The sequence below is a fragment of the Dietzia sp. MNB45 genome (assembly GCF_051994785.1).
Taxonomy (GTDB): Bacteria; Actinomycetota; Actinomycetes; order Mycobacteriales; family Mycobacteriaceae; genus Dietzia; species Dietzia kunjamensis.
On the sequence record NZ_CP163397.1, the window covers coordinates 3,027,073 to 3,140,250 of the forward strand.

Here is a 113,178-nt window from a genome sequence, read left to right on the forward strand (position 1 = left end):
CGGCAGGTCCTTGTACGAGTGGACGGCGATGTCGCAGTCCCCGCGCTCGAGGGCGGCGCGCAGTTCGAGGGTGAACACGCCCACGCCGATGCGCTCGACCGGGGCCATCACCACGTCGCCGCGGGTCCGCACGATCACCAGTTCGGCCGGGTACCCGGCGGCGATGAGGGCGTCGCGGACGTGCCCGGCCTGGGTGGTGGCCAGGGTGCTGCCCCGCGTGCCCACCTTCAGGGTCCTGCTCATGACGCCTCCTCGCTTCTACCGTCCACGGTGGTGTCCAGGTCGAACAGTGTGCGTACGACCGCCGCGTAGTTCTCGCCGTCCGGTTGGGCGGCGAGTTCCCGGAACCGCACCGTGGGCGGGTGCAGAAGCTTGTCGACGACCCGGCGGACGGTGTTGGCGACCTCGTCGCGGACCTTCTCGTCCATGTCGGGCAGTCGGGACTCGAGCCGGCGCATCTCGGCCGCGACGACCTGCCCGCCGCGCCCGCGCAGCTGCCCGATGAGCGGCCCGACGCCGGCCATGCGCTCGGCCTGCGTGTACGCGGTGAGCTCGGCGTCGACGATCGTGCGGGCGGCGTCGGCGTCCGCGGCGGCGGCGGAGGTGGCGGGGTCGGCCTTGAGCGCCTCGATTCCCAGGACGGTCACGCCGGGCAGGCCGGCGACGGCGGGGTCGACGTCGCGCGGCATGCCGAGGTCGCAGATGACGAGCGGGCCGCGGTCGACGCGGCGGGCCAGCGCGGTGTGCACGTCGCCCAGGGTGACGACGGTGCCGACGGCCCCGGTGCAGGTGAAGAGGATGTCGGCGCGGGCGACGGCCTCGGCGAGCCCCGCGAGGGGGAACGCCGTGGCCGGGGTGCCGGAGTCGCCGGCGATCTCGGCCAACCGGTCGGCGCGCTCCGGGGTGCGGTTGGTGATCTCGATGTGGGAGATCCCGCCGCGGCCGAGGTGGGCGACGGCCAGGCCGCCCATCGCGCCGGCCCCGAGCACGACCGCCCGGCGTCCGTCGAGACTGCGGCTGGCGCCGTCCGAGAGGATCTCGGCCGCGCGGTCCAGCGCGACGGACACGACCGACGCGCCGGCCGAGTCGATGCCGGTCTCGGTGTGCACGCGCTTGCCCACGTGCAGCGCCTGCTGGGCGAGCCGGTGCAGGGTGGTGCCGGCCGCGCCGATCTCGGACGCCGACTGGTAGGCGGTGCGGATCTGGCCGATGATCTGCTGCTCGCCCACGACCATCGAGTCCAGTCCCGAGGCCACGGAGAACAGGTGCTCGGCGGCGGACTCCGAGTAGCGCACGTACAGGTGGCGGCTCAGTTCGTCGGCGCCCAGGCCGGAGTGGCGCGAGAGCAGGGTCACGACGTCGTCGAGCGCCGGGTGGAACGCGTCCACGGCGGAGTAGACCTCGACGCGGTTGCAGGTGGTGACGATCATCGCCTCGTCGACGTTCTCGCCGGCGATGAGTTCCTCGGTGAGCCCGTCGCGCTCGGACTCGGAGACGGCGACCGCCTCGAGCAGTGACACCGGCGCACTGTGATGGGACAGCCCCACCAGGAGAATGCTCACAACCGACCCCCGGACGCCAGGGCCTCGGGGGCCCATGCCAGAATGGATGCCAACTCGTCAACTCGGCGAGGAGACGGCCGGAGAACAGACGGGGCCCCGCAGGACGAACTCGCGGAACGCTGGTCCACAGTCGGTCGTCTCCCGTCGGTGTGCACGGCTGCGTACAAGGCCCTCCCATGGCGGAAACACCCTGCCGGGACGGCCGTGGCCTCAAGCCTGCGTACGACCCGTAACGGGCTCCACCGTAACCCGCCTGACACCCCGGGACAAAACCGTGACAGGGGCGGATGCTATATCCGGCCGCCCTCCCGCGGGCACCGTGAACAGCACGGACCGCAGTACGGTGGCATCCGTGCCCCCTCGCCGCAGGTCCTCGTCGACCATGTCCGCCGCGACCCGCGCCCGATACGCGAAGCGTCGTCAGCGGCGTCTGTCCCGCGTCGACAACAACCTCACCGACCCGCAGTGGGCCCGGATCCTCGACGCGTGGAAAGCCTGCGCCTACTGCTCCGCGACCGGACCCGCGCTGCAGAAGGACTGCGTCCAGCCCATCTCACGCGGCGGGCGCTACACCCTGGAGAACGTGGTCCCGGCCTGCGCGTCGTGCAACGCGAGCAAGCACAACAGCGAGGTCACCAGGTGGCTGCGGCGCAAGAAGCTCGACGAGGGCGCGTTCCTGCTCAGGCACGCGACCATCCTGCGGGACCTGCGCGACGCGCCGCGGGAGGAGTGACCGCCCACCGTCGCGGCCACCGCCGCGCGCACCCCCCGGCACCGCCCGCGCCCGTCGGCCGGTTCAGTCCCATCCCGGGAACGGGCCGGCCCCGGCGAGGGTGGCCAGCAGCTCGTCGTCGTCGACCTCCCAACACGAGTGCTCCGCGCCGTCGACCAACACCACCGGCAGGCGGTCGCCGTATTCGGCGGCGAGTTCGCGGTCCGCGGCGTGGTCGACGTCGGTCACCTCGAGCCGGGCGCCCGCACCCTCGCACAGTGGGATCAACTGGCCGTGGACGCGGACGCAGCTGCCGCAGCCCTCGCGGGTCAACAGGGTCACCGTGTGCACCATGGCTCGATAGTGCACCACACCCTCGGGGCTGCCCTAGGATGGGGTCCCCGCGCCCTTCAGGAGGTCCCGCCCGGTGAACGACTCCCGCCCGGTGAACGACGACGCCGACGACAACGACGACGACAACGCGCCCACCCCCGGCGGCGAGGCCTCCGAGGACGCCGCCGAACCGGTGGAGTCCCACCGCTCCCGGTCCGGCCCGCGGCTTCCCGGTCGTGCCGATCTCGGCTCGGCTCTGGGTCGGCTGCTGTGGCGGCGCCGCGACGCGCGGATCCAGCGGCGCGCCGGTGAGGCCTCTGCCCAGCACGCCGTCAAACTCGAGCCCGGTGCCGAGCCCGGCCCGCCGCTGGCCGACTACGACCCCGCCGAGGGCGAGGGCGAGGGGCCCGGCGCGGGCGCGGGTGCCGGGACCGCCGTCGCCGACCGCCCCGCGGACGCCGTCGCAGAGCGTGCGGCAACCGACCGTGCCGCCGCCGAGACCGACGAGTCGCTCGAGCCGTTTGTGCCGGACCCGCGGGTCGCGGCGTTCTTCGACGTGGACAACACCCTCATCCAGGGCGCGTCGATCATCCTGCTGGCCCGCGGGCTGGCCAAGCATCGCTTCTTCACCGCGCGCGACGTCGCCGGGTTGGCGTGGTCGCAGGCCAAGTTCCGGATCTCCGGGGAGGAGAACGCCGAGGACGTCGCCGCCGGCCGCGACAAGGCCCTGAGCTTCGTCAAAGGCCGCACCGTCGCCGAGCTGACCGAACTGAGCGAGGAGGTCGTGGACACCTCCATGCTCGACCGCGTCTGGCCGGGCACGCGCTCGCTGGTGCAGATGCACCTGGACGCCGGGCAGCAGGTCTGGCTGGTCACAGCGACGCCGGTGATGCTGGCGCGCGTCATCGCCACCCGGCTGGGATTGTCGGGGGCGCTGGGCACGGTCGCGGAGGAGGAGTACGGCGTCTACACCGGCCGGCTCGTGGGCGACATCCTGCACGGGCCCGGCAAGGCGCACGCGATCGCCAAGCTCGCCGAGGCCGAGGGCTTCGACCTGGCCAAGTGCTACGCGTACTCGGACAGTTTCAACGACATGCCGATGCTCACGATGGTGGGCAACCCGGTCGCCATCAACCCGGATTCGAAGCTGCGCAAGTACGCCTCGGAGAACGGCTGGAACATCAAGGACTTCCGCACCGTCCGCAAGGCCGCGAAGAAGGCGATGCCGGGTGTTCTCGCCGTCGGCGGGCTCGCGGGCGCCCGGGCGGCCGCGCGCTCTTACTACGGCAGCCGCGCGATGGACCGGGCGCGCCGCATCTTCTGACGCGGGTCCGCGCCGGGGCGCTCCCCCGCCGCCGGCTCAGCCGAAGAAGACGCTGCCGCGGCGGGCGAGGTTGCGGAACAGCGTGTTCTGGATGGTCTCCCGGACCTGGTCGGTGATCTCGAAGACCACCATCGGGTCCTCTGCGGCGTCGGGCCCCAGGTGCGAGGTCTCGATCGGCTCGCCGAACTCCATCGTCCACTTGGTGGGCAGCGGGATGCCGCCGAGCGCGCCGAGGAGCGGGAACGCGGGCGTGACGGGCATGTACGGCAGGCCGAGCAGCCGCGCGAGCGCCGGGACCTCACCGATCTTGGGGTAGATCTCCTCGGAGCCGACCACCGAGCACGGGATGATCGGCGCGCCAGCGGCCAGGGCGGTGGCCACGAACCCGCCGCGGCCGAAACGCTGCAGGCGGTAGCGGTCGGCGAACGGCTTGCCGAGCCCCTTGAAGCCCTCCGGCCACACGGCCACCACGTGACCGCTCTCCAGCAGGCGCTCGGCGTCGGCGGCACAGGCCAGGGTCGCCCCCGCCCGGCGGGCCAGCGGCGCGGACACCGGCAGCGACATGGCCAGGTCGGCGGCGAGCAGACGCAGGGCGCGTCCGGCGTGGTCGTGGACGGCGACGGTGGTCATCATCCCGTCGAGCGGCAGGACGCCCGCGTGGTTGGAGACGATCAGGCCGGCGCCGTCGGCGGGGATGTTCTCGGCACCGATCACCTCGACCCGGAACCAGTGCTCGAACAGCGGCCGCCACAGGGGCAACCACACGTTGGTGTGGAAGTGCTCGTCGAACCCGAACTCGTCGACCTCGTACCCGCCGGTGACACGGGAGGCCAGGAGCTCGCCGGCGGCGTTGACGGCGTCCGCCAGGGTGGACAGGGCGCTGATGTCGCCGGTCGCGAGCATCGTGTCGACACCGCGGGTCAGTTCGCGGACGGGCGCCAGCACCTCGGCATCGAGGGGCAGTGCGTCGACCACCTGACCGATCGAGCTGCGCAGGGAGGTGAGGAACCTGTCGACGATCCTGCCGAGCTCGGTGGCCGCGGCATCGCTGTTGGTGGTCTCCCCTACGAAGCCCTCGCCGACGGTTCGGTAACCGGGGGCGTCGCGTCGGCCCTCTCCCCAGCGGGGGCCGCCGAGTGGTTGGGACAGGTCGAATTCCGGGCCCTTCACGGCGCCCCCTCCTCGATCGGGTCGGGCTCGTTCGTCTCCGGCCGGTTCGGGTCGGGCTCGATCGGCTCCGGCAGGGCCCCTATCGACTCGAGCTCGCCGATGGTCGAGTTCACGCCCGCGCGCAGTCGGCTGGCCACCGGGCCGGGCAGTCTGCTGGCGATCTTGGCGGTCTTGCGCTCGAGTGCGGCGCGCGTGACGAGGGGCTCGGCCCCCGAGTCGACGAGGTAGGCGTGCAGCGCCTCCTCGGTGGTGTACCGGGGCGTGAACCCGAACCTGGTGCGCATCCGGGTGGTGTCCATGGTGCGGCCGTACCGCAGGTAGCGCAGCTGCGAGGGCCCGATGTCGCGCAGTCCCTGGCTGGAGAGCAACCGCGCCGCGAGTTTGAACGTCTGCGGCATCACCGGCAGCGGGATGTGGCCGGCGCGGCGGATGGCCTGCGTCAGGGTGAGGATGCCGTCGGCCGCGATGTTGTACGTCCCGGGGGGCGCCCCCGTCGCGGCGTGCAGCAGCGCATCGAGTGCGTCCTGCGGGTGCAGCAGCTGGATGCGCGGGTCGTATCCGGCCAGGACCGGTGCGACGGACGGCAGCAGCAGCTCGCCGACCACCGTGGGCTCGGGCAGCCCGAGGATGGCCGGGATGCGCAGGATCGTCACGTCGATGTCCGGACGCTTGCGGGACATCCCACGCACGTACCCCTCAACCGACAGGTGGTCGAGCGGGATGCCGCCACCGGGCTGACGCCGGGCGGCCATGTCCTCGGTGAACATCGCCGGGTCGACCCCCGAGGAGCCGTACACCGAGGTCGACGAGATGAGCACGAACCGCTTGACCGTCGCGGCCCGTCCGCACGCGGCGATCACGTGCATGGAGCCCATGATGTTGGCCTCCTTGACGGCCGCGCGGCCGCCGGGGGCGAAATCGGTGTGGTGCAGCCCGGCGTGCACGACCGTGTCGATGCCCGCCTCACGCAGAATCCCCTGCAGGCGCGGGGACTGCGGGTCGAGGCGCACGAACTCGGCATCGCGCATCCGTCGGCGGTGCTGCGGCGACGGCTTGACCGAGTCGATGGCCAGGACGCGCTCGACGGAGTCGTTGCGCAGCAGCATGCCGACCAGGTGGGTGCCGAGATACCGGCTGCCGCCCACGACCGCGACGGCACGAGCCGGGCTACGGTCGGGCAGTTCGGTGTCCACCCGCCCGAGTCTAACTGCGGACCCCCCTGCCCATGTGCGCGGACCTCACAGCCCGCGCGATCCGGACAACGCCCTGACCCGCCCTGACCCGCCCCGCCCCGGGGTCGACGCCCCACCCCGAGTCGACACCCCGCCCCGAAATACACCGATGCCCGCCACCACTGTCGGTGACGGGCATCCGCTACAGGCGTGAGTCCGGGCGCTACCGAGGCGCCGCCGGACTCACTTACCGAGTTTGCGACGCTGCACGCGGGTCCGGCGGAGCATCTTGCGGTGCTTCTTCTTGGACATACGCTTGCGGCGCTTCTTGATCACAGAACCCATATCGGGGTCACCTACCTGTCGACTACTGGTCTGGGGCCTTACAGCCCGCGAAGGGCCTTGACTTGCGCTCCGGCGCCTGAGAGCGAGCTCGAAAGCCGGGACGGAACCCGTCCAGACTACCTCTCGCTCCCCGCTGCCACGAAAACGGGCCGAACACCGCCCCGCCGGGGCGGTTCAGTGCGTCAGCCCGCGGAGAAGTACGACGTGTCGAGGTACTCGTGCACGGCCTTGGAGTGGACCCGGAACGACCGCCCCACCCGCACGGCGGGCAGTTCGCCCGAGTGGACGAGCCTGTAGACCGTCATCTTGGACACGCGCATCAGCGCGGCGACCTCGGCCACGGTGAGGAACTGCGAGCCCCCCGCCGCCTGTGCGCCGCTATCGGTCTTGTCGGTAGTCGCCATCGTCACAACCCTTCGTGGCACGCGTCGTGCCGCAGGCTTCCCCTCCTGCGGTACGGACACGCACGTGCTGGGTATGAGCCTAGCGTGAATGGTGTGATCAATGCGACGGGAGTGGGCGAATTACATCGACGACACGCCGCCCGATCCGCGCCTCACCCGCCCTGAACTGGGCTTGTGCTAAACGAGCGACCCGCCGGGTGGGTCACATCTCACCCGGCGGGTCGGTTCGGTACGCGCACACCCGGCCCGTTCGGTCGCCTCCGCGACGGGCCCGGGTGGCGGGTCAGTCGATCTCGTCGTCGTCGTCGCCATCGGTGGAGGCCAGTGCCAACGCCCGCGACCGCGACGCCGCCGCCTCGACCGCGTCCGCCACCGCCGAGCGCAGTCCCCCGGCCTCGAGCCTGCGGATCGCCGCGGCGGTGGTGCCGCCCGGGGAGCTGACGTTGTAGCGCAGTTCGGCGGGTCCCTCGCCGCCGCCGGTGAGCATCGCGCCCGCGCCGAGCGCCGTGCCGGCCGCCAGCTTCAGCGCCACGTCGCGCGGCAGCCCGCGCTCCACGCCGGCGTCGACCATCGCCTCCGCCATGAGGAAGAAGTAGGCGGGGCCGGACCCGGACACCGCGGTCACCGCGTCCATCTGGGCCTCGGTGACGACGACGACGAGGCCCACGCTCTCCATGATCGTGGACACCTGCTCGAGATGCTCATCGCGCGCATAGCGGCCCTTGCAGAGCGCGGAGACGCCGTGCCCGACGAGCATCGCCGTGTTGGGCATGACCCGCACGACCGGCGAGCCGGCGCTGAGCTTGTTCTCCAGCACGGTCGTCGGCACGCCGGCCGCGAGCGAGACCACGATCGACTCGTGGACGCTGTCGGAGATGGCGTCGCCGATGCGGCCGACCACCGCCGGCACGTCCTGGGGCTTGACGGCCACCACGATCACGTCGGCGCCCTCGCAGCCGATGTCGAGGCTGGTGGACAGGATGTTGTACTTCTTGGCCAACTGCTCGGCGCGGGCCTCCACGGCCTCGATCACCACGATGTCCGACGGCTCGGTCCCGGCCTCACGGAGTCCCGCGATGAGGGCCTCGCCGATGCGTCCGCCACCGACCACTGCGATTCTCGTCATGCCCTTTACAGTGCCACACGCGTGCGCGGCCGCCCGCCGGCCGCGGTCGAACGGGGCCGCCCGCTCGCGCCACCCATCGAATCGCGCCCGCCGCCACCGCCGCCTATTCGATGTCGCTCCACCTATCGCATCCGGTGGGTGGAGCGACATCGGATGGGCGGCGGGAAGGATTCGGTTGCCCGGCGCCGGTTCCCGCTCGCGCACCGCGGCTGAAACGGCCCCGCCCGCACCTGGAGCAGGCGCGGGCGGGGTGCGGGTCGTGGCCGGGATGCGGCTAGGAGATGAGCCTGAGCAGGAGTGGCCCGCACGTCACGCCCAGGCCGACGATCACGGCGAGGGCGATACTGACGGAGTCGTTGCTCCTGCGCAGGACGCGGACCATGGCCACCAGTCCGACGATCACGACGATCGCCAGCGCAAAGGCCACCCACGGCAGGTCGCGCCAGAGCAATTGGAAGCCGATGAACAGTGCCGCGCCCGCGACCGCGGAGGCGAGCACCTGCGCGACGAGGATCAGCCACTGCGACGCCGGCGACCGCTCGGGCTCGGCTCCGCCGGGGGCGTCGTCGACGTCGCGGTACTGCGAGCTGTCCGGCTCCGCCGGGGTCTGCTGCGACGCGTGTGCGGGGGTCGGAGCGTCGGCCCGGTCGGCGCCGGGCTGGCCTGTGCTCGTCCGGTCGGCGACGGGGGCGTCGGCCCCGGGCCGGGCGACCGGCTGCTGGTCCGCCGTCGTTGCGCCGGCCTTCGTCGCCTCGGTCTGCGCCGCGTCGGACTTCGCCGCGCCGGACTTCGTCTCGTCGAGCTTCGGCCGCTCGGTGCCGGTGCCCGCGCCGGCCACTGCCGCGGCCATTCCCGCGACTCCCGCACCTCCGGCGGCGGCAGCGGTCGCCGCACCCAGGGCACCCCCGCGCGTGGCGGAGTCGGAATCGTCGGGCTGCCCGGCTGGCGCCTCGGGGGCGCGGTGGGCGGTCGAGCCACTGCCCGACGGCACACCCCATGCGGAGGCGTCGGCCCCTGCCGCGGGCTTGCCTGCGGCAGGGGATTTGCCGACCGCCGGAGCGGCGGGGGTCCCGGCGGGCTTGTCGGCCGCCGGAGCGGCGGGGGTCCCGGCGGGCTTGTCGGCCGCCGGAGCGGCGGGGGTCCCGGCGGGCTTGTCGGTGGTGCGCTCGTCTGCTGTGACGGCCGTGTCGGTGGCCCCGGAGGCCTTGCCGGCCTCGGCAGAACCGGAGGTCGCGGCGGACGTGCCGGTGCCGGGTTTGCCGGTGGCGGGCTTGGCGGTGGCGGGCTTGACCGCCGGGGCGGTCGACGAGGCCGGCGCGGCCTTGTCTGCGGTTCCGGCCGCTGCGGACGGAGCTGTCTTGTCGACCGAGCCCGGGGCTGCGGTGCCGGCGACACCCGCAGCGGCAGCGCCCGCGACACCTGCGGCCGCCGCGCCGGCGGGCCCCACGCCCCCACGATCTGCGGGCGTCGGGCGGGTGGCGGGAGCGTCGGACCCCGACTGCTCCGCATCCTTGCGCTTGCGGCCGAACAGCCCGCGCAGGCCGCCCTTCTTCCCCTGCTGGGCCGCGTCATCGGAGGCGGAGCGCGACGGGGTCGGCGCAGACGGGGTCCGCGTGGACGGGGTCGACGACGGCGGAGCCTGCTGCGGGGCCGGCGAGGTGGTGGGCGTCGGTGCGACGGACGACTTCTCGGCCGACCCGGCCGGCGTGGACGCGGGCGCCCCTGCCTCCGGGGCCCGCCGCCGTCCCGAGGGCCGCGGGGTCTGCGGGGCCTCAGAGGTGGACGACCTCGTCGTCGTCCCCGGGGTCTCCCCGGCGCCCGTCGGGGCACCACCGTCGGCACCCGGCTGCGCACCCTGGTCGGCGGCTGCTGCTTCCTCGGCCTCCCGCGCCCGACGCCGCGCCGCGCGACCACTGAGCACGGTGTCGTCGGTGATCTTGGGGATCTCACCGGTGAGCTCGGAAACGCTGAGTCCGCCGCCCTCATCGGCCCGGCGACGCCGACGCCCGGCCGGGGCGTCCTGCTGCTCCGCGCCCATGCGCTTGAGCAGCTCCGCCACGGTGATCTGCTGACCGTCTGAATCCTCGGCCATCGTCAGCTCCCCTTCCCGTCGCCGCCCACGTCCCGGTCGAGACGCTGCAGGATGAGCCCCTCTCGCAGAGCCCACGGACAGATTTTCACACTTTCCAGACCCAACGCACGCATGGACGCCTCCGCCACCAGCGCTCCCGCCACCACCTGATGCGAGCGGTCGGAGCTGATGCCCTCCAACTCTGCCCTGTCGGCGGCCGTCATGCGGGAGATAAACGCGATCACCTGCCGCAGACCGGCGGCTGTGAGCACCCGGTCCACCCGCGGGCCCTCCGACGACGGCGCCGCACCCGTGAGCCGGGCCAACATACGGAACGTCTTGGAGGTGGCGCACGCGAGGTCGGGCTCACCGGCCGCCCGGAGTTCCCGGGCGGGCCCGTCGAGCTCGGCGTCGATGTAGTCACGCAGCTGGTTGATGCGCTTGCGCTCCGGCGGGTCGGTCTTGAACCAGTCGTGGGTGAGCCGGCCGGCGCCCAGCTGCAGACTGAACGCCTGCTCGGGCAGCTCGTCCTCCCCGTGGGTCATCTCCAACGACCCACCACCGATGTCGAGGTTGATGATCCGCCCCGCGCTCCAGCCGTACCACCGACGCGCGGCGAGGAACGTCATGCGCGCTTCGTCCTCACCGGAGAGCACCCGCAGCTCGATGCCGGTCTCCTTCTCCACCTTGGCCAACACGTCGTCCGAGTTGGCCGCGTCGCGCACGGCGGAGGTGGCCAACGCCATGACCTCGCGGCACTTGGTGGCTTCGGCCAGCTCGGCGGCCTCGTTGACCGCGTCGATGAGCCGGGCGATGCCGGTCTTGGAGATGTTGTTGTCGTCGTCCAGGTACTCGATCAGGCGTAGCCGGGTCTTGGAATCGTTCATGGGCGTGGGATGACCACCCCGGTGGGCATCGACCACCACGAAGTGGACCGTGTTACTTCCCACGTCCAGGACACCTAATCTCACACGACCACCCTAAACGGTCTACGGTCGCAGGTTGTGACCGCCACCGAACGCCCCCCGACCCCGGGCGCCCCTCAGCCCGAGGTCCCCCTCGACTTCCCGCGGGAGTGGTACACGTTCCCCGACCCCGCGAATGACGAACATCTGATCTCCGCCGACATGACCTGGCTGCTCTCGTCGTGGACGTGCGTCTTCGGCACGCCGGCCTGCCACGGCATCGAACGCGACCAGCCCGACTCCGGTTGCTGCACGCACGGCGCCTTCCTCTCCGACGACTCCGACCGGCAGCGGCTCGAGGCCAACGTCGCCCTGCTGCGTCCGGAGGAATGGCAGCACCGCGAGGCCGCCCACGCCGCTGCGGCGGCGGAGGGGGCCGCGCAGGAGGCGTGGCTGGAGGAAGACGAACTGACCGGCGACGACGGCGAGATGGAGCCCGCTCTCAGGACGCGCCGCCTGGGCGGGAGGTGCGTATTCTTCAACGACGTCGGATGGCCGACCGGGTCGGGCTGCGCCCTGCACCACTTGGCCGGGCGGACGGGGCGGACCCTGCCCGAGTCCAAGCCGGACGTCTGTTGGCAGCTGCCGATCCACGTGACCCGCGAATGGGAGACCCGTCCCGACGAGGTGGAGATCCTCCACACCCGCGTCGGCGAGTACGACCGCCGCGGCTGGGGCCCGGGCGGGCTGGACCTCGACTGGTACTGCACAGGCTCGCCCGAGGCTCACGTCGGCGTCGACCCCGTCTACATCTCCCTGCACGACGAACTCGTCGAGCTCCTGGGCGCGCAGTGCTACGAGGTGCTCGCCGCGGCGTGCCGGCGTCGGCGGCAGCTCGGGATCGTGGCCGTGCACCCGGCGACCGAGCGGGCCGGCGGCTCCTGAGCGGGTCCCGAGCGGGGCGCTCCAGAATCCGCTACTCCGGCTCCGGATCCGCTACCCGTGGAGGGGTAGCGAATCCGGACGGAGGGTAGCGAATCTCCAGCGGGGGCGGTCAGCCCTCGAACTTGTAGCCCAGCCCGCGGACGGTCACCAGGTGCACCGGCTTGCCGGGATTAGACTCGATCTTCGAGCGCAGACGCTTGACGTGGACGTCGAGGGTCTTGGTGTCGCCGACGTAGTCCGACCCCCACACCCGGTCGATGAGCTGTCCGCGCGTGAGGACCCGGCCCGAGTTGCGCAGCAGGTACTCCAGCAGGTCGAACTCCTTGAGCGGCAACGTGACGGCCGTGCCGCGGACCAGCACCGTGTGCCGCTCGATGTCCATCCGCACCGGCCCCGACTCCAGGACGCCGATGTCGCTGACCGGCTCCGCCTCGGCCTCGGCGCCGCGGCGCAGCACCGCCCGGATGCGGGCGATGAGTTCGCGGGCCGAGTACGGCTTGGTCACGTAGTCGTCGGCGCCCAGCTCCAGGCCGACGACCTTGTCGATCTCACTGTCGCGGGCGGTCACCATGATCACCGGGACGGTCGACGTCGTCCGCAGTCGCTTGCACACATCGGTGCCGGACATCCCGGGGAGCATGAGGTCCAGCAGCACGATGTCCGCGCCCTCGGACTCGAAGTTCTCCAGCGCGGTCGGGCCGTCCCCCGCGACGGTGACCTCGAAGCCTTCCTTGCGGAGCAGGAACGCCAGCGGATCCGCCAGCGAGTCCTCGTCCTCCACGATCAGCACCCTGGTCACGGCACCTGGTCCTCTCCTTGGTCGGCGTGCTCGGCGCCGGGGGTCCCCCCGGCGCCACCCGGCTCCACATGAGCCGGAAGTTCGAGTGTGAAGGTCGACCCCGTACCGGGGCGGCTCCACAGGCTGACGGCGCCGTTGTGGTTCTGGGCGACGTGCTTGACGATCGCCAGACCCAGCCCGGTCCCGCCGGTGGCGCGGGAACGGGCCTTGTCGACGCGGAAGAACCGCTCGAAGACGCGGGCCTGGTGCTCCGGGGCGATGCCGATCCCGCGGTCGGTGACCCGCAGCGTCACGGTGTCCCCGGTCGCGGACCGGGTGATCGACACCGGGGTGTGGTCGGGCGAGTAGTTGATGGCGTTCGAGATGAGGTTGGCCACCGCCGTGACCAAGAGGGTCCAGTCCCCCTTGACCTCCAGCCCGGACGGCGCATCGGTGATGAGCTCGATCCCGGCCGCCTCCGCCGCCGACGCGGACCGGCGCAGGGCCTCGGCCACCACGTCGTCCACGTCCACCGGCTCCGGGTCGCGGATCCGTTCGGCGCCCTGCAGTCGGGAGAGCTCGATGAGCTCGGAGACCATCTTGCCGAGCCGCTGGGCCTCGCTCACCACGCGTCCGCCGAAGTACTCGACCGAGTCCGGGTCGTCCTTGGACTCCAGCAGCGCCTCGGCGAGCACCGCCATCGCCCCGACCGGGGTCTTGAGCTCGTGCGAGACGTTGGCGACGAAGTCGCGGCGGGCCGCCTCCATACGACGGTGCTCGGAGTCGTCGTCGGCGAAGACCACGACGAACTGCTCGCCGTTGCCCTCGAGGATCTCCCCGCGCCCGCTCACCGACGGGATGCGGCGGCGGCCGGGGGCCATCTTGGCGGGCAGGTCGAACCGGGTGGGGTGGCCGTCCGTGAACGTCGACAGGGCCGCGCGCCAGGCCGGTTCCACCAGCAAGCGGTCGTCGACGATCCCCAACTCCGCCGCACGACGGTTGTAGAGGACCACGTCCTGGTGGCGATCCACGACCGCCAGTGCGTACGGCGCCTGGTGGTAGACGCCCCGCAGGACGTCCAGCCGGCTGGGTCCGGTCTGCTCCGCGCGCCGACGCTCACCGCGTCGGTTGAGCAGTGGGACGACGAAGCCGCCCACGAGGAAGCCGATGATCCCGGCGACGATCGCGAGGAAGATCCCCAGACTGACCTGCACGACCCCGATCCTACGGTGTGGAGTTTCGACGCCCGAATCGCCAAACCCCCGGCCACCTGCGCGAAGTTCGCAGGCTGCCGGGGGTTCGCGACCCGTTCACCGGGCCTTCATCTACTACTTGCCGCCCTGGTTGGCCACGGCGGCAGCACCCGCGGCGGCGGCCTCCGGATCGAGGTAGGTACCACCCGGGTTGGCGACCAGGCCGGTCTCGTCGAAGTGGTAGACCAGCGGGATCCCGGTGGGGATGTTGAGGCCCGCGATGTCGGAATCGGAGATGCCGTCGAGGTGCTTGACCAGGGCGCGCAGCGAGTTGCCGTGCGCGGCCACCATCACGGTCTTGCCCTCCGCGAGCTTGGGGGCGATCTCGGCGGCGTAGTACGGGATGAACCGGTCCACGACGTCCTTGAGGCACTCGGTCAACGGCACCTCCGGCAGGTCCGCGTAGCGCACGTCGGAGGTCTGCGAGTACTCGCCCGCCGGGTCGATCGGCGGCGGCGGGGTGTCGTAGCTGCGGCGCCACAACATGAACTGCTCGTCGCCGAACTGGTCCTTGATCTCCGCCTTGTTCAGGCCCTGGAGCTTGCCGTAGTGACGCTCGTTGAGCTTCCAGTGCCGGATCACCGGGACCCAGTGGCGGTCACAGGCGTCCAGCGCGATGTTCGCGGTGGTGATCGCGCGACGCAGCAGCGAGGTGTACAGGATGTCCGGCAGGATCCCCGCCTCGGCGAGGAGCTTTCCGCCGCGGACCGCCTCCTCCCGCCCGAGATCGGTGAGGTCGACGTCGACCCAGCCCGTGAACTGGTTGGATGCGTTCCACGTGGACTGCCCGTGACGCAGGAGGACGAGAGTTCCGTAAGCCATACGGCCATTATGACCCGCGTGCGGAGGACTACGGTGCAGACATGACCACACACGCCGGAGACACCCCCGAATCGACCGAGCGGCCGTGGACTGTCCACTACACGCCCGGGACCACGCAGAACCTCGACTACGGCACCACCACGCTGATCGACCAGTTCGACGACGCCGTCAGCACCTATTCGTCCCGGCCCGCCACCGAGTTCTTCGGCCGCCTGACGACCTACGCCGACCTCGGCCGGCACGTGCGCCGCGCCGCCGAGGGCCTGCGCCGCCTGGGTGTAGCGCCCGGCGACCGTGTCGCCGTGCTGCTGCCCAACTGCCCCCAGGGCGTCGCGGTGTTCTACGCGGCCCTGCGCATCGGCGCCATCGTCGTGGAGCACAACCCCCTCTACACCGCCGACGAGCTCGAGGGACCCTTCTCCGACCACGGGGCGAAGGTGGTCGTGACCTGGAACGTCGTCGCGCCCGTGGTGCGGGACCTCGCCGACCGGCCCGGCACCGCGATCGAGCACATCATCTCGGTCGACCTGCTCGACGAGCTCCCCGCCGCCAAGAGGCTGGCGCTCAAGCACCTGCCGGTGCCGTCACTGCGCACCTCCCGGGACAAGCTCTCCCGGCCGGCCCCCGGCACGCTGGACTGGGCGGACCTCGAGACGGGCGCCGAGCTGGACTTCTCGTACCCGCGGCCGGCGTCCGAGGATCCCGCGCTGATCCTCTACACCTCCGGCACCACCGGAACCCCCAAGGGGGCCGTCCTCTCCCACGCCAACCTGGTGGCCAACGCGAAGATGGGCCGGGCGTGGGTGCCCGAACTCACGCCGGGCGAAGAGAAGTTCCTCGCCTCGCTGCCGATGTTCCACGCCTACGGCGTCACGCTGTGCGTGGTGTTCGGTATCGCCGAGGGCGCACGGCTCCAGCTGGTCCCGACCCCGGACATGGACCTCATCATGCCGATCCTGAAGAAGGACCTGCCGACCTTCATCCCGGCCGTCCCGCCGATCTACACCAGAATCCTGGAGGAGGCCGAGAAGCGGAAGATCCCGCTGCACGGCATCCGGCACTCGCTGTCCGGCGCCATGAGTTTGCCCGCCGAGCTCATCGAGAGGTGGGAGTCCGCCACCGGTGGTCTGCTCGTGGAGGGCTACGGGATGACCGAGACCTCCCCCATCACCGTCGGCAACCCCATGTCGACGGCGAGGCGAGCCGGCTCCATCGGCGTCCCGTTCCCGGACACCGATATCCGTGTCGCGGACAAGGACGACCCCTCAGTCGACGCACCGGCCGGCGAGCCCGGTGAACTGTTGGTCAAGGGGCCGCAGGTGTTCCCGGGCTACTGGCGCAACGAGAAGGCGACCGCCGAGACCTTCCACGACGGCTGGATCCGCACCGGTGACGTCGTGGTCCAGGACGACGACGGCTTCCTGCACGTGGTGGACCGGATCAAGGAGATGATCGTCACCGGCGGGTTCAACGTCTACCCGTCGGAGGTCGAGGCGGTGCTGCGCACGGCCCCGGGCGTCGCGGACTGTGCCGTGGTGGGCCGCCCGAGTTCCGACGGCGGCGAGAAGGTCATCGCCGCGGTCGTACTGGAGCCCGGCGCCGCACTCGACCCCGACGCCCTGCGCGCGCACTGCAAGGGCTCGCTGGCCGGGTACAAGGTCCCGCGCGATTTCGTCGAACTGGACGAACTGCCCACCAACCCGATGGGCAAGGTCCTGCGCAAGAAGGTCGCACAGCAGATCAACGCCTGACCTGCGCGCTGTCCCGGCCCCGGGCTACTCGGGCTGGGGCAGGTCCTCGGTGAGGTGGCGGAACGCGTCGAGGTTGCGCAGCGGCTCGCCCCGGGACACCCGCCACTCCCACTCGCGGCGGATCGAGGTGTGGAAGCCCAGCTCGATGAGGACGTTGAAATCGTGGTCGGCGGCCTCGAGCACCTGCCCCAGCACGCGGTCGAGTTCCTCCTCGGTCACCGCGACCAGCGGCATCCGGCCGACGAGGTAGATGTCGCTGTTGTTGTCCAGCGTGTAGGCCACCTGGTAGAGCCGCCTGTTGCGCCGCAGCAGGTAGTTGTAGACCTTCTCGAAGTCCTCGTCGGGTCGGCGGCACACGAACGCCTCGATGCGCACGCTCTCCCGGTTCACCGTCAGGTGGCACGCGGTCTTGAGGCGCTTCTCCCCCGGCAGGATCACGACGAAGGTGCGTCCGTCGGCCAGCGTCGACTCGATCTCCCGCTCCACCAGGAAGGTGCGGATCCGCTCGACGGTCGGGGCGTCGACGTCCTCCCGGCTCGCGGCCGGCTCGTCGTCGTCCATGCGCTTGCTCTCGGTGGGGTCGATCATCGTGGCTCCTTGGGGGTCGTGGGCCGGGCCTCGTAGGCGATTCGACGCGGCCGCTCGGGCGGACGGGAGATCAGGACGCGGTGGCGTCGGCACGCCGGGCCCGGTACGCGGCCATCGTGCCCGCGTACGAGGACACGAGCCCCTCGGCCGTGGCGTCCCAGGAGAACCCGGAGGCGTGCACCGGGGCGGCCCGCGACATCGACAAGCGCAGCTCGTCGTCGTCCAACAATCCGGACAACACCCGCGCCCAGACACTCGGATCGTGCCCGTCCACGGTGATCCCGGTCCGGCCGTCGGCGACGGCCGTGGGGAGCCCGCCCACCGCGGCCGCGACGACGGGGGTCCCACACGCCTGCGCCTCGAGGGCCACGAGCCCGAACGACTCCGAGTACGACGGCACCGCCACGATGTCCGCGGCCCGGTAGACGTCCACCAGCTCCGACGGCGGCCGGGGCGCCAGGAAGCACACGCGATCGGCCACGCCCAGCTCCTCGGCCAGGTCCATCAACGAGCGCGGCCTGGTGAGTCCCGACCCACTGGGTCCGCCGACGACCATCAGACGCACGTCGCGGCGGGGCTGGGCGCGCACCATCTCGGCCAGCGCCCGCACGATCACGTCGGGGGCCTTGAGCGGCTGGATCCGGCCGACGAAGGCGATCACCTCGGAGTGCTGCCCCAGCCCCAGCGCGCGGCGGGCTTGCTCGGTGCCGCGACGGGTGCCGGGGGTGTACTGCTCCAGGTCGGCGCCGGGCGAGACGACGTCGACGTCGGCGGGGTCGGCGTCGTAGTAGTCGACGAGTTCGCGCAGCTCACCGGTGGTGTTGACGACGAGCCGGTCCGCGACGTCCACGATCTGCTGTTCACCGATACGCCGGGACTCGGGCTCGGGGGTGTCCCCCTGGGCGAGGACCGCGTTCTTCACCGCCGCCAGCGTGTGCGCGGTGTGGACCAGTGGCACGCCCCAGTGCTCGGACGCGACCAGCCCGGCCTGTCCGGAGAGCCAGTAGTGGGAGTGGATGAGGTCGTAGTGGCCCGGCGCGTGCCCGGCCTCCGCGCGCATCACGCCGGCGACGAACGGGCACAGCTGCGTGGGCAGGTCCTCCTTGCGCAGTCCCTCGAACGGCCCGGCCACGATGTTGCGGACCAGGACGCCGTCGCCGGCCCGCTCGACCGGCGGCTGCGACGAGTGGGTGGCGCGGGTGAAGATCTCGACCTCCACGCCGAGGCGGGCCAGTCGGCGCGCGGTCTGCAGGACGTACACGTTGAGTCCCCCCGCGTCGCCCGTGCCCGGCTGGGCCAGCGGCGAGGTGTGGAAGGACAGGACCGCGATGCGCCGGGGCAGGGGGTGCGCGGCGCCGGGGTCGAGGTCGGTTACGGTCACCCGTCCGATTGTGCCCCTGCCCGCGCCGGGGTGCACGTCGGCCGTGCCCCGCCGCCCTGATGTGACGACGACGAGGTGGGCCTCCCCGACCGGGCCCGCCCGTCGCGTCGGCTGCCGAACCCGCGCGGCGGCGCTACAGGGAGGCGGCGAAGTCGTCGAGCTCGGCCAGGAAGCGGGGCGTGTCCTCGAGGAACGGCGCGTGCGCGGACTCCGCGAACTCGACGTAGCGGCCGCCGGGGATCATCTCGGCGTTGGCCCGGCCGGCGGAGGGCAGCACCACCCCGTCGTGGGCACCGTGGAGGACCAGCGCGGGGATCGTCAGACCGCGCAGGGTGTCGTCGTTGTCCACCTTGCGGGTGAGCAGCGCCTGCCGGACCGCCGGGGGCGTGGACAGGGACAGTCCCAGGATCCGCTGCCCGTCGGCGCCCGATCCCGAGCGCATCAAGGCTTTACCGAAGCTCGTGAACGCGGCCAGCGCGACCGAGGGCTTCTCGTCGAACGCGCCGCCCGAGGTCACCTCCTTCATGGCGGGGCCGATCGCGCCGCCGGCCGAGCGGGAGAGCGAGGTGACCGCGCCGCAGAGCACGATCCCGTCGACCCGGCCCTCGCCGCGGGCGGCCAGGTAGTCCGAGACCACCACGCCGCCGTACGACCACCCCAGCAGGATCGCGCCCGCATCCTCGCCGATGCCCGCGGAGTCCAGGACGGCCTCGACGTCGTCGGCCCACTGCCGCGCCGAGTCGTAGCCGTCGGCCGGGACGTCGGAATGCCCGTGGCCGCGCAGATCGATCGCCACCACGCGGAAACGCCGGGCCAGGCCGTTCAGCACGTCCTGACCCCAGCTCGCGCTCGACTGCGCCCAACCGTGGATGAGCACGAGCGGCCGGGCGGCGGGGTCACCGAGCACGCGGTAGGCGATCGCGGTGCCGTCGGACGAAACGGCCGAGGCGAGGGCGGGCGCAGGGAGGGTGGGCGCGGGCGTCGAGGCGGCGGGGGCGTCGGTACGGGCGTCGGTTGGCGAGGCGGAGGGGGAGGCTGAGGTCATGAACCTCATGGTGCCAGAGCCGATCGCCGCGATCCGACCCCCAGACCGCGCCCGCGGCGGTTACCGTTGCGCAATGGCAGCCACCAGCACCCGGACCGACCCCGATGTCGTGGTCCGCACGTTCTTCGACGCCCTGATGACCGGCTCCACCGCCACCGCCGCCGACCTGCTCAGCGATGACGTCTGGTGGGCCAACATCGGCCTGCCGACCATCCGGGGCAAGCGCGCGGTCGTCGGCGCGATCTCCTCGATGAACCGCAGCATCCGCTTCGGCGTGGAGATCCACCACCTCGCGGTGTCGGCGCCCGCGGACCCGACCGACCCGGCGGCCCCCGTCGTGGTGCTCACCGAGCGCACCGATTACCTGGGGGTGGGGCGGTTCCGCGTCGGCTTCTGGGTGTGCGGCCGCCTCGAGGTCCGCGATGGCCGGGTGTGCGGTTGGCAGGACTACTTCTCCAAGGCCGACATGGCCAAGGGCGCGGTGCGCGGACTCGTCGAGATGGTCACCGGTCGGGGTCGCTGACCTCGTCGTCGTCGTCCTCCCCCATCGACCGTGTCGGACCCGCCGCCTAGTCTCTAGGCCATGAGCATCGACCACTCCGCCGCCCGTGAGCGGCTCGCCGCCCTGCCCGCCGAGACCCGCATCGCGGTGGTGACGGGGGCGTCGTCGGGGATCGGTGAGGCGTCCGCGCGCGAGCTGGCCGGCCTCGGGTTCCACGTGGTCGTCGGGGCGCGGCGGGTCGACCGGCTGGAGGCGCTTGGGGCGGACATCGGCGGCACCGCCCTGCCCCTTGACGTCACCGACGCCGACTCGTGCGAGGCGTTCTGCGCGGCCATCCCCCGGCTGAACGTGCTGGTCAACAATGCGGGCGGCGCCAAGGGCACGACCAGTGTGATGGACGCCGACGAGGACCAGTGGCGCTGGATGTGGGAGACCAACGTCATCGGCACGCTGCGCATGGTCCGCGGTCTCATGCCGGTGCTGGTGGATACGGGCGACGGGCTGGTCATCACCATCACCTCGATCGCTGCCCTCGAGTCGTACGACAACGGCTCCGGTTACACCTCGGCCAAGCACGCTCAGGCGGTCCTGCACCGGACGTTGCGCGGGGAGCACCTGGGCCAGCCGGTGCGGTTCACCGAGATCGCGCCCGGCATGGTCGAGACCGAGTTCTCCCGCGTGAGGTTCGACGGCGACGAGGACAAGGCGGCCGCCGTCTACCGTGGGCTCACCCCGATGGTGGCCGAGGACGTGGCGGAGATCGTCGGGTTCGTGGCGAGCCGGCCCTCGCACGTCAACCTGGACCAGATCGTGGTGAAGCCGCGGGACCAGCACTCCGCGATGCGCGCCCACCGGGGCTGACCGGGGCCACCGGGGCAGGGCTCCAGCCGCGCTCGCCGGAGCCGCACCCGGTAGGTGAGGCTGGCCAAGGTGTACCCAGGTTAGGCTTACTGACCTGGCAGAACGTCGCCGGCGAACATAGGCTGGCCCCCTACCGAAAGGGGCCTCCTCCATGGCCAGGAACAAAAACTCATTCGTCGAACTCCTCTCCGCTCAGGTCGGTCACGAGTTCGCCGCCAGTCAGCAGTACATCGCGATCGCTGTGTGGGCGGACGCGCAGGACCTACCGCAGCTGGCGTCGCGCTTCTACTCGCACAGCCTGGGTGAGCGGAACCACGCGATGATGATGGTCCAGTACATGCTCGACCGGGAGATCGCCGTGACGATCCCGGCCGTGCCCGCGCCGGAGGCCCAGTTCCGCGGTCCCGCCGATGCGCTGCGCGCCGCCCTGGAGCAGGAGAAGCAGGTCACCCGGCAGATCGAGGCGATGTTCCAGGCCGCCCGCGCCGAGTCCGACCCGCTGGGCGAGCAGTTCATGCTGTGGTTCCTCCGCGAGCAGGTCGAGGAGGTCGCCAACATGAACACCCTGGTGACCATCGCCGAGCGCGCCGCCGACGACTGGTTCCGCATCGAGGAGTACCTGGCCCGCGAGACCGACTCCTCCACCAACACCGGCACCCCGCCCTCCGTGGCCGGCGGCGCCGTCTGACCCACGCCACCGCGCCGTCGGCGCCACCGCGTCACCTGGCCACCGCGCCACCTACCCACCGCGCCGTCGAGAAGAGTGTTTCGCGCGCCTCTACTCGACAGATACGCGCGAAACACTCTTCTCGACGGCGGTCCGGGGAGGCGCGGCGGCAGGGTGGCAGGCAGGCGGGAGCGCGGCGGCGGGGAGGCGGCCGCGCGGCGGGCGTTGCGGTCAGCCGCGGGAGTACTCCACGTAGCTCACCCCGCTCTCGAAGTCTCGACGCGTCCGACGGGTCAGCGCCAGCGGGAGCGCCCCGCCCGCCGCGCCCGGCCCGCCCGTCGCCCCCGCCACCAGCGGGATCCCCGCACCGCGGACGACGGGATTGACCTTGAGGCGGAACTCGTCGATCTCGTCGACCACCTGCCCGGCCAGCATCCCGCCCCCGCACAGCCAGATATCCAGCGGTGAGTCCTCGGCCTTGAGCCGGCGGACCAGCGTCACCGGGTCCTCGTCGGACGCCGTCAGCCCCTCCTCGGCCGGCAGCTCGTCCGGCCGGTGGGTCACCACGTACTGGCGCAGGTGCGGGTACCCGCTGGCCAGTCCCTCGTCCACGGCCACCTGATGGGTGGTGCGGCCCATGATCACCGTGTCGAACACCCGGTGCGGGGTCTGCGCCAGTCCGAGCGGCTCGCGCAGGTGGCCGGGGATCGTCTCCGGATAGTGCTCGATGATCCAGGGCATGTGGTCGCCCTCGACGGGGAAGGCGTCGACGCCGCCGTTGGGGTCGGCGATGACACCGTCGACGCTCACGGCCACGTAGTAGATGAGTTTGCGCATGGTGGGTCCTCAATCGGGGATGGGTGTGTTCGCGTGCGTCCACCCCGCCGGAGCGGGGTCAGCCGAGGATGATCACGTCGTCCACCCCCACCCGATCGCAGAAGCCGTCATCGTGACTGACCAACAGCAGCGCACCGCGCCACTGCGAGAGCGCGTCGGCGAGCACCTCTACACCGTCGAGGTCGAGGTTGTTGGTCGGCTCGTCCAGGACCAGCAACTGCGGGACCGGGCGCGCGAACAGCCGCGCCGCAAGCGCCGCACGGAGTCGCTCCCCACCAGACAGGTCGCCGAGACGGCGGAACCCGGCCCGGCCGGTGAACAGCAGCCGCGCCGCGTGGGCGTGGGCCTCCTCCGCCGACGCGGCGGGGCGGACGCCCAGGATCGCGTCGATGACCGACCACTCCGGATGCTTGACGCGCAGATCCTGCGGCAGCAGGGCAAACGGGACGTGGACCACCTCGTCGTTGAACCCCTCGTCGACGAACCCCTCATCGTCGAACCCCTCGTCGACGCCGCCGGCGCGGTCCGGACAGCGAGCGCCGAGGAGGCGTCGCAGCAGCGTCGTCTTGCCGCTGCCGTTCGGCCCGGCCAGGCGCACGCGCGCGGGCCCCGCGAGATGGACCCGGCCGGCGACGGGGTCATCGACGTCCAGCACTACCCGGCCGGCCGGCAACCCTGGGTCGGGCAGCTCGACCCGCAGCCGCTCCTCGCGCCGGACCGCGGCATTGGCCGAGCGCATCCGCTCCCGCGCCTGCTCGACGCCCTGGTCGTGGACCGCGCGCAACCTGCCGGCCGATTCCTGCGCCGACGCGCGACGGGCGTTCATGAGGATCTTGGGCATTCCGCCCGCCGCCTGCACCCGCCGCCCCTGCGCGACCCGCCGGCTCGCCTTCTCGACCCCCTCGACCCTGTCCCGCCTCTCGGCGCGCAGATCGTTCCGCGCCCCGGCCAGCGACTGCACCGCGGCCGCCTGCTCGGTCTCGATCACCTCGCGATAGTGCGCGTACGGCCCGCCGAACACCCGGCACCGGCCGGCCCGCAGCTCGACCGTCCTGCCGGCACGGTCCAACAATTCGAGATCGTGGCTCACCACCAGGACCACGCGATCGCCGCCGCCCACGAACCCGCCGATCGCCGCGAACAGCCGCTCCCGCGCCCGCCCGTCGAGATTGTTGGTGGGTTCGTCCAGCAGGAGGACCCGCGGCCGCCCGAGCAGCCGACCCGCCACCGCGGCCAGAGTGCGCTCCCCGCCGGACAGCGCCACCACGGGTCGGTCCAACTCGGTCGGCAGGCCCAGGTCGTCGAGCAGCGCGACCGTGCGCTCGGCCACGGCCCAGTCATCGCCGACGAGCTCGAAGTCGTCGTCGTCGCCCTCCCCCGCCTCGATCCGCGCCAACGCCTCCAGTCGCCCGCCCACGCCGAGCTCATCGGCGAGGGTGCGCTCCGCCGGGGCGTCGGCGAGCAGTTGCGGCAGGTATCCCACGGTGGGCGGGCCCGCCGAATCGCCGTCGACGGTGATCGAACCGTGCGTCGGCCGACGTTCGCCCGCGATGAGGCGGAGCAGGGTGCTCTTGCCGGCGCCGTTGCGACCGACGAGGGAGGTCAGGCCGGGACCGACGGCGAGGTCGAGCCCGTCGAAGAGTGGGGTGTCGTCGGGAAACGCGTACGCGACGTCCGACAGGACGAGGAAAGACATGCGTGCTCCAGGAGAGGTGGCGTGTGGCCGGGACTCACCTGTGGTTCAGCACTGTCCTTCGATCTCCTCGTCTCAGTCCCCTCGGCTCCGCGCCCCTCGCGGCCCCGGGTCTCCCCGGAGTCGCGCCGTGCGCCCTACCGACGTTCACGCTGAAGCTACACCGCGGTCCCGGCGGCGGCAAGAGCCGGATTCTGCACGAACCCGCGCCCGCTCACCACGACCCTGCGCCCGTTCACGGAGTTCCGGCGTCTCGGCGGGCGGGACGGTCGATGCGGCAGATCGCGTGGAGGGGCGTGTCACCGGGGTTGTCGGGCGTGAGCTCCGCGTCCGGCAACCGCCGGAACCCCGCACGGAGCAGAGCACCCCAGGATCGCGGGTTCTCGACGTTCACGGGCACGATCACGCAGCTCGCGCCGGGGTGGTGAGCCCAGATCTCGGAGACCGCCCGGGCCGCCATCGCCGCACCGGCGCCCCTGCCGCGTGCCGCCGGTTCGGCGATCAGGTAGTCCATGCTCCACGCTCCGTCGGGCACCTCGATCCCGGCCCTCGTGAGCTCGTCCACGCCCGAGGGCTCCGCCGCGATCGGGTACCTCATCAGTATCCCGGCGTCCTCGCCGTCGACGATGACCACCAGGCATTCCGTCTGTGCGTCATCGAGGTAGGGGCCGAAGTCCTGTTCGACCCGGTCCGGCGAGTTCTCCGACCACCATCGTGCGACGAGCGGCTCGGCCAGCCAGCGCGCGAGCGTCGGCAGGTCGTCGCGGGTCGGCGGACGGAACCTCACCTCGGGAGCGGCGGTCTCCACGGCTCCAGCGTAGACCCGGCCGGGACTCCTGCCGAGGGTGTGACGGCGCGAGTGTGTCGGCGCGGGTGTGACGGCGAGGGTGTGCCGGCGCGAGTGTGACGGCGCGGGTGTGCCGGCGAAGGGGGGACGGCGAGAGCTACATGAACGCGCTGGGCGGCAGGCCCTCGCGGCTGCTCATGGGCAGTTCCTTCTCGAGCCGCTCCATGAAGAAGTGCGACTGCACCGCGGTCCAGATGTTATTGGTGAGCCAGTACAGGCCGATCGCGATGGGGAAGTTGAAGAAGTACGCGCCCACGATCGGGAAGAACGGGAACAGGTACATCATGATCTTCATCGACTGATTCATCGACTCGGTCATGGACTCGGCCATCGACTGGAAGTCCTGCGGCTTGCCCGCCGCGCCCGCACCAGCAGCGCCCGCGGTGGCGGGAGTGCCCGGGGTGCCGGCCGTACCATCGCGGCGGTCGGCGGCAGTGGAGCCGCCCTCCGACTCGGCGTCGGCCGCGGTGGCGGGCTTCTCGCCGTCGATCTCCACCACCTCGCCGTCGACGAACGGCCCGCCGGCGCGGTCCTCGGCCTCGACCTGCGCGATCGCCGCCTGCTCGGCCGCCTTGGCTGCCTTCTGGCGGCGGAAGGAGTTCCACATGTTGATGAACGTGGCGATGCCGGCCAGCACGAACAGCGGCACGGCCAGCATGAGGATGTCGCTCTGCTGCAGCCCCGGATGGAGCGATTCCATGACCTCCTGCGGCATCCGGATGTAGGACGCCAGGGGCACCCCGAAGATCTCGGCGTTGAGGAACGACGCGACCTGCTCGGGCTGGAACGCCCCGTTGGTCATGGTCGAGGCCTCCTCGATGGACTTGCCGGGAGGCGAGAAGTTGAGCAGCACGTAGTACAGGCCGAGGAACACCGGGATCTGCACCAGCAGCGGCAGGCACCCGGCCGCTGGGTTGACGCCGGCACCGGAGTACAACTCCTGCATCTCCTTGGCCTGCGCCTGGCGGTCCTCGGGGGACTTGCGGCCGGCGTACTTGAGCTGCAGCTCCTTCATCTTGGGAGCGAGTTGCGCCATCTTGCGCATCGAGTACTGCTGCCGCCACATGGACCGCATGAGCAGCAGCCGCACGGTCACCACTAGCAGCAACACCGAGCCGACCCATGCGATGCCGGAGTCGGGGTCCACGACGAAGCTCAACGCCCAGTGCCAGAACTTCATGACGAGTGACACCGGATACGCGAACAGGTCCACGGGCTTCTCCAACGACGAGCGGCGCCGGATCGGGCGCACGGGGCGGGACAGACCACAAAGGTCGGGCTCCAGCGTGCCAGGGTGGGCGCCTGCGGGGGGAATCAGGGTCGCGCGGCTGCGCCGAGCGCGGTCAGATGTGGCAGCCCACCCACACCGGCTCGGGGTGCAGCTCCACCCCGAACGCCTCGCGCACCCCGTCACGTACCTCGCGCGCCAGCGCGATCACGTCGTCCGCGGTGGCCTGACCCCTGTTGGTCAGCGCCAGCGTGTGTTTGGTGGAGAGACGAGCGGGTGACGACGACGAGGGATGCCCCTTGGAGAAACCGGCCCGCTCGATGAGCCATCCCGCCGAGAGTTTGACGCCCCCGGGTGCGGAGAAGGCGGGCATGTGCTCGGACTGCGCGGTGCCGAGCCTGGCGGCCACCCGGGATCGCACCGTGGGGAGTTCGTCCTGGGGTATCACCGGGTTGGTGAAGAACGATCCCGCGGACCAGGTGTCGGAGTCGTCGTCGTCGAGCACCATCCCCTTGCCGCGGCGCAGGTCGAGCACCGTGCGCCGCACCACGGCCGGGTCGGTCCGGTCACCAGGGGCGACACCGAGGCGGCCGGCGAGTTCGGCGTAGCGGATCGGTTCGCTGCGTCCGGCGGGATCGAGGCGGAACTCCACCTCGAGGACCACGGCGCGGTCGGTGTTCTTCAGGATGGACGTGCGGTACTCGAGGCCGAGGGCGTCGGGGGTGACCCATTCGTCGACGCCGGTGGCGCGGTCGAACCAGCGCACGCGGTGCAGGATCTGGGCGACCTCCACCCCGTAGGCGCCGACGTTCTGCACGGGCGTCGCGCCCACGGATCCGGGGATGCCGGACAGGCACTCGAGGCCGCCGTACCCGCGCGCGACCGTGTCGGCGACCAGATCGTCCCAGGTCAGGCCCGCGCCCGCGCGGACGACGAGCTGGTCCTCGGTCGGGCCGGCGAGGTAGTCGATCTCCCGGTTGCGCACCGCCACCGCCACCAGGTCGAGGTCGCCGCCGGCCACCACCAGGTTCGAACCGCCCCCCAACACGAGCACCGGCACGTCCGCGGCGTCCAGGGCGCGGACCGCCGCGACGACCGCGTCCGGGGTCGCACACTCCAGCAGCGCGCGGGGGCGGCCGCCGATGCGCAGGGTGGTCAGGTCCGCGAGGCGGGCACCGGGCGCCACGTCGATGCCGCTGATGTGGGACAGCTGGGCGACGACCGGGTCGGCGGGGTGCGGCGCGCTGCCGACACGGTGTGGATGGGTGCCCGCGGGGTGCGGCGCGGTGCCGGCGGGGTCGGGCGACGACGGGTTCACACGACCGAGGGTAACCGGCGGCTTGTAGGGTCTGACCCCATGGCGACCCGTTTCTCCCACACGGCACGTATCGACACGCACGTCGAGAACGTGTTCACCTCCTACGGCGACGAGGCCTTCTGGCGCGACCGCATCGCCGCCGTCGGTAGCCCCGAGGACACCCTCGACGACTTCTCCACCACCGGCGACACGATCACCGTGACCGTCACCCAGCACATCCCCGACTCCGACATCCCCGACCTGGCGCGCAAGGTCCTGCCCGGGCAGCTGGTGATCGTCCGGACCAGCACCTTCGGCGACTTCGACGGCGAGCGGTTCACCGGATCGGCCCGCGCCGAGGCCGCCGGTGGGCTCGGGATGATCGACGGCGGCGCCGAGGCCGTCCACCGGGACGGGGCGGCCCACGAATCCGTCTCCGGTCAGGTCAAGGTGTCGGTTCCGCTGCTCGGCGGCAAGCTCGAGAAGCTCGTCGTGGGGCACCTAGACCGACTGTTCGAGGCCGAGTACCAGCACCTGCGCCGCTGGACCGCCGCCCGCTGACCTGCGGCGGGGACGTGGGCACTGCACGACCGGCCCGGATCGGTGACAATCGGACGAATGCAGCAGCCGCACGACACCCAGCGACTCCCCGCCTACGACCGGCCCGGCGTCCAGCACGCCGAGACGCAGCAATTCGCCGCAGCCTCCGGAACCGGCTCGCAGGGCCCCGGCGCCTCCGACACGGGTGGACCCTGGACGGCCGAGCGCGGCCCGGGCGGGCCCGGCTCGGGCGGATCCGGCGCTGACGGCGGGAGCCGGCGGGGACGCGGGCCGCTGATCGCGCTCATCGCGGCGCTTCTCGCCGTGGGCCTCGTCGCGGCCCTGGTCGGTCTCGAGTTCGGCATGCGCAACGCCATCAAGAACCGCATGAGCGACGAGGTGACCGCCAGCCTGGGGTCGCCCGCCCAGGTCGAACTCGGCGCGCGCCCGGTGATCCTGTCCTACATCGACGGCAACCTCGGCTCCGTTCGCATCACCACCGACGGCTCGGCGGCCGACGGCGCGACCGGCCCGGCACCGCAGATCGACATCCGGGCCGACGGCGTGCGCACCGAAGGCGACCTGACCTACGTGGACTCGCTGACCGGGACCGCGTTCGTCTCCGAGCAGACCATGTCCGCCGCCGCCCAGTCCGAGGGCGCGGCCGGCGACACCCTGCTCGGCGGGCTGATCCAGGTCCAGGAGATCATCGCCGACCCCGCCGCCGGCACCCTGCGCGTCTCGATCAGCGGCCTGGCCGAGGCGGTCGTGACGCCGCGGCTCATCGGTGGCGACCTCGAGATGCAGCCGGAGCAGGCGTCGATTCTCGGCTTCCCGCTGCCCTCCGAGTTCCTCGGCGGGACCGTCTCGATGATGGACTCGGCGCTGGCCGAACTGCCGGAGGGTGTCCAGTTGACCGGCGTCCGGGTGGTGCCGGGCGGCATGACCGTCGACATCGCCGGGCAGGATGTCGTGCTCGAGGCGACCGAGTGACCCCTGCGCCTCACGCGGACGGCAGGGTCTCGAGCGGCAGGGTCTCGAACGGCAGGGACACCGGCGGCAGTGACGCCGGCACCCGCCTGCTGCTCATCGCCGACACCCACGTCCCCACGCGGGCCCGCGACCTGCCCGACCGGGTGTGGGACGAGGTCGACGCCGCGGACATCGTGATCCACGCGGGCGACTGGATGGACGTGGGGTTCCTCGACTCGCTGGAGGAACGCTCGGCTCGACTCATCGCCTGCTGGGGCAACAACGACGGCCCGGACCTGCGCGAGCGCCTGCCCGAGGTGGCCCGCGAGACGATCGACGGCGTGCGCCTGGTGGTGACGCACGAAGCCGGCGCGTCCGCGGGCCGCGACACACGCATGGCCAAGGCCTACCCGGACACCGACGTCCTGGTGTTCGGGCACTCGCACATCCCGTGGGACACCACCGCGCCGAGGGCGTCCGGCCAGGGCGGCCTGCGGCTGCTCAACCCGGGCTCCCCGACCGACCGGCGTCGCCAACCGCACTGCACCTACATGACCGCGACCATCGACGGCGGCGCGCTGGGTGACGTCGAGCTGCACCGGCTCTGACGTCGCCCCGCCGCTTTGCGCCCGACCGGCGACCGCGGAATCTGCCTACCCTGGGTCCATGAGCAACGACACCACCATGCGCGCCGTGCACCAGGACACCCTCGGGGAGCCGGACGTCCTCGCCGTCGTCGACCTCCCCCGCCCCACCCCGCGCACCAACGAGGTCCTCGTCCGCGTCGAGGCCGCCAGCGTCAACCCCACCGACTGGAAGCACCGTGAGAACGGCGGCTTCCTCGGCAAGCCCCCCTTCGTGCTCGGGTGGGACCTGTCCGGTGTGGTCGAGGAGGTGGGCATCGGCGTCGCCCGCTTCTCCCCCGGCGACGAGGTGTTCGGGATGCTCTCGTACCCGTTCGGGCACGGAGCCCACGCCGAGTACGTCGCCGCCCCCGCGGCCTGGTTCGCCCCCAAGCCCGCCTCCCTCGACCACGTGCAGGCCGCCGCCCTGCCGCTCGTGTCGCTGACCGCATGGCAGGCGCTCGTCGAGTACGCCGACATCCAGCCGGGCCAGCGGGTGCTCATCCACGCCGCCGCCGGCGGGGTCGGGCACGTGGCCGTCCAGATCGCCAAGGCCCGCGGCGCATACGTGATCGGCACCGCCAGCGCCGCCAAGCACGACTTCCTGCGCGAGCTCGGCGTCGACGAGGCGATCGACTACCACGACGTCGACATCGCCGAGGCGGTCAGCGACGTGGACGCCGTGCTCGACACGATCGGCGGTCAGACGTCCCTCGACTCCCTGCGGACGCTGCGCCCCGGCGGGATCGTGGTGTCGATCCTGCCCGTGGGGTCCGGCGACTTCTTCCGGGAGGCCGAGGAGCTGGGGGTGCGTGCGGTCCGGATGCTCGTGGATTCCTCGCGCCACGACCTGGTCTCGATCACCGAGCTCGTCGAACAGGGTGCGCTCCGGGCGACGATCGCCGAGGTCTTCCCGTTGGAGCAGGCCGCCGAGGCGCATCGTCGCGGCCAGACCGGTCGGACCGCCGGCAAGATGGTGCTGACCACGGGCTGATCCCGGGCGGTCGGCAGTCGGACGGTCGGCAGTCGGACGGTCGGCAGTCGGGCGACGGGCGACGGGCGACGCGGCTATTCGGGGAAGCCCTCCAGCACCGCGCGGGAGCCCGACAGCCCGAGGCGGGTCGCGCCCGCGGCAATCATCGCGCGGGCGGCATCCGCGTCACGGATCCCGCCCGAGGCCTTGATGCCCAGCCGGCCGCCCACCGCCCGGTGCATGGCCTCGACCGCGCGCACGCTGGCGCCGCCGGCAGGGTGGAAACCGGTGGAGGTCTTGACGAAATCGGCCCCCGCCCGGGCGACGGCATGGCAGAGGGCCTCGATCCGCTCGTCGCCCGCCTCCTCGCCCAGCGCCTTGTGGATGGCCGCGGTCTCGACGATCACCTTGATGACCACGGGCGGCGGCACGGCATCCCGCATGGCCAGCACATCGGCCATGACCTCGTCGACCAGTCCGGCGATGGCGGCGCCCACATCGATCACCATGTCCACCTCACGGGCCCCCTGGTCCACCGCGAGCCTGCCCTCCATCGCCTTGACCAGCGAGTGGTGCTTGCCGGAGGGGAAACCGGCCACCGTGGCGACGACGAGCTCCTCACCCCGCACCGGGAGCATGGCCGGGCTCACGCACACGGCCTTGACTCCCAACTCGCGGGCCTCGTCGACGCAGGCCCGGACGTCGTCGCGGGAGGCGTCGGGGGAGAGCAGGGTGTGGTCGATCATGGCGGCGACCCGGGCGCGGGTCAGCTCGTTCGTCGCAGTGGCGTCCATGCCGGCCAGCCTAGCGGGGGCGCCCGTCATCCCTGCTGGCACAATGGGCACTCATGTCACGTCGCTTCGTCCTCACCCTGGGTTGCCCGGACCGCATCGGTATCGTCGCCCGGATCGCCACCTTCCTCGCCGAGCTGGGCGGGACGATCACGGAGGCGGCCTACCACGCGGACGAGGACTCGAACTGGTTCTTCACCCGCCAGTCCGTGAGCGCCGAGTCGATCGGCATGGAGATCGACGAACTGCGGCGCCGCTTCGAGCGGGTTGCAGCCGAACTGGGCCCGGAGACCGACTGGCACATCTCGGACTCCTCCGAGCCGAAGGACGTCGTCATCCTGGTCTCGAAGGAGGGGCACTGCCTCCACGACCTGCTGGGTCGGGTGGAGAGCGGTGACTACCCTGCGCGGGTCCGGGCCGTGATCGGCAACCACGAAAACCTGCGCGGCATGGCCGAGTCGCACGGTGCGCCCTTCCACCACGTGCCGTTCCCGGCCGACCCCGCCGAGCGGGGCCCGGCATTCGCGGAGGTCGCCGCGATCGTCGACGAGATCGACCCGCACGGAATCGTGCTGGCCCGCTTCATGCAGGTCCTGCCGGACGAGCTCTGCACGAAGTGGGCCGGGCGTGCCCTCAACATCCACCACAGCTTCCTGCCCAGCTTCGTGGGCGCCCGCCCCTACCACCAAGCGCATGTCCGCGGCGTGAAACTGATCGGGGCGACCTGCCACTACGTGACCGCCGACCTCGACGAGGGGCCGATCATCGAGCAGGACGTCATCCGCGTGGACCACACGGCGACGGTGAAGGACATGGTCCGGCAGGGGCGCGACGCCGAGAAGCTGGTCCTGGCCAAGGGGCTGCGCTGGCACCTCGAGGACCGGGTGCTGGTCCACGGCGGACGCACCGTCGTGTTCACCTAGGTCCGCTCCCGGGGAAGTCAGCTCCCCTGGGAGGTCCGCTCCCGGGGAGGTCAGCCCTTGGGGAAGCCGTGCCGCTCGCTGAGCAGGGTCTCGGCCGCCGAGAGGAAGATCAGGCGGGCGGCGGCGCCGGCCCGGGGCATGATCCCCCTGACCCTCTTGATGATGACGGACTGGTCCATCCCGGCGTCGCGCATCGTCTCCACCAGGATGTCGAGCGCCTCGGCCGACGTACTCTGCCCCTTGAGGAACAGGCGACCGATCTTGTCGATCCCCTCCTCACCGACCCCGAGGACGATGAGTTCGCGGAACAGCTCGTACATGTAGCGGTCCGCGAAGAAATGGTCGGCCGCACTCGGCTCACTGACCAGGCCGATGGCCGATCCCTGGTCGAGGAGTTCCTCGGCGAACTCGAAACCCGCGACGGCCTCCACGCCGCCACGAGGGAGGCGGCGGCGGGTGCCGCTCGAGCGTCGCTCCGGTAGGACGGCGTCCGAGTTCAGCAGCTCGGAGAGCGTTAAGCCGTGGCGCTCCGCGATGAACAGCTCCTCGATGGTGGCGAACGTGTAGCCACGGTCGAGCAGCCGGAGGATCTGGTTCAGTCGGTTCTTGTGGCCGGGCCCGTAGAACGCGGTGCGGCCCCTGCGGACGGGGGCCGGGAGAAGTCCCCGCTGCTGGTAGACGCGGATGTTGCGCACCGTGGTGCCGGAGTCCTCGGCCAGCTCCTCGATCCGCTGGAACCCGTCGGCCTCCGGTGGTGTCACCTGCGCCGTCCCCCGACAGCGGGCCGGACGTCGGCGAAGAACACACCCACTGCCACCATCGCGATGATGCTGAGGAAGCCGAACGGCCGGATCGCGAACATGAGGGCGGCCACGGCGCAGATGCCGATCCAGGCGGGCTTGGGCCACTTGCCCTCGATCGAGTACGCCGACGCGGGCGGGAGGACTGCCAGCACCAGTCCCGCCAGGGCCCACACGACGAGCGCGCCCTGGATAGCCAGCTGGACCATGCCCCACGTCCCGGGAAGAGTGTCAATCACGCGGCCCAGTGTAGTCGGCACTCATGTCACCGCGGTATGACCATGTTCACGGCGTCCAGATCCCGGCCCGGCCCCTGCGGCGGACCGCAACGCACGACGCCCCGGCCCCTCCGGAGAAGGAGGGCCGGGGCGTCAGGTGCCGCTGTATCAGACGCGGTCGGTGCCGGCGGGGGGCAACGGGGTGTCCGCGGTGGTCAGCGCGGGATCGTTGTCCGCGAGCTCCATCGGCGTGGGGGCGTCCGAATCGCCCCCGGCCGATGCGGCGGCCGGCTTGGCAGCAGTCGACTTGGTGGCGGCGGGCTTGGACGCCGCGGGCTTACCGGCGGCCGGCTTGGTCGCGGCCGGCTTGTCGGCGGTCGCCGCACCCGTCGACGACGGGGTGGCCGTGGCCTTGGTGGTCGTCGACTTCGCGGCGGCCTTCTTGGCGGGCGCCTTCTTGGCCGGGGCCTTCTTGGCGGCAGCCTTCTTCGCCGGTGCCTTCTTGGCCGTGCGGGCCTCGACCTCGGCGGTGCCGCGAGCGACCTCGGCGGACGCCTTGGAGGCGGCCTCGTCGACGCGGTCGGCGGCCTTGCCAGCGGCCTTGTCGACGTTGTCGGCGGCCTTGCCCGCCGTCTTGTCGACGCGCTCGGCCACCTCATCGACCCGCTCGGCCGCCGAGTCGGCGGCGTCGCCGGCGGTCTCGGCCGCCCGGCGGGCGCTCTTGGAGACGCGGCCAGCCGCCTTCACACCGATCGTGCGGGTCTGGCGGGCGACGGTGCCGAGGGCGTCCTCGCCCAGTTCGACCTGCTCCTCGACGGCGCCGGCGGCGCGGGCCACCTGCTCGTTGACTCGGGCCAGGCCGGCCTCGAGCTGCGGGTTCTCCTCGCGTAGCCGGCTCACGACGTCCTCACCGCGGGCGGCGAGGCCACCGTAGATCCCGGCCGCGACCTGGACGTACGCGTCGGCGACCTTGCGCAGCTCCTCCGGGCGGAACCGGGTGACGAGCTCCTCGACCTCGGCCGGCAGTGCCTGGACGCGCTCGGGAACCTCGTTCACGCGGTGCTGGACCTCGGTGACGCGGGTCTGCGCTCCGGCCACGCGCTCGTTGATGCGGTTCTGCGCCTCGGCCACGCGCTCGGTGACCTTGGACTGCGCTTCGGTGACGGCCTCCTCGGCGCGACGGCGCAGGTCCGCGACCATGCCGGAGACGGCCTGGATGGCGAGGTCGTTGACCCCGACGTAGGCGTAGACCGGGGTGCGCACGGCGGCGATGGCCTGACCGAGCGGGCCCTCCAGGGCCTGCTCCTTGACGGCCTCGCCCTTGGCCTGCTGCTCGGCGGCCTCGGCGGCGCTCTTCTTGGAAGTGGGCTTCTTGTCGGCCATTTTGACTCCTCGGTGGTGTCGTGCGGGTGTTCTCTTGTGCGGTGTCACGTGGCCCTGCGGGCCGTCGTCCGGAGTTCCCTCAGGGAACGTTGACGACCTGGGCGGCTGCCGTTGCGTTGTTCGCTCGGAACGACTCGTAGATCTCCACGAGCACCTCCCTCTGTCGCTCTGTGAGGTCCGGGGCGGTGAGGATCGCATCCCTCACCGGACTCCCCTGCTTGAGTTCGAGGATCCCCGCGCGGGCGTAGAGCACCTCGGCGGACAACCTCAGACCTCGGGCGATCTGACCCAGGACCTCGGCGGACGGCTTGCGCAGCCCGCGTTCGATTTGGCTCAGATACGGGTTGGAGACGCCGGCACGCTCCGCGAGCTGCCGGATGGACACCTCGGCGGCCTCCCGCTGGGCGCGGATGAACGACCCGATGTCCTGCGACTCGGACGAACGCTTGTCGTCCTCACCGTGCGAGGTGAGGTCGCTGTGACGCGGCACCTCACCCGTCGGCTTGTTGCGACGCGCGAGGGTTGCGGCGGTCGGTTCATCGACCTGTGCTCCGGTGCTCTCCGCAGCCTCGTCGTGTGTGTGTCCACTCTGTGCGGCCATGGAGTCACCTCCCTCCGGCGTCCGTCTCTCATCGCCTGACCCCAACGCTAGCAACGAGTGCTTGCTACAGCAAGCGCTATGTGTACGGCGATGCGGTGCGATGGGTCACACAGGCCGGTCGGGATCAGACTCGGGCCGGGTTCAGAAGATGAGCTCGGTGGTGGTGTGGATGACGAGCCCCGCCAGGGCCCCCACGACCGTGCCGTTGATGCGGATGAACTGCAGGTCCTTGCCCGCGAGCAACTCGATCTTGTCGGAGGCCTCGTCGGCGTCCCACCGTTCGACGGTCTCGGAGATGATCGAGGTGACCTCGCCGGCGTAGTTCTCCGCGACGTAGCGAGCGGTGCGGGTCATGTAGTCGTCGAGGCGCGCCCGCATCTTCTCGTCCCCGACGAGCATGTCGGCCAGGCGGCCCAGGAGATCGTCGATCTTCACCCGCAGCGTGGACGAGGAGTCCTCGGTGGCCTCGACGATCATGCGCTTGGCGGCCGCCCACGCCGATCCGGCGGCGCGGCGCACCTCGTCGCGGCCCATGACCTCGTGCTTGAACGTCTCGAGCTTGGCCATGGTGGACGGGTCGTGCTGGAGGTCGCGGGCGAAGTCCTCGACGAACCCGATCAGCGCCACCCGAACGGGATGCTGCTTGTCGACCTTGATCTGCCAGGTCCACTCGCGCAGCTCGCGGTAGGCACGCTCGGAGAGCAGTTCGTTGACGAACTGGGGCGCCCACGTGGGGGCCTTCTCGCGGACCCAGCGGTCGATGGTCTCGGGGTTGGCCTCCACCCAGCCGTGGGCGCGGTCGGCCATGAGGTCCATCAGGGGCAGGTGGCGTCCCTCGTCGAGGAGCTCGGCGAGGATCCGACCGGCCGGCGGCCCCCATTCCGGCTCGGCGATGCGGGAGACGATGGTGCGTTCGATGATCGCGACGGCGTCGTCGTCACGGAGCACGGCCAGAACGGCACGGATGGCCTTGGCGGCCTGGTCCGAGGCCATCGCGCGGTGGTCGTCCTCGGCCAGCCACTCACCGGCGCGTTCGGGGATGCGGGCGCCGCGGACCTTCTCGCTCACCATCTCGGGGTCGAGGAAGTTCTCCCCCACGAACCCGCCGAGGGAGGTGCCCAGCTGGTCCTTCTTCTTGCGGATGAGCGCGGTGTGCGGGATGGGGATCCCCAGCGGGTGCTTGAACAGGGCGGTGACGGCGAACCAGTCGGCCAGCCCGCCGACCATCCCCGCCTCGGCGGCGGCGCGGACGTAACCCACCCAGGGGTCGGCGCCGTTGTGTAGCGCGTACTCCGCGACCAGATAGACCAGTCCGGCCACGACGAGGAACCCCGTCGCGACCATCTTCATACGACGGAGGGCTGACCTCCGCTCGGCGTCGGTCGCCGGGTCGCCCGCCCTGAGAGCGGGCGCGCCGGCACCCACGACCGGGTCGACCGTCAGTGTGCGTCCTCGCGGCCGTGCTTACGGAAGCCGTACATACAGATGAACAGCCCGAGGAGGAAGACGGCGGTGGTCGCCACGACCGCCGCGATGACCAGCCCCAGGGAGACCCCGGCGTTCTCCGTGTAGTACCCGATGGCGGTGATGGGCAGGCCCAGCATGCTCATGCTCAGCAGGATGATCACCGAACCCAGGTAGATCGTAGTCGAGTACAGCGGGTACGTGGGGGCGACCTCCGTCGCGTACGACGGGTAGTACTCCTCGACGATGGCGGCACCAGTGTGCTCGAGCGTCTGACCGGCCATGATGTCGTCCTCTTCTCTCAACTACCGATCCCGGGCCCGTGACCCGAGACTTGTTCTGTGTCCGATCTTATTGGAACCCCGGGGATCCGGGGCAACCGCCCGTCGGATCCGCCGCGCGGCGGCGACCAGATTGCGCAGGCTCGGCTCCAACTGCCAGGTGTAACGGCTCTTGAGCCCCCCGTCCGGCACCGCCCACACGCGGTCCACCCCGACCGCGTCCACCGCCCGGAGCAGCCTCGAGTGCAGCAGGTCGATGTCCGGGACGAACCCCGACCGTGACTCGTACACCCCGGGCGCGACCTGACGGGTCAGTGTGTGATCCTCCAGGGCCTCCAGTACCCACTCGATCGACCGCGTCGCGACGATCGCGGTGACGTCGGCGTCGAGTCCCTCGATCGCCGCCTTCATCTCCCGCAAAGACGAGTAGGTGAGGTGCGTGTGGATCTGGGTGTCCGGTCGCGCCCCGGCCGAGGCCAGGCGGAAGGTGCCCACCGCCCAGTCGAGGTACGCGCGTCGGTCCGCGCCGCGGCGCGGCAGTAGTTCCCGGATGGCGGGTTCGTCGATCTGGATGATCGCCGTCCCCGCCGCCTCCAGGTCCGCCACCTCGTCGCGCACCACCAGCGCGAGCTGCGTGGCGACCTCGGGCAGTGCCAGGTCCGTGCGGCAGAAGGACCGCGCGAGCATCGTCACCGGGCCGGTGACCATCCCCTTCACCGGCCGGTCGGTCAGCGACTGCGCGTACCCGGTCCACTCCACGGTCATCGGCGCGGGTCGGGCCACGTCGCCGTACAGGATCGGCGGCCGCACACAGCGCGAGCCGTAGGACTGCACCCAGCCGCTGCGGGTGGCGGCGAACCCGTCGAGCAGTTCGGCGAAGTACTGCACCATGTCGTTGCGCTCGACCTCGCCATGCACCAGCACGTCCAGCCCGATGTCCTCCTGCAGCCGGATCACCGAGGCGATCTCGGCGCGCAGGTAGTCGCAGTACCTGTCGTAGTCGATCCGCCCGTCCGCCAGGTCCCTGCGGGCACGCCGGATCTCCCGCGTCTGCGGGAACGAGCCCAGCGTCGCTGTCGGCAGCGTGGGCAGTCCGAGCCGGTCGGCCTGCCGGGCAGCCCGCTCGGCGTAGGGGACGCGGACCTTGTCGTCGTCGTCGACCCGGGCGGTCCTCGCCCGCACGTCGTCGCGGCGCGCGCTGGGCAGTACCGGCAACCGGCGCCAGCGCGGTGTGGGGCCGTCGACCAGGGCGTGCGCGAGCGAGACCACCTCGGCGACCTTCTGCTCGGCGAACGCCAGTGAGTCCGCGAGCTCGGCGGGCAGGTCGGTCTCGGCGGCCACGTCGTACGGCACGTGCAGCAGCGTGCACGAGGTCGACACCACCACGTCCGGGAAGACGGCCCGCAGGTCACGCAGGTAGTCCAGGGTGGCGAACTTGTCGGTGCGCCACACGTTCTGGCCGTCCACGACACCGGCGTAGAGACGCTTGCCGCGCAGCGCCGGCACGGCCGCGAGGTCCGCCGCCGACCGCCGCCCGTACACGAGGTCCAGGCCGATCGCCTCGATGCCGGTCGCGGCCAGCGCCGACAGCGCCTCCCCCAGGTCGCCGTACTGCCCCGTCACCAGGATGCGCGGTCGCGTCGTCACGGCCGCCAGCCGGTCGTAGGCACGGCGCAACGCCGTGATCTCGTCGGCGGTGCGTTCCATCGTCATGCACGGCTCGTCGAACTGCACGCACGTCACGCCGGCTCCGGCCAGGACGCCCAGCAGCGCCTCGTACTCCGTGAGCAGGCGGTCGAGCAGGTCGATCGGCGCGAATCCCGGCGCGGCGTCGGGCGCCGCCTTGCTCAGCAGCAGCAGCGAGACCGGGCCGGTGACGACGGGCCTGATCTCGAACCCCTGCTCGCGCGCCCGCGCCACCTCCGCGAGCAGCTCGTCCGGCCGCAGCCCCAGCTCGGAGGACTCGTCGAACTCCGGCTGGCGGTACAGGTAGGAGGTGCCCTGCAGCGGGACGAGTTCGAGCGGCGGCACGTCGGCGCGGCCGCGGGCGAGCGCGAAGACGGTGTCGACGGGGCCGAGGTCGCGGACGAGCTCGCGGAACCGCGCGGGGACCGCGCCCATGAGCAGGGCGTCGTCGAGGATGTGGTCGTAGAAGGAGAAGGTGTTGCCGGGGATCTGCGTGATGCCCGCAGCGCGCAGGTCGTGCCACGTGGCGTCGCGGAGTCTGCGGCCGGTCGCGAGCAGCTCGGCCCGGGTCCCGTCACCGTGCCAGTACCGTTCGAGGGCGCGTTTGAGCTCGCGGCGCGGGCCGATGCGCGGGTACCCGAGGACGGACGAGGCGCGGGCGGGTTCGAGGTGCGGCGGCGTGGGCGACGACGGTGGCTGTGACGACGACGACGACGACGACGACATGATCTCAGCGCGCGGCGCGTGCCATCGCCCGCGGCGCGTCATAGCGGTAGAAACCGTGGCCGCTCTTCTTGCCGAGCCTGCCCGCCTCGACCATCCGCAACAACAGCGGCGGCGGCGAGTACAGCGGCTCGGCGAACTCGGTGTACATCGAGTCGGCGATCGCCTTGATGGTGTCCAGGCCGACGAGGTCTGCCAGGGTGAGCGGCCCCATGGGGTGGGCGCAGCCCAGGACCATGGCCTTGTCGATGTCCTCCGGGGTGGCGAACCCGGACTCGGCCATCCGGATGGCGGAGAGCAGGTATGGCACGAGCAGGGCGTTGACCACGGCCCCGGCGCGGTCGGCGGAGTGGACGACCTGTTTGCCCAGGACCTGCTCGGCGAACGCCTGTGCCCTGTCCCGGGCCGCGGCCCCGGTCTCGAGGGTGCTCACCAGCTCGACGAGCGGGAGCACGGGAACCGGGTTGAAGAAGTGCATACCGATCACGCGCTCGGGCCGGGCGGTACACGTGCCGAGCTTCATGATGGGGATCGACGAGGTGTTGGAGGCCAGGACGGCGTCGGGGTCGGTGACGACCGCGTCGAGTTCGCGGAACACGGCGGTCTTGGCGTCGGTGTCCTCGACGATCGCCTCGATGACCAGCTGCCGGTCGACGAAGTCGCCGAGGTCGGTGGTGAAACGCAACCGCAGGGCGGCCTGCTCACGTTCGCGGGCGGTGATCTTGCCGGAGGACACTCCCCGGTCCAGGGAGTCGAGGATGCGGGCGCGGCCGCTGGTGGTCAGCTCCCGGGTGGACTCCCAGACGAGGACGTCGAGATGCGCGCGGGCGCACACCTCGGCGACGCCGGCGCCCATCTGTCCGGCGCCCACCACGCCGACGCGGGTGATCCGCCCCGGGTCGGCGCCGTCGCGGGAGCTGTTCATCTGTCCAGGGTCCTTCGGGAGGAGGGAACTTGAGGGTGGAGACACCACCGGGGGCCGGGCCGCCTCGTCGAGACGGCCGCGGCCCCCGGTGTGTTCACGCTGCTACTGCGTCGACCGTGTGGGTCGACCGGTGGTCAGTGGAACTGACCCTCCTCGGTGGAGCCCTTCAGCGCCGCGGTGGACGTGTTGGGGTCGACCGTGGTGGCGATGCGGTCGAAGTAACCGGCGCCGACCTCGCGCTGGTGCTTGACGGCGGTGAAGCCACGCTCCTCGGCGGCCTTGAACTCGCGCTGCTGCAGCTCGACGAACGCCGTCATCTGGTTGCGGGCGTAGCCGTGGGCCAGATCGAACATGCCGTAGTTGAGCGAGTGGAAACCGGCCAGGGTGATGAACTGGAACTTGAAGCCCATCGCGCCGAGCTCCTTCTGGAACTTGGCGATGGTCTCGTCGTCCAGGTTCGCCTTCCAGTTGAAGGAGGGCGAGCAGTTGTAGGCCAGGAGCTGGTCCGGGAACTCGGCCTTGACGCCCTCGGCGAACTTCTTGGCGTACTCGAGATCCGGGGTGCCGGTCTCCATCCAGATCATGTCGGCGAACGGGGCGTAGGCCTTCGCGCGCTCGATGCACGGCTCGATGCCGTTCTTGACGTGGTAGAAGCCCTCGGCGGTGCGCTCACCGGTGATGAACGGGCGGTCACGCTCGTCCACATCGGAGGTGATGAGGGTCGCGGCCTCGGCGTCGGTGCGCGCGATGATCACGGACGGCACGTTGGCGACGTCCGAGGCGAGGCGGGCCGAGGTCAGGGTGCGGATGTGCTGGTTGGTCGGGATCAGCACCTTGCCACCGAGGTGGCCGCACTTCTTCTCCGACGCGAGCTGGTCCTCCCAGTGCACACCGGCGGCACCGGCGTTGATCATGGCCTTCTGCAGCTCGTAGGCGTTCAGGGCGCCACCGAAGCCGGCCTCGGCGTCGGCCACGATCGGGGCGAGCCAGTTCTCGACCGAGGTGTCGCCCTCGATGCGGGCGATCTCGTCGGCACGCAGCAGTGCGTTGTTGATGCGGCGGACGACGGTCGGGACCGAGTTGGCCGGGTACAGCGACTGGTCCGGGTAGGTGTGGCCCGAGAGGTTGGCGTCGCCGGCGACCTGCCAGCCGGAGAGGTACACGGCCTCGAGGCCGGCACGGATCTGCTGGACGGCCTGGTTACCCGTCAGGGCGCCGAGGGAGTTGACGAAGTCCTTGTTGTTGACCTTGTCCCAGAGGATCTCCGCGCCACGACGGGCGAGGGTGTGCTCCTCGACGACGGTGCCCTGCAGCTCCGCGACCTGCTCGGCCGTGTAGTTGCGGGTGATGCCCTTCCAGCGGGGGTTGGTGTCCCAGTCCTGCTGGATCTCTTCAGCGGTACGTGCCTTGCCGATGTTCGACATCGCGACTCTTTTCTGTCTCGGGGGCGGGTCCGGATTCGCACTCTTGCGAGTTACGGCCCCTTACGGGAGACACAATGCCACATGGCGGGCAGCGCGTCTACCTGCGACAAGTGCGAATGTGGCGAGTTTCTTTGCCTTCTTTGCAAAGTTTGCGAAGATTGTGGGGCTCGCCACGGACCTCGGAGGGAAAGCCGATGACGGCCTCACATATGGGATCGCGACTCCGCCGACTGCGCGAGGAGAACGGCCTGACCCAGGCCGCCTTCGCGCAGTCGCTCGGCTTGTCGTCGTCGTACCTCAACCAACTCGAGAAGGACGCCCGCCCCGTCACCTCCCGGGTCCTGGTGAAGATCTCCGAGGTCTACGGCGTGGACTCCGCGTTCTTCGCCTCGGATTCGGACACCCGGCTCATCGCGGCGGTCACCGAGGCGCTCACCGACACGCAGCTCTCCGCCGAGGTCCCGGCCGCCGAGGTGGTCGACCTCGTCCGCGCGCACCCCGCGCTCGCCCGTGCCTTCATGCTCCTGCACCAGCGCTACCGCAACTCCGCGGACCTGCTCGCCGCGCTGACCGAAACCCGCAACGTCCCGGACACCTCGGTCGACCGCTCGGTGCTGTCCATGCCGCACGAGGAGGTGCGGGACTACTTCTACCAACGACAGAACTACATCGACTCCCTCGACACCGCCGCCGAGGATCTCACCACCCGCATCCGGCTCAACCGTGGCGACGTCCGCGCCGAGCTCGAACACCGCCTGGCCGAGGCCCACGGGGTCCGCATCGCCCGCCGCGTCGACCTGCCCGACGGGCTGTGGCACCGCTACTCCACCGCGGACCGCCGTCTCGACCTGTCCGCCCACCTCACGCCCGGCCAGCAGGCGTTCCGCGTGGCCTCCGAGCTGGCCTTCCTCGAGCACCGCGACCTGCTCGACAGCCTCGTCGAGGAGGGCTCGTTCGGCTCCCCCGCCGCCGTCGCGCTCGCGCTGCGCGGCCTGGCCAGCTACTTCGCCGCCGCCGTGCTCATGCCCTACCAGCGCTTCCTCGACACCGCCGAGGACTTCCGCTACGACGTGGAGCGGCTCATGGCCTTCCACGCCACCGGCTACGAGACGGTGTGTCACCGCCTGTCGACCCTGCAGCGACCGGGCGCGGCCGGGGTGCCGTTCAGCTTCGTGCGCGTCGACCGCGCCGGCAACATGTCCAAGCGGCAGTCCGCGACCGGGTTCCACTTCACGACCTCCGGTGGCACGTGCCCGCTGTGGAACATCTACGAGTCGTTCTCGTTCCCCGGCAAGATCATGCGGCAGGTCGCGCAGATGCCCGACGGCCGCCTCCACCTGTGGGTCTCGCGCACCGTCACCACCCGTCCGATGCGTTTCGGTCAGCCGCGCAAGACGTTCGCCATCGGCCTGGGCTGCGAGGCCCGCCACGCCCACCGGACCGTGTACGCGCAGGGCCTCGACCTCGACGACGTCGACGCCGCCACCAAGATCGGCTCCGGCTGCCGCATGTGCGACCGCCCCGCGTGCCCGCAGCGGGCCTTCCCGCCGCTCAACCACGCGCTGCGGGTGGACGCCCACCGGTCCTCGCTCTCGCCGTATCTCCTCGACCAACCGTCCGCCCCCGGCGGGACCGCTGGCCTACCCTGACGGCCATGAGCCAGCCCCACGAGAGCAGCGACAGCCACGACGGCACCGCCGCGCAGGTCCCCCGCATCCGGCCCGGCGGCTTCCGGGAGCTCGGCCCGTTCGGCTGGGCCGTCAACCGGCTCGGTGCACGCGTCACCGGCTCGCGCGACGTGAACCTCTTCGCCACCCTCGGCCACGCCCGCCGGCTCTTCCCCGCGTGGCTCGCCTACTCCGGGATGATGATGCCGTTCGGCGTGTTGGACCGCCGCACCACCGAGCTGGTCATCCTGCGCGTCGCGCACCTGCGGGGCAGCGCGTATGAGCGGGCCCACCACGAGCGGATCGGCGCGGGCGTGGGTCTCGACGACGACGAGATCACCCGCACGACAGCCGACCCCGCCACCGCGGGGTGGCCGAACCGGCTGCGTGTGCTGTTGACCGCCGTCGACGAGCTGGTGCAGACCAAGGACATCTCCGCCGACACGTGGGCCGGGCTCTCGTCGCACCTCGGCTCGTCCGAACTGGTGGGGCTGGTTCAGTTGGTGGCGCAGTACGACGGGTTGGCCACGTCGCTGCACGCCCTCCGGGTCCAGCCGGACCGCCCCCGCTGACCCGCCGCGCCTGACCCCGCCGGTCCGCGCCTTCGGCTCGGCCGACTCACGCGCCCCCGTCGGCTCGGCCGACTCACGCGCCCCCTTCGGCTCGGCCGACTCACGCGTCCCCTCCGGCTTACGCGCCCTCTCTGCCCGCAATCGGCCCCGGTGCGCGCCCGGATCGGTCCATTCCCCACGCGCACCCGCCCAACGCGTCCCCGGAAGCCTGCGACCTTGGCGATTCCTGCCGCTCACCCGCCCTGCGCTTGCGCGCCCCCTTCGGCTTACGCGCTCTCTCTGCCCGCAATCGGCCCCGGTGCGCGCCCGGATCGGTCCATTCCCCACGCGCACCCGCCGGAGGCCGCCCGATCAACCGGCCCTGGCGTGCGGCCACTCCCGAGAAGCTCTCCCGCCCTGAGCCCGGATTCCACACCCGCAGCCCTCTCCACAGGCCAGCGCCTCCGGCACCCGTCGACGGCCACCGCGCACCTGCTCGCTTGGCATGCTGCGGTCCATGACTCCACACCGAGGCCCGGTGCACCCCGTACTCACCCGGGCGCGCCTCAGCAGCGAACTGTCCGACCTCCCCCGGCGGCGCCGCGAACGCGACTTCGTCAAGATCGCGGACGAACTCTGGCTGCCGACCAGCCACCCGATCAACTTCGAGACCCTATCGGTCGCCTACTCCCGGCTGTACCCGGATGCCGTGCTCACCGGCTGGTCTGCCGCGGTCATGCACGGCATCGCCCCGCCAGACGACGCCGTACCGGAGCTCTGCGTCGGCCCCGTCGGCCGGACCCGCAGTGGCCTCCGGATCCGTCGCTACACCATTCCCCCGTCGGCGATCGAGGTCCGGCGGGGAGTCCGCGTCACGTCCCGTCGCAGGACCGCTTTCGACCTGGCGAGATTCAGCGACCACCTGAGCGGTGTGCTCGCAGTCGAAGCGTTCTATCGACGGGGATACGCACAGCGCGAACTGGAGGAAGACGTCGCTGCGGGCGCCGGCGCGTGGGGGGTCGCTCGGGCCAGGCGTGTGCTCGCCGACGCGCATCCCCGCAGCGAGTCTCCCAGGGAAACGGAGACCCGCCTGTTCCTGCGTGCCGCCGGATTCACGTCTTTCGAGCCCCAGGTGGAGGTGCCGGGGCTCGGGAGCCGGCTCGACCTGGCCGACCCGGTGGCGCGGATCGCCGTCGAGTACGACGGGGCCCACCACGACGATCCCGTCCAACAGTCCAAGGACCGTTACCGACGCAATCGCCTGCAGGCAGCCGGCTGGATCGTCATAGTGCTCGACCGGAGACTGTTCCGACACCGGCGCGAGGAGATCCTCGACCAGGTGCGGGAAGCCTATGCGCGGCGGGCCGCCGGTTCGGCGGCATGAGGCCCCGCGCCCCGCGGCCCCGACAGTCCCGGCCGGACATGCCCCGCGGCCCCGACAGTCCCGGGCAGGCCCCGCGCCCCGACTTACGCGTCCCCCATGGACCCTTCCAGGCGCGCACCCGGCCTCAGGTCGGGCATTCCGAACGCGCAAGCCGAAGGGGGCGCGTAGGTGGGCATCGGCGGGGGCGGCGCTCAGCCCGCGTCGACGCAGGGCAGGCAGACGCGGGCCCGGGCATCGAGCTCCATCGACATCGTCCGCCCCGCCGGCACGGTCACCGGCTGGCCCTGGACCGAGCACGCGAAATCGGCGCCGTTGAGGTTCTCGATGGTGATCTCCGTGTGCGTGCACCGCACCCGCACGTGCGTACCCCGCACCGTCAGCCGGAAGGTCAGTCCCGTCCACTCCGCGGGCACCCGCGGGTCGAACGAGATCTCACCCCGGTAGTCGCGCATCCCGCCGAACCCGCTGACGAGGGCCGACCACACCCCGCCTGTGGAGGCCACGTGGATGCCGTCGGCGGCGTTGCCGTGCACGTCGGCCAGATCCACCACGAGCGCCTTGGAGAAGTGCTCGAAGGCCTCGTCGCAGTAGCCGATCTCGGCGGCGATGATCGACTGGACCACGGCGGACAGCGTCGAGTCGCCGGTGGTCAACGGGTCGTAGTACTCGAAGTTCGCCCGCTTCTCCTCCTCGGTGAACTCGTCGCCGCGCAGGAACATCGCCAGCACCACGTCCGCCTGCTTGAGGACCTGGTGCCGGTAGATCACCAGCGGGTGGAAGTGCAGGAGCAGCGGCCGGCGGGGATCCTCGAGGTCCTGGTCCCAGACCTCCTTCGCGAGGAAGTCCTGGTCCTGTGGATGGACCTTCAGCTCCTCGTCGAACGCGATGACCATGTTCTCGGCGGCACGCCGCCATTCGCTGGTCTCGTCGTCGCGCAGCTTGAGCCGCCGGCAGACCGCCTCCCACTGGCCGTCGCCCAATTCCGAGATCCGCTTGCAGGCGATCGCGGCGGCGACGAGGTTGAACCGGGCCATGGCGTTGGTGAACAGGTTGTTGTCCACGACCGTGGTGTACTCGTCCGGCCCGGTCACACCGTGGATGTGGAACATTCCGTCGCCGTCGAAGAAGCCGAGCGAGACCCACATCCGCGCGGTCTCGACCAGCACGTCCACGCCCTCGCGGATCATGAAGTCCTGGTCCTCGGTGGCCCACATGTACTTGACCATGGCGTGCGCGATGTCGGCGTTGATGTGGTACTGGGCGGTGCCGGCCTCGTAGTAGGCCGACGCCTCCTCACCGTTGATGGTCCGCCACGGGTAGAGGGCGCCGTTCACGGAGAGGTACTTGGCCCTGTTCCGCGCCTTGTCGAGCATGTTGTAGCGGAAGCGGAGGGCGTTCCGGGCGAACCGCGGCATGGTGTACGTCAGGAACGGCAGGACGTACGTCTCGGTGTCCCAGAAGTAGTGGCCGGAGTAGCCACTACCGGTGACGCCTTTGGCGGCGATGCCGTTGTACTCGGCCCGTGCCGAGGCCTGGGCCAGCTGGAAGAGGTTGAACCGGATGGCCTGCTGCGTCTCCGCGGGGCCCTCCACCTCGACGTCGGCACGATCCCAGAAGTGGTCGTACCAGTCCCGCTGGGTGCGGTGCAGGTCCTCGACCCCACGCACGCGGGCCCGTCCCAGGGTGCGCGAGCACCGGTCCGCCAGCTCGCTCGCGGGAACCACCTCGGAGGTGTGGTACGCGGCCAGTTTGGTCAGCCTGAGTACCCGTCCCGGCGTGACGTGGGCGTGGTAGACGATCTTCGAGGAGTCGTCGTCGATCTCGTGGCTCATGGCCACGTCGTCCTCGGTCTCGAGCAGGTGGTCCACGGCGACGGCGATCGTCATGCCCGAGTTGGTGCACCGGTACCCGTGCACGTGGTACCCGCCATGGTCCTCGGTGACCTGGGGCTCGAGCACCCGGTGCTCGAGTCCCTCGGCGCGGCGGGGGTCGAAGCCCTCTGCCGGGGCGTCCTGCGCCGAGGAATGGTATTCGTCCTCGCCGTCCTGCCGATTGAGGACCTGCGAGGAGATCACCACGGGGGCGGGCTCGTCCGGGAGCTCGATCTCGTACGTCATCACCGCGAGGTGCTTCTCCACCATCGACACCATCCGGCTGGTGCGGATGACGACCTTCTTCCCGGCGGGGGTGCGCCACACGATCTCCCGACGGAGCACCCCGTCCCGGAAGTCGATGCTGCGCTCGTAGTGTTCGAGGTGGGCCACGGATAGCCGGAGCGGTTCGTCGTCGACGTAGATGCGGATGGTCTTGGTGTCGGGGGCCTGGATCATCGTCTGGCCCTCGCGGGCGAGCCCGTAGGCGTCCTCGGCGTGCTGGATGTTCCACGTCTCGTGGAAGCCGTTGACGAAGGTGCCGTGCTGGGCGGAGTCGCGCCCCTCCTCCGGGTTGCCACGCATGCCCAGGTAGCCGTTCGCCACCGCGAACTGCGTCTCGGACACCCCGAGCGGCGACGCGTTCGGACGGGTCTCGACCCAACGCCACGGGTCGGCGGGGTGGGTGGAGCGGTTGATCTCGGGGACCTCGAGGTGGCTCCGGAGGTTCACGCCGTAGGTGGTGCGGATGTTGCCGGGCACGGACTGGCCGACGGTGTCGTGGACCGGTCCTCGGGAGAAGGGGATACGGGTCACCGGTTCGCCTCCGTCAGTCCGGGGATGAGCTCGGCCAGGTCGACGACGACGAGGTCGGCGCCCTCCGCGAGCAGGGTCTCACGCCCGGCTCCGCGGTCCACACCGACCACGCGCGCGAACCCGCCGGCGGCGCCGGCCTGCACTCCGGAGACGGCGTCCTCGATCACCACGCAGCGGTCCGCGGGCACACCGAGCAGCTCGGCACCCCGCAGGTACGTGTCGGGGCGGGGCTTGCCGGGGATCGAATCGGCGGCGGCGACCAGTCCGTCGACGATCACCTCGAAACGGTCCCGCAGTCCGGCCGCGGTGAGCACGGCCTCGGCGTTCTTGGAACTGGAGACCACGCAGGAGGCGATGCCGGCGGCGTCGAGGGCGTCGAGGTAGGCCACCGACCCGGGGTAGGCCTCGATGCCCTCGTCGAGCAGCTCACGGAAGATCACGTTCTTGCGCAGACCGAGCCCGTGGACCGTGTCCGCGTCGGGACCGGCCTCGTCGTCGTCGTCGCCCTCGGGCAGGGTGAGGCCCCGCGCGGCGAGCATCGACGCGATGCCCTCCACCCGCGGCTTGCCGTCTATGTAACGGAAGTAGTCCTCATCCGAGTACGGGTCGATCCCCCGGGCGTCGAAGTAGGTGGTGAACATCCGATTCCACGCCTGCATGTGCTTCTCGGCCGTCGGGGTGATGACCCCGTCGAGGTCGAAGAGCACGGCGTCCACACCGTCATGGTCCATAGCGTTGTCCTATTTCCGGGTAGGTTTCCGGGTCGGGGTGGTCGTCCGGGTGCCGATCGGGCTCGTCCGGTGACGGACCAAGGCTAGTCCCACCCGGCGATTTCCACTGCTTCCTCCCGCCCGGGCGCCGCCCCCGACTTCGGGCCCCCCGGGGCGGTCGGCGTCGATCACCGGGCGGCGGCGCGCGCGGACTTGATGCACAGAACCGACCGACCCGGTGGCACTATGAGGGGTAACCGAAAGACAAAGGAGAGAGATGCGCCTCCGCACCAGCACCCCCCGCCGCGTCGCGATCGCCGGCCTCGCGCTGGCCACCGCGGCTGCTCTCACGGCCTGTTCGTCGGACGAGGAGGACCCCCGGGGCGGCGAGCCCACGAGCGAGACCCAGAACTCGGAGACCGTGGCTCAGTCCGCGCCGCAGGCGCCCGTGGAGGAACTCGTCCTGTCGGAGGGCGAGGCGCCCGGTGGTGGCGTCGTCCAGGTCGTCGACCGTCAGCTGCTGCAGGAGGCGGTGGACAAGCTCGTCGCCGACCAGGGCCGCCAGCTCATGGAGGACCCGGCGTGCGACAAGGTCTCGCGCCTGGAGACCGTCTCCAACCACGCCACCACCGATGGGGTGACCGCCGCCGTCCGCTACAAGCAGTCGGAGGAGGACGAGACCGAGCACCGCTTCGGCATCGGCATGGTGGGCGAGCGGCTCGACGAGTTCATGGACCGCTCCCTCTACGAGGCGTGCACCACCTCGCGCAGCGTCGCCAACCCGAACGTCGAGCTGAACATGACCGTCACCGACGCCCCGGCCATCGACGGCACCGAGGGCTTCCGGGTCACCAGCGACTTCATCACGACGCGGCCGGACGGCACGCGCGCACTGAGCCGGGCCATCGCCATCCACGGCTTCGCCCGCGACACCACCGTGAGTGTCGAGTACGCGGCCCGCGGCGACGACCCGGCGGCGGACCCCGTCCTGCCGACCGCGGCCGGCGCCCTGGACGCGATCTACGTCGCGCAGATGGAGAAGATCCTCAACGCCGAGTAGTCGCCCGGCACACTGCGGCGGGCCCCCGACGAGAAGACCGTTTCCGCGCACGTCCCCCGAGAGGGAGGTGTGCGGAAACGGTCTTCTCGTTGCGGGGACGGGCCCGGGGCCGGGGGCCGGGCGGAGCGCCAGACGCCGGCGGACCCGGTGCCGGGCCCGCCGCAGGCTGTCAGAGGTTGATCATGTGGCCGCCGATGCCCTCGACGGCCTCCTTCATGGCCTCGGACAGGGTCGGGTGCGTGTGCACGTTGCGGGCGATATCCTCGGCGGTGAGGTCCCACATCTGCGCCAGGGTCAGCTCGGGCAGCAGTTCGGAGACGTCGGGGCCGATGAGGTGGGCGCCCAGCAGCTCGCCGTGCGTGCCGTCGGCGACGACCTTGACGAACCCGGTCGCGTGACCGAGCCCGTGGGCCTTGCCGTTGGCCGAGAACGGGAACTTGCCGACCTTGACGTCGTAGCCCTCGTCCTTCGCCTGGGCCTCGGTCAGCCCGAACGAGGCGACCTGCGGCTGGCAGAAGGTGGCGCGCGGCATCATGCGGTAGTCGCCCAGCGTCTGGGTCTCGGCGCCGGCCATGGTCTCGGCCGCCACCACGCCCTGGGCCTCGGCGACGTGCGCCAGCTGCAGCTTGGCGGTGACGTCGCCGAGCGCGTAGATGCCGTCGACGTTGGTCCGCATGTTGTCGTCGATGTCGATCGCGCCGCGGTCGGTCAGCTCGACGCCGGTGTTCTCCAGCCCGAAGCCCTCGACGCGCGGGGCGAACCCGACGGCCATGAGCACCTTGTCGACGGTGACGGTCCGGGTGTCCTCACCGTCCTTGGACTCGATCTCCACCTCGACCGAATCGCCGTTGTCGCTGATCGAGGTGGTCTTGTGGCCGGTGAGGAGCGTGATGCCGAGCTTCTTGTAGTGCTTGGCGATCTCCTTGGAGACCTCCTCGTCCTCGTTCGGCAGCAGCCGATCCATGAACTCGACGATCGTGACGTCGACGCCGTAGGCGTTCATCACGTACGCGAACTCCATGCCGATCGCCCCCGCGCCGACGACGACGATCGAGTCGGGCAGGTCGCGCGTGAGGATCTGTTCCTCGTAGCCCACCACGTTCTCGCTGAACTCGATCCCGGGAAGCGTCTTGACCACGGAACCAGTCGCGATGATGCAGTTGTCGAAGGTGTACTCCGTGCCGTCGACCTCGATCGTCTTGGCGTCGGTGAACTTCCCGAAGCCGTCGATCTCCGTGATCTTGTTCTTCTTCATGAGGAAGTGGACGCCCTTGACGATGCTGTCCGAGACCTTACGGCTGCGGTCGAACGCGGCGCCGTAGTCGAAGCTCACGTCCCCGGAGATGCCGAAGAGCTTGCCGTCGCGCTGGACGGTGTTGGCCAGCTCCGCGTTGCGCAGGAGGGCCTTGGAGGGGATACATCCCACGTTGAGGCATACGCCGCCCCAGTACTTCTCCTCGACGACGGCCACCTTGAGGCCGAGCTGCGAGGCGCGGATGGCGGCGACGTAGCCACCGGGGCCCGCGCCGAGGACGATGAGATCGTAATGAGTGTCAGCCACGACACTCAGGGTAGCGCTCCCGGGCGCACCTGAACGGCGGAGCGGGCCGGAAGTGCACCCGAAATGACCGACGCCGCCCCCTCCGTGTGGAGAAGGCGGCGCGGGCGCTCGCGTGAGCGAGGATCAGGACAGGTTGCCCAGGACCGACTTGAGGGCGGTGGCGACCAGCTCGCCGATGGTCTCGGCGATCGTGTCGGTGATGTTGCCGGTGGCGCTGCCGCCGCTGAGGGAGCCGGACTCGCCGGAACCGGCGCTGAGGAGGTCGGTGATGGAACCCATTGTGTGTATCTCCGTTTATTGAAATGCACTCCCGACCTGATCGGGAATGGCCGGGTCAGTCGACCCGCGGCTACGGAAGATGCTACTGACCTCACGAACGCGTAACAAGAGCCTGTGAACATCCGAGGTGGGTTTCGGTCTGTTCGCTTGATCACGTGCATCATCGAGGGCATGACCGACACCGCGATCTCCGACCCGTTCCTCCACCTCGAGGCCGTCGACTCTCCCGAGGCGCTCGGATGGGTGCGCGAGCGCAGCGATCGGACGGTCGCCGATCTCGCCGCCGGCGATCATGCCGAAGCCGCGCATTCCCGCGCCCTGGAGATCCTCGACGCGACCGACCGGATCGCGTGGCCGGTCCTGCGCGGCCGGTACGCCTACACGCTGTGGAAGGACGGTGACCACCCCCGCGGGCTGTGGCGCCGGGTGCCGTGGACCGTGCTGGCCGACGGGGCGCCGGGGGTGGACCACCCGGACTGGGAGACGCTCGTGGACGTCGGGGCCCTCGCCGACGAGGAGGGCGTCAACTGGGTGTACTCCGGCACGGTCGTGCGTCGTCCCGTCGACGACCGGGCGCTCCTGCGGTTGTCCCGCGGGGGCGCGGACGCCGTGGAGGTCCGGGAGTTCGACCTGACCGAGCGCCGCTTCGTCACCACCGGGGAGGGGGCGTTCCACCTGCCCGAGGCCAAGTGCTCGGTGTCCTGGGTGGACCGCGACACCGTGCTCCTCACCGCGCCGCTGGACCCGGACGGCTCCGCCACCGACTCGGGGTACGCGCGTGTGGTGCGGCTCTGGCGTCGCGGGACCGATCCCGCCCAGGCCCCGGTGATCTTCGAGGGCCGCCGTGACGACGTCGCGGTGGGCGCCTCGCACGACCCCGTCACCGGGCGGTTCCTGGCCAGCCGGGCGCCCGACTTCCACACCTCGCAGGAGGTGTTCTGGACCCCGGGCACCGACCCCGCCTCCACCACCCCGCTCGCGGTGCCCGTGCCCGAGGACTGTGACGTCACCTCGTGCGGCGACTGGCTCATGCTGCGCCCCCGCACCGATCTGGAGATCGCCGGCCGCTCCCACCCCGGCGGGTCGGTGCTCGTGGTGCCGTGGGCCGCCGTCGACGCCGAGCCGGGTCGGCTGCCGGAGCCGGTCGTGCTGTTCTCCCCCACCCCGTCCACGACCGTCGAGGACGTAACCTGGGGCCGCGGCCGGATCCTGCTCACCGTCCTCGACGACACCGAGTCGCGGATCGACGCGTTCTCCCTCCCCGACACCGCCGACGGCGACTGGTCCCCGATGCCCGTCGAGGGCCTGCCGGAGCACGTCTCGGTCGACGTGCTGTCCTGCGACCGACTCTCCGGGATGGACGACGACCCGGCGTCAGGAACCGCACCCGGTTCAGCCGCACCCGCCTACGCTGGCGAGTGCCCACACCCCGACGACGCGGTGCTCGCGGTCTCCGGGCCGGTCGTCCCGCCGTCGCTGGTCCTGCTCCGGGCGGACGGCAGCACCACCACCCTCGGCTCGACGCCCCACCGGTTCGACTCCTCCGGGATCGAGGTCACCCGCCACACCGCCGTGAGTGACGACGGCACCGAGGTGCCCTACACGGTCATGCGCGGGCCCGGCCCCGCCGGACCACGTCCGACCATCCTCTACGGCTACGGCGGGTTCGAGGTGTCCATGCGCCCCGCCTACGCCGCCCTCCGCGGCGCGCTCTGGCTCGAGGGGGGCGGGGTGTACGTGGTGGCGGGGATCCGCGGCGGCGGCGAGTACGGGCCGTCGTGGCACCGCGCCGCCGTACGGGACAAGCGTCCCCGGGCTTTCGAGGACTTCGCGTCCGTGGCCCGCGCCCTCGTCGAGGAGGGCGTGACGACCCGCGATCAGCTCGGGGCGACCGGCGGGTCCAACGGCGGCCTGCTCATGGGCGTCATGCTCACCCGCTATCCGGAGCTCTTCGGTGCCCTCGCGATCGCTGTGCCCCTGCTGGACATGAAGCGCTACCACCTGCTCCTGGCCGGAGCGTCGTGGATGGCCGAGTACGGGGACCCGGACTCCGCCGACTGGGACGACTTCCTGGGTGCCTACTCCCCCTACCAGCACATCCGGCCCGCCTCGGAGGTCCGCTACCCGCCGGTCCTCATGACCACCTCGACCCGGGACGATCGCGTCCATCCGGGCCACGCCCGCAAGATGACCGCCGGCCTGGAGGACGCGGGACACGAGGTCCAGTACTACGAGAACATCGAGGGCGGGCACGCCGGCGCCGCCGACAACTCCCAGGAGGCCCGCAAGGCGGTCCTCACCTACGAGTTCTTCAGACGTCGCCTACCTCGTCGTCGTCCCCACCAGGGGTGACGGCACCCAGCTCGCGGTCGATCCACGACAGCACCCGGGCGACCACCTCGGCGGGGCGGCGGGCCCACGCGTTGTGGCCCAGCGCCTCCGGCTCCAGCTCCACCGTCGTCCGCGCCGAGGGAAGCATGGCCAGGAGGTTCCGCGCCGCGCGGGCCGGGGCCAGAGGGTCGTCGGCGATCGCCACCGCCAGCGCCGGCACGGTGACGCGCGCGAGGCCCGCCGGGTAGTCGAGGTCCGCCCGTGCCGGCTGCATGACGCCGCGTCCGGCGAGCCTGGACCAGTCGCGGACGCGGTCGGCCGGGATCCTCCCCTGTGCGCCGAAGAACTGGCCTGGCACGTGCCCGGACAGCCAGGCCAGCGTCGGGAGGATGACCGACGCGGCGCGCAGCTTGTGCCCGAAGGAGCCCGGGAACCCCCGGTGGAACGGCGACTGTGCGGCCACGGCGATCAGGCCAACGACCCGCGGGTCGTGGCGGGCGAGGTGGTAGACGCCGATCTGCGCGCCCATGCTGTGGCCGAGTAGCACCACGGATCGGGTGCCGAGACGCTGTTCCATCGCGTCCAACGCGAGCGGGACGTCCTCGGCGGCGCTCTCGTGGTAGCCGGCCGGGCCGCTGCGGCGCCCGATGCGGTAGGTGCTCTCACCCTGACCGCGGAGCTCGGTGATCGCGACGTCGACGCCCTCGGCCGCCAACGCGCGGGCGAGGGGGAGGTAGTAACGAGCGCCGACGGCGATGCCCGGCAGCACCAGGATCGCGGGCCGGCTCACGTCCCGCCGAGCCGTCTCGACGATCAGCAGCGGACTCGTGCTGCCGTCCGAGTGCTGCAGCTCCACCCGCTGCGGGTCCTCCATTGTGGTCATGTGTACAGGATGCCGGACTGCACTCCGGTCTGCCCGGCCGCCCCTGGATACGACGAACCCCGCGCCACCGGTCGTCGGCGGTGCGGGGATCGTGGTGGTGCGGGCGACGCGTGCGACGCCCTGCCTCAGGGGATCAGGCTCAGCCCCAGCTGGCGCCCATGGCGCGGCCCATCATCGGCCAGGACTGCTTGAGGTCATCCTCCCAGTAGCCCCACGAGTGCGTGCCGTTGGGCGCGAAGTCGAACTCGGCCGGGATGCCCAGCTCACCGAAGCGGCGGGCGAGGTTGGCCGTGCAGTACTGGGTGGCCGCCTCGATGACGCCGCCGACGATCGCCTGGTTGGCGAGCGCCGGGATGCTGTTGCGCAGACGCCAGTTCTCGAGCGACTCGTGCGGCCCGGGCAGGCCGTTGCCGGTCGAGATGAACATCGCGGGGAGCTGGTTGTTCTTCATCTGCTCCTGGAAGCGGAAGGCACCCCAGACCGGGTCGTTGTCGAACCAGTTGTTGGTCCCCGTGCGGGGCTCGCCCGGGAAGGGGCCCCACATGTTGTCGAGGTTCGCTCCGCCGCGCATACCGGTGACGATGTTGATGAACTGGTAGCCGATCGGCGTGGAGGTCTCGGCACAGCCCGAGTACGAGCCGATGGCCTGGAACCTGCCCGGGTGCTTCTGCGCGATCGTCAGGACCGAGGTGGCGGTCATCGAGATCGCGGCGAGGCCGCGCTTGCGGCCCTCGTAATTGCCACCGTAGCGACCCTCGAAGAGGTTCGGGAGCTCCTCGGCGAGGAAGGTCTCGAACGCCATCGGACGGTTGTCCGGCAGATCAGCGAAGCGGGTCTGGACGTTGGGATCGTGCCGCTGCCAGTCTGTGTAGTACGAGAAGGCACCGCCGATCGGCGTGACGGTCCACGCGTCCTTGTCGGACATGAACTTCTTGACGTCGGACTGCGCCTGCCAGGTGGCCGAGTCCTCGCCGCCGCCGGCGCCGTTGATCAGGTACAGCACCGGGGCCCCGGCGTTACCGTTACGCGGCGGCTGGACGATGTTGGGGACCTCGATCGCCATTTTGTCCGACCACACCGAGACGATCAAGCGGCCGTCGGGCAGCTTGGTCTCGACGACCTTGTTCGCGGCCGTGGCCTTGGTGTACTGGATGCTTCCGCCCTGGGCCTGGGCCGTGCCCGTGGCGACGACGGGGACCATGGCCGCAGCGAGGGCCGCTGTCGCGACCTTCGTGCCGAACCGCTTCACTGAACGCATATTTCGACGCCTTACATTCTCGTTGTTCACAGACGGACCCGGGCATTCCTGCGGGAACGCTAACCCGATTCCCAGTAGTCACACAAGTCCCGCTAGGCACATTAGTACCACCAATGCGCTCGCACGACATGAGTATTGCAGCCGTGGGACACGGTCCGAGGCTCCCACAGTCAGGTGAACCGAGGGAAACCGCGGAGCCGGCCAGTGCGGCTCACGTCAACATTATCGACGGTAACCGGCGCCCCGTTACCGGTATGAACAAACTTATATTCGCCGATCTCCCACGGGGCAAGTACCGGCGACCGGCAGGGGTGCGAGGAAGGGCCCCGGACGCCAGTCCGGGGCCCTTCCGCTAGTCGGTGGACGACTCAGGCCATGAAGCCCTTACCCAGAGCCTCCTGGAGGTCGCCACCGGCGAAGTAGCCGATGCCCTTGACCAGGTTGTTGACCCAGCCGAGCATATCCGCGACGACACCGAAGGTGCCTTCCTTGCCGAGGATGCCGCCCAGGCTGCCGTCGGCGCCAAATGCTTCGCTGCCCATGTTTTTCTCCTTCACGTACGTGGCGAGTGCGGTGTTCCGTCACTCGGGAAACTGCAAGGGGTGACCGCTGTCAGGCCCGCGGTCGCGGCACAGGCCCGGAAGCTGATTCCGGGAGGGGACCTCAGGTCACTCGGGAACGGACTCGCCGAGGCTGCCCAGGACGGTGTCCAGGCCGTCGCCGGCGAGCGAACCGGTCATACCGGTGATGCCGTCGAGAAGGTTCTTGACCGCGGTGAGCGCGGCGCTGATCGCCGTGAAGTCAGGCATGTGTTTCTCCCTTTTGCTGTGATGTCGCCCCGACTCGTGGGGCCCTCGGCAAGGTTAACCTAAGTCGCGTTGAAGTCAATCGTGACGCGCGTCTCAGGTTCGCCTCTTGACGCTGGCCAGGCACCTGCTCTGGGCCCGTGTCCTGGGTCACTGTAACCCACCAAGGCTTAAGAAGACTCATTAATCGGGCGGCTTTCAGAGAAATTCCTTCATACGTCACCCGAGGGATGTCTGTCGCTGGTGAGCTGCGTTCCGACGTCACTTCCTGTTCACCCTCGGGGATCACCGTGGGTGCTGGTGTCACCCCGGCGCGCACCCCTCCGGAGACGCCGAAGCGGCCCGCACGAGGGAGAGTCGCGCGGGCCGCATTCGGAACCGTCAGGGGCAGTCGCCGCCCCGGACGGGGCTCGTGTCACTGCAGGAAGCCCCCCGTCAGGGCCTCCTGGAAGTCACCTCCGGTGAAGTACGCGAGCCCGGAGAACATGTCTCCGAACGCGCCGAGGAAGTCGTTGAGAAAGCCCAGTGCGCCACTGACGCCGGCAAGGGATCCGAACTCGGGGAAGGTCATCGTCTGCTCCTAGAGGTGTTCTGGTGTGTCGTGGGTGGGTCGTGACGGCTATTCGGCGCTGATGCTCGTGATCGCGCCGATGAAGTCGTTGACCCCACCCTCGCCACCCAGGGACCCGGTGAAGAAGACGACGGCGCCGAGGATGTCGGTGATTCCGCCGAAGAGGTCGGACAGTTGACCGAAGTTGGGCATGGAGGTCTCCGTTCTCAGTGTGTATCGGCGCCCTCCGGGGCGCCTGACACAGACATTAGGGCGGCCGTTCAGCAGCCACCAGAGACGAAACCGTTCCTTAACCGCAGGTCACAGACGTTTTACGCGTGACGACCCACGTGACGATCCTGTTACGCGACCCAATGCCCCAGGAGAGCCCGATAAGAGCCGTGGCCCGCACCGGATCTCCGGTGCGGGCCACGGCCGCGTGCTGGGATGGGCTACATCAGAAGCCCATGCCGCCCATCTCGTCGCCACCCGGCATGGCGGGCGCGGCGGGCTCGGGCTTGTCGGCCACGACGGCCTCGGTGGTGAGGAACAGCGCGGCGATCGACGCGGCGTTCTGCAGCGCCGAGCGGGTCACCTTGACCGGGTCGTTGATGCCGGCCTCGAGGAGATCCTGGTACTCGCCGGTGGCGGCGTTCAGTCCCTCGGCGCCCGGCAGGTTGCGGACCTTCTCGGCCACGACGCCCGGCTCGAGGCCGGCGTTGTGGGCGATCTGCTTGAGCGGGGCGCTGAGCGCGAACTTGACGATGTTCGCGCCGGTGGCCTCCTCGCCCTCGAGGGACAGGCCATCGATGGCGACCTCGGACTTGACCAGGGCGACGCCGCCGCCGGCGACGATGCCCTCCTCGACGGCCGCCTTCGCGTTGCGCACGGCGTCCTCGATGCGGTGCTTGCGCTCCTTGAGCTCGACCTCGGTGGCCGCGCCCGCCTTGATGACGGCGACGCCGCCGGCGAGCTTGGCGAGACGCTCCTGGAGCTTCTCGCGGTCGTAGTCGGAGTCCGAGTTCTCGATCTCGGCGCGGATCTGGTTGACCCGACCCTCGATCTGACCCTGGTCTCCGGCACCCTCGACGATGGTGGTCTCGTCCTTGGTCACGACGACCTTGCGGGCCTTGCCGAGCATGGAGATGTCGGCGGTCTCGAGCGAGAGGCCGACCTCCTCGGAGATGACCTGGCCACCGGTGAGGATGGCGATGTCCTGCAGCATGGCCTTGCGGCGGTCTCCGAAGCCCGGGGCCTTGACGGCGACGGACTTGAAGGTGCCGCGGATCTTGTTCACGACCAGGGTCGACAGGGCCTCGCCCTCGACGTCCTCGGCGATGATGAGCAGCGACTTGTTCTCGCCGATGACCTTCTCCAGCAGCGGGAGCAGGTCCTTGACGGTGGAGACCTTGCCGGAGACCAGCAGGACGTACGGATCCTCCATGACCGCCTCCTGGCGCTCCGGATCCGTCTGGAAGTACTGCGAGATGTAGCCCTTGTCGAAGCGCATGCCCTCGGTGAGCTCGAGGTCCAGACCGAAGGTCTGGGACTCCTCGACCGTGATCACGCCCTCCTTGCCGACCTTGTCCATGGCCTGGGCGATGAGCTCGCCGATGGCCGGGTCGCCGGCGGAGATCCCCGCGGTGGCGGCGATCTGCTCCTTGGTCTCGATCTCCGTGGCGGAGTCGATCAGGTGCTTGGTGACGGCCTCGACGGCCTTCTCGATGCCGCGCTTGATGCCCATGGGGTTGGCACCGGCGGCGACGTTGCGCAGGCCCTCGCGCACGAGCGCCTGGGCGAGAACGGTGGCGGTGGTGGTTCCGTCGCCGGCGACGTCGTCGGTCTTCTTGGCGACCTCCTTGACCAGCTCGGCGCCGATCTTCTCGTACGGCTCCTCGAGCTCGATCTCCTTGGCGATGGAGACGCCGTCGTTGGTGATCGTGGGGGCGCCCCACTTCTTCTCCAGCACGACGTTGCGGCCCTTGGGGCCGAGCGTGACCTTGACGGCGTCGGCGAGCTGGTTGAGACCGCTCTCCAGGCCGCGCCGGGCCTCTTCGTCGAACGCGATCATCTTTGCCATGGGGTGAATCATCCTCCGGGTATGGGGTGACACGCGTGTGGTCAGCGTCGGTGCCCGCGACGGACGGTGCGGACCGTGTCGGATCCGCGCCTCACCTTGCGACCTCGGTTCTCAGATCTTGCTGGCACTCAGGGTAGCCGAGTGCCAATCGCTTTTCTAGCACTCGCCCCCGACGAGTGCAAAGGCCCGGACGGCTGATTCGCGCTCGGCGAACGACCCTCACGTCGCCCGGCCCTGCCCTACCATCGAGACGCCGTCCCACCCGTTCGCTCGAAAGGCTCGTCAATGCCCACCGAACCCGCCGCAGCAGGCGCCATCGAGAGCTCCATCGAGATCGACGCCCCGCCGGCCCGGGTCTGGGAGGTCATCTCCGAGGTCCGCAACGCCCCCCAGTGGAGCAGCCAGGCCTGGAAGATCTTCCCCCTCGGCGGCCGCACCGCCAAGGGCACGTGGGCGCTGAACCTCAACAAGCGCGGGCCGCTCCTGTGGCCCACGACCAGCCGTGTGGTGGAGTTCGAGCCCGGCCGCCGGTTCGCGAACCGCATCACCGAGAACACCACCATCTGGGTCTTCGACCTCGAGCCGACCCCCGCCGGCGGCACGCTCCTCACCGAGCGCAGGGAGGTCCCGGACGGGCTGACCTTCATCTCCCGATTCCTCACGGACAAGGTGTTCGGCGGTCAGAAGTCGTTCACCAGCGAGCTGGACCGGGGCGTGTCCACCTCCCTGCAGCGGATCAAGGCGCTCGCCGAGCGGGGCTGAGGCCGGCATGGCCCGGGCCGCCGCGGCCCTCATCGCGGGCTCGCTCGTCGCGTCGCTCTCCGGCTGCGCCCTGTGGTCGGGCGGCGGCGACGACACCGACGAGCCCACCCGTGAGCAGCCCGGGCCCACCCTGGCCGCCGGCCCACCGCCCGCGGACTGGCAGGACGTCCGCAGCCCCACCGGGCTCGTGTACTCGGTTCCGCCGGGGTGGGAGGTCGGGGACCCGTTCGGGGTCGACGACGACGCCGGCGACCCCGGATCGGATTGGGGATCGGGCTACGTCACCACCGCCAACGCCATCGCCGACCGTGGCTACTGCCGGCTCGGGGGCCTGAGCTTCCGGACCCTGGTCGGCATCAGCGCGACGGCACTACCGGGCGAGGCGCGTGAACAAGCCGAATCGGCGTCCCGGGCCATGGCGGATTCGATCGACCGACGGTTCACCCAGGCCGGTGCCGACGTCCCCGTCCCCGATGCCCGCAGCATCGGGGTCTCGGGGGTGCCCGCCTGGTACGTCTCGCTGCGCGGCGAGGTGCGTCCCCCGCGCAACGACTGCACCCCGCCGACCATCCGCTTCGACACCATCGCGGTGTCCACGCGGGGCCCGGACGGCGCGCCGGCCTCACTGGTGTTCGTCCTCATGTCCGACGAGGGCGAGGCCGGCGTGCAGCCCACGGAGACGATCGACGCCGTGGTGGCGTCCCTGCGCTACGACATCTCGGTGTGACGCCACCCGGGCGCGGCCACCCGGTTCAGGCCGCGGTGGCGGAGTCGCGGCCGCCCGTCGCGGGATCGCCCCCGGCGGGCTCCGCGACCACGTCATCTGTCCGCGCATCCTCCGTCCGCGCGTCACGCGGCAAAAATTCCGCCCACCCCTGGTCGCAGCGGGCCCACGCCCAGCCGGCGTCCGCCGCGGCGTCGGCCGCGTCAACCGGGACGGTCCGCCGGCGCACGGGGACGTCCGGCCCGTCCTTCGCCTGGATGAGCAGGCAGTCGCCAGACCGCTCGAAGCGGAAGCAGCGTTCGCCGTCGACCTCCAGCTCCAACCGGTCGCCGTCGATCAGGAGCTTGCCGATCAGCTGGCCCAGGAGTTCACGGGTGACCCACGGCAGCGTGCCGCGGGGTCGACCGCGCACCGCGTGGTCGGCGATCCCTGCGCCCACCATGGTGGGCCGACGGTGGACGTCGACATCGATGCGCTCGCGCGGGTCGGCCGCCAGTCCCAGCTCGGGCGAGGTCACGCGGAGCTGGCGCGGGGCGGCGTACCGCATGACGGCGTTGACCACGAGTGGGCGGGTGATCACCTCGGGCCGGATGACCACGCCCACGCCGTCGATCTCCGGGCGCGAGCACAGAGCGCCGGTCTCGCCGATCGCCTCGGCCTCCGGGAACCGCTCCGACACCTCGTCGCACAGCGCCTCGAGGTCCGCCCGCACGTGTGCGGGCAACTCGTCGACGGAGGTGAGCTCGCGGAGCTCCTTCTCAGCAGGGGTGACGACGATCACAAAGCTACTCATGTGCACACCATACTTCATGCTGCGTTCACTTTCCGTTCATGTCGCCGAGTCGAGTCGGAGCGGGCAACTACTCTGTGCGCATGGCCGACTCCCCCGCGTTCGCTGACCCCCACGCCGATCTCGCCCCGCTCGCGGCCGCGGTCGCCGCCCAACTCGACCGGGCCCGCTCCGATCTCGCCGATCTCGTCGCCCTGCCGTCGGTGCACGACGCCGAGCCGGAGGCCTGCGCACAGGCCAGCGACCTCGTCCGCGGCCTGCTCACGGACCTGCCGATCCCGGGCCTGGGCCCGGACTCGGTCGAGGTGATCGAGACGTCCGACGGGTCGCGCGCGGTGTTCGCCCACCGTCCGGCCGCACCCGGCCGCCCCACCGTGCTGCTCTACAGCCACTACGACGTCCAGCCCTCCGGGGACCCGGGCGAGTGGACGTCCTCGCCGTGGGAACTGACCGAGCGCGACGGCCGGTGGTACGGCCGCGGTGCCGCGGACTGCAAGGGAAACCTCGTCGTGCACCTCACCGCCCTGCGCGCCCTCGCCGCCCTGGGTGACGACGACGAGGTCGGCGACCCCGGGGCGGACCCGCTGGACGGCCTGGGGATCCGACTCGTCGTGGAGGGCTCCGAGGAGACCGGCGGAGGGGGGCCTGGACGATCTCGTGGCGTCGCGGCCCGACCTGGTGGCGGCGGAGGCGATCCTCATCGCCGATTCCGGGAACGTCTCGGTCGGCACCCCCACGCTCACGACCAGCCTCCGGGGGATCGCCAACCTCGTCGTCGTCGTCGACACCCTGGAGGCCGGGGTCCACTCCGGACAGTTCGGGGGCGCGGCGCCCGACGCGCTCGCCGCCCTCATCTCCATCCTCGCCTCGCTGCGCGACCCCGCCACCGGCGCCACAACCGTCGACGGCCTGGACTTCACCGGCGAGTGGGACGGGCAGGCCTACCCCGAAGAGACGTTCCGCGCCGACGCCGGGATCCTCGACGGGGTGGAGGTCTCCACGGCGGCCCCGCTCGCGGACCTGGTGTGGTCACGGCCCGCGGTGACCGTGCTGGGGATCGACTGCCCGCCGGCCGAGGGGGCGATCGCCGCCGTCCAACCCCGAGCCCGCGCCCTGGTCAACCTGCGCATTCCACCCGGGATCGACCCGGTGGAGGCGCAGCGGCTCCTCACCGAGCACATCGAGCGGCGCAGGCCCTGGAACGCCCGTGTGAGCGTGGAACCCGAGGCCGTCGGCCACCCGTTCCGCTCGGTGCCGGCGGGCGGCTCGGACCACGTCCACGACCTGCTCTCGCAGTGCCTGGTGCAGGCCTACGGTGCGGAGGAGGTCGCCGTGGTCGGCTCCGGCGGATCGGTCCCGCTGTGCACCGCGCTGCAGCGGGCGCATCCCGACGCGAGCATCGCACTGTTCGGCGTCGAGGACCCCGCGGCCGCGATCCACTCCCCCGACGAGAGCGTCGACCCGCGGGAGATCGAGCGCATCGCACTGGCGGAGGCGGCGTTCCTGCAGCGCTACCGCTGAGCCCCCGGCCCGGCGAACCGGTAACGGTGTGACGCCCGTGGACCGATACTATCACCAGTGGCGGTTCGACCAGGTCTCGGCTGCCCGGAAGAAGGAGCCGCCATGCCCGTGCCCGCACTCGCCCACCGCGTCACCCGTGCAGGCCGCGCCCTCCTCGCGACCGCCGCCGCCGCCGCACTGACGGTGGGACTGCTCCCCGCCCCGGCGCAGGCGCAGGGACTGCCGGGGTCGATCAGCCCGGAGCAGATCGCCAACGGTGCTCTCGGCACCATCTCGCCGGAGAGCCTCAGCCAGCTCCTCTACTTCGGCAACCTGCCGGGCTCGTCCGGGTCGTCGATGATGGGCATCGCCAACCGACTCGGATTCTCCCCCAACATGTTCGCCGGACCCCCGCCGCCGGCACCCCAGCCCAACCCGAACATCACCGAGACGCGCGTCGTGAGCAAGGAGATCGACGGACGCTACGAGCGGTGGCTCATCGACTCGGCCGACATGAAGCGCGGGATCACCGTCGAGGTCTACCGCGCGCCCAACGGTAATCAGAACGCGCCGTTCCTCTACCTCCTCGACGGTGTCGGCTCCGAACTCCCCAGCGGCTTCATGCAGTGGGGCGCGGCAGAGCAGTTCGCGGACGAGAACGTCAACCTCATCATCCCGACCGGTGGCCAGGGTTCGATGTGGGCGGACTGGAACGAGCCCGACCCGGTGCTGGGCATCAGCAAGTGGGAGGCCTTCATCACCCGCGACCTGCCCGCCCTGGTCGAACCCGAGGTCAGCACCAGCCGCAGCCGCGCGATCGGCGGGATCTCGATGGGCGCTGGCGCGGCCGTCACCATCGCCACCCGCCACCCCGATCTCTACCGGGCCGTCTTCGGCGTCTCGGGCTGCTACTCCACCGGCACGCTCGGTCAGATCCTCACCCGCTACACCGTGGAGAGCCGCGGCGCCACGCTGACCAACATGTGGGGCGAGCCGGGCAACGCTCAGTGGGCGGACCACGACGCGCTGATCAACGCGGAGGAGTTGCGCGGAAAGGCGATCTACCTCTCGTCCGGCACGGGCGTGGCCAACCCGGGCGACTGGGAGGACTACAACAACGACGCCGCCAACTTCGTCGCCGGCATGGCGCTGGAGCAGGCGACCGGGCAGTGCACACGCGCGGCGGACCGCCGCCTGCGCGAACTGCGCATCCCGGCGACGATCGACCACCTGCCCACCGGGCTGCACAACTGGTCCTACTACTCGCGTCAGATCCCCGTCGCCTGGAACGCCATCCGCGGCGCGCTGTGACCCCGCCGGGGCCGGAGGGGGTCCCGCGCTCGCCGCGATACGCTCACCTCCGTGAACTCCCGCCCGGATCTTGACCTGACCCTGCGTCTGTCGGCGTCCGCGGCCGATTCCCGACGGGGGATCGTCCGCGCACACCCGGAGGTGATCCTCGCGCTGGGGATGCGCGAGTGGGATGCCATCGAGATCATCGGCGCCCGCACCACGGGCGCCGTGGTCGCCGCCGCGGCCACGGGCGCGCCGAGCGGCGTGCTGGTGGTCGACGAGGTGGTGGCCGCCAACTGCGGCCTGGGCGAGGACGCGCGGGTGACCGTGCGGGCCGCGCAGGTGACGGGCGCGCAGTCCGTCGAGGTCCAGGGCCTCCCGCCGGCGGGCCGCGGTGTCGCCGAGCGTGTACTGCGGTCGGCGCTGCTGGGCAAGGTGGTGCGGGTCGGGGACTCGGTCACGCTGATGCCGCGCGATCTCGGCCCCGACTTCCCCACCTCCGACACCACCCGAACCCTGCGCAACACCATGGGCGCGGCATGGAGCACCGAACTGCTCACCGTCATCGCGACCGTGCCCGGCGGGACCGTCTCCGTGCAGCCCACCACGGCGATCGTGACCGGCGTGGGCACCGGGGGCACGGGGGCCGCGAGTACGGGAACGACGACGAGCCCCCGCACCACGCCGGCTCCTGCCGTCACCGGCGTGCACGGCCCGGGTTCGGCCATCACGGCCGTCGCGAGGGAAGACCTCGTCGGGGTCGCCGACCGGGCCGAGGTGCTGGAGCAATGGCTCTCCCTCGCGCTGGACCGCTCGGAGTTGTTGCGGACGCTGGGCGCGTCGCCGCACCTCGGGGTGCTGGTGGCGGGACCTCCGGGCGTCGGCAAGGCGACGCTGGTCCGCTCGGTCGCCGGCCACCGACGGCTCGAGGTGGTCGACGGGCCCTCGGTCGGAGCGCTCGACCCCGCCTCACGACTCGAGGCGGTACGTGCCGCCGCCGAGCGGGCCCGCGAGAATGGCGGGATCCTGCTGGTCACCGACGTCGACGCACTGCTCCCCGCCCAGCCCGAGCCGGTGTCCACGCTGGTCCTCGACCGACTGCGGTCGGTGGTGGCGTCCCCAGGATCGGTGCTGGTGGCGACCTGCGTGCGCCCAGAGGACGCCGACGCCCGGCTTCGCGAGCCCGACCTCTGCGACCGCGTCCTCGACCTGCCCCTGCCCGACGCGGCCGACCGCGCCGCGCTGCTGGAGGTCATGCTCAGAAACGTGCCCACCGGGACGCTGGACCTGCGCGCCGTCGCCGAGCGCACCCCCGGGTACGTCGCCGGCGACATGAGGGCACTGACCCGGGAGGCGGCCCTGCGGGCGGCCGGGCGGGCCGCGGGCAACGGCGTCACCGACCGGCCCGCGCACGGCGACCCCGCGCCAAATCTCCCCGCGCCCGACCACCCCGCGCCCGACCACCCCGCGCCCGACCACCCCGTCGCCCGTCTGGAGCAGGACGACCTCCTGGGCGCGATCAGCGTGATCCGGCCGCTGTCCCGGTCCGGCACCGAGGAGCTGAGCCTGGGATCGATCACCCTCGACGACGTCGGGGACATGGAGGAGGTGCGGCAGGCGCTCACCGAGACGGTGCTGTGGCCGCTGCAGCACCGCGACTCCTTCGAACGGCTGGGGGTGCAGCCGCCACGGGGCGTGCTGTTGTACGGTCCCCCGGGCTGCGGCAAGACGTTCGTCGTGCGGGCCCTCGCCGCGAGCGGGCGGCTGACGGTGCACATGGTCAAGGGTGCCGAGCTCATGGACAAGTGGGTCGGGTCCTCGGAGAAGGCCGTCCGCGACCTGTTCCGCAAGGCGCGTGACTCGGCGCCGTCGTTGGTGTTCCTCGACGAGATCGACGCGCTCGCCCCGCGCCGGGGCCAGTCGGGCGACTCGGGCGTCGGCGATCGGGTGGTGGCGGCCCTGCTCACCGAACTCGACGGTGCGGAGCCGCTGGGCGATGTGGTCATCCTCGGCGCCACCAACCGGCCCGAGCTCATCGACCCCGCGCTGCTCCGTCCGGGTCGGCTCGAACGCCTGGTGTTCGTCCCCCCGCCGGACGCCGAGGCCCGGGCGGACATCCTCCGGGCCGCCGGCCGGGACGTCCCGCTGGCCGACGACGTGGACCTGACCGAGCTCGCGACCGACCTGGACGGGTACTCAGCCGCGGACTGCGCCGCACTGCTGCGGGAGTCGGCGCTGACCGCGATGCGTCGCGACATCGACGCGGCCGAGGTCACCGCAGAGGACGTGGCGCGCGCCCGCCGCGCGGTCAGACCCTCTCTCGACCCCGTGCAGGTGGAGGACCTCCGGCAGTACGCCGAGCGTCGCGAGAGCTGAGCAGCGCGAGGGTGCCGCGCGCGGGGGCGGGGCGCCACCGGCTTGCCGGGATTCACGCCGGCGGCCTAGAGTGTCTGACCATGCGGAAGATTCTCGTAGTAACCGGACGTAACGGGGCCTGACAGACCGGCACCCCCGTTGCGTGGTTGCTCCTTCTCACGTCGGTCATCTCACCGACGCACCAGAAGCGAGAACTCCATGACCCCCACGGCGAATCCCACGTTCGGCGGACCCCACGCGACCACCGGCTCTCCCATCTGCCCCTTCGCGGATCGATTCGGCCGCCGGCTGCCACGAGGGTTCGCCTCCGAGGCCGCGGGCCTGGACTGGCGCACGCTGCTCGACACCTACGCCCCGTCCTCCGACCGCTTTCATCTGGCCGATTTCTCCCGCCGCCCGCTGGGTCGGGGCATCACCGCCTACGAGGCGATCCTGGCCACCCGTGCCGCAGGGGACGCGCCCGGCGAGTTCACCGCCCGCCGCCTGACCACCGAGTCCTGCGGTGACGTCACCGCGATGTCCGACATGCTGGGCCAGGTCGGCGCGCGTGCGGAGATCGAGCAGTTCCACCAGTACGAGGGCCACCGGCACGGCGGCCACGCCTTCGGCGAGGCCGGATCGTGGTGCACGATCCTGCGCGCCAGCTGTGGTCGCCGCGAGACGTGGGCGCTCGGGTTCGGGCAGACCTCCACCGAGGCCTCGATCGCGGCGCTGCTCAGCGCCGCGACCCGTCTCCACCTGCGGTGAAGTCGGCTCAGAAACACCGTTCTGTAAAGTGATCACAGGAACCACGCCCCGGTCGACCACCGACTCCCCGCCGCCTCGCGGCGGATACGTCCGCATGTCGTCGTCCGTTCGACGCAAGGAAAGGAGCCGCCGGTGATCGTGATCCTCGCGGCCCATGCCGTGGCCGCCCTGATCGCGATCCCGTTGGTGTCCAGGTTCGGACGCCGCGCCTTCCCGCTCCTGGCGTTGGTCCCCGCCGCCGGCGCGGTCTGGGTGGCCGCGAACCTCGACCGGGTACCCACGGAGTCCATCCAGTGGGCTCCCGGCATCCACCTGGCGCTCGACCTGCGGATGGACGCCCTGTCCGCGCTGATGTCCCTCATCGCACTGGGCGTCGGTGCGTTGGTGCTGTTCTACTGCACCTGGTACTTCGACGACTCCGAACCGCGACTCCACCTGTTCGCCGCGGAGCTCGTCGCCTTCGCGGGCGTCATGTTCGGCCTGGTCGTGGCCGACAACATGATCCTGCTGTACATCTTCTGGGAGATCACCTCCGTTCTGAGCTTCCTGCTGGTCGGCCACTACGCCGAGCGGGCCTCGTCCCGGCGTGCCGCCACCCAGGCACTGCTGGTGACCACCCTCGGCGGCCTGGCGATGCTCGTCGGCATGATCATCCTGGCGCAGGAAGCCGGGTCGTACCTGCTCAGCGAGATCATCGCGGCCCCACCGTCGGGGCCCCTCGTCCACTGGGCTCTCGCCCTGGTCATCATCGGCGCGGCGAGCAAGTCCGCCATCGCTCCCCTGCACTTCTGGCTACCGGGGGCGATGACCGCCCCCACCCCGGTGAGCGCGTACCTGCACTCCGCGGCCATGGTCAAGGCCGGCGTCTTCCTCGTCGCGGCGTTCAGTCCCGGATTGTCCGGCTCGTCCACCTGGCAGCTGCCACTCATCGCCCTGGGCCTGGTCTCCCTGCTCATGGCCGGGTGGCGGGCGCTACGCGAGACGGACCTCAAGCTGGTGCTGGCCTTCGGCACGGTGTCCCAGCTGGGTTTCCTGCTCGTGCTGGTGGGCATCGGCTCCCGGGACACCATGCTCGCCGGGCTCACCATGCTGCTCGCACACTCGCTGTTCAAGTCGTCCCTGTTCATGGCGGTCGGCGTGATCGACAAGACGACCGGCACCCGTGAGATCCGCGAGCTGTCGGGCCTCGGCCGCTCGCGGCCCGCACTGGCGGTGTTCTTCACCCTCGCCGCCGCCTCGATGGCCGGGCTCCCGCCCTTCCTCGGGTTCATCGGCAAGGAGTCCGCGTTCGCCACCGTGCTGACCGAGGGCCGACTACACGGGATGCCCGCGATTGTTGTCACCGCGGGCCTCGTACTGGGCTCGGTGCTCACCTTCTCGTACACCGCCCGCCTGGTCATGGGCGCATTCCGGGACAAGCCGACCTTCCCCGACGGGATCAGCCCCGCGGTCGCCGACTCGAAGCCCGTCAACCCGATGTTCCTCTCGGTGCCCGCGGTCCTCGCCGTCGCCGGCCTGGTGCTCGGCCTGTGGTCGGCGCCCGTCGAGAACCTCCTCGTCCGGTTCGTCGATGTCGCGTTCCCGCCCGGCAGCCCGTGGCGCGGGGACGAGGCCTACCACCTGGGACTGTGGCACGGCGTCGGTATCCCGCTGGCGCTCACGGCGGTCGTGTACGTGCTCGGAACCATGCTCTACGTCGCCCAGCGGACCGTCGAGCGGATGCAGTTCGAGTCGCCCGCGCTGGGTAACGCCGACCGCATCTACGACGCCGTCCTGCGCTTCTTCGACCTCTTGTCACTGCGCCTGACCGCGAGTATCCAGCGCGGCTCCCTCCCGCTGACGCTCGGCATCATCCTGTTCACCCTCGTGCTGTTCCCGTTCGCGTCCCTCATGGTCGGCACCCGCGAGGGCCTGCGGATGGAGCTGGCGGGCAACCCGGTCGTGCTGTTCGTCATGATCCCCATGACCGTCGCCGCGATCGCCGCCACCGTCCTGCGCAACCGCCTCGCCGCGGTGATCAGCATGTCCGTCACCGGCTACGGCGTCGCCATCATCTTCGCCTTCCACGGCGCCCCGGACCTGGCCCTCACCCAGGTGTTGGTGGAGACGCTGCTGATGGTCGCGTTCGTCCTGGTGCTGCGCACGATGCCCGCCGAGGTCCCGTTGTCGGACGGCTTCCGCCGGACCCGCGCCTGGCTCGGCATCGGGGTGGGCCTGCTCGTGGTGATCGTCGGCGCCTACGCCATCAACGCCCGCCAGCGGCCCGCCGTGTCCACCGTCTTCCCGGACCTCGCCTACGACATCGGCAACGGTGCCAACGCCGTCAACGTCACCCTGGTCGACATCCGCGCCTGGGACACCCTCGGTGAGATCACGGTGCTGCTCGTCGCCGCCACCGGTGTGGCCAGCCTGGTCTTCCGCAACCGCCGCTACGGCTCGGGGCCCCGCCTCGCCGACGCCGGCAAGACCCGCTCCGGCCGACGGGGCATCGAGGCCGCCCGCATCGTCGTCGAGGCTCCCGGCGCCTCCCCCGGCCGCTGGCTGGTCGGGGCGACCGTCCGCGATCCGCGCGCCCGCTCCCTCGTCCTCGAGGTCACCACCAGGCTCATCTTCCCCACCATGATGATCCTGAGCCTGTTCTTCTTCTTCGCGGGACACAACAATCCCGGAGGCGGCTTCGCGGGCGGTCTCGTGGCGGGCCTGGCCCTCGTACTGCGGTACGTCGCCGGCGGCCGTTACGAGCTCGGGGAGGCCATCCCGATCGACGCCGGCCGGATCCTCGGATTCGGGCTCCTGCTGGCCGCCGGCACGGCCACCGCGTCCATGTTCTTCGGGGCGCCTCCCCTGTCCAGCGCCACCTTCGAGGGGACGCTCCCCGTGTTCGGGGACGTCAAGTTCGTCACGGCACTGTTCTTCGACGCGGGGGTCTACCTCATCGTCGTCGGTCTCGTCCTCGACATCCTCCGCAGCCTCGGCGCCCGACTCGACCTGGACGCCGAGGACCTCGAGGAACTCCGCGCCGTCTACGTCGACGCCACCGACTCGCCGTCCACCGCCTCCCTGCGCCGCGTCCCCGGCGTCGACGGCGCCGCACCGCGGTCCGACCTGGCCGCCCGCCGCGCCGCACGCCTGAAGGCCGCCGAGAACCAGGGCACGACCTCCCGGGGGATGCCATGACCGCCGACTTCGCACTGCTGCTCCTGGCGGGCATCCTCAGCGCCGCCGGCGTCTACCTGCTGCTCGAGCGGGCCATCATCAAGATCCTGCTGGGCATCATGATCCTGTCCAACGGCGTCAACCTGCTGCTGCTGGCGGCGGGCGGCGCGCCCGGGAACCCGCCCATCCGCGACCGGACCTGGGGCGGCAACGCCACCGACTCCGATCCGCTCGCCCAGGCGATGATCCTCACCGCCATCGTCATCACCGCCGGTGTCGGGGCGTTCATCCTCGCGCTGGCCTACCGCTCGTACCAGTTCACCACCGTGGACGAGGTCGCGGACGACGTCGAGGACACCAAGATCGCCCGACGCTCCCCCACCGACGCCTGGTCCGCTCCCGACCGTGACGCCTCCGACGACCACGCCACCGGTCAGCCCACCGAACTCGGTGACCACGTCGACTACGACGACGAGGACCTCGAGGAGGCCGAAGCCGAGGCCGCCGCCGAAGCCCGAGCGGAGGCCCGGGCCAGAGCCGAGGCCGACGCTCGCGCGGAGGCACGGGCCCGCGCCGAGGCGGAGGCCCGACGTATCGATCGACGCGTGAAGCGCAACAAGGACGCCGGAAAGGAGGAGGACCTGTGATCTCCCCCGAACTCTTCGGCTACCTCATCCCGTCGGTCGTCCTCGCCCCGATGCTGGCGGCCGCCCTCTGTCTGGTGGTCTCCCGCCGACCGCGGGTGCAGAACGTCATCACGATCGCCACCCTGACCGGGGTGTTGGTCATCTCCGGCATCCTGCTGGTGCTGACCGAACAACACGGGATGCACACCGTCCAGGTGGGAGGCTGGGACGCCCCGGTCGGCATCACCCTGGTCGCGGACCGGCTCAGCGCGCTGATGCTGTGCGTATCCGCCGTGATCCTGCTGACGGTCATCGTCTACGCCGTCGGCCAGGGTGTCCGCGACGGTGACGGCGACCAGCCGACCTCGGTCTTCCTGCCCACCTACCTCGCGCTGGCCGCCGGCCTGAACGCGGCGTTCATCGCCGGCGACCTGTTCAACCTGTTCGTCGGGTTCGAGATGCTGCTGGCCGCGTCGTACGTGCTGCTCACGCTGGGTGCCAGTCAGGAACGTGTGCGCGCGGGCGTGTCGTACACCGTTGTGTCGATGGTGTCCTCGATGGTCTTCCTGCTGGGCATCGCGCTGACCTATTCTGCCGTCGGAACGCTCAACCTGGCGCAGGTCGCCACCCGGATGGCCGAGGTCCCGGACGGCCTGCGGCACACCATCTTCGCCGTGTTCCTCGTGGCGTTCGGCATCAAGGCCGCCGTGTTCCCGCTGTCCACGTGGCTGCCCGACTCGTACCCGACCGCGCCCGCCCCGGTCACCGCCGTGTTCGCCGGTCTGCTCACCAAGGTCGGCGTCTACGCGATCATCCGCTTCCACACCCTGGTGTTCCCCGGGGGCAGCATGGACGGCGTCCTCCTGGTGGCCGGCCTGTTGACGATGGTCGTGGGGATCCTCGGTGCGATCGCCCAGTCGGACATCAAGCGGATATTGTCGTTCACCCTGGTCAGCCACATCGGCTACATGATCTTCGGGGTCGCCCTGTCCACCGAGTCCGGGCTGAGCGCCGCGATCTACTACGTCGGCCACCACATCGTCGTGCAGACCACACTGTTCCTGGTCGTGGGCCTCATCGAACGGCAGGCGGGGTCGTCCTCCCTCCGCCGGTTGGGGTCCCTCGGCGTCGTCAGCCCGGTCCTCGCCGTCACGTTCCTCATCCCGGCGCTCAACCTGGGCGGGATCCCGCCGTTCTCCGGCTTCGTCGGCAAGCTCGCCGTGGTCCAGGCCGGCGCAGAGGTCGGCGGGGTCCTCATGTGGGTGCTCGTCGCCGGCGCCATGGTCACCAGCCTGCTGACGCTGTACGTGGTCGTGCGCGTGTGGTCCAAGGCGTTCTGGCGGCCCCGGGCGGACGCCCCCGAGGGCGCGATCGCGCTGGCCAAGCCGCTCGCACTGCTGCCGTCCGACGAGTACGTCGAGTTCGACGAGCGCGACGAGGTCGGGCGGATGCCGTGGAGCATGCTGGCCCCGACGTGGGCGCTCATCGTCGTCTCGCTTCTCATGACCGTCTTCGCCGGCCCGCTGCTCGCGGTCACCGACGGCGCCGCCGAGAGTCTGCGGGAGCGTGTCGAGTACCTCGTGACCGTCCCCACCGACGCCACACCCGAACGCTTCGTCGACTCCGTGACGGGGGTGCGCTGACATGGCCCGGAAGATGACGTTGGAGCCGCGGGTGCTCGGCGCCCGCCTGTTCATGACCCTGTGGCTGGCATTCGCCTGGGTCCTGCTGTGGGGCAGCATCGACATCGGCACCATCGCCGCCGGACTCATCGTCGCGACCGTGGTGATGGCCGTCCTCCCGCTCCCCCGCGTCCCCGTCGAGGGTCTGCTGCGGCCGGTGTCGATGGTGTGGCTGGTGCTCGTGGTGGCCTACTACCTGGTCCGCTCGTCGTTCGCCGTCGCCTGGCTGTCGGTCCGGCCCCAGGCTCCCCCACGCTCCGCCGTGCTGCGCGCCCCGATGCGGCTGAAGTCCGACTTCACCCTGGCCCTGGCCGTCAACACCCTCAACCTCATGCCGGGCGGCATCGTCGTCCGCGTCGATCCCGCGGCCCGCTACGTCTACATCCACGTGCTGAACACCGGAACCGACGACGCCGTGGAGCATTTCCGATCTCAGACCGCGCACATCGAGACGCTCTACCAGCGCGCCTTCGAACGCGACGAGGACTGGAAGCCGAGCCCGGAGCACTACTCGGCACCCGCCGACAGCGCCCCGACGACCGGGGGCACCGCGGACTCGGCGGAATCCGCTCCCCACGCCACCGTGCACGCCGCGCCAGCTCACGCCGCCGCAGACCACACCGACGCAGACGAGCCCGGAGCTGCACGAGTCGAAGCAGAGCAGGCCGAAACAGAGCAGGCCGCAGCCGAGCACGCGGCACACCACGCGGACGACGCGGACGGCCCCACCCCAGAACAGGAGGCCCCCCGGTGAACATCATCTCGCTCATCCTGTGGAGTCTGGCCATCATCGCGCTGACGGCCGCGCTGTTCGCCACGATGATCCGGCTCGTCGGCGGCCCCAACACCCTCGACCGCCTGATCTCCCTGGATGCGCTCGTCGCGGTCGCCCAGGGTGGCATCGGTGTCTACATCGCCTGGTCCAAGGACACCACCCCCGCCGCCGCGCTCGTCGCGCTCGCCCTCGTGGCGTTCCTCGGCTCGGTGTCCGTGGCCCGTTTCCGCGTGAACGACACCGTCGGATCGCCCGAGGAGGCCCTCCCATGACCAACGACCTGGTGGAGATCATCTCCGCACTGTTCGTCCTCGCCGGCGCGCTGCTGACACTGGCCAGCGCGATCGGCCTCGTCCGCTTCCGCGACACCCTCAGCCGCATGCACCCGGCCGCCAAGCCGCAGGTCCTCGGCCTCGTGCTGATCCTGCTCGGCGCCGGGATCCGGATCTTCCCGGACATCGACCTGGGCATGCTCGTGCTGGCCGCGATCGTCGCCGTGTGCACGGCGCCGGTGATCGCGAACCGCGTGGGCAACCTCGCCTACCGGGAGAGCGTCGAGGACGGCACCATCACCCACGAGGCCCCCGTGTTGGAGAAGTTCACCGGGTCGGGCCTCGACGGCAGCGCCGCCAACTGAACCGTCGCGCGGCCGGGGCCGGCCGCCGGCTCAACGAGGAGAGCGTCCCGCACCTGTCCCTCTCGGGGAACGTGTGCGGGACGCTCTTCTCGTCGTCCGGGGGTGGTGCCGACCCGTCAGGTCAGGGGCGGACTGCTCAGGGGGCGGGCTGCGCCGGGGCGTTGCCGGCCTGTTGTCCGGTTCCCGGGACGACGATGCGGTCATCTGTGGTGGCCTGGCCGCCGCCCTCGTCGCCGCCCTCGCCACCGGGAGTGCCCGTCTCCGTCACGCCGGGCTCGAAGTCGCCGGCACCCTCGGGCACGTCGGTCTCCTGCGTCTCCGGGATCGAGCTCGTCGGCGCGGCGTCCTCGGTGTAGCTGGGCAGCGTGTACGGCGCGTCGGCCTCGGCCGGCTGCTCGTTGGGCGGGCTGCACGCGGCCACGGCGAACGCGAGGGCGAGTGCGGGAGCCGCGACCAGGAGGCGGCGGGCGGTCTGACGCGGGGCCATGGGGGCTCCTTCGATCTCGGGAAGCTGCAAGTCGCTAGTGAGCACGCAACCCGCGGAACGGAATGCGTGGGCTCATCATATCCTCAGGGGTCAGCGGTCGAGATCCTGGGTGACGATCACGATCACCCCTGGCGCCTCGTCCGCGAGATCCGCCGGCCGCGGCTTGGCGGTGATGCCCAACTGGGAGGCGATCGCCTGTGCAGCCTGCTGTTCGCCGGGGCCGGAGCCGTAGAAGGCGGTCGACTCCGCCACGACGCCGCGGTTGGACGGCATGTTGGCCACCTCACCCACGGCGTACCCGTTCTCGCGCAGCGTCTCACCGGTGCGGCCGGCCAGCCCGGTCACGGTGCTGTTGTTGAAGATCTGCACGGGCACGGACGTCACGTCCGGCACCGCTCCGCCGGGGACCTGCCCGGCGGGCTGGCCCGGGGCGGGCGCCGCGGGGTCGCCCGACTGCGGGTCCTGCCCGTCGGTTCCTCCGCCGGACTCACCGTCCGCGCCGCCGGCACCGTCCTGACCGGCCCCGGCGTCGCCCGGGGCAGTGGCAGCGCCGGCGCCGTCGGTTCCGGTCTGACCATCGGCACCCTGTCCGGCCGAGGCGTCCTGCTCGACCTGGGAGGTGGTGTCGTCGGCGGTGGGCGTCGCCTCGTCCTCGTCACCGCCGAACAGCTGGACCAGTCCGACGCCGACCGCCAGCACGACCGCGGCCAGCAGCACCATCGCGATGGCGCGGTACGGCGGGCCGGTCGGCTCGTCCATGGCCGGGCCGTCGCCCGGCGCATAGGGGTCGTCGGCGCCGTGCGGGCCGCCGTATTCGGGATCGCCGTACTCGGCATCGCCGGGCTGCGGGCTGTCGTACTGCGGGTTTCCGGACTGGGAGCTCACGCCGCCGAGTCTAGGTCAGTCGAGCCGCATTCCCAGGTTGCGCGCCGCGCGTGCCTTCTGTCGGCTGGAACGCATCCGGCGCAGCCGCTTGACGAGGAGCGGATCCGCGGCCAGGGCTTCGGGGCGGTCGATGAGATCGTTGAGGATCTGGAAGTAGCGCGTACCGGACATGTCGAACTGCTGCCGGATCGCCTCCTCCTTGGAGCCGGCGAACTTCCACCACTGCCGCTCGAACTCGAGCATGGTCCGGTCTCGTTCGGACAGGACGGGGTCGGCGGCGTGGAGCTCGGCCGCCCCCTGCGCGCGGTCCTTCTCGCCCTGCACCTCGCGTGCCGCGGTGGCTGACCGACCCATGTGCCTGCCTCCTGACCGTGATGACCTCTGATGACCACTACCCGGATCACCGTGCGGGTGAAATACCGTGCGAGTGAAATACTGTGCGGGTGAAATACACCCTTGTGATTCCCCCGTAGTGAACCACACGCCTCCGACACGTCGCCATGTCCGGCGCTCTAGAATCGACCACCATGGCCGTCCGTCCCATCGTCATCCTCGGCGATCCCGCGCTCCACGCCCCCACCGAGCCCGTCACCGAGTCCCCCGAGGAACTCGCGGCGCTGGTGCAGGACCTCTACGACACGATGGACGCCGCCAACGGGGTGGGCCTGGCCGCCAACCAGATCGGCGTGCGCAAACGGCTGTTCGTCTACGACTGTCCCGACCTGGACACCGAGGACGGCGAGGGCGTGACCCGCGAGGAGGTCGAGGCGCGCGGCGGCTGGCTGAACCGGCGCGGATGCGTGGTCAACCCGGTCCTGGAGACGTCCGAGATCCCGGAGACCATGCCGGATCCGGAGGACGACCTCGAGGGCTGCCTGTCCGTCCCGGCGGTCAACTTCCCGCGCGGTCGCGCCTGGTGGGCGCGGGTGACGGGCACCGACGAGCACGGCGAGCCCGTCTCGGTGGAGGGGTACGGACTGTTCGCCCGCTGCCTGCAGCACGAGGTCGGCCACCTCGACGGCTTCCTCTACACCGACGGCCTCATCGGACGGAACCGGAAGGCCGCAAAGCGCCACATCCGTGACGCCGGGTGGGGCGTACCCGGCCTGAGCTGGGATCCGGCCTCCGACCCGGACCCGTTCGCCGATGAAGACGATGACGACCACGACAACGACAATGACTACGACGACGAGGTCGGCACCGACCATGGCTGAGCAGGACCGGGGCCTGTCGGAACGGTCCCGGTGGAACGCCGGCCGCCGGGTGGCGGTGGGCGATCGCGTGGTGGTGCGTCGCCACTTGGAGGCGGGCCAGACCTCGCATCTGTACACGGACGTCATCGGTCGCGTGGTGGAGCTCGAGCCGGAACTGGTCGTGGTACGCGAGTCCGGTGAGCAGGTGCGGATCGCGGACGCCGACATCGCGGTGCTCAAGGTGATCCCGCCGCGGCCGGTACGGGCCCGCGACATCCGGGCGCACGAGTACGCCGGCGCCCTGGCGTGGCCCGGACCGGAGTACGAGTTGGTCGACGGCTGGTTCTGCCGCGCCGGCGACGATTGGTCCTACCGCGGGAACTCCGCGGTGCCCGTCCTGCCGTGGGCCAACTGTGAGGACCTGGACGGGGTGCGCGACTGGTACGCCGCCCGCGGCCTGCCGCTGCGCCTGGTGGACGTGGACCGGCTGGTGAAATCCGAGCGAATGAAACTCGACGGCGCCCCGGTGGACGCCTCGCGGATCCATGCCGACCGCGACCTCCTGCTGTGCACCGCCGACAGCCGCGACCTGCTCGCGGTGGTCGACGAGGCGTTCCCCGCCCCCACCCGGCCGGCGGTCACCCTGGCCGAGCGCCCCGACGACGACTGGCTGGCGCTCTACCACGCCACCGCCGACCTCGACCCCGAGCGAGTCCGGCCGGCGATGCTCGCCACCGCGGGGCTCGTCGCCTCCGGACCGGACGCCGGCGAACCCGGCCCCGGCGGCCACGCGGTGTTCGCTCGGCTCGAGGAGGACGGGGACCTGGCCGCGATCGCCCGCGGCGCCGTCACCGCCGGACCCGACGGACACCCGCGGATCGCGGTGTCCTGCGTGCAGACCGCGGACGCCCACCGCCGCCGCGGCCTGGCCGAGGTGGTCACCGGCTCGCTCGTGGAGTGGGGACTGGGCCTCGGCGCGCAGGAATGTCACCTGCACGTGTTCGCGGACAACTCCGCCGGGCGCGGCCTGTGGGCCAAGCTCGGACTGCAGCCGCACCATTCGCTGCGCCACCTCGTCGTCGTCGACTGACACCGGCTCCGCTCCCACGGTGACACCACCGCGCGGAGGGCAATACACTCGGGCGCATGCGCCTGGCCACCTGGAATGTGAACTCGATCCGCGCCCGGAGAGACCGCGTGCTCGCGTGGCTCGAACGGTCCGACGTCGACGTCCTGGCGATGCAGGAGACCAAGTGCAAGGACGAGCAGTTCCCCGAAGACGCGTTCCGTGAGCTCGGGTACGAGGTCGCCCACCACGGGCTGAGCCAGTGGAACGGGGTCGCCGTGGCCTCCCGGGTGGGGCTCGAGGACGTGCGTCTGGGCTTCGACGACATGCCCGGTTTCCACAAGGACCCCGAGGTCTCGCAGGACCCGGAGGCCCGCGCCATCTCGGCGGTCTGCGACGGCGTCCGCGTGTACAGCCTCTACGTCCCCAACGGCCGTGAGCTGGGCGACCCGCACTACACGTACAAGCTGGAGTGGCTGGCCCGCCTGCGCGACCACGCCGCCGCCGAACTGACCGCCGACTCCGCCGCCCAGATCGCCCTCGTGGGTGACTGGAACGTCGCGCCGCTCGACGAGGACGTGTGGGACCCGGAGGTCTTCGAGGGCAAGACCCACACCTCCGGACCCGAGCGGCTCGCGTTCGCCGCGTTCGACGGCGCCGGCTTCCGCGAGGTCACCCGCGAACACACCCCCGGGCCCGGCGTCTACACCTACTGGGACTACACCGGACTCAGCTTTCCCAAGCGCAAGGGCATGCGCATCGACTTCCAACTGCACTCCCCCGCGCTGGCCGCGCGGGTGAGCGGGGCGTTCATCGACCGCGAGGAACGCAAGGGAAAGGGCGCCTCGGACCACGCGCCCGTCGTCGTGGAGCTCGACTGAGCCATGTCCACGTTCCAGCTACGCCATTACATCGACCGGCTCCGCGCCGAGGGTTTCACGGTCCGCGACGACCACGGTGAGGACCCGGACCTCATCGACATCAACGGCCGGGCCGTCGACACCTGGCGGGAGAACTACCCGTACGACGAGCGGATGGACCGCAACCAGTACGAGGTCGAGAAGTACCTGCTGCAGATCGAACTGCTGAAGTTCCAGAACTGGCAGGCCGAGACCGGGCACCGGCAGGTGATCGTGTTCGAGGGCCGCGACGCCGCCGGCAAGGGCGGGACCATCAAGCGGTTCACCGAGTACATCAACGTCCGGCAGGCCCGGGTCGTCGCGCTGGTCAAGCCCACCGAGACCGAGATGTATCAGTGGTACTTCCAGCGGTACGTGGCTCATCTGCCCAGCCGCGGCGAGCTCGTGCTGTTCGACCGCTCCTGGTACAACCGCGCCGGCGTGGAGCGGGTGATGGGGTTCTGTACGCAATCGCAATACGAGACGTTCATGGAACAGGCGCCCAACTTCGAGAAGATGCTGGTCGACTCGGGGATCGGGCTGACCAAGTTCTGGTTCTCCGTCACCCGGGAGGAGCAGAAGACCCGGTTCGCGATCCGCCAACTCGACCCGGTGCGGCGCTGGAAACTCTCGCCCATGGATCTGCAGTCCCTCGGCAAGTGGGACGAGTACACGGACGCCAAGGAGGAGATGTTCCGGCGCACGGACACCGACCACGCGCCGTGGATCACCATCAAGTCCAACGACAAGAAGCGGGCCCGCATCAACGCGATGCGCTACTTCCTGAACCAGTTCGACTACCCGGACAAGGACCCCCAGGTGGTGTTCGACCCGGACCCGAAGATCGTCCGCCGCGGCAAGGACGCCGTCGGGGACTAGCGGAGGGAGCGCCAGCGAGCGGAGCGATGTCCCCGAGGACGGGCCTGGCGGAGCCGCGCCGGGAATGTCTGGGCGACGGCGGGCCTTGCACTGGGTATGAGCCATTCCAATGACCACGCCGTCATCACGCGCCTGCTCACCGAGAAGGGCCGCTGGGCCGTCGCCGGCCTGTCCACCAACTCCGCGCGCACCGCGTACGGGATCGCCGCCTACGTCCGCGACCTGGGACATGAGATCGTACCGGTCCATCCCAAGGCCGAGACCGTGCACGGTCAGCAGGGCTATCCGGATCTCGCGTCCGTTCCCGGTGAGATCGATGTGGTCGACGTGTTCGTCAACTCGCAGCTCGCGGGCGGCGTGGTGGACGATGCGATAGCCAAGGGAGCCAAGGCGGTCTGGTTGCAGCTGGGGGTGGTCGACGAGGCTGCGGCGCAGCGCGCGAAGGATGCCGGGCTGGACGTGGTGATGGACGCGTGCCCCGCGATCGAAGCCCCTCGTCTGGGCCTGGCCTGAACCGCGGACCCGGCCGGGTCTAGAAGCCGCTCGAGGCCAGTCCCACCATTGCGAAGATGAAGATGAAGTACAACACGATGAGGACTGCCACGATCCCCAGTGAGATCATGCCGAGCTTCTTGGCGGTTGCGCTGGCGGCCTCGGCTTCGGCGTGGCGACCGGCGGCCCACAGCGGGTAGACGTCCAGCGCGCGGGTCATCGCGACGAACGACAACGGCCAGAAGAACAGGATCGACGCGACCGCCCAGCCGACGTTCGACGGCGGGCCGGGGTGAGCTCCCGAGGTGGTCCCGTACCCGCCCGCCCCGGCAAAGGACGGGGTCTGCGCGCCGTAGCCGGTCGGGGTCTGCGCGCCGTAGCCGGTCGGGGTCTGCGCGCCGTAGCCGGTCGGGGTCTGCGCGCCGTAGTCGGTCTGTCCGTACGAGCCCTGGCCGTACGGACTTTGTCCGTATGTGCCCTGTCCGTATGTGCCCTGGCTGTAGGTGCCCTGCCCGTACGGGTTCTGGCCGTAGGAGCCCCGACTCGCATCGTCGCCACCGGTCGAGTCGCCGTCGGCAGTGTTCCCCTGGGGCGGGTAGGTCATGGGAGTCCTCCGGGTAGCTGGTCGTCTGGGGTCAGACTACGTCCCGCTCCCCCGGCCCCTTCTCAGCCGCTCGTCGGCCGGCTGACAATGGTCACCGCGGGCCACGGTCACCGCCCCGCGTCTGTCACGGCTGGGCGACCAGGAGCTGATATTCCGGGAAGCGAACAAGGAACCGCCGCACGTAGCTGCAGACCGGCCGGATCTTGAGCTCGTCGAGCCGCATGCGGGTGAGCACCAGGCTGACCAGCAATCGCGCGATCCCCTGCTGTCCGTACCGCTCCTCGATCACGGTGTGGAGCAGGATGTAGACGTCGCCGTCCTTCTCGTAACCGACGAGACCCATGAAAGTCTCGCTGTCCCACAGTTCGAAGCGGTCTCTATCGGTGTTGTGGACCAGCTTGAGCGACGTTACAGGGGACATCAGAACTCCTTCGGCAGGGCGTGTTCCACCCGCGATGCTACTCGTCGGGTTACGCTCGCCCCGGCACAATCACATACTCGTCCACACGGGAGTCCGCTTCGATGCGCGGGCTGAGAGGACGACCAGCCGGGTCGTCGACCGTAGAACCTGTCCGGATCATGCCGGCGTAGGGAGATCAGGAAACACCATGGGCACAGCTCTATTCACCGACGGCACCGATTCCACCCCGATCGACGCCGTGACGTGCGGCCCCATCCATTCCAGCACCAAGGCCCACCTCGAGGTGCCCGGCGAATCGGGTCACGCCCAGCGCGTGCCCGTGCGCCGAATCGCGCTCACCGATGGCACGACGTTCGACGTCTACGACACCTCCGGCCCGTATACCGCCTACGCGAGTGCGGCCGACTGCCATGACCTGGGCGCGGGACTCCCGCCGACCCGCCGCGAGTGGCCCCACCCCGGGGCCGTCCCCGCCTCGCCGGAGAACCCCACTCCCGTCCGGACGCAGTTGGCCTGGGCCCGGGCGGGGCTGACCACCCCGGAGATGCGGTTCATCGCCGTGCGCGAGGGAATCGATGTCGAGGTGGTGCGTTCGGAGGTCGCCGCCGGTCGGGCGGTCATCCCGGCCAACCATCGTCATCCGGAGAGCGAGCCGATGATCATCGGCAAGCGCTTCCTCACCAAGATCAACGCCAACATCGGCAACTCGGCGGTCACCAGCACGATCGCCGAAGAGGTCGAGAAGATGGTGTGGGCGGCCCGGTGGGGCGCGGACACCATCATGGACCTGTCCACCGGCCGGGACATCCACGAGACGCGGGAGTGGATCCTGCGCAACTCCCCCGTCCCCGTGGGCACCGTGCCCATCTACCAGGCACTGGAGAAGGTGGGCGGCGACCCGGCCCGTCTGACCTGGGAGTTGTACCGTGATACCGTCATCGAACAGTGCGAGCAGGGCGTGGACTACATGACCGTCCATGCCGGAGTGCTGCTGCGCTATGTCCCGCTGGCGGCCAAGCGGGTCACCGGGATCGTGTCGCGTGGCGGTTCGATCATGGCGGCGTGGTGTCTGGCGCACCACCGCGAGTCGTTCCTCTACACCCACTTCGAGGAACTGTGCGAGATACTCGCCCGCTACGACGTGACGTTCTCCCTCGGCGACGGTCTGCGGCCGGGGTCGATCGCCGATGCCAACGACGAGGCGCAGTTCGCCGAACTGCGCACGCTCGGGGAGCTCACCGGGATCGCCAAGAGCCACGGCGTGCAGGTGATGATCGAGGGTCCTGGTCACGTGCCGATGGACAAGATCGTGGAGAACGTGCGCCTCGAGGAGGAGTGGTGCGAGGAGGCCCCGTTCTACACGCTGGGCCCCCTCGCCACGGACATCGCGCCGGGCTACGACCACATCACGTCCGCGATCGGTGCAGCCCGCATCGCCGAGGCGGGCACGGCGATGCTGTGTTACGTCACGCCCAAAGAGCACCTAGGCCTGCCCGACCGGGACGACGTCAAGACCGGCGTGATCACGTACAAGATCGCCGCGCACTCGGCCGATCTGGCGAAGGGTCACCCGGGCGCGCAGGCCCGCGATGACGCGCTGAGTACCGCCCGGTTCGAGTTCCGGTGGCGGGACCAGTTCGCCCTGGCCCTCGACCCGGACACCGCCCTGGCGTACCACGACGCGACGCTGCCCGCGGAGCCGGCGAAGACCGCGCACTTCTGCTCGATGTGCGGTCCGAAGTTCTGCTCGATGCGCATCTCCCAGGACATCCGCGACTACGCCGCGGAGCACGGGATGGAAACGGTGGAGGCGATCGAGGCGGGGATGGCGGAGAAATCGGCCGAATTCTCCGAACTCGGTGGCCGCGTCTACCTGCCGATCACCGAGTCGTAGTTCTCACCGGCGGCGAGGGCCGCGCCGGTCCCCACCGCGCCCGACGGGCCGGGACGTCGGTGCTCAGTAGGTCGGATCGGCCGACCGAGCTCAGGCGTCCCGGCGCAGTGTCATCAGCACCCCGACGACCCAGAGGGCCACGCACACGGCCGCGAACCAGGCGAACGCCGGCCACTCGCCCCACGTGATGTACCCGCGGACGCTCTCTCCCTGGGTCCAGAAGTCACCGTTGGCGAACGGCATCCAGGCGGCGATGTCCTCGCCGACCCGCGGGATCAACGAGACCATGCCCTCGAGGGCCAGTATCCACACGAGGAACAGGGAGATCGTGCCGGCGGCGTTGCGCATGATGTACGCCAGGCCCGTGACCGCGATCGTCCCCAGTGCGGCGTAGACGGGGAAGCGCCACAGGTAGGTCAGCCCGTCTCCGGAGAACGGGGTCCAGCCCTCGTTTCCGGAGAGCGCCCCGGCCACGAGGAGCGCCAGGATCACCGCGATGGCTGTGACCACCATCGAGAGCACCGTGAACAGGGCGGTCTTGGCCACGATGGCAGGCCAGCGCGACGGCGTCGTCAGGAACGTCGCCTTGATCGTGTGATAGCGGTACTCGCCGGTCACACCGACGATCGCGGCGATCCACGCCAGCAGAACGGTGAACGCACTGACGCCGAGGATCGCGAACAGCGGGTCACTGCCGCCGCCGGGCGCACCGGCCATCGGGTCCCCTGTGGCGGGCTGCTCGAACTGGCCGATGACCACTGCGAGTACCACCGCCAGGCCGATGCCGATCGCGTACAGCCAGTAGGCGCTCTTGGTGGTGGTGACCTTGATCCACTCGGACTTCAGCTGGTTCATCGGGTGGACTCCTGACCGTGGTACTCGACGTCCTGGTCGGTGAGGGCCATGAAGGCCTCCTCCAGCGACGCCCGCTTCTCGTGCAGTTCGTGGACGGTGATCCCCAGGCTGGCGGCGACATCGCCGACCTGCGGCGCGCGGAGGTTCTGGATGAGGAAGACACCCTGTTCCGCGTCGAACGTGGCCTCGATGCCCTCGTCGCGCGCGGCGGCGGTGAACTCGTCGACGTGCGGGGTGCGCAACACCACCGAGGATGTGGCGGCGTCCAGGAACTCCTCGACGGAGGTCTGCGCGCGCAGCTTGCCGCGGCCGATCACGACGAGGTCCTGGGCGGTCTGCGCCATCTCCGACAGCAGGTGCGAGGAGACGAGCACGGTGCGGCCCTCTGCGGCGCGCGCGTGCATGAAACGGCGGATCCACAGGATCCCCTCGGGGTCGAGTCCGTTGACGGGCTCGTCGAACAGCAAGACCTCGGGGTCGCCGAGCATGGCGGTGGCCAGACCGAGTCGCTGGCGCATGCCGAGCGAGTATCCGCCGACCTTGCGGCCGGCGACGTCGGTGAGGCCGACCAGGCCGAGCACCTCGTCGACGCGGCCCGGGGCCACCCCGCCCGCCGCGGCGACCATCCTCAGGTGCGCGCCGGCGGAACGGTTGGCGTGGGTCCAGGACGCGTCGAGCAGACAGCCCACCTTGTGAGCGGGGCGATCCAACTCGCGGTACGGGGTGCCGTTGATCAGTGCCTGCCCGGACGTGGGGGTGTCGAGACCGACCATCATCCGCATCGTCGTGGACTTGCCGGCGCCGTTCGGGCCGAGGAATCCGGTGACGACGCCGGGCCGGACCTCGAAGCTGAGGTCGTCCACGGCGGTGGAGGCGCCGAAGCGCTTGGTGAGATTCCGTACCTCGATCATGGTCCCCAGTCTGCCTGCCGGGGCGCGGGCAGCGTGCGTCCACCTACTCAGCCAGCGTACAGGTAGTGCAGTACTAGGCTCGTGACCATGGATGACGCCACTCCCGAGCCGGATCGCCATCTGCCGTCGGTCCGCGCCTCCGACGCCGAGCGCGACGCCACCGCCAAGCTCCTCCAGGAGTCCTTCTCGGAGGGGAGGCTCACGCTCGCCGAATTCGATGACCGGACCTCGCGGGCGTACGCCGCACGCTTCCGGTCCGAGCTCATCGAGCTGACGCACGACCTGCCGATCGCCCACCACGAGCACGACTCGACGCCCGCGACCCGGCCGCACGGGGCCCCGGCGCGTCGCGTCACCGGGGCCAGCGGGCCCGCCTCCTCGCTGGCGATCATGGGAGGCGTCGAGCGGGCGGGGGCGTGGACCCTTCCCTCCGTGCACACCGCGTTCGCGCTGATGGGCGGCATCGAGATCGACCTGCGTGGTGCCTCGTTGCAGTCCCACGAGACGACGATCCGGGCGTTCGCGATCATGGGCGGCATCGACATCTACGTCCCCGACGACGTGCGGGTGGAGGTCGAGGGGATCGGCCTGATGGGCGGATTCGGCGAGGAGTCGGGGCACTGGAAGCCGGACCCGCGCCCGGTCCGCCAGGCCCCGCCCGGAGCCCCGGTCATCAGGGTCACGGGACTGGCGCTCATGGGTGGGATCGGCGTGCGGCGGGTGCCGCGCACCGAGGACTGACCGTCGGCGGGCTGGCGGACAGGTCGCGCGCATGCCGTCGGGCGGCCGGTAGGGCCTCAGTCGACCGGAGGGCTGGACGCCTGCGCCCAGAAGCGTTTCGGGATGCGGCCGGCGAGGCGGGCGGCGTGCCCGGCCCGGACGGCCTCGCGCATCGCGGCGGCCATGAGCGGCGGGTTCTCCGCCCGGGTGACGGCGGTGGCGAGTAGGACGCCGTCGCAGCCGAGTTCCATGGCAAGTGCGGCGTCGGAGGCGGTGCCGATCCCCGCGTCGCAGATCACCGGCACTCCGGCGCGCTCGACGATCATCTCCAGGTTGTGCGGGTTGCAGATCCCGAGCCCGGTGCCGATCGGTGCGCCCAGGGGCATGACCGCGGCGCAGCCCACGTCCTCCAGGCGGCGGGCCAGGACGGGGTCGTCGGTGGTGTAGGGAAGGACGACGAAACCGTCGTCGACGAGGTCTTCTGCGGCCTCTACCAGTTCCACCCCGTCGGGCAGGAGCGTGCGCTCGTCGGCGATCACCTCGAGCTTCACCCAGTCGGTGCCGAGCGCCTCGCGGGCGAGCCGGGCGGTCTTGACGGCCTCGGTGGCGGACCTGCAGCCGGCGGTGTTGGGCAGCGGGCGGATGTCGAGCTCTTTCAGCAGCCCGAGCAGCCCGAGCAGCCCGAGTCCGTCTGAGCCCAGCCGCAGGTCGACCTTGCGGATCGACACGGTGGTCAGGGCGGTGCCCGAGGCGATCAGTGCCTCGCGCAGGACCTCCTGGTTGCCGGCGCCGCCGGTGCCCGTGATGAGCCGCGAGGAGATCTCCTCGCCCGCGATCACCAGTGGCGAGTCCAGCACCGCGGCAACGTCGGACGGGTACGCGGACGGCCCTGGGACGCCGTGAACCGGGGTCGCGGTCGGGTCAGCCACCCTGGACCGCCGTGAGGACGTCGATCTCCGCGCCCGCACCGAGCGGGGCGTCGTCCCAGCCCGAGCTGGGCACCACCACGCCGTCGACGGCGATGGCGACGCCCTCGTCGGGCAGGTCCAGCTCGGTGACGAGTGCGCGGACGGTCGCGCCGTCGGCCAGGGTGCGGTCCTCCCCGTTCACCGTGACGATCATGGGCCCTCCTAGTTCCGGGTCGCGGCTGTACGTCTCCACCGTAGTCGCCTGCGCGGGGTGCCCGTAGTCGCCGGCGCGGGGTCCCCGGCGACGTCGATGCGGTGGGCCCACAGCGACCGGCACCCGGGCCCCACGGCGCCCGGCACCCGGGGCTCACCCGCGGGCGAAGCGGTCGGGAGCGGCCGCACGCGCCGCCGCCGGACCGCGCACCGCGTGCAGTGCCGCCCAGACCGCCGCGACGGTCACCGGGGTGAGCGCGATGCCGTTGCGGCCGTGCCCGGTGGCGTGGATCACGCGCGGGTCCGTCGGGTCGGCGCCGAGGAACGGCAGGTTGTCCGGTGACATCGGCCGGAGCCCGGCGATCGCCTCGGCCAACTCGTACTCCCCGATCCCGGGGAAGATCGTCTCGGCGTCGGCGAGCAGGTCGCGCACCCCGGCGACGGTGACCTGCCGGTCGTCGCCGTGTTCGTACTGCGTGGCGCCCACGACCAGACCACCGTCGCGCGGGACCAGGTACAGCGGTCGCCCGCGGACGAACGCCCGCACCACTCCCCGGGGCGCGTCCTCGCAGCCGGGCCGGGCGCGTAGCCGGAGCACCTCGCCCTTGACCGGGCGCACCGGCAGCCCCGCCAGTTCGGCGGACCCGGAACCTGCGGCCAGGACGATGCGGTCCGCGTCGACGTCGTCGAGCGAGGTCACCGCGCTGCGCACCCACCTCACACCCTCGGCGCGGCAGGCGCGGGTCAGGGCGGCCAGCAGGACGCGGTTGTCGACGGCCCCCTCGGAGTCCATGCGATAGGCGGCGCGGGCGACGCGGGCCAGGGACGGCTCGGCCTCGCGCAGCTCACGCCGGGTGACCCGGCGCAGGTCGGCGTCGGTGGAGTCCGGCTGGCGGGCGGCCCACTCCATGGCCATGTCGAGGTCACGGGCGTCGGCCTCGTCCACGGCCAGCATGTGCGTGTGGGTGCCGGTGCGGACCGGCGGGCCGGGAGGGACGTACGGCTCGAGGGCGTCCAGCATGTCCGGCCACCGCCGCAGGGAGTCCACTCCGAGCGCGAACACTGCCTCCTCTCCCGGCCAGGCCTCGCTGAACGGGGCGAGCATGCCACCGGCCACCCACGCCGCGGCCGCGGCGGGCACACCGTCGGGGCCGGACTCGTCGGGCTCGTAGATCACCACTTCCGTGGCCAGCTTGGTCCTGGCGGCCGACCACGCGCAGGCCAGGCCGATCACCGAGCCGCCGATCACGGCCAGCCGCCGGGCGCCGATACGCGCGATACCGTTATCCGCGGCCTCCCGGGCCACGGCGGCGGCAGCGGCACCGGCACCGGCACCGGGGCGGAAGCCGTCGTCGGCGGCGGGACGGTGGCCGTCGTCGGCGGCGGCGGCACGGGAGGTCATGACGGCCAGCCTAGTGGTGCCCTGGCCTACGGTTGTGACCATGACCTCCCGCGCCGACCGCCTCCGTGCCCGCCTCGCCGACGCCCGTCTCTACCTCTGCATCGACGCGCGTCGGCACCTCGACGAGCAGGCGCGCGAGCAGGGGTGGTCGGGCGACTTCCCGGCGCTGCGCAGGGACGTCACCGCGGCCCTGGCGGGCGGGGTCGACATCGTGCAGCTGCGGGACAAGCACTCGGCCGGCGAACGCGACCTCGGGCCGCTCGAGGCCGGGCACGAATTGCGGGCCCTGGCGGTGATGCGCGAGGTGTGCGATTCCCACGGGGCGCTGCTGTCGGTGAACGACCGCGCCGACGTCGCCGTGGCGTCCGGGGCGGACGTGCTGCACGTCGGGCAGGACGACCTGCCGGTGGAGTGGGCGCGCCGGATCGTCGGAGACGACGTGGTGCTCGGCCTGTCCTGCCACGCGGTGGACGAGGTCGACAGGGCCGCGGCGAACCCGCTGGTCGACTACTTCTGCACGGGTCCCGTGTGGCCCACGCCGACCAAGCCGGGCCGCGTGGCGCCGGGACCGGACCTCGTGCGCCACGCGGCAGGGACCACCGCGGGGTCGGGGTCGGCTGCGGGGTCGGGGTCGGCTGCGGGGTCGGCCGGGACGCCGTGGTTCGCCATCGGCGGGATCGATTCGACGAACCTGCCCGAGGTGCTGGCAGCGGGTGCGACCCGGGTGGTGGTGGTCCGAGCGATCACCGGCGCCGCCGACCCCACCGCCGCCGCCCGCGAACTCCGCGCGGCCCTGGCCTAGCCGGTCGGCGGTGTCGGTCTAGCGCGCGGCCTCGGTCCGGACAGCCGTACTCTGACCAGCCCCGCCCCGGAGAGCCCCGTCCCGGTCCGCGTCCGTCCGGTCGGCCGTTGCCCGCGGAGACAGGCCCTCCCCGGTCAACTCCTTGCTCAGCGTCCTGCGCAACACCTGCCGGGGCTTACGGCCCAGCGAATCGCCCTCTCGCCGTCGTCGTCCCCATGACTCCGGCGTCAGCCCCGGCACCAGGGTGAGGGCCTTGCCCAGTCCGCGCGCGGGCCACTCGACGGTGGCGTGATCGACCTGCACCGAGGCGCGGCGGCCGCGCAGTACGAGGGTCATCACCCCGTTGTCGAACCAGAGTCCGTCGGTGACCCGCCACCGCGCCTCGGGCTCCCGCACCCCCACCGCCCGGGCCAGGCGGCGCGTCAGGGCGGGCACGGGCTCGCGGACCGACAGACGGTTCACCGCCCGGATCGACTTCTGTAGAGGATTGCGGAACGGCGACATCACCAGCTGATGGACGCGGGTGGTTGAGTCCACCACCCGCTCGGCGGTGAGGTCGACCTCCTCGAGGTACGAGCAGTGCACGTCGCCGCCCAGCAGGAGGATCGAGGCGGGCGCGGGCCCGTGATCGCCCGCCGCCACCTCGGTGAGCAGGCCGACCAAGTCGTCGAAGCTGTTGCGGAACGCCGCCCAGTGCTCGAGGTCCACGGTGAGGCGGATCCATTCGCCGACCCGCGCGGTGGCCGGCTTGTCGGGCTGGTCGCGGGACACCGCCTCGTTCCAGCCCTCGAGGTTGTGCAGGGCAGGCAGCATGAACGCCGGGAGGGACGAGCCGATCACCAGGTGGTCCACGTCGGCGTCCAGGCAAGACTCGCGCGTCCACTGCCATTCGTTGGCGTCCATGACCCGCCGGTCCTGCGGGTCCAGATGCCGCGACGCCCGCACGTCGAGCATCACCACCCGCACCCGACCGAAGTCACGCTTGAAGCTCCACTGCTCGGTGCGGCGCTCGGAATCGGTGGACAGCGCGAAGTCGTCCAGCAGCGACTCCCTCTCCGCGTCCGAACCGGCGGACCGCAACGCCCGGTACATCTCGTTTCGCTCCAGCTCGTCGGGGGCGAGATTGCCCAGGTGCTGGTAGACGAAGTAGCTGCCGAACGCGCCGATCACCCGGTCGCTCCACCACGGCTGGGCGGTCATCTCGCGACGCCACGCGTGGGAGGAGTTCCAGTCGTCGCGCAGGTCGTGGTCGTCGAGGATCATGCAGCTCGGCACCGTCGACAGCAACCAGCGCACATCCGCGTCACGCCACGACTCGTGGTACAGCCAGGAGTACTCCTCGAAATCGCAGATCTCGTCGGAGACGTCGCGGTCTCCCCCGGCGCCGGCAGAGTCCCGCACCGACTGCGGGCCACCGCCCGCGCGCCGACGCTCGGCCAGCCGCTCGGAGATCTCCCGGCTGGGGATGTCGGCGTACACCTGGTCGCCGAGCAGGAGCATCGCGTCCGGCCACTCCTCCTGCGGGGTGTGCGCCATGCGGTGCGCCAGGGCGACCAGTGCGTCGGCACCGATCCTGCGCAGCGCCACCGGGGTCTGGCTCTCCCCACGCCGGCACGACCCGAACGCCAGCCGCACCGTGTCGTCGGCGCGAGGCGTGCGGATCACGCTGGGCCGACCCGGGTCGACGGGCCAGGCGAGCCGGTCATCGAGCGACACCTCGTACGGCGTCATCTCGCCCTCGGGCAGCCGGCACAGGTGCAGTACCGCGAAGTGGTGGCCGTGCACGCCCCACGAACGCTCGGTGACCACCTCGTCGCCGGCACGGATGGTCACCGCGCACGGCGCCGACACCTCCACCCACACCGTGGCGTCGGTGCTGTCGACGTAGCGCAGCATCGGGCCGACGAGGATCTCCGGGGGCAGGGTCATGCGTTCCAGTGTGCACCCGCGGGGCGGTGCGGCGCGCGGATCCGACCCGTCAGGTCGGGTGGACCCGGTGAACCGGGCCGGGACCGGGGCGGGGCCGGGGTCGGACCGGGGCGGGGCCGGGGCGGGACCGGGGTGGGACCGGGCCGGCGTGCGAGCGTGCTACCCGAGAAGGGCGCGGGGTCCGACGACGACGACGTCGCCCGGCAGCCTGTCCCGCAGTCCCCGGTCGGCCGTCACCACCACCACCCGGCGGGGCCCGCCATCCAGCTCGGTGGCCAGATCGACGATCGCGTCGTCGCCGGACCCGGACGCGCGGTGGACGACGAGCGGGCCCTCGTGCTCGGCGGCCTTGGCGACGCCCTCGATGACGGCGTGCGCGCGGGCGACCCAGCCGAACCCCCCCGGCAGTTCGAGGGTGCGGGGCATCCCGGCGCCCAGGTCGTCGAGCAGTCGCGAGGTGGAGCCGGCCCGGTCCTTCCACCAGCCGTCGGGGCGGGAGCCGAGCACATTGGCCACGTCCACCACCAGCTCGACGGGGTCGGTGCGCAGCCCGTTCGCCCAGGCGTGGGCGAACGCGGGCATGAGCGGCAACTCGGCCACCAGCGTCTCGGGCACCCAGCGGAGTTCGAGACTCTCGTTGTTGGGCACGGTCTCCAGCGCGCGCGGGGCGTCCGCGATGACGGTGGTGTACGTCCACTCCACCGCGTCGGGCGACTCCTGGACCAGCGGCGGGACGGTGCGGGGGCGGGCGGAGCCCGACGGGTCCTCGGGCAGCTCGTCGTGGCGCTGGTCGGGCCGCAGCCGGCCCAGCAGCTCGGCCGCGTGCCGCAGGTCGAGTCCGGGCCGGTGCCACACGGTCCCGGGCATGCGGGAGGTCACGACCTGCGCGCGGACCACCACGTCGGCGGGCCGGATCTCGGCCTCCTCCTCCGTCTCGCGCAGCGCCGCCACGGGCGCGTCCTCGTACGAGTCCCGCGCACCACCCGGCAGCGCCCACGTGTCGCCCGAGGCCGTCCACACGGCGCGGTGCTGGAGTAACACGAGCGGGGTGTCGGGATCGGACGGGTCGGCGGCCCGCAGGAGCAGCCCGGCGGCACCGAACCGACCCCACCGGCGATCGCCCTCGTCGGACACCACCCAGCCGTTGCCGTCACCTTCGCTCGCCGCCACCGGTCGTCCACCTCCCCTGGACCCGTCCACCCCCGGATCGGGCGGAACCTTGAGTCCTCGTCGACCAGTCTGCCCGACTCCGCGCCGCCACTTCACTAACCTGGGAGACACTCCCGTCGGATCGTCGGCTCGGCGGGCGGAGACCGGGGAGGTGAGCGAGCAGATGCGCGCCCGAACCTTCTCGCTCCGCCGCGCCCGCGGTGCGGCCGCGGACACGCCCGCACCCGGCGACGCATCGGTGGACGGCGCCCCTGCCGGGTCGACGTCGGCATCCACGCCCGCGGCGTCCGCCGCCGGGGCCACGCCTGCGTCCGCGTCCCAGTCAGGCTCCGCGTCCCAGTCAGGCTCCGCACAGTCCACCCCGGCATCCTCGGCCGACGCCGCTCCCCGGGCCGGCGCCGCACCCGCATCAGGTGCCGCCTCCGGCTCCCGGTCCGGCTCCGCCTCCACGTCGGCCTCCGGCTCCCGGCCCGGCTCCGCCTCCACGCTCACACCAACGCCCGGCTCGGGTGGCGAGTCGTCATCCACCCTCCAACCCCGCAGGCCGGTCCGTCGCCGCGCCGCCCGCTTCTGGAACGACGTGCTCACCACGCCGGGCCGCATGTCGGTCTTCGCGTTGCTCGCGATCATCACGGTGCTCACGGGCGGGATCGTGGCGTCCTCGACGATCACCCAGCGGCAGAGTTATCACGAGACGCTGCTGGCCGAGGTCGAGCCCGTCGCCAACGCCTCGCAGACGTTGTACAGCTCCCTGACGATCGCGGACTCCGCGGCGAACACCGCGTTCATCACCGGCGGTATCGAGCCTGCGGAACTGCGCGAACGCTACCTCCAGGCGATCGCGACCTCGTCGTCGTCGATCATCGCCGCCTCCCAGGGCCTCGACCGCACCGACACCGAGTCCATCGAACAGCTCGCCCTAATCAACGCCCAGCTGGCCACCTACACCGGCCTGGTGGAGACGGCGCGCACCAACAACCGCGTGGCCAATCCGGTCGGCTCGGCGTATCTGGCGTCGGCGTCGACGCTGATGCAGGACACGATCCTGCCCGCCGCCGCGGACCTGTACGACCGGCAGTCCACGTCGGTGGGACAGTCGGACAGGGAGTGGTCGTCGCCGCCATGGGGGTCGTTCTTCCTGCTGGGGCTGGCGATCGCGGTGCTGTTGCTGTTGCAACAGTGGCTGTGGCGACTCACCGGGCGGCGGTTCAACCCGGCGCTCGCCCTGGGCTCGCTGCTCATGGTGGCGACGTTCCTGCTCACGATGATCGCCGGGTTCCTCGCGGCCAATGACAACGCCAAGGGCCTGTCCGAGGGCGCGGCACCGATGAACGAGCTCACCCGCCAGCGCATCAACGCCCAGAAGGTGCGCGCGCAGGAGACGCTCAACCTGGTGCGGCGTACCGATCCCGAGGGGTCGGCGGCCGAGCGGGCGACCACCCTGGGCAACGTGCGTGACACCCTGACCGTCTACCTCGACGACGAGGAGGACGAGGACTCCTCCGGTCGCATCGACCTCGACTCGCAGGGCGCGGTGACGGACGCGATCGAGGCGCTCGACGCCTGGATGGCCGCCCAGAACCGCGCCGACTCCCTGTACCAACAGGGCGACTACCAGGGCGCGATCACCATCTCCTCCGGCCAGAGCGAGGGCGACTCGGGGGCCGCGTTCGAGGAGTTCGACGAGTCCATGCAGGACGCCATCGAGGAGGCCCGCGACACCCTGCGCACGCGCATCGACAACGCCCGCCGCACCTCCTCCAACGGGCCCGATCTCATCATCGCGTTGTCCACCCTGGCCGCGTTCGCCGTGGTCGTGGGGATCGCGCCGAGGATCAGGGAGTACCTGTGACGGCGGGGGTGCGGACCGGGTCGGGCGCGCGGGGACACGGCGCGCGGCGCCGGGCGAGGCGGGTCGCGCTCGGGGGCGTGATGGTGGCGGCCCTGGCGTTCGGGGCGGCGTGTGGGGTCGACGACGACGAGGGCGGCCCCGGCGCGGGCGGGCCGGAACGAGACGCGACCGCGGAGTTGGCCGGGATCGCCGGGGCGGGGATCCCGCAGATCGACGCGGTGATGCCACTTCCCGCCGGCGCGGTCATCAGCACGGACGTCCCCGCCGGCCTGCCCGACGAGAACGACGAGAGCTGCGATCCCCTGCCCAGTCTGCGGCCGAACGACGCCACCCCCGCGGAGAGGGTGCCGCGGATCCTCGAGCGGGGTCGACTGATCGTGGGACTGGACCAGGGCTCCAACCTGTTCTCCTTCCGCGACCCGGCCAGCGGCCAACTCACCGGCTTCGACGTGGACCTGGCGCGCGAGATCGCCGCGGACATCTTCGGCGACCCGCGACAGGTGGAGTTCCGGTCGCTGACGTCGTCGAACCGGCTCGAGGCGCTGGAGAACGACCAGGTGGACGTGGTGATCCGGTCGATGTCCATCACGTGCGCACGGCGCGAGCGGGTGACGTTCTCGGTGCCGTACTACCAGGCCTACCAGCGGGTGCTGGCGGTGCGCGGGTCGGGGATCACGGAGATCGAACACCTCGAGGGCAAGCGCGTGTGCGTGGCCGCCGGGACGACGTCGGCGTCGCGGTTGTGGGAGGAGTTGGATCGGATCACGGTGCTGTCGGTGAACACGTGGGCGGACTGCCTCGTGGCCATCCAGCAGAACCAGGTGGACGCGATCACCACCGACGACGCGATCCTCGTGGGCATCACCGCGCAGGACCCTTACCTGGAGATCGTGGGGCCGCAGCTCGACGCGGAACCGTACGGGGTGGGCATCGCCAAGTCCACGCCGGGCGACAACACCGACGGGCTGGTCCGTCAGGTCAACTCCACGCTCGAACGGATCAGGGCGGACGGCACGTGGAACCGCATGTATTCGACGTGGTTGTCCGGGCTGGGGCCCAACCCCGGGATGCCGGTGCCCAGGTACGTGCCGGAGGAGCAGCGATGAGTTACCGGAAGTGGGACGACCCGCTCGAGGAGGGCGAACCCAGCGTCGGTACGCAGGCCACGATGCGGACCGAGGCGGTGGCGGTGACGGAGGCCGCCACGGCGACCGGACTGACCGAGGCGACGGGCGCGATGGAGGCCACGGGCGCGATGGAGGCCACGGGCGCGATGGGGGCGACCGGGGAGCTCGAGGCCACGGGCCCGCACGTCCATTCGGGAAGCATGGCGGAGACCGGGGCGGTCGAGGCCACCGGCGCGGCGTCGATGACCGGGTTCCTCGCCGACACCGACCCTGGTGGCGGCAGCAGCCCGGGCCGGGCGGGCCCGGCGCGCGCGGCGGGCGCGGGGCGGAGTCATGATCCCGAGTCCCGCACCGAGTCCGTCCCCGGCGCGCGGTCCTCCGCCCGGACCGGCGAGGTGATTACCGGCGACCGGTCGACCTCGGCACCGTTCCGCATACGGCACCCCGACAAGCCGGAGGACCGCCCGAGCCAGGCCGCCGAGGGTCTGGTCGATCTGCCGTACATCATCCCCGTCGACCCCACATCGGCCATGTTGGAGCCGGAGGACATCGAGGCCGAGTGCGCAGCCTCCGACGGCAGGCTGCCGCGGCCCGAACTGTGGCCCGGAGACATCGTCGCCGACCAGTACGAGGTCCGCGGTGCGCTCGCCCACGGCGGGATGGGCTGGATCTACCTGGCGGTCGACCACAACGTGTCCGACCGCTGGGTCGTCCTCAAAGGCCTGCTCCACGCCGACCAGGCCGAGGCCCAGGAGGTCGCCGTCGCCGAGCGGGAGATCCTGGCCGAACTGTCCCACCCGTCGATCGTGCGAATCTACAACTTCATCCACGACGACTGGGCCACGTCGCCCACCCATGGCGGGTACATCGTCATGGAGTACGTCGGCGGCCCCAGCTTGCGCGACGTCCGACGAGCGGCACCCGGGCGGGTGCTGCCGGTGGAGAAGGCCATCGCCTACGTGCTCGAGGTCCTGCAGGCGCTCTCCTACCTGCACTCGGTGGGACTGGTCTACAACGACCTCAAACCCGAGAACATCATGCTCACCGAGGACCACGTCAAACTGATCGACATGGGCGCGGTGTCCGGCGTCGGGGACTACGGGCACATCTACGGCACCCCCGGTTTCCAGGCCCCGGAGATCCCCCGGACCGGGCCCACCATCGCCTCCGACCTGTACACCGTCGGCCGCACCCTCGCCTCGCTCATCGTGCGGCTCCCCGTGGTCGACGGCCGCTACGCCGACGGCATCCCCTCCCCGATGGAGGAGCCGGTGTTCAGCCGGTACGACTCGCTGTACCGGTTCCTCCTGCGCTCGACGCACGAGGAACCCGACTCGCGGTTCCGCAGTGCCAACGGGATGGCCAACCAGCTCATGGGCGTCCTGCGGGAGGTACTCGCGCTGCGCACCGGGGTCCCGCACCCGGCGTTCTCCTCGGTGTTCTCACCCCAGCGATCGACCTTCGGCACGCTGTTCACCGTTGAGCCGACCGACTTCCTCGTCGATGGCCGCGCCCGCGACACGACGCTCACCGGGTCCGAACTGGTCGACGCCCTGCCGGTGCCGCTCATGGAGGCCTCCGACCCCGCCGGCCGCATTCTCGCCGCGACCTCGTACACCTCGGTGGAGCAGCGGATCGACACCCTCCTCGAACTGTATTCCGACACCGAGTCCGAGGCCCACGAGAGCGTCGGCGTGATCATGTCACTCACCCGCGCCTACCTCGAGAGCGACGATCTCGCCGCGGCCGAGGCGCTGCTGGAGGAGAACGCGTACCGGATGCCCGCCGAATGGCGGCTGGTCTGGTACGACGGCGTGACCGACCTGCTCAAGGGCGACCCCGTCGGGGCGTATCCCAAGTTCCAGAGGGTGCTCTCGGCCATGCCCGGCGAGAACGGCCCCAAGCTGGCCCTGGCGGCGACGGCGGAACTGATCCTCGACGTGTGCCCCGAGAGCGACCGGGCCCGCTGGGCACGCTCGAGCGAACACTTCTACCGCACGGTGTGGTCGGTCGACCGGTCGGTGATCAGTTCCGCGTTCGGGCTGGCGCGCCAACTCCAGCGGCGTGGCGAGGTCAAGTCCGCCATCGAGGAGCTCGACCGCGTCCCGCCCAACTCCCGGTACTCGGCGCTGGCCAACCTCACCGCGATCCTCCTGCTGTGCCAGGGCCGCCCGCTCGACGAGACCGAGGAGTCCCACCTCCGCGAGGCCGCCCGCCGTGTGACCAACCTGTCCGCCGGTGAACACCGCGCGTTCCAGATCCGGCTCACCGTGCTCACCACCGCACTCGCCTGGGTGCAGCTGCCGGGCAACGAGCCGTCCCCGTCCCCCCTCATGCGCGGCGTGCCGTTCACCGAGTTCGGGCTGCGCTCCGGCGCGGAGACCGTCCTGCGGACCCTCGCGCGGTCCACGGAGACCCGTCAGCAGCGGTTCCGGCTCGTCGACCAGGCCAACAGCATCCGTCCACGCACCCTGTTCTGAGTCCGCGGGGGTTCCACCGACTTCAGGGGTTCTCCCCTCGGGCCGGGTGGCTCAGCCCTCGCGGTCGAGAGCGGGGTCGAGAGCGGGGTCGGTGGCGAGGGCCGGGTCATCGTGGCGGCGGCGCCTCGCGAACAGGATGAGCGTCGCGCCGGCCGCCGCCGCGGTGAGCGCCCACAGCACGAGCTCGGCCCCGCTGACGCCGGTGGTGGCCAACGACCCGCGGACCTCCGAATTGGCGCGGATCCACGCGTCCGACGGCGCCCCCTCGCGCGGTGTCACCGCACTCTCTGCGACCCGACCGGTGGCGTCGCCCTCGTCGGTGGCGGGGTCCGCGTCAGGCGTGGTGGCCGCGGTCGCGGGGGCGGTGGGGGCAGAGGCGGTGGTGCCCGCCAGCGAGTCCGAACCGGCGGGGCCACCGGGACCACCGGGACCACCGGAACCACGCGAACCACCGGAACCGGATGAACCGGACGAGTCGGACGACCCGCCGAGCGAACCGGTGAGGGAGCCCAGGGCGGGGCCGAAGACACCGATCACCACACCGATGACGCCCCCGACGATGACCGGCCAGACGACGTCCGGCAGGTCCGCCGAACCGCCGCCGGCGGCGGGGTGGACCACCACGCGCCGCACAGAGGTGTAGGTGGCCCCTCCGGGCATGGTGACCGAGAACGCGATGTCATAGGTGCCGGCGCGGGTGGGAGTACCGGTCAGGGCCCCGTCCTCGAGTCGCATGCCGGGCGGGAGCGTGTCGGTGACCACGTCGAGCACGGTGCTCTCGGGCCGGGTCGGGAGAAACGGCCGGGGCCCGTACTCGTGCCCCGCGGTCATATCGGGCAGCCGGTTGAGCGGGTCGGACGGATCGGTGCCGATCTGGTCCTCGGTGGTGTCGGGCAGTCCGTCGCCGTCGCGGTCGAGGCCGTCGACGTCGGAGAACGACACCCACATCCTCGGACTGACACTCTGCCGCTGCGCACTGTTGGGAACGCCGAGCGGAACGGCGACCTCGTCCACCACTCGCGCCGACTCCCCCGGCCCCAGTTCGAGGGCGGCCACCGTGGCGCCGCGGGCCGGAGAGTCCCCGGCCTGGCCGGTACCCGCGCCGTACAGCATCACCGTCCCCGAGTCGGCGGCTGTCGCGCCGGTGATGCTCGACCGCACCGCGAACTCGGCGCCCTCCGACACCACGAAGTCACCGACTCCGACCGCATACCGGCCGGTGCGGCCGGAGTCGGCCGCATTGCGGACGTGATAGGTGCGGTCGACGGATTCGCCGGGGAGCATCGCGCACGGGTCCACGTCGGGGATGCTGGCGCTCGCCCCGGGCGGAGCGGGGCTTGCGGGCGGAGCGGGGCTTGCGGGCGGAGCGGAGCCCCCGGGCCCACCGGCCGGGTCGCAGCCCCACGAACCGAGAGCGAGATCCGGGGCGTCCGTCCAGGTAGAACCGTCCCGAGAGAACTCCAGATCGGTGTGGGCATCGAGGGCAGGCACCGTCACCGCCTGAGCTACGGACGCCCCGCCCAGGACCAGGGTGGCGACCGCCGCCAGGATGAGCGGCACGATCCCGCGACTCCTGGGCCAACCCTGCGTCGGGCCGGGAGGCGGCCCGTGCTCGGGCCGGGCGTCCGGGGAGGAGGGTGAGGCGTGGGGCATCGTCCGACTTCGTCCAGCCCGGACTCGGATGCCGGGGATCACCCCGCACTCTATAACTAAAGTTGTTCTTAGCAAATGTGGACGGGGTTATCCTCCCAGGCCCAGCACCTCGTCGCACGCCCGCGCGATCGCCAGTTCCTCGTCGGTGGGCACCACGAGCACCGTCACGCGACTGTCGGGGGTGGAGATGACCCGCTCGCCGGCGCCGTTCTCGTTGGCCTCGGTTTCGATCTCCACTCCCCAGCCGCGCATGGTCGACAGCGCATCCGCCCGCAGGCGTGCGACGTTCTCCCCCACCCCTGCCGTGAACGTGATCGCGTCCACGTCGCCGAGGACCGCCCAGTAACCGCCGATGTAGCGACGCAGGCGATGGATCACCACGTCGTAGGCCAGCGTGGCGTCCTCGTCGCCATCGTCGACCCGCGTCAGGAGTTCGCGGAAGTCGCGCGCCCCCGACAGCCCCTCCAGCCCCGACCGGCGGTTGAGCAGGGTGGAGACGTCCTCGGGCGACATGCCGCGGTCACGGATGAGGTGGATGATCAGGCCGGGGTCGAGGTCTCCGGGTCGTGTACCCATGACCAGTCCCTCGAGGGGCGTCAGACCCATGGACGTATCCATGGCGCGGCCACCTTCGATAGCGGACGCCGACGCCCCGTTGCCCAGGTGCAGGACGATCTGGTTGAGCTCGCCGTATGGGCGGCCCAGGACGTCGGCGGTGCGGCGGGAGACGAACTCGTGGCTCGTGCCGTGGAAGCCGTACCTGCGCAGGTCCCACCCGCGTGCCGTCTCGCGATCGATGGCATAGGTGTGGGCGGCGGCGGGCAGGGTGTGGAAGAACCCGGTGTCGAACACGGCCACGTGCGGCAGCCCCGGCAGCAGGTCGCGGGCCACCCGGATGCCACGCAGGTTGGCCGGGTTGTGCAGAGGGGCGAGCACCTCGAGCTTCTCGATGTCGGCCTCCACCTCCGGCGTCACCTCGACCGGCTCGTGGAAGGCCGGCCCGCCGTGGACCACACGGTGGCCGATCGCCTCGACCCCCACGTCGGTGGGATGGACGTGCAGCTCCTTCGCCAACTCCAGTACGTGACCGAGCGCGGCGGTGTGGTCCGGGAACTCCGCCTCCGCGGTGCGTTCTTCCGCACCGGCACCGGCCAGGTCGCTGCGGCGAACGGTCAGCGTGCCCACGGGCTCACCGATCCGCTCGACCAGCGCCCAGGCCAACTCACCCTCGACGGCGGTGTCGAGGATCTGCAGCTTCAGGGAGGAGGAGCCGGAGTTGATGACGAGCACGCGGGTCATGAGTCGCTTCCCTGGAGGTCTCCGACGCCCTGCGCCTGGACTGCGGTGATGGCGACCGTGTTGACGATGTCCTCCACGAGCGCACCGCGGGACAGGTCGTTGATCGGCTTGCGCAGCCCCTGGAGGACCGGGCCGATCGCGACCGCGCCCGCGGTCCGCTGTACGGCCTTGTAGGTGTTGTTGCCCGTGTTGAGGTCGGGGAACACCAGGACGGTGGCCCGGCCGGCGACCGGGGAGTCGGGCATCTTCTTGGTCGCGACGGTGGGGTCGACGGCGGCGTCGAACTGCAGGGGCCCGTCCACGACGAGGCCGGCAGCCGGATCACCCTCGGTCGCCTCGGCGATCCGCGACCGCACGAGTGCGGTCGCCTCGCGCACCTTGTCGACGTCGGCCCCACTGCCGGAGTCCCCGGTGGAATAGGAGAGCAGTGCCACACGCGGGTCGATCCCGAACCGCGAGGCGGTCTCGGCGGACGACACCGCGATGTCGGCGAGCTGCTGGGCGGTGGGGTCGGGCACCACCGCGCAGTCCCCGAACGCCAGTACGTGGTCGGCCAGGCACATGAGGAACACGCTCGAGACCGTCTTCACGCCGGGGCGGGTCCGGATGATCTCCAGGGCGGGGCGGATGGTGTGCGCGGTGGTGTGGGCTGCGCCGGAGACCATGCCGTCGGCGAGCCCGGTGTGCACCATCATCGTGGCGAAGTAGGAGATGTCGAGGATGCGGTCACGGGCCACGTCCGGGGTCATGCCCTTGTGCTTGCGCAGCTCGACATACTCATCGGCGAACCGATCGGCGTGCTCGCTCGTCCGCGGGTCCAGCAGTGTCGCGCCGCTCAGGTCGATGCCCAGCTCGTCGGCACGCCGACGGATCGCCTCGGGGTCACCGAGGATCGTCAGGTCGGCCACGTCGCGCCGCAGGAGTCGGCCGGCGGCGTGCAGGATGCGGTCGTCGTCGCCCTCGGGGAGCACGATGTGGCGCTTGTCGGCGCGGGCACGCTCGAGGAGCTGGTGCTCGAACATCTGCGGCGTCATCACGTCGGGCGCGTCGACCCGCAGCGGCGCGAGCAGTTCCTCGGTGTCGACGTGCTTCTCCATCAGGCTGAGCGCGGTCTCCACCTTGCGCCCCGAGCCCGAGAACACGCGCCCGCGGGTCTCGGCGGCCAGACGGGCGGTGTCGTAGGTGCCGTGACCCGTGCAGATGATCGGGAGGGTGGAGCGCATCCCGCGGACGAGCCTGTCCAACGCCGCGTTCGGCCTGACCCCGCCGTTCCAGATCATCCCGGCCAGCGAGGGGAAGCCTTCGGCGGCGTGTGCGGCGAGGATCGCCAGGACCGCGTCGGTGCGGTCGGCGGGGACGATGACGACCATCCCGTCGACCAGTCGCTCCAGGATCCGGTCACCGGTCATGCCGCCGACCATCACGGCCATCGCCTCGCGGTCGAGCAGGGCCGGGTCGCCGGAGTAGAGCTCGCCGTCGACCGCCTCCATGAGCTCACCCATCGTGGGCGCGGTGAGCAGCGACTGGGAGGGCAGCGTCCAGGCCGGCACGTCCAGCGATCCGAGCTCGGCCCGGATCTCCTCCAGCGCGTCGGGATCGCACCGGTTCACGACGACTCCCACGGGGTGGGCGTGCTCGACACGCAGCTCCTCGAGGGTGAGCCGGGCGTTGGTGGCAATCTCGGCCGGGGTGCGGTCGGATCCGCGGAGCACCAGCAGGACGGGGGCGCCGAGGTTCACGGCGATCGTGGCGTTGAAGTCGAACTCGGTGGGGCTGGGCACCCCGGTGTAGTCGGTGCCGACGATCACGACGACATCGCACTGCCGGGCCACCGCCTCATATCGGTGCACGATCTCGCTCAGGGCGGCGTCGCGGTCGGAGTGCACGCGGATGTTGGTCACGCCGATGCAGTCCTCGTAGTCGAGGTCCACGGTGGTGTGCTGCAGCAGCATCTCCACGATGCGGTCGCGTACCGGTTCCTCGTCCTCGACGCCGGGACCGGCGGGGCGGGGCGCGACCGTGACGGGGCGGAACACCCCGACCCGCTGGACGGTCCCGGCCAGGATGCGCAGCAGCCCCAACGCGACGGTCGACTTGCCCGTGTCGCCCTCGGGGGCCACGACGTAGACCGCGGACGAGGAGAGCGGCTCACCGCCCGACTGGGACGGGATCGAGAGTGCGGCGACGTCGGAGTCGGACAACTCGGCCCCGGTGGGATCGCCTGGCCCCGAGGCGCGGGGTTCGGACGCGAGAGTCTCGGACGCTGGAGTGTCGGACGCGAGAGTCTCGGACGCTGGAGTGTCGGACGCGAGGGTGTCGGACGCTACGGAATCGGGAGGAAGGGATTCGGGCACGGGGGCATTGTGACAGCGCCGGCGGCGCAGCACACCTTGTACACACCCGACGGCCCGATCCCCCACCCCGGTCCGGGGCGGGTCGTCACACATCGGTGAGCCTGTCGACGCCGGGAGGCAGCCACGTGCACAGGCCGGGCGAGGCGGGGTTCACCACGGTTGTCCACCCTCCGGGGCCGTCGCCGACGAACCCGTGATGGACGGGACAGCCGAGTGCCCCGTTGGCGACCGTCGTCGACCCGCCCCGTGACCACTCCCTCACATGGTGGAACTGACTTCGCCTGGCCGGGGCGGTGCACCCGGGGAAGGTGCACCCTCCGTGGGAGGCGTAGAGGACCAACCGCTGGATCGACGACGCCAGGCGCCGATCGGGGTGGGCGTCCACGTCGATCCGGTGCAGCTCCTCCCGGCCGTCGCGCAGCAGGGAGACGAACCACGGCATCGTTCCGGCCATGGAGACCGCCTGCCGCACGCTGAGCTGGGTGCCGGCGTCGGCCTGCACGAGCGTCGTGGGGTCCTCGAGCTGCTCCGGTGTCACCCGCACGACGATGGTCGCGATGCCCTTGGGGCGGGCGGGGTCGACGGTCGAACCGAGGGCCCACTGGTGCACCAGGGCGTCGTGGGCGCGCTGCTCGGGGGTGCGCTCGTCGGACCCGGGTTCACACTCCACGGCGCCGCCGGGCCCGCCGAAGTCGCACAGTGCCCTCTCGACCAGGGCGCGGCCGCGGGCCGTCAGGGTCATCGTCAGGGTGCTGGTGCCGTCGGACCGGATCGCGCCGAGCCGCGCCGAGCGCTGACGTTCCTGGTGCTCCTCGCGGTCCCGTCCGCGGTCCGGGCACAGGGCGGCGACCCGGCGGGCGGCCTCGGCCCGCAGGTCGGCGGGCGCCGCCGTGCGGGCGAACTCCGTGAGCTCCTCGGCGAAACACACCTTGGCGTCGCCGCCCATCGTTCCGGGCAGACCGGAGACGGCTCGGGCGATGATCCGCTCGTGCTCGCCGGTGATCTCCCCGTTCGCGGCCGCCCGCCCGGCCGGGGTGGCCTGACGTCCTCCGGCGTCGATCCGACCGTGCACCGTGCCCTTCGCCAGTCCCAGCTTCTCGGCGAGGAGCGCGGCGACGCCACCGGCGGTGCGTCCCTTCTGACGGTGCAGCGCGGCCAACTCCGCAGTGGCCCGGGAGCCACTGGCGTCCAGCCGCCGGGCCACGACCTCCACGCGACCCACCGCGTGGGCGAGCGCGTCCGCGTCGTGCTCGGCCCAGTCGACCGCGCACAGCGTCTCCACCGACGCCTCCAGGAACGCGAGAACGTCGGTCAGCGGGGCCGGCTCGTCCCGCTCACCGCCCCGCCCCTCCGCATCCCATACTCCCTGTTCCATACCCCGAAGCATAGAACACACGTACGACACGAACCGGTCCGGAAGCGCATCGTCGCAGGTCGGCCCGCGTCATCCCCGCGAAGTCATGAGGCGGAACTTGAGCTCGTCGAGCATCGCGCCGATCTCCGTGCTCACCAGCGCGCGATCCAGTGCGACGAGCCGGGGCAGGACGGCGTCGGCGGCGTCCCACCGGCGGCGGTCGAGGTGCTGCGACGCGCGCGAGTACAGCAGTTCGAACTCGGCGAAATCCCGTACCCGGTCCGTCGCCAGCTCTCCCAACCACATACCTTCGCGGCCCCGACTGTCCGCCGCCTCGATGACCCGCCGAACGGAGACGAGGGTCGCCCGCGGCCCGGCCCCGCCGTCGGCGGCGCCTCGCCCGCCGCCGTCGGCCCGGTCGAGCTCGGCGACGAGCCGATCCGCTACCCGGGCGATCACGTCCAGCTCGTCGAGCAAGCCGCTCACCAGGTCCCGCTCGGCCGCGACGTGCGCCCCGCTCCGGGCGGCCTCGGCCCGGGTGCCGGCGCGCGCGACCTCCCCGCCCAGCCGGAACAGTTCAGCCGCCGCCGAGTCGACGGCGGCCCCGGCCGCGCGGGCCTCCCCGAGAAGGCCGCGGGCCCGATCGGCGAGATCCGGGGCGCCCCGGGGGGTCACGGTGTACCCCTAGTCGACGACGACGAGGACCAGCCCGAAGTCCCCGGCGTCGTCGGTCCACACGGTCGGGCCGACGAACCCGTGGCCGGCGAGGTCGTCGGCGAGTGCGTCCGGCTCGAACTTCCGAGCGATCTCGGTGCGGATGCCCTCCCCCGCGGCGAGGGTTCGCGAGCGCCCCAGCGTCGGGAAGTCGACGTGCACGTCGCGGACCGCCCGCAACCACATCTCGATCCTGCTCTCGGCGGCGTTCCACACGGCCTCGTGGCGGAAATCGCGCCTGTCCAGCCCGGTGCACTCGACGGTCCGGGCGATCACGTCGAGCATGTTGAGGTTGAATTCGGCGGTGACGCCGTCGGCGTCGTCGTAGGCCGCGACCAGCCGCTCGGGGCTCTTAACGAGGTCGAAGCCGAGCGCCAACCGGTCGCCCGGGTCCATGACGCCGCGCAGCATCGCGAGGAACTCTGCTCGCTGGGCCTCGCTGAAATTGCCGATCGTGCCGCCGAGGAAGAGCACCAGCCGCCCGCCCGGCTCGCCCGGTAGCGGGCCGTCGAGGGCGGTGAGGTCTCCGACGACCGGGACGACACGCAGTCCGGGGTACTCGGCCGTGAGCGCACGGGCGGAACCGAAGAGCATCTCGGTACTGATGTCGACCGGAACGAACAGTGGGCCGGCTGGATCAGTGGCGCCGGTCGGGCGGGAGGCGAGGACGTCGAGCAGGACCCGCGTCTTCTCGCAGGTCCCGGCCCCGAGCTCGACGAGTGTGGCGGCATCGCCGACGATGTCGACAGCCCGCGACCGCAGGATCTCCGCCTCCGCGCGGGTAGGGTAGTACTCCGCGAGCCGGGTGATCCGGTCGAAGAGCAGGCTGCCCTTCTCGTCGTAGAACCAGCGGGGCGGCACGGTCGGCGGGTCGTCGAAGAACCCGGCGCGCAGATCCGATTCGAGCGCGGCGGTGTCGGGATCGGCGGTGCTCGTCGTCGTCGTCGTTGTCGTTGTCGTCGTCGTTGTCGTCGTCGTTGTCTTTGCTGTTGTTGCACCGGGGCCGTCGGGCCCGGCGGCACCGGACTGGGCGGCCACCTCGCGCGCGCCGGTCACCGGGCGAGCCTCAGTCCGGCGGCCGCCCACCTCGAGGCGGCGGGATAGAAGTTCCGGTAGGTGTGCCGCGTGTGGCCGGCGGGCGTGAACGCGCTGCCACCGCGGAGGACATGCTGGTCGGACATGAACTTGCCGTTGTACTCGCCGGCCGCGCCCTCCTCGGTGACGAACCCCGGATACGGCAGGTAGGCGCTGGCGGTCCATTCCCACACGCCGCCGATCGTCCGCTCCGCGGCGGGCCGCGGGTGGCAGCGGTCGGGGTCGAGCTCGTCGCGGATCTCCCAGCCGGTGGTGGCGACCTCCCACTCGAACTCGGTGGGCAGCCGTGCGCCGGCCCAGCGGGCGTAGGCGTCGGCCTCGTAGAAGGACACGTGGATGACGGGCTCGGCGTCGACGACCGGCCGCCGGCCGCTCAGGGTGAAGGTGGTCCACTCACCGTCGGCGGCGGTCGCGGGGCCAGCGGCGGTCGCGGTGTCGGCGGCGCGGCCGACCGGGCTGTCGTCCTCACGCCGCCAGTACCCGGGCGCATCCCAGCCCTCGGCCTGGACCGTGGCCCAGCCGTCGGACAACCACAGTTCGGGCCGGGAGTAACCGCCGTCGGCCATGAACTGCTTCCACTCGCCGACGGTGACCTGGCGGGTGGCGACCTCACCGCCGGGGATCCACACCCGGTGGCGGGGACGCTCGTTGTCATAGGAGAACGCGGGGCCTGCGGCGGTGGCGGGGCTTGCGGCGGTGGCGCCCGAGTCGTCCCCGACGTCAGAGTCGCCGGGAGCCGGGGCGCCGACCTGCGCGACCCCCTCGGCGACGGCGAGCCAACCGGTCTCCCCCGGCGCCGCTCCTGCCGGGTCCGCCGCCCTGTGGACGTACACCGGGTCGGTCGGGTTGTGCGAGAAGAGGTGCTTGATGTCCATGAGCAGCAACTCCTGGTGCTGTTGCTCGTGATGGCAGCCCAGCTCCAGCAGTTCGAGGCCACGCTCGTCGACCCGGCCCGCCTCGAGGGCGTCGACGACGGCCTCGTCGATGCGGGCGCGGAAGTCCCCGATCTCCGCGACCGACGGGCGGGTGATGAGCCCGCGCTGCGGCCGCGGCTGCCGTGGGCCGACCGCCTCGTAATACGAGTTGAACAGGAAGCGGAACACCGGCTCCGGCGAGGTGTAGCCCGGCAGCCGGCCCAGCACGAACTCCTCGAAGAACCACGTGGTGTGTGCCCGGTGCCACGCCGCGGGGCTGGCCGCGGTCATCGACTGGGGGATCTGGTCCTCGGGGCTGAGCCGGGACGCGAGCAGGTCGGTGAGCCCCCGGACCTGCTGGAACTTCTCGACCACGCTCTCGGCGCGGGCGGTGGTGGCGACGGTTCCGGCTGTCATGGCTTCCCCCGTGGGTTGTGGTCGACGGCAGGCGGTCCGCGCCGGCGGACCCCTCGGCCCCCGACGCTGACCGCCACCCTAACCACGGTGTGGCCGCCGTCCCACCGATCCGGCAGTGCCCGGACGAACGGCGGCGATGCCTACCGGAACGGGAGCAGGCCCGGCTTCCCTGCGCGCTCGGCGGCGATGTTGCGTCGCTCGTGCTCGAGCAGCCGAAGCCTGTACTCGGGGCAATTGCCCATTCCGCCGTCGGCGCGGATCACCCGGTGGACGGGGATGACGAACGGCACCGGCACCAGCGTGCACAGCCGGCCGACGCGACGGGCGTTGCGTGGTCGGCCGGCGTCGATACTGACCTGGCCGTAGCTGGAGGTCTCGCCGTAGGGGATGTGCTGGATCTCGCGGTAGACCTCGCGTGAGAATTCATCGTGGACCCCGGCCGCCGCCCAGTCCAGCGGGACGTCGAACCCGCGGAGCCTCCCGGCCAGGTAGTCCTCCACCTGTTCCGCCAGGCGGGCGAGGTGCTCCGCCGCGGCGCCGGGCTCGGGATCGCGGCCCTCGTCGTCGTCGTGATGTTTCACGTTGAACCAGGTCGCGGCGGCATCCCTGTGGTCGAGCTGGTCTGCGTCGAGCTGGTCCGCGTCCACCTGGACGAGGCGCGCGATGCCGTCGGGGGTGGCCTCGACGAGCATCAGCCCGGCCGCGGTGGTGAGTACGTGCGTGACACCGCGGGGCGTCCGGGGCGCAGGCGCGCTCACACGGGACCCACTCACACCAGCCTCACTCACACCACGCTCGGGCGGTCCGGGTTGGTGACGTCGGCGTCGGCGGTGTCGAGCCGCTCGAACAGGGCGTCGGCGCCGTCGCGTCCGATGGCGGACATCTCCGCGGTGGTGATCGGCACGGCCTGCAGGCGCGTGAGCAGGGGGCCGGTGCCGTCGGGGCCGCCGGTCTCGTCGACCACCTGCAGGTCCGGCCACAGGAACGGCGGCGTGAGGACCAGGTGCTCGCACGTACGGCCGGGATCGACCAGCCCGACCGCGTTGGGGATCACCGCGCCGGGCGCCACGTGGATGGAACCGGTGGCCACCGCGAGCGCGCACGCGTCCAGGACGTCGGCCATGGCGCGGTGACCGGTGCGGCCGACGGTGACGAACTCGGAGCGGATGTGTCGCCCCTCGGGCGTGGTGACGTTGGTGGGGAGCTCGCGGGCGCCCACGGTGGCGTAGGTGGAGAAGCCGGGCGCGGGAACGTCGTCGACGACGACGATGTCGCAATGCCACTCCGTTGTCTGACCCTCCTCATCCGGCTCGGTCTCGTGCGGATAGCGCAGGACGCGGACCGATTCCTTGTGGCCGAGGATGCCCTCGAGGCCGGAGAGATCGGCCGTGTCCGGGCCGGGGAGGTTGTTCTCGTTACTCATGCAAGGGCTCGCAGTCGCGGTTCGAGGTCGGAATTGAAGAGGTCGAGGAAGCGTTTCTGATCGTGGCCGGGGGCGTGGAAGACCAGGTGGTTCAGGCCCGCGTCGACGTATTTTTTGACCTGCTCGACGGCCTCATCGGGGTCCGAGGCGACGATCCACCGCTTGGCGACCTGCTCGATCGGCAACTCATCCGCGAGGCGCTCCATCTCGCGCGGGGAGTCCACCGAGTGCTTTTGCTCCGGTGTCAACGACAGCGGGGCCCAGAAGCGGCAGTTCTCCAACGCGGCGGCCGGGTCGGGGTCGTAGCTGATCTTGATCTCGATCATCCGGTCGATCTTCGCCGAATCGCGCTCGTTGATTCCGGCGCCCTCCTCGACGGCCGGGAGCAACTTGTCGGTGTACAGCTCCATCCCCTTTCCGGAGGTGCAGATGAACCCATCGCCCACCCGGCCGGCGTACTTGGCCACCACCGGACCACCCGCGGCGACGTAGACAGGCACCCCACCCTCGGGCACGTCATAGAGGAACGCGTCCTTGGTCGAGTAGTAGTCACCCTCGAAGTTGGTGGTCTCGCCGGTCCACAGCTCGCGCATGAGCCGGACCGACTCACGCAGGCGCGCGAACCGCTCCTTGAACTCCGGCCACTGGCCCTGATGCCCGGTGGCGATCTCATTGAGCGCCTCACCCGTGCCCACACCGAGGAAGATGCGGCCCGGGTACAGGCACGCCATCGTCGCGAACGCCTGCGCCAACACCGCCGGGTTGTAGCGGAACGTCGGGGTGAGCACCGAGGTGCCCAGCTGCAGCCTCTCGGTGCGCTCGCCCACCGCCGTCATCCACGCCAACGAGAACGGCGCATGACCACCGTCGTGGCGCCACGGCTGGAAATGATCCGACACCGAGGCCGAATCCATCCCCGCCTGCTCCGCCATCACGGCGAACTCCACCAGATCACGCGGACCGAACTGCTCGGCCGACGCCTTGTAACCGAGCTTCAGGGACGGGGTGTCGGGCATCAGCTTCTCCTGCAGGTAGGCATGTGACCAGATTCACCTCTGGCGCGCGCGGGGCACGGGGCCGAGTATGCCAGCGAGCCAGGTTAGGGGTGCACGGGTTGACAGCGGCTCCCCCTTGCACCGCGCTCACCTCCGCGAATGGCGGAGTGCACTCTAAATCCAAGTCAACCCTAATATTCATGACAGCTAACGACCGCACACCGAGCGACCGATCGGTGCATTGCACTGGGAGAATAAACCCACGTTCATGGTTGCATCATCGGTAACGATTTCGTAATGTGTGCGGCGGGCCACCGCAGTGTCCCGGTGTCGATCAAGTCCCATCCCCGTACGAGGCCGACACATCCCACCCCCCGGGATCGTCGCGTGGTCCCCCTCGGAAAGGCAGGGCGCACATGGACGCCACCACTCCTCTCAATCCCGAAGCCCAGCGGAAGCAGGACCGGGCCCGCAAGCGCAAGGCGATCCTCGCCGGCGGCGTGGTCCTCGGCCTCGGCGCAGCGGTGACGCTGGCCGCGTGGTCGGATGACGTGTTTGCGAACGGGACGTTCACCACTGGCTCGTTTGAGTTGCAGGGTTCCACCACCGCGGACGCAGGGGACTTTAAGAATTACGACGGCCCAACTGGCACCCCCGCGGATACTGCGTCATTGTCCTTCACCATGGCGCCTCTAGACATCGCCCCGGGCGACGTGAACTACGCACCATTCTGGCTGCGGGTCAATGGAACCCAAGACGCGTTGATTACCATTCCGAGTGTCAGCGGGACAACCCCCGCACTGAACACCCAGCTCAGCTACAAGATCTACACGGGCGCGCCCACGTGTGATGCTGCCGGTGTGGCAAGTGCCGCGGCAAAGATCGCGTACTCGAAAAACTCCATCGACGGGGCTGCTGCTGATATCTCGGCTGGCAACCAGGTCACAGCGCCGCAAGCCCCCTCGAGTGTGCCCCTATGCATCACGGTCACAGCAGTGGCTGATCAAACCCTCCTCCCCCAGGGCGCGTCGACCACCATCACCTGGCGCTTCACTGGCACTTCCGTCAACGGTACTTAGTTCGTAACGGCTGCACTGACGGGCGAGCGGTGGTCGTTTCCCTTCGCTCGCCCGTCAGCGAAGTTTACTTATGCCTGACAAAGGCGGCTAGCCAGGTAGCGAGAAGCCGTTCTCTGTGGCGCCAGCACATTCATTCTGCAAGAAGGACGTGACACCGTGACCGGAACCGGTAGCCTGCGCCGGGTCAGGGCCAAGGGCGCCATTGCCGCGCTCGGGTTGGGAACTGCGGTGATTGCCGCCACGACTCTCGCTGTCCCCTCGGAGACTCTCGCTTCATTCGCAGACAATGTGTTCGCTGGCGGACAGTTTCTTACCGGGAGGTTCGGGTTACAGACGTCTCTCACGGCCGAGGGTCCATTCAGCGACGGCCCAACTAATCTTCCAGGATCAACCAACCCTGGCACCGTCGCGTTTTCGACGCCGATCGCACTCACCCCGGGGGCGACGTCGTACGCACCCGTATACCTGCGCACGACTTCGAACACCACGAGCAGCGCCAGAGTCGGCATCTCGACCCCAGCCAAGGGGACTAGCAACACAGCGCTATGGGGCACCCCGCCGAGCTCGCCGGGTCTCATCACCTACGCCGCCCGAGCCGTGCTGACCACGATCTCCAGCACGTGCAATGCCGCAGTCTGGACAGGCTCACAAGGTACTCAGCTCTATCCGCCGAATTCCCCGTTCTACGCATCGACAGCCTCCACCTTCATCCTCAACGCAGCGGCAGGAACCACCTACATGGTGTGCTTTCGTTTCACTCTCGCGAGCAACGTCACCAGTGCCCCCGCCGGCACGAATGGGGCCTCCGTCTATCCTGTTTGGACCTTTAACGGAATCTCACCTACGCCATGACGAAAGCAACGACCAGAGTTGACTCTGTTGAACTGGAAGACCGGCACACCCCTGGCCGCCCAAGCGTCGGTGTCAGATTTGTCGACGGTCTGCTCACTGTTTTCGCCACGCTGGGCGTGGTCTGCATCGCCGCGACCATAGCCGCGTTCGCGCTCAACATCAGCCTGATCATGTTCAAGACCGGGTCGATGTCGCCCACCATCCCGACCGGCTCCCTCGCCGTCGTCAGGCTGATCCCCGCCTCCGACATCAAGGTCGGCGACGTCACGACGGTCTCACGCGGTGAAGGCCAACTCCCTGTGACCCACCGCATCGTGTCCGTGTCCCCAGTGGGCGGTGACACCTACTCCATCGAGATGAAGGGCGACGCCAACGATTCCCCGGACGCGCAGCCGTACGAGGTAACCGAGGTCAAGAAGGTGCTCTGGCACGTGCCCGGGCTCGCTTACGTGGTGGCCGCGGTCAGTCAACCGAAGTACATGGCCGGGATCACAGTCGCGGCCTCATTCCTTGTCGTGTGGGCCTTCTGGCCTCGAAAGCAGTGAACATGAACACCCCTCCGCACTCGACACGTCTCCGCCGGCTTGCGGCGTCCGTCGGCGGACTCGCTATCGCTGGTGTCTTGGCCCTGTCCGGCGCGGTTGTTCCGGGCACCGAGATGACGGAAGCGGCGTGGAACGACACCGAGGTCGCTCAAGCCGAGGTCAAAGCGACATGGCCGACCCAGTGGTTTGCAAGGACTCTCGGAAACTCGTGGGAGTCCGTCAGAACTATACGGGCGTCCGATGGATCAAAATATGAGGCGCAGGAATCGTTTGGACCAGGTGATGGATATGGCGTTTTTGCAAGAATTTCCGCAGAGAACCAGCGGAATCCTTCTAATCCGCTCAAACTTACGACCAATACCGAATTAGACCCCGGATACATCTCCGACAATTCCCTCGCCTCGTCGGACGCGAGCACCACTTCAAGGATATGGATGGGCCGAACAGACACGTTCGGCCGTGCAGTCACACGAC

At 70.9% G+C, this 113,178-nt stretch carries 106 protein-coding genes and 1 pseudogene (1 of these 107 only partly in view); 42 read left to right on the forward strand and 65 right to left on the reverse strand.

From position 1 onward, the window contains the following. Positions 1–243, reverse strand: the 5' end (the start) of a protein-coding gene (gene hemC / locus AB5G72_RS14555; protein WP_317469063.1) for a hydroxymethylbilane synthase. 774 nt of this gene lie to the left of the window's left edge; 243 of the gene's 1,017 nt are visible here — the first part of the coding sequence; it begins with the start codon at positions 241–243; its stop codon lies beyond the left edge, outside the window. Next, positions 240–1,562, reverse strand: a complete 1,323-nt coding sequence (locus tag AB5G72_RS14560) for a glutamyl-tRNA reductase (RefSeq protein WP_440220219.1) — start codon at positions 1,560–1,562, stop codon at positions 240–242. Before AB5G72_RS14560 ends, hemC begins: the two co-directional genes overlap by 4 nt. A 382-nt stretch (positions 1,563–1,944) precedes the next feature. Here AB5G72_RS14560 and AB5G72_RS14565 point away from each other — a divergent pair, with 382 nt between their 5' ends. Then, positions 1,945–2,295 (forward strand): HNH endonuclease, encoded by a 351-nt coding sequence (locus tag AB5G72_RS14565; protein WP_440221509.1) that lies wholly within the window; start codon positions 1,945–1,947, stop codon positions 2,293–2,295. A gap of 63 nt (positions 2,296–2,358) precedes the next feature. Here the strand turns inward: AB5G72_RS14565 and AB5G72_RS14570 are convergent, their stop codons facing one another. Beyond that, positions 2,359–2,628 (reverse strand): glutaredoxin family protein, encoded by a 270-nt coding sequence (locus tag AB5G72_RS14570; RefSeq protein ID WP_082923762.1) that lies wholly within the window; start codon positions 2,626–2,628, stop codon positions 2,359–2,361. A gap of 73 nt (positions 2,629–2,701) precedes the next feature. Here AB5G72_RS14570 and AB5G72_RS14575 point away from each other — a divergent pair, with 73 nt between their 5' ends. Next, complete coding sequence (locus AB5G72_RS14575; protein ID WP_440220220.1) at positions 2,702–3,931, forward strand: HAD family hydrolase; 1,230 nt, start codon at positions 2,702–2,704, stop codon at positions 3,929–3,931. A 36-nt stretch (positions 3,932–3,967) separates the two neighbouring features. Here AB5G72_RS14575 and AB5G72_RS14580 read toward each other — a convergent pair whose 3' ends face one another. The 7 genes from AB5G72_RS14580 to AB5G72_RS14610 form a co-directional block, all read right to left on the reverse strand. Next, entirely contained in the window at positions 3,968–5,101 is a 1,134-nt protein-coding gene (locus AB5G72_RS14580; RefSeq protein WP_120286045.1) for a lysophospholipid acyltransferase family protein, read from the reverse strand. Continuing rightward, positions 5,098–6,294, reverse strand: coding sequence for an NAD-dependent epimerase/dehydratase family protein (locus tag AB5G72_RS14585; RefSeq protein WP_407334990.1), 1,197 nt, complete (start codon positions 6,292–6,294; stop codon positions 5,098–5,100). The genes AB5G72_RS14580 and AB5G72_RS14585 overlap by 4 nt, the downstream gene beginning before the upstream one ends. 222 nt (positions 6,295–6,516) lie before the next feature. Then, entirely contained in the window at positions 6,517–6,618 is a 102-nt protein-coding gene (locus AB5G72_RS14590; RefSeq protein ID WP_003855542.1) for a 30S ribosomal protein bS22, read from the reverse strand. Positions 6,619–6,800: 182 nt separating this feature from the next. Further along, on the reverse strand, positions 6,801–7,022 hold the full coding sequence (locus AB5G72_RS14595) for a helix-turn-helix domain-containing protein (RefSeq protein WP_067718677.1): 222 nt from the start codon (positions 7,020–7,022) through the stop codon (positions 6,801–6,803). 283 nt (positions 7,023–7,305) lie between these two features. Continuing rightward, a complete protein-coding gene (proC, locus tag AB5G72_RS14600; protein WP_096906784.1) occupies positions 7,306–8,148 on the reverse strand; it encodes a pyrroline-5-carboxylate reductase in 843 nt (280 codons plus the stop codon). Between the two features lie 274 nt (positions 8,149–8,422). Then, positions 8,423–10,240: a hypothetical protein gene (locus AB5G72_RS14605; RefSeq protein WP_440220221.1), complete on the reverse strand. Its 1,818-nt coding sequence runs from the start codon at positions 10,238–10,240 to the stop codon at positions 8,423–8,425. A gap of 2 nt (positions 10,241–10,242) precedes the next feature. After that, complete coding sequence (locus AB5G72_RS14610; protein ID WP_172812179.1) at positions 10,243–11,190, reverse strand: Ppx/GppA phosphatase family protein; 948 nt, start codon at positions 11,188–11,190, stop codon at positions 10,243–10,245. A gap of 33 nt (positions 11,191–11,223) precedes the next feature. Here AB5G72_RS14610 and AB5G72_RS14615 point away from each other — a divergent pair, with 33 nt between their 5' ends. Beyond that, positions 11,224–12,069, forward strand: coding sequence for a hypothetical protein (locus tag AB5G72_RS14615; RefSeq protein WP_440220222.1), 846 nt, complete (start codon positions 11,224–11,226; stop codon positions 12,067–12,069). Positions 12,070–12,178: 109 nt separating this feature from the next. On the opposite strand, the gene AB5G72_RS14620 is transcribed toward AB5G72_RS14615, so the two are convergent. The 3 genes from AB5G72_RS14620 to AB5G72_RS14630 all read right to left on the reverse strand — a co-directional run bounded on the left by AB5G72_RS14620 (position 12,179) and on the right by AB5G72_RS14630 (position 14,922). Continuing rightward, the gene (locus tag AB5G72_RS14620) at positions 12,179–12,868 is read right to left on the reverse strand and encodes a response regulator (protein WP_440220224.1); all 690 of its coding nucleotides are present in this window, start codon (positions 12,866–12,868) and stop codon (positions 12,179–12,181) included. After that, positions 12,865–14,061 carry a sensor histidine kinase gene (locus tag AB5G72_RS14625; protein WP_440220225.1) on the reverse strand — a complete coding sequence of 399 codons (1,197 nt, stop codon included), beginning with the start codon at positions 14,059–14,061 and terminating at the stop codon, positions 12,865–12,867. Before AB5G72_RS14625 ends, AB5G72_RS14620 begins: the two co-directional genes overlap by 4 nt. A 114-nt stretch (positions 14,062–14,175) precedes the next feature. Next, positions 14,176–14,922, reverse strand: a complete 747-nt coding sequence (locus AB5G72_RS14630; protein WP_440220226.1) for a phosphoglyceromutase — start codon at positions 14,920–14,922, stop codon at positions 14,176–14,178. A gap of 41 nt (positions 14,923–14,963) precedes the next feature. On the opposite strand from AB5G72_RS14630, the gene AB5G72_RS14635 reads away from it, so the two are divergent. Next, on the forward strand, positions 14,964–16,673 hold the full coding sequence (locus tag AB5G72_RS14635; RefSeq protein WP_440220227.1) for a long-chain-fatty-acid--CoA ligase: 1,710 nt from the start codon (positions 14,964–14,966) through the stop codon (positions 16,671–16,673). 24 nt (positions 16,674–16,697) lie between these two features. On the opposite strand, the gene AB5G72_RS14640 is transcribed toward AB5G72_RS14635, so the two are convergent. The 3 genes from AB5G72_RS14640 to AB5G72_RS14650 all read right to left on the reverse strand — a co-directional run bounded on the left by AB5G72_RS14640 (position 16,698) and on the right by AB5G72_RS14650 (position 19,687). After that, positions 16,698–17,234 (reverse strand): YbjN domain-containing protein, encoded by a 537-nt coding sequence (locus tag AB5G72_RS14640; protein ID WP_440221510.1) that lies wholly within the window; start codon positions 17,232–17,234, stop codon positions 16,698–16,700. Between the two features lie 97 nt (positions 17,235–17,331). Continuing rightward, positions 17,332–18,642 carry a D-inositol-3-phosphate glycosyltransferase gene (mshA, locus tag AB5G72_RS14645; protein WP_440220228.1) on the reverse strand — a complete coding sequence of 437 codons (1,311 nt, stop codon included), beginning with the start codon at positions 18,640–18,642 and terminating at the stop codon, positions 17,332–17,334. A 133-nt stretch (positions 18,643–18,775) separates the two neighbouring features. Then, entirely contained in the window at positions 18,776–19,687 is a 912-nt protein-coding gene (locus AB5G72_RS14650; RefSeq protein ID WP_440220229.1) for an alpha/beta fold hydrolase, read from the reverse strand. Between the two features lie 73 nt (positions 19,688–19,760). Between AB5G72_RS14650 and AB5G72_RS14655 the strand changes: the two genes are divergently transcribed. The 3 genes from AB5G72_RS14655 (at position 19,761) to AB5G72_RS14665 (ending at position 21,738) form a co-directional block, all read left to right on the forward strand. After that, the gene (locus tag AB5G72_RS14655; RefSeq protein ID WP_185950874.1) at positions 19,761–20,210 is read left to right on the forward strand and encodes a limonene-1,2-epoxide hydrolase family protein; all 450 of its coding nucleotides are present in this window, start codon (positions 19,761–19,763) and stop codon (positions 20,208–20,210) included. A 60-nt stretch (positions 20,211–20,270) separates the two neighbouring features. Next, the gene (locus AB5G72_RS14660) at positions 20,271–21,050 is read left to right on the forward strand and encodes an SDR family NAD(P)-dependent oxidoreductase (protein WP_440220230.1); all 780 of its coding nucleotides are present in this window, start codon (positions 20,271–20,273) and stop codon (positions 21,048–21,050) included. 151 nt (positions 21,051–21,201) lie between these two features. Continuing rightward, positions 21,202–21,738 carry a ferritin gene (locus AB5G72_RS14665; protein ID WP_067717088.1) on the forward strand — a complete coding sequence of 179 codons (537 nt, stop codon included), beginning with the start codon at positions 21,202–21,204 and terminating at the stop codon, positions 21,736–21,738. A gap of 210 nt (positions 21,739–21,948) precedes the next feature. Here the strand turns inward: AB5G72_RS14665 and AB5G72_RS14670 are convergent, their stop codons facing one another. From AB5G72_RS14670 to AB5G72_RS14690, 5 genes are all read right to left on the reverse strand, one after another. Continuing rightward, entirely contained in the window at positions 21,949–22,554 is a 606-nt protein-coding gene (locus tag AB5G72_RS14670) for a dihydrofolate reductase family protein (RefSeq protein ID WP_440220231.1), read from the reverse strand. A gap of 58 nt (positions 22,555–22,612) precedes the next feature. Then, positions 22,613–24,250: an ATP-binding cassette domain-containing protein gene (locus AB5G72_RS14675; protein ID WP_440220232.1), complete on the reverse strand. Its 1,638-nt coding sequence runs from the start codon at positions 24,248–24,250 to the stop codon at positions 22,613–22,615. Between the two features lie 232 nt (positions 24,251–24,482). Further along, the gene (locus AB5G72_RS14680; RefSeq protein ID WP_440220233.1) at positions 24,483–25,055 is read right to left on the reverse strand and encodes a GNAT family N-acetyltransferase; all 573 of its coding nucleotides are present in this window, start codon (positions 25,053–25,055) and stop codon (positions 24,483–24,485) included. 136 nt (positions 25,056–25,191) lie between these two features. Next, positions 25,192–26,307 (reverse strand): membrane protein insertase YidC, encoded by a 1,116-nt coding sequence (yidC, locus tag AB5G72_RS14685; RefSeq protein ID WP_440220234.1) that lies wholly within the window; start codon positions 26,305–26,307, stop codon positions 25,192–25,194. 130 nt (positions 26,308–26,437) lie between these two features. Further along, complete coding sequence (locus AB5G72_RS14690; RefSeq protein WP_440221511.1) at positions 26,438–27,523, reverse strand: UDP-N-acetylmuramate dehydrogenase; 1,086 nt, start codon at positions 27,521–27,523, stop codon at positions 26,438–26,440. A 156-nt stretch (positions 27,524–27,679) separates the two neighbouring features. Between AB5G72_RS14690 and AB5G72_RS14695 the strand changes: the two genes are divergently transcribed. The 4 genes from AB5G72_RS14695 to AB5G72_RS14710 are packed head-to-tail and all read left to right on the forward strand — an operon-like array spanning position 27,680 to position 30,748. After that, positions 27,680–28,180, forward strand: a complete 501-nt coding sequence (locus AB5G72_RS14695; RefSeq protein ID WP_120286060.1) for a DUF2505 domain-containing protein — start codon at positions 27,680–27,682, stop codon at positions 28,178–28,180. Positions 28,181–28,237: 57 nt separating this feature from the next. Beyond that, positions 28,238–29,152 (forward strand): LmeA family phospholipid-binding protein, encoded by a 915-nt coding sequence (locus AB5G72_RS14700; RefSeq protein WP_154829818.1) that lies wholly within the window; start codon positions 28,238–28,240, stop codon positions 29,150–29,152. Continuing rightward, a complete protein-coding gene (locus AB5G72_RS14705) occupies positions 29,149–29,739 on the forward strand; it encodes a metallophosphoesterase family protein (protein ID WP_440220235.1) in 591 nt (196 codons plus the stop codon). Before AB5G72_RS14700 ends, AB5G72_RS14705 begins: the two co-directional genes overlap by 4 nt. Positions 29,740–29,797: 58 nt before the next feature. Next, on the forward strand, positions 29,798–30,748 hold the full coding sequence (locus AB5G72_RS14710) for an NADP-dependent oxidoreductase (RefSeq protein ID WP_120286062.1): 951 nt from the start codon (positions 29,798–29,800) through the stop codon (positions 30,746–30,748). A gap of 74 nt (positions 30,749–30,822) precedes the next feature. On the opposite strand, the gene deoC is transcribed toward AB5G72_RS14710, so the two are convergent. Next, on the reverse strand, positions 30,823–31,521 hold the full coding sequence (gene deoC, locus AB5G72_RS14715) for a deoxyribose-phosphate aldolase (RefSeq protein ID WP_440220236.1): 699 nt from the start codon (positions 31,519–31,521) through the stop codon (positions 30,823–30,825). A 53-nt stretch (positions 31,522–31,574) separates the two neighbouring features. Between deoC and purU the strand changes: the two genes are divergently transcribed. Continuing rightward, complete coding sequence (gene purU, locus AB5G72_RS14720; protein WP_163376350.1) at positions 31,575–32,441, forward strand: formyltetrahydrofolate deformylase; 867 nt, start codon at positions 31,575–31,577, stop codon at positions 32,439–32,441. Positions 32,442–32,491: 50 nt separating this feature from the next. Here purU and AB5G72_RS14725 read toward each other — a convergent pair whose 3' ends face one another. The 9 genes from AB5G72_RS14725 to aceA all read right to left on the reverse strand — a co-directional run bounded on the left by AB5G72_RS14725 (position 32,492) and on the right by aceA (position 41,946). Continuing rightward, positions 32,492–33,202 carry a MerR family transcriptional regulator gene (locus AB5G72_RS14725; protein ID WP_440220237.1) on the reverse strand — a complete coding sequence of 237 codons (711 nt, stop codon included), beginning with the start codon at positions 33,200–33,202 and terminating at the stop codon, positions 32,492–32,494. After that, the gene (locus AB5G72_RS14730; protein WP_067717117.1) at positions 33,199–33,480 is read right to left on the reverse strand and encodes a DUF2516 family protein; all 282 of its coding nucleotides are present in this window, start codon (positions 33,478–33,480) and stop codon (positions 33,199–33,201) included. Before AB5G72_RS14730 ends, AB5G72_RS14725 begins: the two co-directional genes overlap by 4 nt. A gap of 147 nt (positions 33,481–33,627) precedes the next feature. Then, positions 33,628–34,842 (reverse strand): hypothetical protein, encoded by a 1,215-nt coding sequence (locus AB5G72_RS14735; protein ID WP_440220238.1) that lies wholly within the window; start codon positions 34,840–34,842, stop codon positions 33,628–33,630. Between the two features lie 79 nt (positions 34,843–34,921). Then, a complete protein-coding gene (locus AB5G72_RS14740) occupies positions 34,922–35,443 on the reverse strand; it encodes a helix-turn-helix domain-containing protein (RefSeq protein ID WP_096906772.1) in 522 nt (173 codons plus the stop codon). 141 nt (positions 35,444–35,584) lie between these two features. Further along, a complete protein-coding gene (locus AB5G72_RS14745) occupies positions 35,585–36,868 on the reverse strand; it encodes a DUF445 domain-containing protein (RefSeq protein ID WP_167507213.1) in 1,284 nt (427 codons plus the stop codon). 14 nt (positions 36,869–36,882) lie between these two features. Beyond that, complete coding sequence (locus AB5G72_RS14750; RefSeq protein ID WP_096906770.1) at positions 36,883–37,191, reverse strand: hypothetical protein; 309 nt, start codon at positions 37,189–37,191, stop codon at positions 36,883–36,885. 21 nt (positions 37,192–37,212) lie between these two features. Continuing rightward, positions 37,213–39,642 carry a 5-methyltetrahydropteroyltriglutamate--homocysteine S-methyltransferase gene (gene metE / locus AB5G72_RS14755; protein ID WP_440220239.1) on the reverse strand — a complete coding sequence of 810 codons (2,430 nt, stop codon included), beginning with the start codon at positions 39,640–39,642 and terminating at the stop codon, positions 37,213–37,215. Continuing rightward, positions 39,605–40,522 carry a 3-hydroxybutyryl-CoA dehydrogenase gene (locus AB5G72_RS14760; protein WP_067717132.1) on the reverse strand — a complete coding sequence of 306 codons (918 nt, stop codon included), beginning with the start codon at positions 40,520–40,522 and terminating at the stop codon, positions 39,605–39,607. Before AB5G72_RS14760 ends, metE begins: the two co-directional genes overlap by 38 nt. A 134-nt stretch (positions 40,523–40,656) precedes the next feature. Continuing rightward, the gene (gene aceA, locus AB5G72_RS14765; RefSeq protein WP_067717135.1) at positions 40,657–41,946 is read right to left on the reverse strand and encodes an isocitrate lyase; all 1,290 of its coding nucleotides are present in this window, start codon (positions 41,944–41,946) and stop codon (positions 40,657–40,659) included. Between the two features lie 194 nt (positions 41,947–42,140). On the opposite strand from aceA, the gene ramB reads away from it, so the two are divergent. From ramB to AB5G72_RS14780, 3 genes are all read left to right on the forward strand, one after another. Further along, complete coding sequence (ramB, locus tag AB5G72_RS14770) at positions 42,141–43,595, forward strand: acetate metabolism transcriptional regulator RamB (protein ID WP_440220240.1); 1,455 nt, start codon at positions 42,141–42,143, stop codon at positions 43,593–43,595. Positions 43,596–43,600: 5 nt separating this feature from the next. Continuing rightward, the gene (locus tag AB5G72_RS14775) at positions 43,601–44,185 is read left to right on the forward strand and encodes a carboxymuconolactone decarboxylase family protein (protein WP_119192674.1); all 585 of its coding nucleotides are present in this window, start codon (positions 43,601–43,603) and stop codon (positions 44,183–44,185) included. 496 nt (positions 44,186–44,681) lie between these two features. Continuing rightward, the gene (locus tag AB5G72_RS14780) at positions 44,682–45,548 is read left to right on the forward strand and encodes a DUF559 domain-containing protein (protein WP_440220241.1); all 867 of its coding nucleotides are present in this window, start codon (positions 44,682–44,684) and stop codon (positions 45,546–45,548) included. A 191-nt stretch (positions 45,549–45,739) separates the two neighbouring features. Here AB5G72_RS14780 and AB5G72_RS14785 read toward each other — a convergent pair whose 3' ends face one another. Together AB5G72_RS14785 and AB5G72_RS14790 are read right to left on the reverse strand one after the other, a co-directional pair. Continuing rightward, positions 45,740–48,235: a glycoside hydrolase family 65 protein gene (locus tag AB5G72_RS14785; RefSeq protein ID WP_440220242.1), complete on the reverse strand. Its 2,496-nt coding sequence runs from the start codon at positions 48,233–48,235 to the stop codon at positions 45,740–45,742. Further along, positions 48,232–48,966, reverse strand: a complete 735-nt coding sequence (locus tag AB5G72_RS14790) for an HAD family hydrolase (RefSeq protein ID WP_256821132.1) — start codon at positions 48,964–48,966, stop codon at positions 48,232–48,234. The genes AB5G72_RS14785 and AB5G72_RS14790 overlap by 4 nt, the downstream gene beginning before the upstream one ends. A gap of 256 nt (positions 48,967–49,222) precedes the next feature. Between AB5G72_RS14790 and AB5G72_RS14795 the strand changes: the two genes are divergently transcribed. Next, positions 49,223–50,005, forward strand: a complete 783-nt coding sequence (locus tag AB5G72_RS14795) for a hypothetical protein (protein ID WP_440220243.1) — start codon at positions 49,223–49,225, stop codon at positions 50,003–50,005. A 169-nt stretch (positions 50,006–50,174) separates the two neighbouring features. On the opposite strand, the gene lpdA is transcribed toward AB5G72_RS14795, so the two are convergent. After that, positions 50,175–51,566 (reverse strand): dihydrolipoyl dehydrogenase, encoded by a 1,392-nt coding sequence (gene lpdA, locus AB5G72_RS14800; protein WP_440220244.1) that lies wholly within the window; start codon positions 51,564–51,566, stop codon positions 50,175–50,177. Between the two features lie 123 nt (positions 51,567–51,689). After that, the gene (locus AB5G72_RS14805; RefSeq protein ID WP_173674796.1) at positions 51,690–51,845 is read right to left on the reverse strand and encodes a hypothetical protein; all 156 of its coding nucleotides are present in this window, start codon (positions 51,843–51,845) and stop codon (positions 51,690–51,692) included. Positions 51,846–52,016: 171 nt separating this feature from the next. On the opposite strand from AB5G72_RS14805, the gene AB5G72_RS14810 reads away from it, so the two are divergent. Next, positions 52,017–54,197 (forward strand): prolyl oligopeptidase family serine peptidase, encoded by a 2,181-nt coding sequence (locus AB5G72_RS14810; protein WP_440220245.1) that lies wholly within the window; start codon positions 52,017–52,019, stop codon positions 54,195–54,197. On the opposite strand, the gene AB5G72_RS14815 is transcribed toward AB5G72_RS14810, so the two are convergent. From AB5G72_RS14815 to groL, 7 genes are all read right to left on the reverse strand, one after another. Next, positions 54,157–55,059 (reverse strand): alpha/beta fold hydrolase, encoded by a 903-nt coding sequence (locus tag AB5G72_RS14815; RefSeq protein WP_440220246.1) that lies wholly within the window; start codon positions 55,057–55,059, stop codon positions 54,157–54,159. The two genes, AB5G72_RS14810 and AB5G72_RS14815, sit on opposite strands and share 41 nt — an antisense overlap. Positions 55,060–55,198: 139 nt before the next feature. Then, positions 55,199–56,317 carry an alpha/beta hydrolase gene (locus AB5G72_RS14820; protein ID WP_440220247.1) on the reverse strand — a complete coding sequence of 373 codons (1,119 nt, stop codon included), beginning with the start codon at positions 56,315–56,317 and terminating at the stop codon, positions 55,199–55,201. 368 nt (positions 56,318–56,685) lie between these two features. Then, positions 56,686–56,859 (reverse strand): hypothetical protein, encoded by a 174-nt coding sequence (locus AB5G72_RS14825; RefSeq protein WP_253002447.1) that lies wholly within the window; start codon positions 56,857–56,859, stop codon positions 56,686–56,688. Positions 56,860–56,985: 126 nt separating this feature from the next. After that, positions 56,986–57,126 carry a hypothetical protein gene (locus tag AB5G72_RS14830; protein WP_440220248.1) on the reverse strand — a complete coding sequence of 47 codons (141 nt, stop codon included), beginning with the start codon at positions 57,124–57,126 and terminating at the stop codon, positions 56,986–56,988. Between the two features lie 412 nt (positions 57,127–57,538). Next, positions 57,539–57,694: a hypothetical protein gene (locus AB5G72_RS14835; RefSeq protein ID WP_167507209.1), complete on the reverse strand. Its 156-nt coding sequence runs from the start codon at positions 57,692–57,694 to the stop codon at positions 57,539–57,541. A 48-nt stretch (positions 57,695–57,742) separates the two neighbouring features. Beyond that, entirely contained in the window at positions 57,743–57,886 is a 144-nt protein-coding gene (locus AB5G72_RS14840; RefSeq protein WP_167457909.1) for a hypothetical protein, read from the reverse strand. 244 nt (positions 57,887–58,130) lie between these two features. Further along, the gene (groL, locus tag AB5G72_RS14845; protein ID WP_067719261.1) at positions 58,131–59,753 is read right to left on the reverse strand and encodes a chaperonin GroEL; all 1,623 of its coding nucleotides are present in this window, start codon (positions 59,751–59,753) and stop codon (positions 58,131–58,133) included. A gap of 285 nt (positions 59,754–60,038) precedes the next feature. Here groL and AB5G72_RS14850 point away from each other — a divergent pair, with 285 nt between their 5' ends. Together AB5G72_RS14850 and AB5G72_RS14855 are read left to right on the forward strand one after the other, a co-directional pair. Beyond that, the gene (locus tag AB5G72_RS14850; protein WP_120286076.1) at positions 60,039–60,515 is read left to right on the forward strand and encodes an SRPBCC family protein; all 477 of its coding nucleotides are present in this window, start codon (positions 60,039–60,041) and stop codon (positions 60,513–60,515) included. Between the two features lie 7 nt (positions 60,516–60,522). Continuing rightward, positions 60,523–61,242 (forward strand): hypothetical protein, encoded by a 720-nt coding sequence (locus AB5G72_RS14855; RefSeq protein ID WP_440220249.1) that lies wholly within the window; start codon positions 60,523–60,525, stop codon positions 61,240–61,242. A 25-nt stretch (positions 61,243–61,267) separates the two neighbouring features. On the opposite strand, the gene AB5G72_RS14860 is transcribed toward AB5G72_RS14855, so the two are convergent. Further along, entirely contained in the window at positions 61,268–62,032 is a 765-nt protein-coding gene (locus tag AB5G72_RS14860) for a hypothetical protein (protein ID WP_244200876.1), read from the reverse strand. An 80-nt stretch (positions 62,033–62,112) separates the two neighbouring features. On the opposite strand from AB5G72_RS14860, the pseudogene AB5G72_RS14865 reads away from it, so the two are divergent. From AB5G72_RS14865 to AB5G72_RS14910, 10 genes and pseudogenes are all read left to right on the forward strand, one after another. Beyond that, positions 62,113–63,550: pseudogene (locus tag AB5G72_RS14865) on the forward strand (M20/M25/M40 family metallo-hydrolase). Between the two features lie 102 nt (positions 63,551–63,652). Next, a complete protein-coding gene (locus tag AB5G72_RS14870) occupies positions 63,653–64,840 on the forward strand; it encodes an alpha/beta hydrolase (RefSeq protein ID WP_132062516.1) in 1,188 nt (395 codons plus the stop codon). A gap of 51 nt (positions 64,841–64,891) precedes the next feature. Next, positions 64,892–67,198: an AAA family ATPase gene (locus AB5G72_RS14875; RefSeq protein ID WP_440220250.1), complete on the forward strand. Its 2,307-nt coding sequence runs from the start codon at positions 64,892–64,894 to the stop codon at positions 67,196–67,198. Positions 67,199–67,396: 198 nt separating this feature from the next. After that, positions 67,397–67,945, forward strand: a complete 549-nt coding sequence (locus AB5G72_RS14880; RefSeq protein WP_182634788.1) for a hypothetical protein — start codon at positions 67,397–67,399, stop codon at positions 67,943–67,945. A 132-nt stretch (positions 67,946–68,077) separates the two neighbouring features. Next, positions 68,078–71,122, forward strand: coding sequence for a Na+/H+ antiporter subunit A (locus tag AB5G72_RS14885; RefSeq protein WP_120286081.1), 3,045 nt, complete (start codon positions 68,078–68,080; stop codon positions 71,120–71,122). Then, positions 71,119–71,748 (forward strand): Na(+)/H(+) antiporter subunit C, encoded by a 630-nt coding sequence (locus tag AB5G72_RS14890; RefSeq protein WP_067719286.1) that lies wholly within the window; start codon positions 71,119–71,121, stop codon positions 71,746–71,748. Before AB5G72_RS14885 ends, AB5G72_RS14890 begins: the two co-directional genes overlap by 4 nt. Then, the gene (locus AB5G72_RS14895; RefSeq protein WP_440220251.1) at positions 71,745–73,370 is read left to right on the forward strand and encodes a Na+/H+ antiporter subunit D; all 1,626 of its coding nucleotides are present in this window, start codon (positions 71,745–71,747) and stop codon (positions 73,368–73,370) included. The genes AB5G72_RS14890 and AB5G72_RS14895 overlap by 4 nt, the downstream gene beginning before the upstream one ends. 1 nt (position 73,371) lies before the next feature. Then, entirely contained in the window at positions 73,372–74,163 is a 792-nt protein-coding gene (locus AB5G72_RS14900) for a Na+/H+ antiporter subunit E (RefSeq protein ID WP_440220252.1), read from the forward strand. Between the two features lie 65 nt (positions 74,164–74,228). Continuing rightward, complete coding sequence (locus tag AB5G72_RS14905) at positions 74,229–74,456, forward strand: monovalent cation/H+ antiporter complex subunit F (RefSeq protein WP_067719517.1); 228 nt, start codon at positions 74,229–74,231, stop codon at positions 74,454–74,456. Then, the gene (locus AB5G72_RS14910; protein ID WP_067719292.1) at positions 74,453–74,821 is read left to right on the forward strand and encodes a monovalent cation/H(+) antiporter subunit G; all 369 of its coding nucleotides are present in this window, start codon (positions 74,453–74,455) and stop codon (positions 74,819–74,821) included. The genes AB5G72_RS14905 and AB5G72_RS14910 overlap by 4 nt, the downstream gene beginning before the upstream one ends. A 136-nt stretch (positions 74,822–74,957) precedes the next feature. Here AB5G72_RS14910 and AB5G72_RS14915 read toward each other — a convergent pair whose 3' ends face one another. The 3 genes from AB5G72_RS14915 to AB5G72_RS14925 all read right to left on the reverse strand — a co-directional run bounded on the left by AB5G72_RS14915 (position 74,958) and on the right by AB5G72_RS14925 (position 76,547). Further along, a complete protein-coding gene (locus AB5G72_RS14915; protein WP_440220253.1) occupies positions 74,958–75,308 on the reverse strand; it encodes a hypothetical protein in 351 nt (116 codons plus the stop codon). 90 nt (positions 75,309–75,398) lie between these two features. Then, positions 75,399–76,193: a LytR C-terminal domain-containing protein gene (locus tag AB5G72_RS14920; protein ID WP_440220254.1), complete on the reverse strand. Its 795-nt coding sequence runs from the start codon at positions 76,191–76,193 to the stop codon at positions 75,399–75,401. 15 nt (positions 76,194–76,208) lie between these two features. Further along, positions 76,209–76,547 (reverse strand): DUF3263 domain-containing protein, encoded by a 339-nt coding sequence (locus tag AB5G72_RS14925; protein ID WP_185950900.1) that lies wholly within the window; start codon positions 76,545–76,547, stop codon positions 76,209–76,211. Positions 76,548–76,720: 173 nt separating this feature from the next. Here AB5G72_RS14925 and AB5G72_RS14930 point away from each other — a divergent pair, with 173 nt between their 5' ends. From AB5G72_RS14930 to AB5G72_RS14950, 5 genes are all read left to right on the forward strand, one after another. Then, the gene (locus tag AB5G72_RS14930; protein WP_119192768.1) at positions 76,721–77,407 is read left to right on the forward strand and encodes a peptide deformylase; all 687 of its coding nucleotides are present in this window, start codon (positions 76,721–76,723) and stop codon (positions 77,405–77,407) included. Further along, positions 77,400–78,476, forward strand: a complete 1,077-nt coding sequence (locus AB5G72_RS14935; RefSeq protein WP_185950901.1) for a GNAT family N-acetyltransferase — start codon at positions 77,400–77,402, stop codon at positions 78,474–78,476. Before AB5G72_RS14930 ends, AB5G72_RS14935 begins: the two co-directional genes overlap by 8 nt. A gap of 56 nt (positions 78,477–78,532) precedes the next feature. Further along, positions 78,533–79,333, forward strand: a complete 801-nt coding sequence (locus tag AB5G72_RS14940; RefSeq protein WP_440220255.1) for an exodeoxyribonuclease III — start codon at positions 78,533–78,535, stop codon at positions 79,331–79,333. A gap of 3 nt (positions 79,334–79,336) precedes the next feature. Then, entirely contained in the window at positions 79,337–80,230 is an 894-nt protein-coding gene (ppk2, locus tag AB5G72_RS14945; protein WP_440220256.1) for a polyphosphate kinase 2, read from the forward strand. 96 nt (positions 80,231–80,326) lie between these two features. Then, positions 80,327–80,743 carry a CoA-binding protein gene (locus AB5G72_RS14950; protein ID WP_269504279.1) on the forward strand — a complete coding sequence of 139 codons (417 nt, stop codon included), beginning with the start codon at positions 80,327–80,329 and terminating at the stop codon, positions 80,741–80,743. 19 nt (positions 80,744–80,762) lie between these two features. On the opposite strand, the gene AB5G72_RS14955 is transcribed toward AB5G72_RS14950, so the two are convergent. Then, positions 80,763–81,326 (reverse strand): CD225/dispanin family protein, encoded by a 564-nt coding sequence (locus AB5G72_RS14955; RefSeq protein ID WP_440220257.1) that lies wholly within the window; start codon positions 81,324–81,326, stop codon positions 80,763–80,765. A 124-nt stretch (positions 81,327–81,450) separates the two neighbouring features. Further along, positions 81,451–81,747, reverse strand: a complete 297-nt coding sequence (locus AB5G72_RS14960; RefSeq protein WP_067719316.1) for a GNAT family N-acetyltransferase — start codon at positions 81,745–81,747, stop codon at positions 81,451–81,453. 187 nt (positions 81,748–81,934) lie between these two features. Between AB5G72_RS14960 and thiC the strand changes: the two genes are divergently transcribed. Then, positions 81,935–83,641: a phosphomethylpyrimidine synthase ThiC gene (gene thiC, locus AB5G72_RS14965; RefSeq protein WP_440220258.1), complete on the forward strand. Its 1,707-nt coding sequence runs from the start codon at positions 81,935–81,937 to the stop codon at positions 83,639–83,641. Between the two features lie 90 nt (positions 83,642–83,731). Here thiC and AB5G72_RS14970 read toward each other — a convergent pair whose 3' ends face one another. Further along, complete coding sequence (locus AB5G72_RS14970) at positions 83,732–84,496, reverse strand: ABC transporter permease (RefSeq protein ID WP_120286091.1); 765 nt, start codon at positions 84,494–84,496, stop codon at positions 83,732–83,734. Beyond that, positions 84,493–85,407, reverse strand: a complete 915-nt coding sequence (locus tag AB5G72_RS14975) for an ABC transporter ATP-binding protein (RefSeq protein WP_061227928.1) — start codon at positions 85,405–85,407, stop codon at positions 84,493–84,495. Before AB5G72_RS14975 ends, AB5G72_RS14970 begins: the two co-directional genes overlap by 4 nt. 87 nt (positions 85,408–85,494) lie before the next feature. On the opposite strand from AB5G72_RS14975, the gene AB5G72_RS14980 reads away from it, so the two are divergent. Next, complete coding sequence (locus tag AB5G72_RS14980; RefSeq protein WP_440220259.1) at positions 85,495–86,148, forward strand: DUF1707 domain-containing protein; 654 nt, start codon at positions 85,495–85,497, stop codon at positions 86,146–86,148. A gap of 56 nt (positions 86,149–86,204) precedes the next feature. Here AB5G72_RS14980 and AB5G72_RS14985 read toward each other — a convergent pair whose 3' ends face one another. From AB5G72_RS14985 to thiO, 3 genes are all read right to left on the reverse strand, one after another. Then, positions 86,205–86,984, reverse strand: coding sequence for a thiazole synthase (locus tag AB5G72_RS14985; protein WP_440221512.1), 780 nt, complete (start codon positions 86,982–86,984; stop codon positions 86,205–86,207). 64 nt (positions 86,985–87,048) lie between these two features. Further along, entirely contained in the window at positions 87,049–87,249 is a 201-nt protein-coding gene (thiS, locus tag AB5G72_RS14990) for a sulfur carrier protein ThiS (protein ID WP_017836465.1), read from the reverse strand. Positions 87,250–87,402: 153 nt separating this feature from the next. After that, positions 87,403–88,650 (reverse strand): glycine oxidase ThiO, encoded by a 1,248-nt coding sequence (gene thiO / locus AB5G72_RS14995; protein ID WP_440220260.1) that lies wholly within the window; start codon positions 88,648–88,650, stop codon positions 87,403–87,405. A 40-nt stretch (positions 88,651–88,690) separates the two neighbouring features. On the opposite strand from thiO, the gene thiE reads away from it, so the two are divergent. Then, the gene (gene thiE / locus AB5G72_RS15000) at positions 88,691–89,452 is read left to right on the forward strand and encodes a thiamine phosphate synthase (protein ID WP_440220261.1); all 762 of its coding nucleotides are present in this window, start codon (positions 88,691–88,693) and stop codon (positions 89,450–89,452) included. 18 nt (positions 89,453–89,470) lie between these two features. On the opposite strand, the gene AB5G72_RS15005 is transcribed toward thiE, so the two are convergent. Beyond that, complete coding sequence (locus tag AB5G72_RS15005) at positions 89,471–91,381, reverse strand: alkaline phosphatase D family protein (RefSeq protein ID WP_440220262.1); 1,911 nt, start codon at positions 91,379–91,381, stop codon at positions 89,471–89,473. A gap of 159 nt (positions 91,382–91,540) precedes the next feature. Then, entirely contained in the window at positions 91,541–92,551 is a 1,011-nt protein-coding gene (locus tag AB5G72_RS15010; RefSeq protein ID WP_440220263.1) for an NUDIX domain-containing protein, read from the reverse strand. A 151-nt stretch (positions 92,552–92,702) separates the two neighbouring features. Here AB5G72_RS15010 and AB5G72_RS15015 point away from each other — a divergent pair, with 151 nt between their 5' ends. From AB5G72_RS15015 to AB5G72_RS15025, 3 genes are all read left to right on the forward strand, one after another. After that, on the forward strand, positions 92,703–94,403 hold the full coding sequence (locus AB5G72_RS15015) for a hypothetical protein (RefSeq protein ID WP_440220264.1): 1,701 nt from the start codon (positions 92,703–92,705) through the stop codon (positions 94,401–94,403). Positions 94,404–94,483: 80 nt separating this feature from the next. Further along, positions 94,484–95,509, forward strand: coding sequence for a glutamate ABC transporter substrate-binding protein (locus AB5G72_RS15020; RefSeq protein WP_119192474.1), 1,026 nt, complete (start codon positions 94,484–94,486; stop codon positions 95,507–95,509). Next, complete coding sequence (locus AB5G72_RS15025; protein ID WP_440220265.1) at positions 95,506–98,010, forward strand: tetratricopeptide repeat protein; 2,505 nt, start codon at positions 95,506–95,508, stop codon at positions 98,008–98,010. The genes AB5G72_RS15020 and AB5G72_RS15025 overlap by 4 nt, the downstream gene beginning before the upstream one ends. Before the next feature lie 51 nt (positions 98,011–98,061). Here the strand turns inward: AB5G72_RS15025 and AB5G72_RS15030 are convergent, their stop codons facing one another. The 10 genes from AB5G72_RS15030 to fgd all read right to left on the reverse strand — a co-directional run bounded on the left by AB5G72_RS15030 (position 98,062) and on the right by fgd (position 110,249). Continuing rightward, positions 98,062–99,570 carry a thrombospondin type 3 repeat-containing protein gene (locus tag AB5G72_RS15030; protein ID WP_440220266.1) on the reverse strand — a complete coding sequence of 503 codons (1,509 nt, stop codon included), beginning with the start codon at positions 99,568–99,570 and terminating at the stop codon, positions 98,062–98,064. A gap of 180 nt (positions 99,571–99,750) precedes the next feature. Beyond that, a complete protein-coding gene (locus AB5G72_RS15035; RefSeq protein ID WP_440220267.1) occupies positions 99,751–100,962 on the reverse strand; it encodes an acetate/propionate family kinase in 1,212 nt (403 codons plus the stop codon). Further along, complete coding sequence (gene pta, locus AB5G72_RS15040; protein ID WP_440220268.1) at positions 100,959–103,409, reverse strand: phosphate acetyltransferase; 2,451 nt, start codon at positions 103,407–103,409, stop codon at positions 100,959–100,961. Before pta ends, AB5G72_RS15035 begins: the two co-directional genes overlap by 4 nt. Then, positions 103,402–104,691 (reverse strand): DUF222 domain-containing protein, encoded by a 1,290-nt coding sequence (locus AB5G72_RS15045; RefSeq protein WP_440220269.1) that lies wholly within the window; start codon positions 104,689–104,691, stop codon positions 103,402–103,404. The genes pta and AB5G72_RS15045 overlap by 8 nt, the downstream gene beginning before the upstream one ends. Before the next feature lie 69 nt (positions 104,692–104,760). Continuing rightward, positions 104,761–105,345 (reverse strand): hypothetical protein, encoded by a 585-nt coding sequence (locus tag AB5G72_RS15050; protein WP_132062474.1) that lies wholly within the window; start codon positions 105,343–105,345, stop codon positions 104,761–104,763. Between the two features lie 9 nt (positions 105,346–105,354). Further along, entirely contained in the window at positions 105,355–106,440 is a 1,086-nt protein-coding gene (egtD, locus tag AB5G72_RS15055) for an L-histidine N(alpha)-methyltransferase (RefSeq protein WP_440220270.1), read from the reverse strand. Continuing rightward, complete coding sequence (gene egtB / locus AB5G72_RS15060) at positions 106,437–107,810, reverse strand: ergothioneine biosynthesis protein EgtB (protein ID WP_440220271.1); 1,374 nt, start codon at positions 107,808–107,810, stop codon at positions 106,437–106,439. The genes egtD and egtB overlap by 4 nt, the downstream gene beginning before the upstream one ends. A gap of 140 nt (positions 107,811–107,950) precedes the next feature. After that, positions 107,951–108,568: a methylated-DNA--[protein]-cysteine S-methyltransferase gene (locus AB5G72_RS15065; RefSeq protein WP_440220272.1), complete on the reverse strand. Its 618-nt coding sequence runs from the start codon at positions 108,566–108,568 to the stop codon at positions 107,951–107,953. Between the two features lie 26 nt (positions 108,569–108,594). Beyond that, positions 108,595–109,233 carry a suppressor of fused domain protein gene (locus tag AB5G72_RS15070; RefSeq protein ID WP_119192458.1) on the reverse strand — a complete coding sequence of 213 codons (639 nt, stop codon included), beginning with the start codon at positions 109,231–109,233 and terminating at the stop codon, positions 108,595–108,597. Then, positions 109,230–110,249 (reverse strand): glucose-6-phosphate dehydrogenase (coenzyme-F420), encoded by a 1,020-nt coding sequence (gene fgd, locus AB5G72_RS15075; protein WP_440220273.1) that lies wholly within the window; start codon positions 110,247–110,249, stop codon positions 109,230–109,232. The genes AB5G72_RS15070 and fgd overlap by 4 nt, the downstream gene beginning before the upstream one ends. A 395-nt stretch (positions 110,250–110,644) precedes the next feature. Between fgd and AB5G72_RS15080 the strand changes: the two genes are divergently transcribed. Both AB5G72_RS15080 and AB5G72_RS15085 read left to right on the forward strand, forming a co-directional pair. Then, positions 110,645–111,307, forward strand: coding sequence for a SipW-dependent-type signal peptide-containing protein (locus AB5G72_RS15080; protein ID WP_440220274.1), 663 nt, complete (start codon positions 110,645–110,647; stop codon positions 111,305–111,307). Positions 111,308–112,155: 848 nt separating this feature from the next. Then, positions 112,156–112,704 (forward strand): signal peptidase I, encoded by a 549-nt coding sequence (locus tag AB5G72_RS15085; RefSeq protein ID WP_440220275.1) that lies wholly within the window; start codon positions 112,156–112,158, stop codon positions 112,702–112,704. Positions 112,705–113,178: the final 474 nt, after the last annotated feature.

Coding starts and splice junctions, on each gene's coding strand:
- AB5G72_RS14710 (WP_120286062.1), top strand. CDS start 29,798: ATGAGCAACGACACCACCATGCGCGCCGTGCACCAGGACACCCTCGGG.
- proC (WP_096906784.1), bottom strand. CDS start 8,148: ATGACGAGAATCGCAGTGGTCGGTGGCGGACGCATCGGCGAGGCCCTC.
- AB5G72_RS14750 (WP_096906770.1), bottom strand. CDS start 37,191: ATGGCCGGTCAGACGCTCGAGCACACTGGTGCCGCCATCGTCGAGGAG.
- AB5G72_RS14810 (WP_440220245.1), top strand. CDS start 52,017: ATGACCGACACCGCGATCTCCGACCCGTTCCTCCACCTCGAGGCCGTC.
- egtB (WP_440220271.1), bottom strand. CDS start 107,810: ATGACAGCCGGAACCGTCGCCACCACCGCCCGCGCCGAGAGCGTGGTC.
- AB5G72_RS14930 (WP_119192768.1), top strand. CDS start 76,721: ATGGCCGTCCGTCCCATCGTCATCCTCGGCGATCCCGCGCTCCACGCC.
- AB5G72_RS15035 (WP_440220267.1), bottom strand. CDS start 100,962: ATGACCCGCGTGCTCGTCATCAACTCCGGCTCCTCCTCCCTGAAGCTG.
- metE (WP_440220239.1), bottom strand. CDS start 39,642: ATGACGCGCCGCGGGCGATGGCACGCGCCGCGCGCTGAGATCATGTCG.
- AB5G72_RS14780 (WP_440220241.1), top strand. CDS start 44,682: ATGACTCCACACCGAGGCCCGGTGCACCCCGTACTCACCCGGGCGCGC.
- AB5G72_RS15020 (WP_119192474.1), top strand. CDS start 94,484: ATGGTGGCGGCCCTGGCGTTCGGGGCGGCGTGTGGGGTCGACGACGAC.
- AB5G72_RS14570 (WP_082923762.1), bottom strand. CDS start 2,628: ATGGTGCACACGGTGACCCTGTTGACCCGCGAGGGCTGCGGCAGCTGC.
- deoC (WP_440220236.1), bottom strand. CDS start 31,521: ATGGACGCCACTGCGACGAACGAGCTGACCCGCGCCCGGGTCGCCGCC.
- AB5G72_RS14700 (WP_154829818.1), top strand. CDS start 28,238: ATGCAGCAGCCGCACGACACCCAGCGACTCCCCGCCTACGACCGGCCC.
- AB5G72_RS14595 (WP_067718677.1), bottom strand. CDS start 7,022: ATGGCGACTACCGACAAGACCGATAGCGGCGCACAGGCGGCGGGGGGC.
- AB5G72_RS14975 (WP_061227928.1), bottom strand. CDS start 85,407: ATGATCGAGGTACGGAATCTCACCAAGCGCTTCGGCGCCTCCACCGCC.
- thiE (WP_440220261.1), top strand. CDS start 88,691: ATGACCTCCCGCGCCGACCGCCTCCGTGCCCGCCTCGCCGACGCCCGT.
- AB5G72_RS14695 (WP_120286060.1), top strand. CDS start 27,680: ATGGCGACCCGTTTCTCCCACACGGCACGTATCGACACGCACGTCGAG.
- AB5G72_RS14955 (WP_440220257.1), bottom strand. CDS start 81,326: ATGACCTACCCGCCCCAGGGGAACACTGCCGACGGCGACTCGACCGGT.
- AB5G72_RS14820 (WP_440220247.1), bottom strand. CDS start 56,317: ATGCGTTCAGTGAAGCGGTTCGGCACGAAGGTCGCGACAGCGGCCCTC.
- thiS (WP_017836465.1), bottom strand. CDS start 87,249: ATGATCGTCACGGTGAACGGGGAGGACCGCACCCTGGCCGACGGCGCG.
- AB5G72_RS14630 (WP_440220226.1), bottom strand. CDS start 14,922: ATGGCTTACGGAACTCTCGTCCTCCTGCGTCACGGGCAGTCCACGTGG.
- AB5G72_RS15070 (WP_119192458.1), bottom strand. CDS start 109,233: ATGAGTAACGAGAACAACCTCCCCGGCCCGGACACGGCCGATCTCTCC.
- AB5G72_RS14925 (WP_185950900.1), bottom strand. CDS start 76,547: ATGGGTCGGTCAGCCACCGCGGCACGCGAGGTGCAGGGCGAGAAGGAC.
- AB5G72_RS14870 (WP_132062516.1), top strand. CDS start 63,653: ATGCCCGTGCCCGCACTCGCCCACCGCGTCACCCGTGCAGGCCGCGCC.
- AB5G72_RS14805 (WP_173674796.1), bottom strand. CDS start 51,845: ATGGGTTCCATCACCGACCTCCTCAGCGCCGGTTCCGGCGAGTCCGGC.
- AB5G72_RS14960 (WP_067719316.1), bottom strand. CDS start 81,747: ATGTCCCCTGTAACGTCGCTCAAGCTGGTCCACAACACCGATAGAGAC.
- AB5G72_RS14735 (WP_440220238.1), bottom strand. CDS start 34,842: ATGGCCGACAAGAAGCCCACTTCCAAGAAGAGCGCCGCCGAGGCCGCC.
- AB5G72_RS14650 (WP_440220229.1), bottom strand. CDS start 19,687: ATGACCTCAGCCTCCCCCTCCGCCTCGCCAACCGACGCCCGTACCGAC.
- AB5G72_RS14855 (WP_440220249.1), top strand. CDS start 60,523: ATGGCCCGGGCCGCCGCGGCCCTCATCGCGGGCTCGCTCGTCGCGTCG.
- AB5G72_RS14640 (WP_440221510.1), bottom strand. CDS start 17,234: ATGGACGACGACGAGCCGGCCGCGAGCCGGGAGGACGTCGACGCCCCG.
- AB5G72_RS15085 (WP_440220275.1), top strand. CDS start 112,156: ATGACGAAAGCAACGACCAGAGTTGACTCTGTTGAACTGGAAGACCGG.
- ppk2 (WP_440220256.1), top strand. CDS start 79,337: ATGTCCACGTTCCAGCTACGCCATTACATCGACCGGCTCCGCGCCGAG.
- AB5G72_RS14980 (WP_440220259.1), top strand. CDS start 85,495: ATGGATGACGCCACTCCCGAGCCGGATCGCCATCTGCCGTCGGTCCGC.
- AB5G72_RS14840 (WP_167457909.1), bottom strand. CDS start 57,886: ATGCCCAACTTCGGTCAACTGTCCGACCTCTTCGGCGGAATCACCGAC.
- AB5G72_RS14655 (WP_185950874.1), top strand. CDS start 19,761: ATGGCAGCCACCAGCACCCGGACCGACCCCGATGTCGTGGTCCGCACG.
- AB5G72_RS14565 (WP_440221509.1), top strand. CDS start 1,945: ATGTCCGCCGCGACCCGCGCCCGATACGCGAAGCGTCGTCAGCGGCGT.
- AB5G72_RS14905 (WP_067719517.1), top strand. CDS start 74,229: ATGATCCGGCTCGTCGGCGGCCCCAACACCCTCGACCGCCTGATCTCC.
- AB5G72_RS14970 (WP_120286091.1), bottom strand. CDS start 84,496: ATGAACCAGCTGAAGTCCGAGTGGATCAAGGTCACCACCACCAAGAGC.
- AB5G72_RS15025 (WP_440220265.1), top strand. CDS start 95,506: ATGAGTTACCGGAAGTGGGACGACCCGCTCGAGGAGGGCGAACCCAGC.
- AB5G72_RS15080 (WP_440220274.1), top strand. CDS start 110,645: ATGGACGCCACCACTCCTCTCAATCCCGAAGCCCAGCGGAAGCAGGAC.
- thiC (WP_440220258.1), top strand. CDS start 81,935: ATGGGCACAGCTCTATTCACCGACGGCACCGATTCCACCCCGATCGAC.
- AB5G72_RS14740 (WP_096906772.1), bottom strand. CDS start 35,443: ATGGCCGCACAGAGTGGACACACACACGACGAGGCTGCGGAGAGCACC.
- AB5G72_RS14790 (WP_256821132.1), bottom strand. CDS start 48,966: ATGGACCATGACGGTGTGGACGCCGTGCTCTTCGACCTCGACGGGGTC.
- AB5G72_RS14910 (WP_067719292.1), top strand. CDS start 74,453: ATGACCAACGACCTGGTGGAGATCATCTCCGCACTGTTCGTCCTCGCC.
- AB5G72_RS14860 (WP_244200876.1), bottom strand. CDS start 62,032: ATGAGTAGCTTTGTGATCGTCGTCACCCCTGCTGAGAAGGAGCTCCGC.
- AB5G72_RS14915 (WP_440220253.1), bottom strand. CDS start 75,308: ATGGCCCCGCGTCAGACCGCCCGCCGCCTCCTGGTCGCGGCTCCCGCA.
- AB5G72_RS14590 (WP_003855542.1), bottom strand. CDS start 6,618: ATGGGTTCTGTGATCAAGAAGCGCCGCAAGCGTATGTCCAAGAAGAAG.
- AB5G72_RS14775 (WP_119192674.1), top strand. CDS start 43,601: ATGAGCCAGCCCCACGAGAGCAGCGACAGCCACGACGGCACCGCCGCG.
- AB5G72_RS14940 (WP_440220255.1), top strand. CDS start 78,533: ATGCGCCTGGCCACCTGGAATGTGAACTCGATCCGCGCCCGGAGAGAC.
- fgd (WP_440220273.1), bottom strand. CDS start 110,249: ATGCCCGACACCCCGTCCCTGAAGCTCGGTTACAAGGCGTCGGCCGAG.
- AB5G72_RS14830 (WP_440220248.1), bottom strand. CDS start 57,126: ATGCCTGACTTCACGGCGATCAGCGCCGCGCTCACCGCGGTCAAGAAC.
- ramB (WP_440220240.1), top strand. CDS start 42,141: ATGACGGCCTCACATATGGGATCGCGACTCCGCCGACTGCGCGAGGAG.
- pta (WP_440220268.1), bottom strand. CDS start 103,409: ATGTGTGACGACCCGCCCCGGACCGGGGTGGGGGATCGGGCCGTCGGG.
- AB5G72_RS14665 (WP_067717088.1), top strand. CDS start 21,202: ATGGCCAGGAACAAAAACTCATTCGTCGAACTCCTCTCCGCTCAGGTC.
- aceA (WP_067717135.1), bottom strand. CDS start 41,946: ATGTCGAACATCGGCAAGGCACGTACCGCTGAAGAGATCCAGCAGGAC.
- AB5G72_RS14950 (WP_269504279.1), top strand. CDS start 80,327: ATGAGCCATTCCAATGACCACGCCGTCATCACGCGCCTGCTCACCGAG.
- groL (WP_067719261.1), bottom strand. CDS start 59,753: ATGGCAAAGATGATCGCGTTCGACGAAGAGGCCCGGCGCGGCCTGGAG.
- AB5G72_RS15005 (WP_440220262.1), bottom strand. CDS start 91,381: ATGACCCTGCCCCCGGAGATCCTCGTCGGCCCGATGCTGCGCTACGTC.
- AB5G72_RS14760 (WP_067717132.1), bottom strand. CDS start 40,522: ATGAACAGCTCCCGCGACGGCGCCGACCCGGGGCGGATCACCCGCGTC.
- AB5G72_RS14605 (WP_440220221.1), bottom strand. CDS start 10,240: ATGGCCGAGGATTCAGACGGTCAGCAGATCACCGTGGCGGAGCTGCTC.
- AB5G72_RS14835 (WP_167507209.1), bottom strand. CDS start 57,694: ATGACCTTCCCCGAGTTCGGATCCCTTGCCGGCGTCAGTGGCGCACTG.
- AB5G72_RS14935 (WP_185950901.1), top strand. CDS start 77,400: ATGGCTGAGCAGGACCGGGGCCTGTCGGAACGGTCCCGGTGGAACGCC.
- AB5G72_RS14660 (WP_440220230.1), top strand. CDS start 20,271: ATGAGCATCGACCACTCCGCCGCCCGTGAGCGGCTCGCCGCCCTGCCC.
- AB5G72_RS14675 (WP_440220232.1), bottom strand. CDS start 24,250: ATGTCTTTCCTCGTCCTGTCGGACGTCGCGTACGCGTTTCCCGACGAC.
- AB5G72_RS14900 (WP_440220252.1), top strand. CDS start 73,372: ATGGCCCGGAAGATGACGTTGGAGCCGCGGGTGCTCGGCGCCCGCCTG.
- AB5G72_RS14890 (WP_067719286.1), top strand. CDS start 71,119: ATGACCGCCGACTTCGCACTGCTGCTCCTGGCGGGCATCCTCAGCGCC.
- AB5G72_RS14880 (WP_182634788.1), top strand. CDS start 67,397: ATGACCCCCACGGCGAATCCCACGTTCGGCGGACCCCACGCGACCACC.
- AB5G72_RS14815 (WP_440220246.1), bottom strand. CDS start 55,059: ATGACCACAATGGAGGACCCGCAGCGGGTGGAGCTGCAGCACTCGGAC.
- AB5G72_RS15045 (WP_440220269.1), bottom strand. CDS start 104,691: ATGGAACAGGGAGTATGGGATGCGGAGGGGCGGGGCGGTGAGCGGGAC.
- AB5G72_RS14850 (WP_120286076.1), top strand. CDS start 60,039: ATGCCCACCGAACCCGCCGCAGCAGGCGCCATCGAGAGCTCCATCGAG.
- purU (WP_163376350.1), top strand. CDS start 31,575: ATGTCACGTCGCTTCGTCCTCACCCTGGGTTGCCCGGACCGCATCGGT.
- AB5G72_RS14825 (WP_253002447.1), bottom strand. CDS start 56,859: ATGGGCAGCGAAGCATTTGGCGCCGACGGCAGCCTGGGCGGCATCCTC.
- AB5G72_RS14795 (WP_440220243.1), top strand. CDS start 49,223: ATGCGCCTCCGCACCAGCACCCCCCGCCGCGTCGCGATCGCCGGCCTC.
- thiO (WP_440220260.1), bottom strand. CDS start 88,650: ATGACCTCCCGTGCCGCCGCCGCCGACGACGGCCACCGTCCCGCCGCC.
- AB5G72_RS14635 (WP_440220227.1), top strand. CDS start 14,964: ATGACCACACACGCCGGAGACACCCCCGAATCGACCGAGCGGCCGTGG.
- AB5G72_RS14670 (WP_440220231.1), bottom strand. CDS start 22,554: ATGCGCAAACTCATCTACTACGTGGCCGTGAGCGTCGACGGTGTCATC.